This window comes from Arthrobacter sp. E70 (assembly GCF_058266945.1).
In genome coordinates this window covers 55,472-165,643 of the sequence record NZ_JBYQFR010000011.1, presented here as the reverse complement: position 1 = coordinate 165,643, position 110,172 = coordinate 55,472, and the positions used below count along the sequence as shown (strand labels likewise).

General features: G+C 66.9%; 111 protein-coding genes and 1 pseudogene (1 of these 112 running past the window's edge). 67 read left to right on the top strand and 45 right to left on the bottom strand.

The window, feature by feature from the left end; all coding sequences use genetic code 11:
* Nucleotides 1-258: 258 nt before the first annotated feature.
* The 6 genes from rpsF to AC3IMC_RS15315 all read left to right on the top strand — a co-directional run bounded on the left by rpsF (nt 259) and on the right by AC3IMC_RS15315 (nt 3,696).
* Nucleotides 259-564: a 30S ribosomal protein S6 gene (gene rpsF / locus AC3IMC_RS15340; RefSeq protein WP_015939036.1), complete on the top strand. Its 306-nt coding sequence runs from the start codon at nt 259-261 to the stop codon at nt 562-564.
* Nucleotides 565-637: 73 nt separating this feature from the next.
* A complete protein-coding gene (locus AC3IMC_RS15335; protein WP_221384391.1) occupies nt 638-1,207 on the top strand; it encodes a single-stranded DNA-binding protein in 570 nt (189 codons plus the stop codon).
* 125 nt (nt 1,208-1,332) lie between these two features.
* Complete coding sequence (gene rpsR, locus AC3IMC_RS15330; RefSeq protein ID WP_003800144.1) at nt 1,333-1,572, top strand: 30S ribosomal protein S18; 240 nt, start codon at nt 1,333-1,335, stop codon at nt 1,570-1,572.
* A 17-nt stretch (nt 1,573-1,589) separates the two neighbouring features.
* A complete protein-coding gene (gene rplI / locus AC3IMC_RS15325) occupies nt 1,590-2,042 on the top strand; it encodes a 50S ribosomal protein L9 (protein ID WP_018769834.1) in 453 nt (150 codons plus the stop codon).
* An 81-nt stretch (nt 2,043-2,123) separates the two neighbouring features.
* On the top strand, nt 2,124-2,975 hold the full coding sequence (locus AC3IMC_RS15320; protein WP_490919418.1) for a PhzF family phenazine biosynthesis protein: 852 nt from the start codon (nt 2,124-2,126) through the stop codon (nt 2,973-2,975).
* Between the two features lie 94 nt (nt 2,976-3,069).
* A complete protein-coding gene (locus tag AC3IMC_RS15315) occupies nt 3,070-3,696 on the top strand; it encodes an FMN reductase (protein ID WP_490919416.1) in 627 nt (208 codons plus the stop codon).
* A 13-nt stretch (nt 3,697-3,709) separates the two neighbouring features.
* Here the strand turns inward: AC3IMC_RS15315 and AC3IMC_RS15310 are convergent, their stop codons facing one another.
* Nucleotides 3,710-4,276, bottom strand: a complete 567-nt coding sequence (locus tag AC3IMC_RS15310) for a hypothetical protein (protein ID WP_490919415.1) — start codon at nt 4,274-4,276, stop codon at nt 3,710-3,712.
* Nucleotides 4,277-4,279: 3 nt separating this feature from the next.
* Nucleotides 4,280-4,597 (bottom strand): hypothetical protein, encoded by a 318-nt coding sequence (locus AC3IMC_RS15305; RefSeq protein WP_490919414.1) that lies wholly within the window; start codon nt 4,595-4,597, stop codon nt 4,280-4,282.
* A gap of 652 nt (nt 4,598-5,249) precedes the next feature.
* On the opposite strand from AC3IMC_RS15305, the gene dnaB reads away from it, so the two are divergent.
* Nucleotides 5,250-6,635, top strand: coding sequence for a replicative DNA helicase (dnaB, locus tag AC3IMC_RS15300; RefSeq protein WP_221384386.1), 1,386 nt, complete (start codon nt 5,250-5,252; stop codon nt 6,633-6,635).
* Here the strand turns inward: dnaB and AC3IMC_RS15295 are convergent.
* Both AC3IMC_RS15295 and AC3IMC_RS15290 read right to left on the bottom strand, forming a co-directional pair.
* The gene (locus tag AC3IMC_RS15295) at nt 6,632-7,633 is read right to left on the bottom strand and encodes an acyl-CoA thioesterase (protein WP_490919413.1); all 1,002 of its coding nucleotides are present in this window, start codon (nt 7,631-7,633) and stop codon (nt 6,632-6,634) included. The two genes, dnaB and AC3IMC_RS15295, sit on opposite strands and share 4 nt — an antisense overlap.
* Before the next feature lie 163 nt (nt 7,634-7,796).
* On the bottom strand, nt 7,797-8,231 hold the full coding sequence (locus AC3IMC_RS15290; RefSeq protein WP_490919412.1) for a DoxX family protein: 435 nt from the start codon (nt 8,229-8,231) through the stop codon (nt 7,797-7,799).
* 130 nt (nt 8,232-8,361) lie between these two features.
* Here AC3IMC_RS15290 and AC3IMC_RS15285 point away from each other — a divergent pair, with 130 nt between their 5' ends.
* From AC3IMC_RS15285 to AC3IMC_RS15275, 3 genes are all read left to right on the top strand, one after another.
* Nucleotides 8,362-9,705 carry an MATE family efflux transporter gene (locus AC3IMC_RS15285; protein WP_490919429.1) on the top strand — a complete coding sequence of 448 codons (1,344 nt, stop codon included), beginning with the start codon at nt 8,362-8,364 and terminating at the stop codon, nt 9,703-9,705.
* A 57-nt stretch (nt 9,706-9,762) separates the two neighbouring features.
* Nucleotides 9,763-10,353: a hypothetical protein gene (locus AC3IMC_RS15280; protein ID WP_490919411.1), complete on the top strand. Its 591-nt coding sequence runs from the start codon at nt 9,763-9,765 to the stop codon at nt 10,351-10,353.
* Between the two features lie 103 nt (nt 10,354-10,456).
* Complete coding sequence (locus tag AC3IMC_RS15275; protein ID WP_490919410.1) at nt 10,457-10,816, top strand: hypothetical protein; 360 nt, start codon at nt 10,457-10,459, stop codon at nt 10,814-10,816.
* A gap of 27 nt (nt 10,817-10,843) precedes the next feature.
* Here the strand turns inward: AC3IMC_RS15275 and AC3IMC_RS15270 are convergent, their stop codons facing one another.
* A complete protein-coding gene (locus AC3IMC_RS15270; RefSeq protein WP_490919409.1) occupies nt 10,844-11,389 on the bottom strand; it encodes a CGNR zinc finger domain-containing protein in 546 nt (181 codons plus the stop codon).
* A gap of 71 nt (nt 11,390-11,460) precedes the next feature.
* Between AC3IMC_RS15270 and AC3IMC_RS15265 the strand changes: the two genes are divergently transcribed.
* Nucleotides 11,461-12,504 carry an EamA family transporter gene (locus AC3IMC_RS15265; RefSeq protein ID WP_490919408.1) on the top strand — a complete coding sequence of 348 codons (1,044 nt, stop codon included), beginning with the start codon at nt 11,461-11,463 and terminating at the stop codon, nt 12,502-12,504.
* A gap of 113 nt (nt 12,505-12,617) precedes the next feature.
* On the opposite strand, the gene AC3IMC_RS15260 is transcribed toward AC3IMC_RS15265, so the two are convergent.
* Nucleotides 12,618-12,884, bottom strand: a complete 267-nt coding sequence (locus AC3IMC_RS15260; protein ID WP_221384379.1) for a WXG100 family type VII secretion target — start codon at nt 12,882-12,884, stop codon at nt 12,618-12,620.
* Nucleotides 12,885-13,096: 212 nt separating this feature from the next.
* Between AC3IMC_RS15260 and AC3IMC_RS15255 the strand changes: the two genes are divergently transcribed.
* Entirely contained in the window at nt 13,097-13,369 is a 273-nt protein-coding gene (locus tag AC3IMC_RS15255; protein ID WP_454484028.1) for a DUF2277 domain-containing protein, read from the top strand.
* Between the two features lie 3 nt (nt 13,370-13,372).
* Here the strand turns inward: AC3IMC_RS15255 and AC3IMC_RS15250 are convergent, their stop codons facing one another.
* The 6 genes from AC3IMC_RS15250 to AC3IMC_RS15225 form a co-directional block, all read right to left on the bottom strand.
* Nucleotides 13,373-15,649 (bottom strand): heavy metal translocating P-type ATPase, encoded by a 2,277-nt coding sequence (locus AC3IMC_RS15250; protein ID WP_490919407.1) that lies wholly within the window; start codon nt 15,647-15,649, stop codon nt 13,373-13,375.
* Between the two features lie 41 nt (nt 15,650-15,690).
* Nucleotides 15,691-15,930: a heavy-metal-associated domain-containing protein gene (locus tag AC3IMC_RS15245; protein WP_486416216.1), complete on the bottom strand. Its 240-nt coding sequence runs from the start codon at nt 15,928-15,930 to the stop codon at nt 15,691-15,693.
* 52 nt (nt 15,931-15,982) lie between these two features.
* Nucleotides 15,983-16,342, bottom strand: coding sequence for a metal-sensitive transcriptional regulator (locus AC3IMC_RS15240; RefSeq protein ID WP_490919405.1), 360 nt, complete (start codon nt 16,340-16,342; stop codon nt 15,983-15,985).
* A 298-nt stretch (nt 16,343-16,640) separates the two neighbouring features.
* Nucleotides 16,641-17,156 carry a universal stress protein gene (locus AC3IMC_RS15235; protein ID WP_490919403.1) on the bottom strand — a complete coding sequence of 172 codons (516 nt, stop codon included), beginning with the start codon at nt 17,154-17,156 and terminating at the stop codon, nt 16,641-16,643.
* A 55-nt stretch (nt 17,157-17,211) separates the two neighbouring features.
* Complete coding sequence (locus tag AC3IMC_RS15230; RefSeq protein WP_490919402.1) at nt 17,212-17,958, bottom strand: class F sortase; 747 nt, start codon at nt 17,956-17,958, stop codon at nt 17,212-17,214.
* Between the two features lie 105 nt (nt 17,959-18,063).
* Nucleotides 18,064-18,750, bottom strand: coding sequence for a hypothetical protein (locus tag AC3IMC_RS15225; protein WP_490919400.1), 687 nt, complete (start codon nt 18,748-18,750; stop codon nt 18,064-18,066).
* A gap of 281 nt (nt 18,751-19,031) precedes the next feature.
* Here AC3IMC_RS15225 and AC3IMC_RS15220 point away from each other — a divergent pair, with 281 nt between their 5' ends.
* Both AC3IMC_RS15220 and AC3IMC_RS15215 read left to right on the top strand, forming a co-directional pair.
* Nucleotides 19,032-19,232 (top strand): hypothetical protein, encoded by a 201-nt coding sequence (locus tag AC3IMC_RS15220; protein WP_221384371.1) that lies wholly within the window; start codon nt 19,032-19,034, stop codon nt 19,230-19,232.
* Nucleotides 19,233-19,289: 57 nt separating this feature from the next.
* Complete coding sequence (locus tag AC3IMC_RS15215) at nt 19,290-20,366, top strand: WD40/YVTN/BNR-like repeat-containing protein (protein WP_490919399.1); 1,077 nt, start codon at nt 19,290-19,292, stop codon at nt 20,364-20,366.
* Here the strand turns inward: AC3IMC_RS15215 and AC3IMC_RS15210 are convergent.
* A pseudogene (locus tag AC3IMC_RS15210) lies at nt 20,351-21,088 on the bottom strand (aminotransferase class I/II-fold pyridoxal phosphate-dependent enzyme); the annotation flags it as partial. The gene AC3IMC_RS15215 and the pseudogene AC3IMC_RS15210 sit on opposite strands and share 16 nt — an antisense overlap.
* A 482-nt stretch (nt 21,089-21,570) precedes the next feature.
* On the opposite strand from AC3IMC_RS15210, the gene AC3IMC_RS15205 reads away from it, so the two are divergent.
* From AC3IMC_RS15205 to AC3IMC_RS15185, 5 genes are read left to right on the top strand one after another with little or no spacing between them, the layout of a single operon-like run.
* Nucleotides 21,571-22,653 carry an ABC transporter substrate-binding protein gene (locus AC3IMC_RS15205; protein ID WP_490919398.1) on the top strand — a complete coding sequence of 361 codons (1,083 nt, stop codon included), beginning with the start codon at nt 21,571-21,573 and terminating at the stop codon, nt 22,651-22,653.
* 3 nt (nt 22,654-22,656) lie between these two features.
* Nucleotides 22,657-23,538 carry an ABC transporter ATP-binding protein gene (locus tag AC3IMC_RS15200; protein WP_490919397.1) on the top strand — a complete coding sequence of 294 codons (882 nt, stop codon included), beginning with the start codon at nt 22,657-22,659 and terminating at the stop codon, nt 23,536-23,538.
* On the top strand, nt 23,538-24,419 hold the full coding sequence (locus tag AC3IMC_RS15195) for an ABC transporter permease (RefSeq protein ID WP_490919396.1): 882 nt from the start codon (nt 23,538-23,540) through the stop codon (nt 24,417-24,419). Before AC3IMC_RS15200 ends, AC3IMC_RS15195 begins: the two co-directional genes overlap by 1 nt.
* Before the next feature lie 46 nt (nt 24,420-24,465).
* Nucleotides 24,466-25,434 (top strand): TauD/TfdA dioxygenase family protein, encoded by a 969-nt coding sequence (locus AC3IMC_RS15190; protein WP_490919395.1) that lies wholly within the window; start codon nt 24,466-24,468, stop codon nt 25,432-25,434.
* Entirely contained in the window at nt 25,431-26,783 is a 1,353-nt protein-coding gene (locus AC3IMC_RS15185; protein ID WP_490919394.1) for an LLM class flavin-dependent oxidoreductase, read from the top strand. The genes AC3IMC_RS15190 and AC3IMC_RS15185 overlap by 4 nt, the downstream gene beginning before the upstream one ends.
* A gap of 131 nt (nt 26,784-26,914) precedes the next feature.
* Here AC3IMC_RS15185 and AC3IMC_RS15180 read toward each other — a convergent pair whose 3' ends face one another.
* Nucleotides 26,915-27,415: an SRPBCC family protein gene (locus tag AC3IMC_RS15180; protein ID WP_490919392.1), complete on the bottom strand. Its 501-nt coding sequence runs from the start codon at nt 27,413-27,415 to the stop codon at nt 26,915-26,917.
* A gap of 252 nt (nt 27,416-27,667) precedes the next feature.
* Here AC3IMC_RS15180 and AC3IMC_RS15175 point away from each other — a divergent pair, with 252 nt between their 5' ends.
* Entirely contained in the window at nt 27,668-28,183 is a 516-nt protein-coding gene (locus tag AC3IMC_RS15175; protein WP_490919391.1) for a flavin reductase family protein, read from the top strand.
* A gap of 34 nt (nt 28,184-28,217) precedes the next feature.
* Here the strand turns inward: AC3IMC_RS15175 and AC3IMC_RS15170 are convergent, their stop codons facing one another.
* Nucleotides 28,218-29,912 carry an alpha-amylase family protein gene (locus AC3IMC_RS15170; protein ID WP_490919390.1) on the bottom strand — a complete coding sequence of 565 codons (1,695 nt, stop codon included), beginning with the start codon at nt 29,910-29,912 and terminating at the stop codon, nt 28,218-28,220.
* Nucleotides 29,909-30,937, bottom strand: coding sequence for a TIGR03885 family FMN-dependent LLM class oxidoreductase (locus AC3IMC_RS15165; RefSeq protein ID WP_490919389.1), 1,029 nt, complete (start codon nt 30,935-30,937; stop codon nt 29,909-29,911). Before AC3IMC_RS15165 ends, AC3IMC_RS15170 begins: the two co-directional genes overlap by 4 nt.
* Before the next feature lie 168 nt (nt 30,938-31,105).
* Here AC3IMC_RS15165 and AC3IMC_RS15160 point away from each other — a divergent pair, with 168 nt between their 5' ends.
* Together AC3IMC_RS15160 and AC3IMC_RS15155 are read left to right on the top strand one after the other, a co-directional pair.
* Nucleotides 31,106-32,029, top strand: a complete 924-nt coding sequence (locus AC3IMC_RS15160) for an AEC family transporter (RefSeq protein WP_490919388.1) — start codon at nt 31,106-31,108, stop codon at nt 32,027-32,029.
* Nucleotides 32,030-32,088: 59 nt separating this feature from the next.
* Nucleotides 32,089-33,177: an ATP-dependent DNA ligase gene (locus tag AC3IMC_RS15155; RefSeq protein ID WP_490919387.1), complete on the top strand. Its 1,089-nt coding sequence runs from the start codon at nt 32,089-32,091 to the stop codon at nt 33,175-33,177.
* A 139-nt stretch (nt 33,178-33,316) separates the two neighbouring features.
* Here AC3IMC_RS15155 and AC3IMC_RS15150 read toward each other — a convergent pair whose 3' ends face one another.
* A complete protein-coding gene (locus AC3IMC_RS15150; RefSeq protein ID WP_490919386.1) occupies nt 33,317-34,636 on the bottom strand; it encodes an MFS transporter in 1,320 nt (439 codons plus the stop codon).
* 232 nt (nt 34,637-34,868) lie between these two features.
* On the opposite strand from AC3IMC_RS15150, the gene AC3IMC_RS15145 reads away from it, so the two are divergent.
* The 12 genes from AC3IMC_RS15145 to AC3IMC_RS15090 all read left to right on the top strand — a co-directional run bounded on the left by AC3IMC_RS15145 (nt 34,869) and on the right by AC3IMC_RS15090 (nt 46,298).
* Nucleotides 34,869-35,738, top strand: a complete 870-nt coding sequence (locus AC3IMC_RS15145; protein ID WP_490919385.1) for an IclR family transcriptional regulator — start codon at nt 34,869-34,871, stop codon at nt 35,736-35,738.
* Nucleotides 35,739-35,877: 139 nt separating this feature from the next.
* A complete protein-coding gene (locus AC3IMC_RS15140; protein ID WP_490919384.1) occupies nt 35,878-36,759 on the top strand; it encodes a shikimate dehydrogenase in 882 nt (293 codons plus the stop codon).
* Nucleotides 36,759-38,654 carry a bifunctional sugar phosphate isomerase/epimerase/4-hydroxyphenylpyruvate dioxygenase family protein gene (locus AC3IMC_RS15135; protein WP_490919383.1) on the top strand — a complete coding sequence of 632 codons (1,896 nt, stop codon included), beginning with the start codon at nt 36,759-36,761 and terminating at the stop codon, nt 38,652-38,654. The genes AC3IMC_RS15140 and AC3IMC_RS15135 overlap by 1 nt, the downstream gene beginning before the upstream one ends.
* 43 nt (nt 38,655-38,697) lie before the next feature.
* On the top strand, nt 38,698-39,570 hold the full coding sequence (pcaH, locus tag AC3IMC_RS15130) for a protocatechuate 3,4-dioxygenase subunit beta (protein ID WP_490919382.1): 873 nt from the start codon (nt 38,698-38,700) through the stop codon (nt 39,568-39,570).
* A 2-nt stretch (nt 39,571-39,572) separates the two neighbouring features.
* Complete coding sequence (gene pcaG / locus AC3IMC_RS15125) at nt 39,573-40,145, top strand: protocatechuate 3,4-dioxygenase subunit alpha (RefSeq protein ID WP_490919381.1); 573 nt, start codon at nt 39,573-39,575, stop codon at nt 40,143-40,145.
* Nucleotides 40,142-41,617 (top strand): lyase family protein, encoded by a 1,476-nt coding sequence (locus AC3IMC_RS15120; protein ID WP_490919380.1) that lies wholly within the window; start codon nt 40,142-40,144, stop codon nt 41,615-41,617. Before pcaG ends, AC3IMC_RS15120 begins: the two co-directional genes overlap by 4 nt.
* Nucleotides 41,610-42,428 (top strand): alpha/beta fold hydrolase, encoded by an 819-nt coding sequence (locus AC3IMC_RS15115; protein WP_490919379.1) that lies wholly within the window; start codon nt 41,610-41,612, stop codon nt 42,426-42,428. Before AC3IMC_RS15120 ends, AC3IMC_RS15115 begins: the two co-directional genes overlap by 8 nt.
* Nucleotides 42,425-42,880, top strand: a complete 456-nt coding sequence (pcaC, locus tag AC3IMC_RS15110) for a 4-carboxymuconolactone decarboxylase (RefSeq protein WP_490919378.1) — start codon at nt 42,425-42,427, stop codon at nt 42,878-42,880. Before AC3IMC_RS15115 ends, pcaC begins: the two co-directional genes overlap by 4 nt.
* Nucleotides 42,877-44,076 (top strand): thiolase family protein, encoded by a 1,200-nt coding sequence (locus tag AC3IMC_RS15105; protein ID WP_490919377.1) that lies wholly within the window; start codon nt 42,877-42,879, stop codon nt 44,074-44,076. The genes pcaC and AC3IMC_RS15105 overlap by 4 nt, the downstream gene beginning before the upstream one ends.
* A 4-nt stretch (nt 44,077-44,080) precedes the next feature.
* The gene (locus AC3IMC_RS15100) at nt 44,081-44,782 is read left to right on the top strand and encodes a 3-oxoacid CoA-transferase subunit A (protein ID WP_490919376.1); all 702 of its coding nucleotides are present in this window, start codon (nt 44,081-44,083) and stop codon (nt 44,780-44,782) included.
* Between the two features lies 1 nt (nt 44,783).
* Nucleotides 44,784-45,461, top strand: a complete 678-nt coding sequence (locus AC3IMC_RS15095; RefSeq protein WP_490919375.1) for a 3-oxoacid CoA-transferase subunit B — start codon at nt 44,784-44,786, stop codon at nt 45,459-45,461.
* A 24-nt stretch (nt 45,462-45,485) separates the two neighbouring features.
* Nucleotides 45,486-46,298, top strand: a complete 813-nt coding sequence (locus AC3IMC_RS15090; protein WP_490919374.1) for an IclR family transcriptional regulator domain-containing protein — start codon at nt 45,486-45,488, stop codon at nt 46,296-46,298.
* A 79-nt stretch (nt 46,299-46,377) separates the two neighbouring features.
* Here the strand turns inward: AC3IMC_RS15090 and AC3IMC_RS15085 are convergent, their stop codons facing one another.
* On the bottom strand, nt 46,378-47,715 hold the full coding sequence (locus AC3IMC_RS15085) for an MFS transporter (protein ID WP_490919373.1): 1,338 nt from the start codon (nt 47,713-47,715) through the stop codon (nt 46,378-46,380).
* A gap of 139 nt (nt 47,716-47,854) precedes the next feature.
* Between AC3IMC_RS15085 and AC3IMC_RS15080 the strand changes: the two genes are divergently transcribed.
* The 6 genes from AC3IMC_RS15080 to AC3IMC_RS15055 all read left to right on the top strand — a co-directional run bounded on the left by AC3IMC_RS15080 (nt 47,855) and on the right by AC3IMC_RS15055 (nt 53,558).
* The gene (locus AC3IMC_RS15080) at nt 47,855-48,691 is read left to right on the top strand and encodes a shikimate dehydrogenase family protein (RefSeq protein WP_490919371.1); all 837 of its coding nucleotides are present in this window, start codon (nt 47,855-47,857) and stop codon (nt 48,689-48,691) included.
* 118 nt (nt 48,692-48,809) lie between these two features.
* The gene (locus tag AC3IMC_RS15075; protein ID WP_490919370.1) at nt 48,810-49,589 is read left to right on the top strand and encodes an IclR family transcriptional regulator domain-containing protein; all 780 of its coding nucleotides are present in this window, start codon (nt 48,810-48,812) and stop codon (nt 49,587-49,589) included.
* A 114-nt stretch (nt 49,590-49,703) separates the two neighbouring features.
* On the top strand, nt 49,704-50,876 hold the full coding sequence (locus AC3IMC_RS15070) for a Re/Si-specific NAD(P)(+) transhydrogenase subunit alpha (protein ID WP_490919368.1): 1,173 nt from the start codon (nt 49,704-49,706) through the stop codon (nt 50,874-50,876).
* Nucleotides 50,876-51,196, top strand: coding sequence for an NAD(P) transhydrogenase subunit alpha part 2 (locus AC3IMC_RS15065; RefSeq protein ID WP_490919367.1), 321 nt, complete (start codon nt 50,876-50,878; stop codon nt 51,194-51,196). Before AC3IMC_RS15070 ends, AC3IMC_RS15065 begins: the two co-directional genes overlap by 1 nt.
* Nucleotides 51,193-52,566, top strand: a complete 1,374-nt coding sequence (locus AC3IMC_RS15060; protein ID WP_490919366.1) for an NAD(P)(+) transhydrogenase (Re/Si-specific) subunit beta — start codon at nt 51,193-51,195, stop codon at nt 52,564-52,566. Before AC3IMC_RS15065 ends, AC3IMC_RS15060 begins: the two co-directional genes overlap by 4 nt.
* Before the next feature lie 71 nt (nt 52,567-52,637).
* Nucleotides 52,638-53,558: a diacylglycerol/lipid kinase family protein gene (locus AC3IMC_RS15055; RefSeq protein WP_490919365.1), complete on the top strand. Its 921-nt coding sequence runs from the start codon at nt 52,638-52,640 to the stop codon at nt 53,556-53,558.
* An 18-nt stretch (nt 53,559-53,576) separates the two neighbouring features.
* On the opposite strand, the gene AC3IMC_RS15050 is transcribed toward AC3IMC_RS15055, so the two are convergent.
* From AC3IMC_RS15050 to AC3IMC_RS15030, 5 genes are all read right to left on the bottom strand, one after another.
* Nucleotides 53,577-54,302: a maleate cis-trans isomerase family protein gene (locus AC3IMC_RS15050; RefSeq protein ID WP_490919364.1), complete on the bottom strand. Its 726-nt coding sequence runs from the start codon at nt 54,300-54,302 to the stop codon at nt 53,577-53,579.
* 8 nt (nt 54,303-54,310) lie between these two features.
* On the bottom strand, nt 54,311-55,741 hold the full coding sequence (locus AC3IMC_RS15045) for an amidohydrolase family protein (RefSeq protein WP_490919363.1): 1,431 nt from the start codon (nt 55,739-55,741) through the stop codon (nt 54,311-54,313).
* A 31-nt stretch (nt 55,742-55,772) separates the two neighbouring features.
* A complete protein-coding gene (locus tag AC3IMC_RS15040) occupies nt 55,773-56,558 on the bottom strand; it encodes an aspartate/glutamate racemase family protein (RefSeq protein WP_490919361.1) in 786 nt (261 codons plus the stop codon).
* Nucleotides 56,555-57,238 (bottom strand): GntR family transcriptional regulator, encoded by a 684-nt coding sequence (locus tag AC3IMC_RS15035; protein WP_490919360.1) that lies wholly within the window; start codon nt 57,236-57,238, stop codon nt 56,555-56,557. The genes AC3IMC_RS15040 and AC3IMC_RS15035 overlap by 4 nt, the downstream gene beginning before the upstream one ends.
* An 80-nt stretch (nt 57,239-57,318) precedes the next feature.
* The gene (locus AC3IMC_RS15030; RefSeq protein WP_490919358.1) at nt 57,319-58,677 is read right to left on the bottom strand and encodes an MFS transporter; all 1,359 of its coding nucleotides are present in this window, start codon (nt 58,675-58,677) and stop codon (nt 57,319-57,321) included.
* A gap of 321 nt (nt 58,678-58,998) precedes the next feature.
* Here AC3IMC_RS15030 and AC3IMC_RS15025 point away from each other — a divergent pair, with 321 nt between their 5' ends.
* On the top strand, nt 58,999-59,583 hold the full coding sequence (locus tag AC3IMC_RS15025; protein ID WP_490919357.1) for an HPP family protein: 585 nt from the start codon (nt 58,999-59,001) through the stop codon (nt 59,581-59,583).
* Here AC3IMC_RS15025 and AC3IMC_RS15020 read toward each other — a convergent pair.
* Complete coding sequence (locus AC3IMC_RS15020; RefSeq protein WP_490919356.1) at nt 59,492-60,334, bottom strand: amino acid-binding protein; 843 nt, start codon at nt 60,332-60,334, stop codon at nt 59,492-59,494. The two genes, AC3IMC_RS15025 and AC3IMC_RS15020, sit on opposite strands and share 92 nt — an antisense overlap.
* A gap of 157 nt (nt 60,335-60,491) precedes the next feature.
* Between AC3IMC_RS15020 and AC3IMC_RS15015 the strand changes: the two genes are divergently transcribed.
* The 3 genes from AC3IMC_RS15015 to AC3IMC_RS15005 all read left to right on the top strand — a co-directional run bounded on the left by AC3IMC_RS15015 (nt 60,492) and on the right by AC3IMC_RS15005 (nt 63,684).
* Nucleotides 60,492-61,556: an FUSC family protein gene (locus AC3IMC_RS15015; protein ID WP_490919355.1), complete on the top strand. Its 1,065-nt coding sequence runs from the start codon at nt 60,492-60,494 to the stop codon at nt 61,554-61,556.
* 92 nt (nt 61,557-61,648) lie between these two features.
* Nucleotides 61,649-62,392: an IclR family transcriptional regulator gene (locus AC3IMC_RS15010; protein WP_490919353.1), complete on the top strand. Its 744-nt coding sequence runs from the start codon at nt 61,649-61,651 to the stop codon at nt 62,390-62,392.
* Nucleotides 62,393-62,496: 104 nt separating this feature from the next.
* The gene (locus AC3IMC_RS15005) at nt 62,497-63,684 is read left to right on the top strand and encodes a 4-hydroxybenzoate 3-monooxygenase (protein WP_490919352.1); all 1,188 of its coding nucleotides are present in this window, start codon (nt 62,497-62,499) and stop codon (nt 63,682-63,684) included.
* 39 nt (nt 63,685-63,723) lie between these two features.
* On the opposite strand, the gene AC3IMC_RS15000 is transcribed toward AC3IMC_RS15005, so the two are convergent.
* Complete coding sequence (locus AC3IMC_RS15000) at nt 63,724-64,266, bottom strand: TetR/AcrR family transcriptional regulator (protein WP_490919351.1); 543 nt, start codon at nt 64,264-64,266, stop codon at nt 63,724-63,726.
* A gap of 56 nt (nt 64,267-64,322) precedes the next feature.
* On the opposite strand from AC3IMC_RS15000, the gene AC3IMC_RS14995 reads away from it, so the two are divergent.
* A complete protein-coding gene (locus AC3IMC_RS14995; protein WP_490919350.1) occupies nt 64,323-65,378 on the top strand; it encodes an FAD-dependent monooxygenase in 1,056 nt (351 codons plus the stop codon).
* Between the two features lie 30 nt (nt 65,379-65,408).
* Here the strand turns inward: AC3IMC_RS14995 and AC3IMC_RS14990 are convergent, their stop codons facing one another.
* The 5 genes from AC3IMC_RS14990 to AC3IMC_RS14970 form a co-directional block, all read right to left on the bottom strand.
* Nucleotides 65,409-67,229, bottom strand: a complete 1,821-nt coding sequence (locus AC3IMC_RS14990; RefSeq protein ID WP_490919349.1) for an ABC transporter permease — start codon at nt 67,227-67,229, stop codon at nt 65,409-65,411.
* Nucleotides 67,226-68,293, bottom strand: a complete 1,068-nt coding sequence (locus AC3IMC_RS14985) for an ABC transporter ATP-binding protein (protein ID WP_490919348.1) — start codon at nt 68,291-68,293, stop codon at nt 67,226-67,228. Before AC3IMC_RS14985 ends, AC3IMC_RS14990 begins: the two co-directional genes overlap by 4 nt.
* A 44-nt stretch (nt 68,294-68,337) precedes the next feature.
* Nucleotides 68,338-69,411 (bottom strand): extracellular solute-binding protein, encoded by a 1,074-nt coding sequence (locus AC3IMC_RS14980; RefSeq protein WP_490919346.1) that lies wholly within the window; start codon nt 69,409-69,411, stop codon nt 68,338-68,340.
* Nucleotides 69,412-69,719: 308 nt separating this feature from the next.
* Entirely contained in the window at nt 69,720-70,154 is a 435-nt protein-coding gene (locus tag AC3IMC_RS14975; protein WP_486416181.1) for an acyl-CoA thioesterase, read from the bottom strand.
* A gap of 68 nt (nt 70,155-70,222) precedes the next feature.
* Nucleotides 70,223-70,726: a GNAT family N-acetyltransferase gene (locus AC3IMC_RS14970; RefSeq protein WP_490919345.1), complete on the bottom strand. Its 504-nt coding sequence runs from the start codon at nt 70,724-70,726 to the stop codon at nt 70,223-70,225.
* Nucleotides 70,727-70,881: 155 nt separating this feature from the next.
* Here AC3IMC_RS14970 and AC3IMC_RS14965 point away from each other — a divergent pair, with 155 nt between their 5' ends.
* Nucleotides 70,882-71,412 (top strand): MarR family winged helix-turn-helix transcriptional regulator, encoded by a 531-nt coding sequence (locus AC3IMC_RS14965; RefSeq protein ID WP_490919344.1) that lies wholly within the window; start codon nt 70,882-70,884, stop codon nt 71,410-71,412.
* Between the two features lie 209 nt (nt 71,413-71,621).
* On the top strand, nt 71,622-72,554 hold the full coding sequence (locus AC3IMC_RS14960) for a serine/threonine-protein kinase (protein WP_490919343.1): 933 nt from the start codon (nt 71,622-71,624) through the stop codon (nt 72,552-72,554).
* Here AC3IMC_RS14960 and AC3IMC_RS14955 read toward each other — a convergent pair.
* Together AC3IMC_RS14955 and purB are read right to left on the bottom strand one after the other, a co-directional pair.
* Complete coding sequence (locus AC3IMC_RS14955; RefSeq protein WP_490919342.1) at nt 72,551-73,228, bottom strand: histidine phosphatase family protein; 678 nt, start codon at nt 73,226-73,228, stop codon at nt 72,551-72,553. The genes AC3IMC_RS14960 and AC3IMC_RS14955 overlap by 4 nt on opposite strands.
* Nucleotides 73,229-73,359: 131 nt before the next feature.
* Nucleotides 73,360-74,802 (bottom strand): adenylosuccinate lyase, encoded by a 1,443-nt coding sequence (gene purB, locus AC3IMC_RS14950; protein ID WP_490919340.1) that lies wholly within the window; start codon nt 74,800-74,802, stop codon nt 73,360-73,362.
* A gap of 167 nt (nt 74,803-74,969) precedes the next feature.
* Between purB and AC3IMC_RS14945 the strand changes: the two genes are divergently transcribed.
* Both AC3IMC_RS14945 and AC3IMC_RS14940 read left to right on the top strand, forming a co-directional pair.
* Nucleotides 74,970-75,272 carry a hypothetical protein gene (locus tag AC3IMC_RS14945; RefSeq protein WP_490919339.1) on the top strand — a complete coding sequence of 101 codons (303 nt, stop codon included), beginning with the start codon at nt 74,970-74,972 and terminating at the stop codon, nt 75,270-75,272.
* Nucleotides 75,272-76,621 (top strand): hypothetical protein, encoded by a 1,350-nt coding sequence (locus tag AC3IMC_RS14940; protein ID WP_490919338.1) that lies wholly within the window; start codon nt 75,272-75,274, stop codon nt 76,619-76,621. The genes AC3IMC_RS14945 and AC3IMC_RS14940 overlap by 1 nt, the downstream gene beginning before the upstream one ends.
* 31 nt (nt 76,622-76,652) lie before the next feature.
* On the opposite strand, the gene AC3IMC_RS14935 is transcribed toward AC3IMC_RS14940, so the two are convergent.
* Nucleotides 76,653-77,546: a hypothetical protein gene (locus AC3IMC_RS14935; RefSeq protein ID WP_490919337.1), complete on the bottom strand. Its 894-nt coding sequence runs from the start codon at nt 77,544-77,546 to the stop codon at nt 76,653-76,655.
* A gap of 196 nt (nt 77,547-77,742) precedes the next feature.
* Entirely contained in the window at nt 77,743-78,168 is a 426-nt protein-coding gene (locus AC3IMC_RS14930; RefSeq protein ID WP_490919335.1) for a phage holin family protein, read from the bottom strand.
* An 18-nt stretch (nt 78,169-78,186) separates the two neighbouring features.
* Between AC3IMC_RS14930 and hisC the strand changes: the two genes are divergently transcribed.
* The 5 genes from hisC to AC3IMC_RS14905 all read left to right on the top strand — a co-directional run bounded on the left by hisC (nt 78,187) and on the right by AC3IMC_RS14905 (nt 83,822).
* The gene (gene hisC / locus AC3IMC_RS14925) at nt 78,187-79,305 is read left to right on the top strand and encodes a histidinol-phosphate transaminase (RefSeq protein ID WP_490919334.1); all 1,119 of its coding nucleotides are present in this window, start codon (nt 78,187-78,189) and stop codon (nt 79,303-79,305) included.
* A 149-nt stretch (nt 79,306-79,454) separates the two neighbouring features.
* Nucleotides 79,455-80,687: a pyruvate dehydrogenase (acetyl-transferring) E1 component subunit alpha gene (gene pdhA / locus AC3IMC_RS14920; RefSeq protein WP_490919333.1), complete on the top strand. Its 1,233-nt coding sequence runs from the start codon at nt 79,455-79,457 to the stop codon at nt 80,685-80,687.
* The gene (locus tag AC3IMC_RS14915; protein WP_490919332.1) at nt 80,687-81,667 is read left to right on the top strand and encodes an alpha-ketoacid dehydrogenase subunit beta; all 981 of its coding nucleotides are present in this window, start codon (nt 80,687-80,689) and stop codon (nt 81,665-81,667) included. Before pdhA ends, AC3IMC_RS14915 begins: the two co-directional genes overlap by 1 nt.
* A gap of 7 nt (nt 81,668-81,674) precedes the next feature.
* Nucleotides 81,675-83,204 carry a dihydrolipoamide acetyltransferase family protein gene (locus AC3IMC_RS14910; protein WP_490919330.1) on the top strand — a complete coding sequence of 510 codons (1,530 nt, stop codon included), beginning with the start codon at nt 81,675-81,677 and terminating at the stop codon, nt 83,202-83,204.
* A gap of 3 nt (nt 83,205-83,207) precedes the next feature.
* A complete protein-coding gene (locus AC3IMC_RS14905) occupies nt 83,208-83,822 on the top strand; it encodes a phosphatase PAP2 family protein (protein ID WP_490919329.1) in 615 nt (204 codons plus the stop codon).
* Nucleotides 83,823-83,855: 33 nt separating this feature from the next.
* Here the strand turns inward: AC3IMC_RS14905 and AC3IMC_RS14900 are convergent, their stop codons facing one another.
* From AC3IMC_RS14900 to AC3IMC_RS14880, 5 genes are all read right to left on the bottom strand, one after another.
* A complete protein-coding gene (locus AC3IMC_RS14900; RefSeq protein WP_221384309.1) occupies nt 83,856-84,191 on the bottom strand; it encodes a hypothetical protein in 336 nt (111 codons plus the stop codon).
* A 159-nt stretch (nt 84,192-84,350) separates the two neighbouring features.
* Nucleotides 84,351-84,779: a universal stress protein gene (locus tag AC3IMC_RS14895; protein ID WP_221384308.1), complete on the bottom strand. Its 429-nt coding sequence runs from the start codon at nt 84,777-84,779 to the stop codon at nt 84,351-84,353.
* Nucleotides 84,780-84,823: 44 nt separating this feature from the next.
* On the bottom strand, nt 84,824-86,116 hold the full coding sequence (locus AC3IMC_RS14890) for an aminotransferase-like domain-containing protein (protein WP_490919327.1): 1,293 nt from the start codon (nt 86,114-86,116) through the stop codon (nt 84,824-84,826).
* A 70-nt stretch (nt 86,117-86,186) separates the two neighbouring features.
* Nucleotides 86,187-86,843 (bottom strand): GerMN domain-containing protein, encoded by a 657-nt coding sequence (locus tag AC3IMC_RS14885; RefSeq protein ID WP_490919326.1) that lies wholly within the window; start codon nt 86,841-86,843, stop codon nt 86,187-86,189.
* Between the two features lie 168 nt (nt 86,844-87,011).
* Complete coding sequence (locus AC3IMC_RS14880; RefSeq protein WP_490919325.1) at nt 87,012-87,569, bottom strand: NAD(P)H-dependent oxidoreductase; 558 nt, start codon at nt 87,567-87,569, stop codon at nt 87,012-87,014.
* Nucleotides 87,570-87,693: 124 nt separating this feature from the next.
* Between AC3IMC_RS14880 and AC3IMC_RS14875 the strand changes: the two genes are divergently transcribed.
* The 6 genes from AC3IMC_RS14875 to AC3IMC_RS14850 all read left to right on the top strand — a co-directional run bounded on the left by AC3IMC_RS14875 (nt 87,694) and on the right by AC3IMC_RS14850 (nt 95,803).
* Entirely contained in the window at nt 87,694-88,305 is a 612-nt protein-coding gene (locus tag AC3IMC_RS14875; RefSeq protein WP_490919324.1) for a TetR/AcrR family transcriptional regulator, read from the top strand.
* A 356-nt stretch (nt 88,306-88,661) separates the two neighbouring features.
* Nucleotides 88,662-89,645 (top strand): ABC transporter permease, encoded by a 984-nt coding sequence (locus AC3IMC_RS14870; RefSeq protein ID WP_490919323.1) that lies wholly within the window; start codon nt 88,662-88,664, stop codon nt 89,643-89,645.
* A gap of 2 nt (nt 89,646-89,647) precedes the next feature.
* The gene (locus AC3IMC_RS14865) at nt 89,648-90,634 is read left to right on the top strand and encodes an ABC transporter permease (RefSeq protein WP_490919321.1); all 987 of its coding nucleotides are present in this window, start codon (nt 89,648-89,650) and stop codon (nt 90,632-90,634) included.
* A complete protein-coding gene (locus tag AC3IMC_RS14860) occupies nt 90,631-92,868 on the top strand; it encodes an ABC transporter ATP-binding protein (protein ID WP_490919320.1) in 2,238 nt (745 codons plus the stop codon). The genes AC3IMC_RS14865 and AC3IMC_RS14860 overlap by 4 nt, the downstream gene beginning before the upstream one ends.
* 52 nt (nt 92,869-92,920) lie before the next feature.
* Nucleotides 92,921-94,636, top strand: coding sequence for an ABC transporter family substrate-binding protein (locus AC3IMC_RS14855; RefSeq protein ID WP_490919319.1), 1,716 nt, complete (start codon nt 92,921-92,923; stop codon nt 94,634-94,636).
* 105 nt (nt 94,637-94,741) lie between these two features.
* Nucleotides 94,742-95,803 (top strand): Gfo/Idh/MocA family protein, encoded by a 1,062-nt coding sequence (locus AC3IMC_RS14850; protein WP_490919318.1) that lies wholly within the window; start codon nt 94,742-94,744, stop codon nt 95,801-95,803.
* On the opposite strand, the gene ald is transcribed toward AC3IMC_RS14850, so the two are convergent.
* On the bottom strand, nt 95,800-96,918 hold the full coding sequence (gene ald, locus AC3IMC_RS14845; protein WP_490919317.1) for an alanine dehydrogenase: 1,119 nt from the start codon (nt 96,916-96,918) through the stop codon (nt 95,800-95,802). The genes AC3IMC_RS14850 and ald overlap by 4 nt on opposite strands.
* 231 nt (nt 96,919-97,149) lie before the next feature.
* Between ald and AC3IMC_RS14840 the strand changes: the two genes are divergently transcribed.
* Nucleotides 97,150-98,370 (top strand): PucR family transcriptional regulator, encoded by a 1,221-nt coding sequence (locus tag AC3IMC_RS14840; protein ID WP_490919316.1) that lies wholly within the window; start codon nt 97,150-97,152, stop codon nt 98,368-98,370.
* Nucleotides 98,371-98,372: 2 nt separating this feature from the next.
* Here AC3IMC_RS14840 and AC3IMC_RS14835 read toward each other — a convergent pair whose 3' ends face one another.
* Genes AC3IMC_RS14835 through ptsP form a run of 3 tightly spaced genes read right to left on the bottom strand, consistent with a single transcriptional unit; the run spans nt 98,373 to nt 101,350 of the window.
* The gene (locus AC3IMC_RS14835; RefSeq protein WP_490919315.1) at nt 98,373-99,194 is read right to left on the bottom strand and encodes an alpha/beta fold hydrolase; all 822 of its coding nucleotides are present in this window, start codon (nt 99,192-99,194) and stop codon (nt 98,373-98,375) included.
* Nucleotides 99,194-99,616 (bottom strand): helix-turn-helix domain-containing protein, encoded by a 423-nt coding sequence (locus AC3IMC_RS14830; protein ID WP_490919314.1) that lies wholly within the window; start codon nt 99,614-99,616, stop codon nt 99,194-99,196. The genes AC3IMC_RS14835 and AC3IMC_RS14830 overlap by 1 nt, the downstream gene beginning before the upstream one ends.
* 48 nt (nt 99,617-99,664) lie before the next feature.
* Nucleotides 99,665-101,350, bottom strand: coding sequence for a phosphoenolpyruvate--protein phosphotransferase (gene ptsP / locus AC3IMC_RS14825; protein WP_490919313.1), 1,686 nt, complete (start codon nt 101,348-101,350; stop codon nt 99,665-99,667).
* A gap of 161 nt (nt 101,351-101,511) precedes the next feature.
* Here ptsP and AC3IMC_RS14820 point away from each other — a divergent pair, with 161 nt between their 5' ends.
* From AC3IMC_RS14820 to AC3IMC_RS14795, 6 genes are all read left to right on the top strand, one after another.
* Entirely contained in the window at nt 101,512-102,240 is a 729-nt protein-coding gene (locus AC3IMC_RS14820; RefSeq protein ID WP_454483891.1) for a TetR/AcrR family transcriptional regulator, read from the top strand.
* Between the two features lie 99 nt (nt 102,241-102,339).
* The gene (locus AC3IMC_RS14815) at nt 102,340-104,442 is read left to right on the top strand and encodes a PTS mannitol transporter subunit IICBA (protein WP_490919311.1); all 2,103 of its coding nucleotides are present in this window, start codon (nt 102,340-102,342) and stop codon (nt 104,440-104,442) included.
* Nucleotides 104,442-105,605: a mannitol-1-phosphate 5-dehydrogenase gene (locus AC3IMC_RS14810; protein ID WP_490919310.1), complete on the top strand. Its 1,164-nt coding sequence runs from the start codon at nt 104,442-104,444 to the stop codon at nt 105,603-105,605. Before AC3IMC_RS14815 ends, AC3IMC_RS14810 begins: the two co-directional genes overlap by 1 nt.
* Nucleotides 105,606-105,696: 91 nt before the next feature.
* Nucleotides 105,697-106,218: a GNAT family N-acetyltransferase gene (locus AC3IMC_RS14805; RefSeq protein ID WP_490919308.1), complete on the top strand. Its 522-nt coding sequence runs from the start codon at nt 105,697-105,699 to the stop codon at nt 106,216-106,218.
* A gap of 41 nt (nt 106,219-106,259) precedes the next feature.
* Nucleotides 106,260-106,694, top strand: a complete 435-nt coding sequence (locus AC3IMC_RS14800; RefSeq protein WP_490919307.1) for a MarR family winged helix-turn-helix transcriptional regulator — start codon at nt 106,260-106,262, stop codon at nt 106,692-106,694.
* A 27-nt stretch (nt 106,695-106,721) separates the two neighbouring features.
* Nucleotides 106,722-107,948 carry an MFS transporter gene (locus tag AC3IMC_RS14795; RefSeq protein ID WP_490919306.1) on the top strand — a complete coding sequence of 409 codons (1,227 nt, stop codon included), beginning with the start codon at nt 106,722-106,724 and terminating at the stop codon, nt 107,946-107,948.
* 75 nt (nt 107,949-108,023) lie between these two features.
* Here AC3IMC_RS14795 and AC3IMC_RS14790 read toward each other — a convergent pair whose 3' ends face one another.
* Together AC3IMC_RS14790 and AC3IMC_RS14785 are read right to left on the bottom strand one after the other, a co-directional pair.
* On the bottom strand, nt 108,024-109,463 hold the full coding sequence (locus AC3IMC_RS14790) for a sugar porter family MFS transporter (RefSeq protein WP_490919305.1): 1,440 nt from the start codon (nt 109,461-109,463) through the stop codon (nt 108,024-108,026).
* Between the two features lie 248 nt (nt 109,464-109,711).
* Nucleotides 109,712-110,172: the 3' portion of an MDR family MFS transporter gene (locus AC3IMC_RS14785; protein WP_490919303.1), read on the bottom strand. Its footprint extends 1,198 nt past the window's final position; only the last 461 of its 1,659 coding nucleotides appear in the window; its start codon lies off the right edge, out of view; its stop codon occupies nt 109,712-109,714.

The window sequence follows — 110,172 nt, the reverse complement described above, 5'->3', positions numbered from 1 at the left end:
GGGGGTAGAGCCACTAGGGGGTTGCGGGGTCGCCGGCAGAGGGTTTTCCACATAGGCCCCGACCTGGAGACGGGGCACGTACCTCCGCCGCTAGCCTTGAGCCAAGCGCGAATCGCCTAACCGGGCGGGATGCACTAAGATGGTGAAGTCTGTGCTGCGTCCAGCTCCCGTTCCGGGACGGGGCGCCGCCGGCACGCAAATGAACCTCCTGTTACGGAAATGCCGTAACCGCTTAGCCCAAAGGAGGTGGGTTCACATATGCGTCCTTACGAATTGATGGTAATCATCGACCCCGAGGTCGAAGAGCGTACCGTTGAGCCGTCGCTTCAGAAGTTCCTGAACGTCATCACCAACGATGGTGGAACCATCGAGAAGGTTGACATCTGGGGCCGTCGCCGTCTGGCTTACGACATCAAGAAGAAGTCCGAAGGTATCTACGCCGTGGTGAACTTCACCGCCAAGCCGGAAACCGCCAAGGAACTTGACCGCCAGCTGTCTCTTAACGAGACCATCATGCGCACCAAGATCACCCGCCCCGAAGAGCAGAAGGTTGTTGCTGAGTAATTCAGCACCCGCTTTCATTCTTTACCCCGCAGGACACGCACTCTTCACCCAGGATCGAACAAGGAGGCAGTAGATGGCAGGCGAGACCACCATTACGGTCATCGGTAACCTCACCAATGACCCGGAATTGCGGTTCACACCGTCAGGTTCCGCAGTAGCGAACTTCACCATCGCTTCCACTCCACGCACCTTTGATCGCCAGTCCAACGAGTGGAAGGACGGGGAAACCCTGTTCCTCCGCGCCGCGGTGTGGCGTGAAGCAGCCGAGAACGTTGCCGAATCCCTCACCAAGGGAATGCGCGTCATCGTGACCGGCCGCCTGAAGAGCCGTTCCTACGAAACAAAAGAAGGCGAAAAGCGCACCGTCATCGAGCTTGAGGTCGACGAGATCGGCCCGAGCCTGCGCTACGCCAACGCCAAGGTCAACCGTACCCAGCGCTCCGGCGGGGGTCAGGGTGGCTTCGGCGGCGGCAACAGCGGCGGTGGCTTCGGAGGCGGCAACTCTGGCAACCAGGGTGGCAACTCCGGTGGAGGCTGGGGCGGCGGCAACCAGCAGGCTGCACAGGACGATCCCTGGGCCACGCCCGGTGTGTCCAACGCAGGCGGCTGGGGCAACGGCCCCGATTCCGAACCTCCCTTCTAAACAACCAACAACGGCCTGACGCCGGAGTGCTAAAGGTGCCGTGAGGCACCGGGGTGCTGCCGCCGTCGGACCACCACCATCCCGTGGATCAATATCCACGGGCTCCCTAGAATAGGAGCTCCACGATGGCTAAGGCTGAACTCCGTAAGCCCAAACCAAAGTCCAACCCCTTGAAGGCCGCTGACATCACTGTCATCGACTACAAGGACGTAGCATTGCTGCGCAAGTTCATCTCCGACCGCGGCAAGATCCGCGCCCGTCGCGTCACTGGCGTTACGGTGCAGGAACAGCGCAAGATCGCCCAGGCAATCAAGAACGCCCGCGAAGTTGCTCTGCTGCCTTACTCCGGCGCTGGCCGCGGCTAAGGAAGGGATTAACTAACATGGCAAAGCTCATTCTGACCCACGAAGTTACCGGTCTCGGTGCTGCTGGCGATGTTGTCGAGGTCAAGGACGGTTACGCACGTAACTACCTGCTGCCCCGCAACTTCGCCCTGACCTGGTCCAAGGGTGGCGAGAAGCAGGTTGAGTCCATCAAGGCTGCCCGCGCCGCCCGCGAGCACGCTTCCCTCGAAGATGCTCAGAAGCAGGCCGCTGCACTGTCCGCCAAGCCGGTCAAGCTGGTCGTCAAGGCCGGTGAGTCCGGCCGCCTGTTCGGCACCGTCAAGCAGGGCGACGTCGCCGACGCTGTTGAGGCCGCTGGCCTTGGCAAGATCGACAAGCGCAAGGTTGAACTGCCCGCCCACATCAAGTCGGTTGGTTCGTACCAGGCCAACGTCCGCCTTCACGCTGACGTTGCTGCTGTGATTGAACTGGACGTGGTGGCAGGGAAGTAATTTCCCCACTCCACGTCACGACCCCCGTTGCCGGATTCCGGCGGCGGGGGTCTTTCGTTTTCGCGGTGGTAGCCTGCACCGGTGAACCAAAGGATCCCCCGCAGCCGTCCCTTCCACCAGGTCGACGTCTTCTCCCCGCAGGCCTACCGCGGCAATCCGCTGGCCGTCGTGCTCGATGGCCAGGGCCTGGATACGGCCACCATGCAGCACTTCGCCAACTGGACCAACCTCTCCGAAACGACCTTCCTCCTGCCTCCCGAAGATCCCCGCGCTGATTACAAGGTCCGGATCTTCACGGGCTCCGAGGAGTTCCCCTTTGCAGGCCATCCCACCCTGGGCTCAGCGCACACCTGGCTTGAGGCCGGGGGAGTGCCCCAAACCGACGGTTATGTGGTGCAGGAGTGCGGCGCCGGCCTGGTCCGGATCAGGCACGACGGCGGCCGCCTTGCCTTCGCTGCCCCGCCGCTCACCCGCTTTGGCGCACTGGGGGAGCAGGAGCGCCAGCAGGTGGCGGAGGGGCTCGGCCTGGCTGGCGGCGACATCGTCGATTCGTCCTGGCTGGTCAACGGTCCGGAGTGGATTGGCGTCCTGCTGGAGTCTGCGGAGCAGGTCCTGGCCATCGATCCGGATGCGGCTGCCCTGGGAAACCTCAAGGTCGGGGTGCTGGCCCCGCACGGACCCGGCGCGGATGCCGACTTCGAGGTCCGCACTTTCCTGCCCGGTGATGCGTTGGCGGAGGATCCTGTGACCGGCAGTTTCAACGCGGGCGCGGCGCAGTGGCTGATCGGCAGCGGCAGGGCCCCTGAGCGCTACGTGGCCTCGCAGGGAACCGTCCTGGGGCGGTCGGGGCGTATTCATATCGAAACCGGGGACGGGGACATCTGGGTGGGCGGCCACTCAACAACGTGCATCCAGGGAAGTGTGCTGCTCTGATTCGTCCCTTCGGGAATATCCGGGCGACAGAGGAGGTTCAGGGATATAGATGCAAACGCATATAGCTGAATTGAACGAGCACCAGGAGAATGCCATGGAAACCCGCCGCATCACCGTCCTCTCCGCCGGACTTGGCGTACCGTCATCCAGCCGCCTGCTGGCGGACCAGCTTGTCGCCTCGACGGAGCGCCAGCTCAGGGCGGCCGGCTACGAGGCAGCAGTGGAGGTAGTGGAACTGCGGGACCTGGCCGTAGACATCGCCAACAACTTCGTCACCGGCTACGCTGGGCCGCGCCTTGCGGAGGTTATCGCCGCCGTTGAGGCATCGGACGGAATCATCGCCGTGACCCCGGTATTCAGTGCTTCGTACAGCGGACTCTTCAAGTCCTTCATTGACGTCCTGGATCCCAAGTCCCTGGATGGCAAGGCAGTCCTGCTGGGCGCCACCGGCGGCACGGACCGCCACCAGATGGTCCTGGACTACGCCCTCCGGCCGCTGTTCAGCTACCTGCGCACCCGGATGGCACCTACCGGCGTCTTCGCCGGACCCCAGGATTGGGGCACCGCCGACGAGGGCGGGGCGTCACTGGCGGACCGCATCGAGCGAGCCGCAGGCGAGTTCAGCAGGCTTCTTGAAGGGGCGCAGCCCGGCCGCAAGCCGGCACCCTTGGAATCCCTGCCGTTTGAGCAGCTGCTGGCGGGGATCGCCGGCTCCCGCTAGCGGCCCGATCGCTTTAGTCGTCCAGCAGGGCAATGAACTCCCGCGCCTGCTTCAGCGAGATGTCCGAGTGCCGGGTCAGTGCGTTGGCGGCGGCCTCGGTATCCCCGCTGCGGGCAAGGGTGCGAATCCGGCCGTAGATTTCATCGTTCAGCATGTTGCTGCTGACCTCGCGGGTCACGTCGCCCTTGCTGGCGATGGCCCGGTAGCGGTACGGAAAGCGCTGCGGTTCGTCGTCATCGTCGTCCGGCGCCGGCGAGGCTTCGGGGGTCCGGTAGGGCTGGGGGTGGGCGGCCAGGGCACCCACGGCGTCGCGGGAAGCGCGCAGCCCCTCTCCAGTGGCTTCGTAGTACAGCTTGATGGCTGCCATCGCCTGGCCCTGCGCGATCAGGGCATACAGCCGCCGGTGTTCATCCTCCGACAGCCTTGCCGCCGCTGCCCTCGCTGCCTCCTGCGGCGTGGACGCCGGCTCGACAGGCGCCGCGCTGCGGGAAGCCCTGCGGTTGACGACGCCACGGTACGCCAACAGGACCGCGGCCATCACGGCGAGAAGGATCAGGACCGGGACCACGAGGGATTCCATTGTTCAGTGCCGTTCTGTGTGCTTCCTGGCCGTAGCCAGGTCCGGGTAAATTGCCGGGCTCTCCGCCCGCGGGTGGTCCTGCAGGCCGCTGCTCAGCCGCGGCGTGCCGCCGGGGCGGCTGCCTGGCTCCAGTCGCGCCCGCGCGGCCATGGCGGCCTGGACTTGGGCGGCATAATGGTTGGCCGCCCGCTCGGCGAGTTCGCGCTGGTATTTGTCGGCCTCGGACATGCCGGTGCCCCGCGGCCGGAGGGCCGTGGCCAGTCCCCACAGGATCGCCGCCAGTACCACCGCAGGCAACAGCACCAGCAGTAGATCGCCCATACCTAGAGCTTATTCCAGTTCGAGGTTATCCACAGCAATATTCACTGCTTCGTACATAGGACGGGGACGGCGCGGCCATAGTCCGGCTGCTGAATATGACCAACGCCACGGGCCCCCGCCACAAGCGCTGGTCAAGGCTCAGCCCTTGGCCCGGGCCGCCCCAGCCATCCGCCGGCTGTGGATGAAATTCCCCGAAAGAAATATTTACTCCACATGCTGGTGATGATGTTTTCGCAGGTCAGACGCATTCTGGGGATAAAAGAATTTTACTTTCCACAGGCTTCCCCACAGGCTGTGCACAAGCTATGCCACATACTGCACAGGTTATCCACAGTGCCGTGGATATGCTGGCTTTGCCGTTCGGCGCAGGGCGGCTAGCGTAGCGGGGTACCCGTTCTCCGGGGCCGGCGGCACGCGTCGGGCGGCACTGTGCGGGCTCTCGCGCACGGCCGCGCGCTCCCCTGTGGAAAAGCTGTGGACACTGGGGATAACCCTGTTCGGCCTGGACGCGGACCGCCTGCCGGCACCGATGTCGGAGCCTTCGGGTAGACCTGGAAGGGTGGCGAAGTCCGGTAACCGGGCGGAGCTTTGGGAACGGGATGGATCATCACCGGGGCCGCCAGGACCCGGTTACGAATTGAGGACGGCAGCTTTGTCAATCGCGCATCTGGACCCTGTCGAGGCAACCCGCGGATCGGACGCGAGCCGGAAGCCACCGCAGGACATCGCTGCCGAACAGTCGGTGCTCGGTGGCATGATGCTCTCCAAAGATGCCATTGCCGACGTCGTGGAGATTCTCCGGGGACAGGACTTCTACCGCCCGGCCCACGAGACCATCTACGAGGCCATCATCGACCTCTACGGACGTGGTGAGCCCGCCGATGCCGTTACCGTCTCGGATGAACTGACCAAGCGCGCCGAGATCAACAGGATCGGCGGCCCGGCCTACCTGCACGAACTTATCCAGACGGTCCCCACCGCTGCGAATGCCGGGTATTACGCCGAGATCGTCGCAGAGCGGGCCGTCCTGCGGCGCCTCGTGAACGCCGGAACCAAGATCGTCCAGCTCGGCTACGGCTCCGACGGCGAGGTGGAGGACCTCGTCAACCAGGCGCAGGCGGAAGTGTACGCCGTGGCCGAGCGCCGCACCGCGGAAGACTATGTGGTGCTGAAGGACGTCATGGAGTCCACCGTGGACGAGATCGAGGCGTCCGGCCATCGCGGCGAGGGAATGACCGGCGTCCCCACGGGATTTTATGAACTGGACGAACTCACCCATGGGTTGCACCCCGGCCAGATGATTGTCATTGCCGCCCGTCCGGCCGTGGGCAAGTCCACCTTTGCCCTGGATTTTGCCCGGTCCGCCGCCATCAAGAACAACCTGTCCACTGTGATGTTCTCGCTGGAAATGGGCCGGAACGAGATCGCCATGCGACTGCTTTCCGCGGAAGCCACCATTGGCCTTCAGGACCTCCGCAAGGGAACCATCAAGGACGAGCAGTGGTCCAAGATCGCCACCACCATGGGCCGGATGAACGACGCACCACTGTTCATTGACGACAGCCCGAATATGTCGCTGATGGAAATCCGGGCCAAGTGCCGCCGGCTAAAGCAGCAGCATGACCTCAAGCTGGTGATCCTCGACTACCTGCAGCTGATGAGCTCGGGCAAGAAGGTGGAGTCCCGCCAGCAGGAAGTTTCGGAATTCTCCCGTGCGCTCAAGCTCCTGGCCAAGGAACTCCAGGTACCGGTGATCGCGCTCTCCCAGCTGAACCGCGGTTCGGAACAGCGCTCCGACAAGAGGCCGATGGTTTCCGACCTCCGCGAATCCGGCTCCATCGAGCAGGACGCGGACATGGTGATCCTGCTCCACCGCGAGGACGTCTACGACAAAGAATCCCCCCGTGCTGGAGAAGCGGACATCCTGGTGGCCAAGCACCGTAACGGCCCCACCAAGGACATCGTGGTGGCGTTCCAGGGCCACTATTCCCGCTTTGCCAACATGGCGGGCGACGCCGGCGGAGGCGGAGGCTTCTAGGCTGCGTCGGTCGGGTTACCGGCAGCGGCCGCCTGCGCCAGCAGGTGGTTCGGCAGCCGGTTGCCGGGCGCCGTCCCCCGGATCTCGAGGAGTTCGCGGGCGTGGGCGTGGAGCCGCTTGTCCTCCTCGCTGACCGGCACCCATGCGGGGACCGGCACGGAGGTTCCTTCCTCGTCGCGGGCCACCATGACCGTGAGGCAGTAGGTGGTCAGGTTGAGTTCGCGTCCCTTCGGGTCCCCCGAGCGGACATGTACGGCGATATGCATGCCTTTGGTCCCGGTGTAGACGAGGCGCGCCTCCACCTCCACCACATGGCCGATCAGCAGCGGCCGGTAGAAGCGGACGCCCCCGGAAAATACGGCGACGGTGTCCCTGCCGCAGTAGCGGGACGCGCAGACGTACGCGGCCTCGTCAATCCACTTCATCACGATGCCGCCGTGGACCTTGCCGCCCCAGTTGACGTCGGTGGGTGCGGCCATGAACCTCAGCGTCACGCGCTCTGCGGTTCCGGCATCGGTATATTCCTGGCGGTTCATGGCTTCCACGATCTGCTCCCGGACCTTGATGCGCGCCAGTGCGTGGTCGCGCTGCTCAACCTCCGCCGGGGTGGCAGGTTCGAACTGTGGCACGGGGATGGGTTTGCCGTCCTCGCCCACCGCCACGAAGATCACCATGCACTGGCTGCGCATGGTGGCCGGGCCGCCCTTGGGGTCGCCTGAGGACACCACCGTGTGGATGTGCATGGAGGACCGGCCGGTGTACACGATGGTGGCTTCCACCTCCACCATGTCGCCGCTGTTGACGGGGTCGGCGAAGTGGATGTTCCCCACGTATGCGGTGACGCAGTAGGACTTGGCCCACCCGACGGCTGCCGCGTAGGCGGCCTTGTCCACCCATTCCAGGACGGTGCCCGCATCTACTGACCCGCTGTGCCCCACATCGGTGGGGGCGGCCAGGAAGCGGAGGGTCACGGAGTTGGGGCGCCCGGTCTCAGTCATGCTGCGATCATACTGAGGGCTTCTGTTACCTGCCGGTTGGGCCCGCAACAGAACGGCCGGATCGGAAGGTTGCCGCTTAAATACCGACGGCGGCCGGGCACGTAGGGTGCCTGGCCGCCGTCCGGCGAAGCAAGGTTAGGGTGCAGGGTACCGGTGGGGAGGGTCAGGCGAGGACAGCCAGCCGGGAGTTGTTGCGGCCGAAGAGGGCGCGGTCCACGGAGAGGCGGCCCGGGCCTGTGAGTGCCAGTACGAAGGAGGCTGCCGCCAGGAGCAGGACGAGTTCGTAACCCCCGCCCGCGGCGAAGACGCCCGCGGATGCGTGCACCAGGACCAGGGCGCCGAGCATATCCAGGACCAGGAGTGCGGCAACCACCCGGGTGAGGACGCCCAGAATCAGTGCAACGCCGCCCGCCAGTTCCAGGACGGCGACTGCGGGGGCCATGGCTTCGGCGGCGGGTACGCCCATCTTGGCGAAGGAGGCCTGGGTTCCGGCAATGGTCCATTCGTTGAACTTCTGCCAGCCGTGGGCTGCGAAGAGGAAGCCCAGGACGAGGCGGAGGGCAGTGAGCGCGGTGGTGGTGAGTCGTGACTGGTTCATGGGACTACTCTTCCGCGGAAATGGTTGAAGAGTCAACTATTTCGGGTGTGGGATTTGTCATGCCGGACCCAGCACGCCTGCCCGGGGGGCGGCGGCAAGCAGGCGCCGATAAGCTGGCAGCGTGTCCCAACTGCCGCCTCCTGCCACCGTGCCTGCCACCCGGACGCCTGCCCGCGAGATACTCCGCCTCGCCGTCCCCGCCTTCGGCGCCCTGGTGGCCGAGCCGCTCTTCCTCCTGGCCGATTCCGCCATTGTTGGCCATCTTGGCGTGGCCCAGCTGGCGGGTGTGGGACTCGCGTCAGCGGTGCTGCAGACCGTCGTCGGACTGATGGTCTTCCTGGCCTACTCCACCACTCCCGCGGTAGCGCGGGCCATCGGTGAGGGGCGGGTGGGGAAGGCGCTCGCCGCCGGCCGTGATGGTGTCTGGCTGGCCCTGCTGCTGGGTGTGTTCCTTGCGTTGGCGGGCTTCCTGGCGGCGGAACCGCTGATTGGCCTCCTCGGCGCCCAGGGCAGCGTGCGGGCTTTCGCCGTGGATTACTTCCGGTGGTCCATGCCGGGACTGGTGGCCATGCTGTTGATCTTTGCCGGCACCGGTGTGTTGCGGGGCCTGCAGGACACCCGGACTCCCTTGGTGGTGGCTACGGCAGGATTTGGCGCCAACATCCTTGTGAACCTCTGGTTTGTGTACGGCCTGGGCTGGTCGGTCGCCGGTTCGGCTGCGGGCACCAGTCTTGCGCAGTGGGCCATGGCGGCCGTCTATGTGGCCATGGTGCGCAGGAATGCGGCACGCCACGGCGTCAGCCTGCTGCCCAGCTGGCACGGCATCCGCGGCATGACGCGCGTGGGGTCCTGGCTGATGCTGCGCACCCTCAGCCTGCGCGCAGCCATCCTTGCCACGGTGCTGGTCGCCACGGCCCAAGGCGAGGTGAACCTCGCCGCCCACCAGTTGGCCATGACAATTTTCTCCTTCCTTGCCTTCGCCCTCGATGCCCTGGCCATCGCGGCGCAGGCCCTGATCGGGAAGGAGCTGGGCGCCTCCAATGCAGCCAGGGCGCGGCTGCTGACCAGGACCATGGTCCGCTGGGGTGCGGGCTTCGGTGTCGTGACCGGGCTGCTGCTCGCGGTGGTGGCTCCCTCGGCCGGTGCGCTTTTTACCTCCGACCCGCAGGTGCAGTGGGTCCTCGCTGTGGCACTGTGGGTGCTGGCGGCCGGGCAGCCCGTCGCCGGGTACGTCTTTGTCCTGGACGGCGTGCTGATCGGAGCCGGAGACGCGCGGTACCTGGCGCTGGCAGGGCTGGTAAACCTTGCGTTCTATGCCCCGTTGCTCGCTGCGGTGGCTGTCTCCGGCGCGGCCGGAGCTGCCGGGCTTGGGTGGCTGTGGATGGCGTTCGGGATCGGCTACATGGCGGCCCGTGCCTGCACCCTGGGCCTGCGCGCGCGGTCCGACCGGTGGATGGTGCTTGGGTCCGCCTGAGGTTGCGGACGGCGGGCCCCGGTTCGGCGTCCCAGGCACCGCCACTAAACTGGAGCGGTGACGCAACCATTGACACCGGCGGGCGCTGCTCCCGGAACCGCCCACCGCGCCGACCTCTGGAAGCCGGTGCTGCTCCGCGCAGCCGCGGCCCTGGTATTCGGAGCCCTTACGGTTTTCTGGACCGCACCCTCCGTTGAGGTCATGGGCTGGGCCGGCGGCCTCTACCTGCTGGCCACCGGCGTGCTGACCATCCGGAGCATCCCTGCCGCGGGCCTGGGGCAGAAGTCTCCGGCCGGAAAGATGCTGTCCGCCGCAGGAGCGGCCCTTGCCGGTGCCGGCGTCGTGGTGGCCCTGCTGCACACCGACCTGCTGTTCGGGGTGATAGCTGCCCTGGGCCTGGGTGTGGCCGGAGTCCTCGAACTGGCCTGCGGGTTGCGGTGCAGGGGAGGCCATGTGCTGGGCCGGGACTGGATTGCGTCCGGGGTGGTCGGGGTTGGAACGGCCGTGCTGCTGCCGTTCTTCATTGGACTGGGCGCCCATGCGCTCCTTGGCGTCGCGGGAGGCGGAGCCATCATTTCCGGCGTCCTGTGGGTGATTTCCGGGCTGACCCTGCGGCACGATGCCCGGGCCGCGGCCGGAAAGCCGTAAACTAGGAGGGGTGCCGTTCTACTTTCTGTAGAAATTTCGGCAGGCGCCCCCGCTATCCGCAACACCAGGCCGGCTGCAACGCCGCCTGCAGGAAGGAACCATCGTGGCTGACCAGCATCCAGGAAAACCGCGCAAGCTGCGGACCTCGGTGAAGGGGCCGCTGATGTTTTCCGCATTCTGGGCCGTCGCCGCCTTTGTGGCAGTGCTGGTTTTCGCTTCGGGAGGAAGCGCGCGCGCCCCCCGCTTTGACCTGGCGTTCACTGCCGCCGGCATCGCCTTTATCGTCACGCTGGTCATCGCAGCCATGCTGTCGATGAGCTACAAGGAAAACGCCGAACACCTCGGCAAGGGATCGGGAGTCAACCTGAGTTCCGGCCCGAAGTCGACGCACGGTTTTGGTGCGCCGGGCAGCCAGAACCCGCCTGCGCCCGGTGGCGGCGCGGACGGCAACCCCGAACGCTAGGACGCCCAGGGGCCGCCCCTCCCGCAACTATCCGGCTGTCGCCTGCCTGGCGCGGTAGGCGGCCACGTGCGCCCGGTTGGCGCAGTTGCCGGTATCGCAGTACCGCCGGGAGCGGTTGCGGCTCAAGTCCAGCACCGCGGCGTTGCAGTCCTCGGATTCGCACGTACGCAGCCGGTCCATCTCCTTGCTCCGGATCACGTCAGCCAGCGCCATGGCCGCCTCGGTGCCCATCCGGTCTGCCAGTGGCGCCTCCGGGGCGGTGGCGTGCAGGTGCCAGTCCCAGCCGTCGTGCTTCATCAGCTGCGGCAGCGCGTGGGCGTCCCGCAGCACCTTGTTGACGGTTTCCACCGCGGCGTCCTCCTCGGCCGTCCATACCGCCGCGAGCACTCCCCGCAACTGCCGGACGCTTTCCAGTTCGGCGGCATCCCGGGTCCGGCCGCCACTGAAGCCCTCGGCGGCCAGGAACGCGTCAAGATCGGCCACCGAACCCAGGCCCTCCCTGCCGTTCGCCGCCGAATTGACCAGGTTGACCACCGTACGAAGTGCCACCTCGGTGTCAGGGGCAAAGACCACGTTGACTCCTTACACTGCGGGGGCGTACTGTCATGACCATTACCCCACTTTACTCCTGACAGGAGGCGACGGTGCCTGCCGCCAACAATAACCACACCCATCACGCTGGCGTCTCCAGTGCCCAGCGCAGCCCCCTGGCATCCGGCCTTGGCATAGCGCTTTTCTCATCCGCAGTCTTTGGCCTCTCCGGCTCCTTCGCCAAGGCCCTCCTGGAAACCGGCTGGTCACCGGGGGCGGCAGTCACGGCCCGGCTCACCGGGGCAGCCCTGATCCTTGCCGTTCCGGCCGCATACGCCCTCCGCGGCCGCTGGCACCAGCTGCGGAACAACTGGCTCACCATCCTGCTGTTCGGGGTCATCGGGGTGGCGGCGTGCCAGCTGTTCTACTTCAACGCGGTGGCCAGGCTGTCCGTGGGCGTCGCGCTGCTCCTGGAGTACCTTGCCCCGGTGATCATCGTCTTGTGGCTTTGGGTGGCCAGCCGCAGGCGGCCCAGGGTGCTGACCTTCGGCGGAACGCTGCTGTCCCTGGCTGGCCTGGTGCTGGTGCTGGACCTGACGGGCGCGGTCAAGGTGGACCTGGTGGGTGTCCTGTGGGGCGCCGCAGCGGCCGTATGCCTTGCCATCTACTTCTTCATCACCGCCAAGGAGAACGACACCCTGCCACCTATCGTGCTGGCCTCCGGCGGGCTGATGGTCGGCGCCGTGGTCATGTGGCTTACCGGTGCCACCGGCCTGCTCCCCATGGCGTTCAGCACGGCGGACACCAGGCTGGGGCCATGGACCACACCGTGGTGGGTGTCCCTCGCGGGACTGGTGGTCCTCGCCACCGTCCTGGCCTATGTTTCGGGCATTATGGCCGCCCGGGCCCTTGGCTCCAAGGTGGCATCTTTCGTATCGCTGACGGAAGTCCTCTTCGCCGTCCTGTGGGCGTGGCTGCTGCTTGGCGAGCTGCCGGGCGCCATCCAGCTGCTCGGCGGCGTGCTCATCGTCGGCGGGGTCATCCTGGTCCGGCTCGACGAGCTGCGGAACGCAGCGGCGGCAGCGGGCGGTGCTGCTGCGGCACCCAGGGCGGCTTCCCCGCTGGAACACGCGAACGACGTCGAACCCGTCCCTTAGCCCTGGCGTTGCCCTCTGCCGTCAGCCAGGCGGTTCATCCGCTTAAAGGCCAAGGGCCCGGGCACCCCTGCGGTGCCCGGACCCTTGGCGGCGGCAATCCTGCCGCGAAGGCGTTAGCCCTGGGAGGCCTGGCTCTGCTGCTCGGCGTTGCGCTTGGCCTGGGCGCCGGCGTCCTTCAGGGCTTCGGCAACCTTGGTCAGCATGGTGGTGTGGGTGCCGGACCATTCCTGGCGGAACTTGTCCGCGTCCGGGCCCTTCCAGTCGGTGCCGCTCAGAACCTTGGTGAGAGTGGACTTCTGCGTCTCGATTTCGGACGCGCCTGCCTGAAGCTTGCTGCCGAGCTGGCGAAGCTGCTCAACGTCTGCACCCCAAATAGCCATCAGTTTCTCCTTGTTGGTAGTGGATCCGAACCAGGTCGGCATCCCCAGCGGCCTCCCGGCCTATCCGGAAGATCCATTGCCTAAAACCTACCCCGGCGTCCGAAAGGGTGTCGATGGGCACCCCTGCCCATGCCGGACTCCCCATGCCCTGGGCCCGGCGACGGGCGGAAAGAGGGGTCGATTCAGGCGTCGGAAGGGCCTAGCATGGCGGTATGTGCCGGAATATCCGAACCCTCCACAACTTTGAACCGCACGCCACCTCCGAGGAAGTGCATGCCGCAGCGCTGCAGTATGTCCGAAAGATCAGCGGCAGCACCAAGCCGTCCAAGGCCAACCAGGAGGCTTTCGACGAAGCGGTCCACGAGATTGCACACATCACCCAGCACCTGCTGGAATCCCTCGTGACGCAGGCTCCCCCGAAGGACCGGGAGGCCGAGGCGGCCAAGGCCCGGGCGCGCGCCGCCGTGCGGTACGGCGCGGCCTGACGCCTAGCCCTGCGGCTTCCCGAAGCTGCGCAGCCGCAGGGAGTTGGCAACCACCAGTACCGAACTGGCAGCCATCGCACCGCCCGCGATCATGGGGTTGAGCAGGCCCAGGGCGGCCACCGGGATGCCCACGGCATTGTAGAAGAAGGCCCAGAACAGGTTGGCCTTGATCGTGGCCAGGGTGCGCCGGGACAACTCGATGGCCTGTGCCACCTGCGCCAGGCCGTTGCCCATCACAGTGAGGTCCGCCGCTTCGATGGCGACGTCCGTTCCGGACCCCATGGCGATGCCAAGGTCAGCCTGCGCCAGGGCAGCCGCATCGTTGACGCCGTCCCCGGCCATAGCCACGGTGGCGCCCGTGGCCTGCAGCTTCCGCACCGCCTCAACCTTCCCCTCCGGCAGGACGCCGGCGTAGACATCCTCCGGAGCGATTCCGACGGCGGCAGCCACCTGCGCGGCGACGGCAGCGTTGTCTCCGGTCAGCAGGATCGGCCGCAGGCCCAGCGCCTTCAGGCGGGCAACAGCGGCAGCGGAACCGTCCTTCACGGTGTCGCGCAGGCTGATGATGCCGGCAGGTTTCCCGTCCACCGCCACGCAGATAGCCGTGGCTCCGGAGTCTTCTGCCGCCGCGAGGGCTGTCCGTTGGCCAGGCTCCGGGGTGATGCCGTTCTGCTCCAGCCAGCCGAGGCGGCCTGCGAGGACGGTCCTGCCCTCCACGGTTCCCGACACGCCGCCGCCCGGCGCGGACCCGAAGCCCTGCACGTAAGGCAAGGCGCCGCCGTCGTCCGCTGATTCCCCGGCGGCGGCCGCTGCGATGGCGCGGGCCACCGGATGCTCCGAGGCGGCCTCAACGCTGCCGGCAAGCCGGAGGACGTCCCGCTCCTGGAAGCCGTCGAATGCCACCGTGCTGTCCACGGCGAGGACCCCGGTGGTCACAGTCCCGGTCTTGTCGAGCAGGATGGTGTCCACGGTCCGGGTATCTTCAAGGACCTGGGGGCCCTTGATCAGGATCCCCAGCTGGGCCCCGCGCCCGGTGCCGGTCAGGAGGCCCACCGGGGTGGCCAGGCCGAGGGCGCAGGGGCAGGCGATGACCAGGACGGCGACGGCGGCCGTGAAGGCCTGCTGCAGGTGTCCGCTTCCGGTGGCTGCACCGGGGAAAAGGAGCCAGAGGACGAACGTCACCGCAGCGATGGCCAGGACCACCGGAACGAAGACCGCGCTGATCCGGTCGGCGAGCCGGGCGATGGGTGCCTTGCCGGTCTGGGCTTCGGACACCAGCCGCGCCATCTGGGCCAGGGTGGTTTCGGCGCCCACCCGGGTGGCCCTGACCAGCAGGCGGCCGGAAGTGTTGATGGTGGCGCCGGTGACCCTGCTGCCCGGCCCCACCTCGACCGGCACGGATTCGCCGGTGACCAGGGAGGCGTCCACGGCGGAGTTGCCATCGATGACGACGCCATCGGTGGCAATCTTCGCGCCCGGGCGCACCACCAGCACATCGTCCACCTGCAGCCGGTCCGCGGGAATGGTCACCTCACCGCCCGGACGCAGCACGGTGGCATCCTTCGCTCCCAGGTGCAGCAGGGCCTGGAGGGCATCGCCGGCTTTCTGCTTGGCGTTGGCCTCCAGGTACCTGCCAAGGAGCAGGAAGGTGGTGACCACTGCTGCCACTTCGAAGTAGAGGCCGCCGGTTTCCATGCCTTCCATGCCGGGGTGCTCGGTCATCCGGGGATCGGCTGCCAGTTGCCAGGCGGAGAACAGGTAGGCGGCCGTCACGCCGATGGACACCAGGGTGTCCATCGTGGAAGCCAGGTGCCGGGCGTTAATGGCCGCCGCCCGGTGGAATGGCCAGGCGGCCCAGGTGACCACCGGAAGTGCAAGGACGGCTGCGGCCCATCCCCAGTTGGGAAACTGGAAGGCGGGGAGCATGGAGACCAGGAACACCGGGACCGTCAGCACTGCGGCGACGATCAGGCGCGGGCGGAGTTTCGTGGCGGGGACCGCTGCCGCTGCAGGTGCCCTCTCTTCGACGGGTGGGTGCGGCGTGCGGACGCTCGCCTTGTAGCCCGCCGCGTTGACCGTATCCACCAGCTGCTCGTCGGTGATGCCTGCCGGGGCGGTGACGTAGGCGGACTCCAGCGGCAGGTTGACGGTGGCGGCCACGCCGTCAAGCTTGCCGAGTTTCTTCTCCACGCGGTTCACGCAGGAGGCGCACGTCATGCCCTCGATATCGAGTTCCACCACCCTGGTGCCGGGCGGATGCAGTAGTTCCTGGTGGGTCATGTCAGCCTCCGTGTCGATTGGTTCCTCCGGGTCGAGCGCGGCTAGGCCTCGCTGGCGACCACGAGGTAGCCCGCCTCCGCGACTGCCTCGCCGATCTCCGAAGGTGCGAGATCCTTGCTGGACGTGATGGTGACGGTGGAGATGGCTCCGGCGTTCAGCTCGACGTCCACCGCTTCAACGCCTTCCAGGGCTTCGAGTTCTTCGGTGACCGCCGAGACGCAGTGGCCGCAGGTCATGCCGGAAACGCTGACGGTTGTGGTGGTGGGGGAGGTGGTGCTCACGGATTTCTCCTTCATTCAAAAGCCGGCGGTTGCCGGCTGCGGGTGGTGGGTTTCAGCGGAGCAGCCGGCCAATGGCGTCGGCTGCTTCCTTGACTTTGGCGTCGATGGCTTCGGCACGGGCCTCCGGGTCCGGTTCGGAGGCCGCACCCACCACGCAGTGGCCGATGTGTTCCTCGACGAGGCCAAGGCTGACCGCGTGCAGCGCCTTGGTGACGGCGGAGACCTGGGTGAGGATGTCGATGCAGTACTTATCCTCATCGACCATGCGGGCAATGCCGCGCACCTGCCCCTCGATCCGCTTCAACCGGCGCAGGTAGGCGTCCTTGTTGCCCGTGTATCCGTGCTCCGCCGCTTGGTGCTCCTGCACCGGCACGGCTCCGGCCGGCACGGCTGCTTCTTCGGTAGTGCTCATGCAGTCAACTTATACCCCACGGGGGTATGGGCGCAAGTACCCCCTAGGGGTATGGCGCCGGTCCACTTTCACTGCAGGCATCGGGGCACAAAAAAGCTCCGGAGTGCGTTATTGGGGGATACGCACTCCGGAGCAGCTCTTGGGCATTTCCGGCTTCCACTGCGGGTGGTCCGGGCCTGCTGGATTTAGCTTACGGGTTGGCAGCGCGGTCCGCCAGCACCGCGAATAACTACTTTCGCTTTACTTTCGGAAGCCTGGGAGAAGGTCGTTCCCAGGGCCGGACGGGGGTGCAGGCTGGTCAGCGCCGGTCCTGAGGGGCGGCCTTGTGGTAGGGAACCACCAGCACCGGCCTGCTTTGGTGGTGGCTCAGCCAGGCGCCGACCGACCCGTTCAGCGCCTCTGACAGGCGGTGGGAAAAACCGCGTTCGGAGGTTCCCACGATGATCATTGGTGCTTCCACTTCCGCCGCCAGCCGGCCCAGTGACCGGGCGGGATCACCGGTGAGGGTGCGGAGCGTCCACTCGACCGCCGGGCCTCCGGGCGCCGCCGCCTGCAGTGCATTCCGGATTTGTGCCTCCAGCCCCGTGGTCAGGGTTCGAAGCTCCTCGACTCCTGCGTCCCGACGCAGCGACAGCCGGTGCGCGGAGCGGGCCGGGTCCCAGTCCACCAGGTAGCTGGCTTCATCCACATAGGCGCACACCATCGGCGCCCCCAACCCGGCAGCAAGCCCGGCCGCGGTCTGCAGGACTTCCGGGTGCTGCCGGGGCATGATGCCCACCAGCAACGGCTTGCCCTTGAACTGATCGGATGTCATGACGCCCATTTTCCGCCCCGGGGGGCTACGTGAACAGGTGCTTCAGCGCTCGCGGCTAGGAAGCAGAAGGGTATGCGGTTACTACTACGTTCCTGCCCCACGGGTCCTCCGTGAAGCAGCTGATGAGGACCAGCCGGTTGGGCACCATGTCCCAGACGGGGCTGTCCTTGAGGCTGGATTTGTCGTAGGTACTGACGCTTTCCACGCGGTACCTGATGGTGCCGGAAGCCGTAGCGACGTCGAACTGGTCGCCGGCGGCAGCGGCCGAACTGAGGTGGTTAAAGGGTGCATCCGCGCCTTCCCAGCTGTGGCCTATGACGTAGGTGGTGTTGCCGGACCCGCTGCCAGGGACGCCGAAGGCGGTCAGCCAGTAGCCGTCCTTCGTGGCGGGTGGCTCGATGGTCCGGCTTGACTGGGCGGCGACATCGACGTCCAGCGGGTGGACAGCGACGTCAAACGCGGCGGACGGGTAGTAGATGCTGACGGGTGGTGCGGCCGGTGGGAGCACCGCTTCAGGCGCTGTCCCCTGGCCGGCGGCGGCGCTCCCTGCGGCGGCCAGGCCCGCGGACGCTGCGTCCTCCACGGGTGGAATGGTGGCGGCCGGAGCAGCCGCAGTGAAGCGGGGGCTCGCTGCCGCCCGGGTATCCGGCGGTGCAGGCTGCGGATGATGGAACAGGGGAGCACCGAAGGTGAACAACAGAAAGGCGAGCACGCCGCAGAAAAGGATTGCGAGGTCGCCGCGGTTCCAACGGCGCCAGCGCCGGGATTGGGCAGCCGCGTGCTTGCTGCGTTCCTTGGACATCGTGCTCCTGACGCCTGGGGCGGGAGGTGGAAGGAAAGCGCCCTGCCGGGCACTGGCAGGACGCCTTCCTTGTCTACGGGCCACGCGTGGTGGCAGTTTGGCGCCCTAACCGGCGGTGTGAAGCGGGCGGGACCTGCGGCGGACGGCCACCGCCGCGCCCGCGGCAGCCAGGGCACCCACGCCGGCGAGCCAGGCGGGTGCGGCCTCCTGGCCGCCTACCGCGGTCTGGGCGTTGTATCCCTCGTTCGTTCCCACGACGGCTTGTGCGGCCGGGGCCGCTGCTGCCTTCTGCGCGGCCGGAGCCTTCTGTGCGGCGGGCACCTGGGCGGCAGGAACCTGCGCGGCTGGCTGCTGGGCCGGTGCTGCCGCTGGTTCAACAACCGCCGCCGGAGACTCGGCCGGTGCGGCCTCGACCACCGGAGTTTCCGCAGGCGGGGACGCAGGGGAATCGACGACGGCGGGCGGCTCCTCGGCAGGCGGCGTCACCGGAGGGGTGGCCGGAGGCGTGACGACGACGGGTGGAACCACCACGGCCGGAGCCTGGCAGCCGTTGCCGAAGATGTCCTTGCCGGTGCCCCAGTTCAGGCCGTCCGGCATCCCGGGCCCCGGCGGAATGATGTCATCGGCATGCTTGTCGTGGCCGCTGAAGCCGGAGCCGTGGATGCTGACAGTTACGTAGCCGGTCCCCATCGCGTGGCAGAAGGTGGTGTTGTTGGCATCTGCGATGGCGGGCGCTGCGACGGCCAGTGCCGCCAGGCCCACTGCGCCCATTGTTGCCATGGTGCGTTTCATGGTTTTCTCCCCAGGTTTTTGTGAAACGGACCCTGCAGGCGGGGGCGGCGGCGGTTGTGCCGTGTGCCCCAGCAACACGGTCAGCTTGCTTGAGGTTTCAGGCTAGGGGCGCCGCCGGGAGCAGTCGCGAGTAGGGAATACTCGTCTTTTCCGGGGCCCGAAAGGGGCCGGTTACTTGCCGGTACCCTAAACCCCGCGGCGGCTACCTGTTCCTGCCGGCCGGACCTTGTCCACCACCTTGCCCGCGCCTAACGTTGAAGGTGACGGAAGGCGGGTGGCTCGTGGAAATTTTCATGTGGTGGCTGGACCTGGACCTCCCCACCAAGGAGTGGCTGCGGGAGAACCTCTATGCGGAGGAATTGCCCCTGGCAGTGCTGCAGGGCATTGCAGAGGCCGGCGGACCGCACCCGGACAATCCGGCCGCGGCGCTGACCACCGCGGACTGGGACTTCATCCAGACGCAGTCCGAGTTCGTGGATTGACTGCCTGCTGCGGATAGGCCCTGAAAACCGTTGCGGGCGGCCCGCAGCGGTGGTTGCATGGTGCGCATGGCAACGGCGGCGAACTTCCTCCTGGCAATTGGCACCAAAAAAGGACTGTGGCTGGCTACCAGCCAGGACCGGCGGGAGTGGTCCTTCACCGGGCCCCACTTCCTGATGTCGGAGATTCCCAGCATTGGCATCGACACGAGGCAGGGCCGCACCCGGATCATGGTGGGAGTCAGCAGCCCGCACTGGGGGCCGACGGTCGCGCATTCCGACGACCTGGGCGCCACCTGGACGGAGCCCGAGCAGGGTGCCATCACGTTCCCCGAGGACACCGGCGCAGCGCTGGAACGGGTATGGCAGATCTACCCGGACGCCGGTTCACGCCCGGGAGTGGTGTGGGCCGGAGCCGAACCCATTTCCGTGTGGAAGTCCACCGACGGCGGCGAACACTTCGAGCTGAACCGTGGCCTGTGGGACCATCCGCACCGCAGTGAATGGGGTGCCGGCTACGGCGGTGCGGCGGCCCACTCGATCGTGGTCCATCCGGACGGGCAAACCGTGCACGTCGCCATGAGCACCGGCGGCGTCTACCGTTCGCTCGATGCCGGCGCCTCCTGGGAGGCGCGCAACCACGGGATCTCCGCCTACTTCATGCCGGACCCGAACCCGGAATTCGGCCAGTGCGTCCACAAGATCGCCGCGGACGCGGCTGTGGACGGCCGGCTGTACGCCCAGAACCACCACGGCGTCTACCGCACCGACGACAACGCGGACACGTGGACGTCGATTGCGGAGGGCCTCCCCGCCGACTTCGGATTCGTGATGCTCGCCCATCCCCGCCGGGCCGGTACCGCCTGGGTGGTTCCGTTGAAGGCAGACGGCGAACGCATTCCGCCGGACGGGAAGCTCGCCGTCCACCGGACGGAGGACGCCGGCGAAACCTGGACACGGCTCAGCACCGGGCTGCCGGAGCGTGAATACAACAGCGTCCTGCGGGATGCGGCATCGGTGGATGCGGCGGAGCCCGTGGGGGTGTACTTCGGTACCCGGGGCGGAAGCGTCTATGCCAGTGCGGATGAGGGCGGATCGTTCGCGGAGGTGGCGTCCCACCTGCCGGGCATCCGGTAGGCCTTGGACAGGCCGCTGAAGGTCAGGCAGCAGACGTCCTCTGCCACAGCAGCGGTGTGGATATGCTTGGCGTCTTCGTACAGCACCTTCTCGTAGATCTCGTCGGAGAACAGGACCAGGTTGTGCTTCCGCGCCAGGGCCGCGAACTGTTCAAGGATGTGGCGCGGGTAGACGGCGCCGGTGGGATTGTTCGGGTTGATGATCACGATGCCCTTGGTGCGGCTGGTGATCTTTGCTTCCACATCGGCCATGTCCGGCCACCAGTTCTCCGCCTCATCGCAGAGGTAGTGCACGGGCTTGCCGCCGGTGAGGGTCACGGCGGCAGTCCACAGAGGGTAGTCCGGGGCGGGGACCAGGATCTGGTCGCCGTTTTCCATGAACGCCTGCAGGCACATGGAGATCAGTTCGCTGACGCCGTTGCCGATCACGATGTCCTCGACCCCGATGTTCATCAGGCCGCGCGTCTGGTAGTACTGCGAGATCGCTGTCCGCGCGGTGAAAATGCCCTTCGAGTCGCTGTATCCCTGGGCGCCGCGCAGGTGGTGGATCATGTCCACCACCACCGACTCCGGTGCCTCCAGCCCGAACGGCGCCGTGTCCCCCAGGTTCATCTTCAGGATCCTGTGCCCCTCGGCCTCCATGTTTTTGGCTGCCTGGAGGATGGGTCCGCGGAGTTCGTACCGGACGTTCTGGAGTTTGCTGGAGTGCTGCATGGCGTGCATGGTTGATTTTTTCACACCCGGACGACGACGGCGCCCCGGCTGCAGTTCCGCCGCAGGCCATAGCGGGCCGCGGGTAACAAACGAAGCGCTTCGGCAGAAATATTGGCGCCGCCAGCGGGCATTTCCGGGACCGTGTGCCCTCTGCTGCGATGCCCACGCTGGCATGGTGCAGGGCATCCACCGTTGAAAGTACGGCGCCCGTTGCACGGCAGTGGACTTCCGCGTCGCCGTATGAACCGTCTTGAAGCTCCGATACCCGGTTGCCTTACGTTCCGCTGCGCCATGTGTCGCCCGGCGGCACAACATGCAGCAAAGCGTCCGCGCACTACGCCGCAAGGACTTCTGTTAGCCCCGTTTTCCCGCCATTGCCTGCCGTTTCCCGCCATTAAGCCGCCGCTTCTGCCGGTGGTTCTTCTCTGTTCTAGTGGTTGCCACGAGCCGGACGGTCCGGATCCACCCGAACTGCAGAAAGACCCACAACCATGAAAAACCGACACCTGCCCGCACGAACTATCCGCACCACAGGCACGGCATTTGCCATGGCTGTGGCCGCGGCAGTCACGCTGGTGCTCTCCGGTTGCGGCGGTCCGGCAACGGCACAACAGGCCGGGAGCGACGGCGGTGCCGAAGTGAAAACGGTCCGGTACCAGGGTTCGCCCAACACGGTAGCCCTGGTGGAACTGGCCGAAGACCTCGGTTACCTGGGCGACGTCAAGCTCGAATGGGTCAGTAACACCACCAGCGGGCCGCAGAGCATCCAGTCCGTGGCCACCGACCAGACGGACATCGGCGGAGCATTCACCGGTGCCGTGATCAAGCTGATCGAGGCCGGTGCGCCCGTCAAAGCCGTCATCAACTACTACGGCGAGGACAAGGAGACCTTCACGGGATACTACGTGGAGGAAGGCAGCCCCATCCGGACCGCAAGGGACCTGATCGGCAAGAGGATCGCTGTAAACACCCTTGGCGCCCACCACGAAGCCGTGATTACCACGCACCTCAAGAACAGCGGCCTGACTCCCGAGGAAATCAAGCAGGTGCAACTGGTGGTGGTTCCGCCGAACGAAACCGAAGTGGCCCTGCGCAAGAAGCAGGTCGACGTCGGCACGCTGGGCGGAGTGCTGCAGGACCGTGCGCTCGCGGAGGGAGGCCTGCGTGCGCTCTTCACCGACGTCGGTGTCATCGGAGGACCGTTTGACGCCGGGCAGTACGTCCTTCGCAATGACTTCCTGGCCAGGAATCCGGAGACCAGCCGGACGCTGGTCACCGGGGTGGCCAAGGCCATCGAATGGCAGCGGAGCACCCCGCGGGAGCAGGTGATCGCCAAGTTCGAGGAAATCATCGCCAAGCGGGGCCGAAACGAGAGCACCGAGGCGCTGAAGTACTGGAAGAGCGTGGGCGTTGCCTCGCCGGGCGGGTGGATCCAGGACACCGATTTCACCCGCTGGGGCGGCTACCTGAAGTCCGCCGGGATCATCAGCGGTGACCTCGATACCTCCAGGCTCTACACGAACGGGTTCAACCTGCTGGACACTCCGGCGCCGGCCGCAACCCCGAAAGGATAGACGATGACCCCCAAGATCAGCCTTCGAAACGTCACCAAGGAATTCAGTATCAGGCCGGGCAAGGGAACTGGCCGCCGCCAGGGGGAGCCCTCAGTCCTCACCGCCATCGGCAGCCTCAGCCTGGATGTCGCGGCCGGGGAGTTCCTCACCCTCGTGGGCCCCAGCGGTTCCGGCAAGACCACGCTCCTGGACCTGCTGGCCGGGCTCTCCCGCCCCACATCGGGAGAGGTCCTGGTGGACGGAAAGGAAGTGACCGGACCGGGACAGGACCGGGCGGTCGTCTTCCAGCAGTACGCGCTGTTTCCCTGGCGGACGGCGTCGGCCAACGTTTCCATGGGCCTTGAGAACACCGGCCTGTCCAGGAAACAGCGGGCGGCGAAGGCCAGTGAGTTCCTGGACCTGGTGGGCCTTGCCGGGTTCGGGGACCGGTATCCGCACGAACTGTCCGGCGGTATGAAGCAGCGCGTGGCCATCGCAAGGAGCCTCGCCTATGAGCCGGACGTTCTGCTGATGGACGAGCCCTTCGCCGCCCTTGACGCCCAGACCCGTGAACAGCTCCAGGACGAGCTCCTGCGGATCTGGAAGGCGACAGGCAAGACCATCGTCTTCATTACCCACGGGATCGACGAAGCGGTGTACCTCGGCCAGCGGGTGGCGGTGCTGAGCGCCCGGCCGGGAAAACTCAAGGAAATCGTGGACATCAACATCCCCGACCGCGACGGCGACGCGGACATCCGCTCGCACCCCGCCTTCGTGGAACACCGCCACCAGGTGTGGTCCCTGCTGCACGACGAAGTCCGCCTCGCCCAGGACTCCGGCCACCGGAAGATCCTGCCGGACGGCACCGCACCCGATGAACAGCCCCTCGAAAGGAGCGCAGCCTGATGAGTACAGTGTTGACCCGCCCACAGGAGGCGCCTGCCGCCGTCGGGCCCTCAGCAGCCGTGCCCCCGGCGGAACGCCGGAAGGCGGGCAAAATCTCCTACGTGGCACACGCAGTGGCCCGCGCCGGCTGGAAATCCCTGGCCGTACTGCTGTTCCTGGCCCTTTGGGAAGTGGGGCCGCTGTACCTGGCCAGCCCCTCCACGCGGGTGTTCCTGCCGCCGCTGCACGAAGTCATCGCCGCCGGTGCCAGGCTCGTGGAAGCCGGGCAGCTGCAGAGCCATCTGCAGGCCAGCCTTACCCGCTCGGTGTCCGGCTTCGGGATTGCAGTGGTCACGGCTGTGGTGCTGGGGCTCCTGATCGCCTGGTACGGCTGGTTGAATTCATTCCTCAACCCGCTCCTGGAACTTTTCCGGAACACGGCCACCCTGGCCCTGCTGCCGGTATTCACCCTGCTGCTGGGCATCGGCGAGGAATCCAAGATCACCATCGTGGCCTACGCCGCGTTCTTCCCGGTGCTGCTGAACACGATCGCCGGCGTCCGGACCGTGGACCCGCTGCTCATCCGTGCCGCCAAGTCCTTGGGGCTGAACAGTTTCCGGCTCTTCCAGAAGGTGATCCTGCCGTCTGCGGTCCCCACGATTTTCACCGGGATCAGGATGGCCGGGACATCGTCCATCCTGGTCCTCATCGCCGCGGAAATGGTGGGCGCCAAGGCCGGGCTGGGTTACCTGATCGTCAATTCGCAAATGAGCTTCCTGATCCCGGACATGTACGCCGGCATCCTGACCGTCTCCGTGCTGGGCCTCGCCGTCAACGCCCTGCTCGTGGCGCTGGAGCGGCACTTCTCCCGCTGGCGCACCGCCGTCGGCTCCGCATCCTGAACCCAACCCACCTGAACTGCCCTACTGAACTGCAAAGGAAGATCCAATGACCGTCATCACCGAAACCAAACTCCAGTTCACCAAGCTGAGCGCCCGCATCGGTGCGGAAATCCGGGGCCTGGACCTTAGTGGCGACCTGTCGCCGGACACGGTGGCGCAGATCCGTGCTGCACTGAACACCCACAAAGCACTCGTGTTCAGGGAGGCCAACGTCCGCACGGATGAGGACCAGGTGCGGTTCGCCAGCCACTTCGGCCCGCTCACCAAGGCCCACCCCACGGTCGCGTCGGTGGACGGCAAGCCGGCGGTCCTGCCGGTGGACAGCGAAAACGGGAGTGCGAACAACTGGCACACTGATGTCACGTTCGTCGTGAACCCGCCGCAGGCCTCCACCCTGCGCAGCATCACCCTGCCGGCTTACGGCGGCGAAACCCTGATCGCATCCTCGGCCGGCGCCTACCAGGACCTGCCCGGGGAACTGCGGGACTTCGCCGACACCCTGTGGGCGATCCACACCAACGACTACGATTACTCCGTCCCGAAGAACCTGGAACATGCCAACGCCGACGAGCGGCGCAAGGAATTCACGCGCATCCACTTCGAATCGGCCCATCCCGTTGTCCGTATCCATCCGCTGACCGGTGAGCGCGGGCTCTTCATTGGCGGGTTCGCCCAGCGGCTCCGGATTGTTGGCTTGTCCAACACCGAATCCAAGGACATCCTGCGCCTCCTGCAGGCCTACGTGACCAGGCCGGAGAACGTGGTCCGCGTGAACTGGGAGCCGGACCAGCTGGTCCTGTTCGACAACCGCATCACCCAGCACTACGCGCCGGACAACTACGACGGCCAGCCCCGCCAGCTGAACCGCGTCACCATCGCCGGCGACGTCCCCCGCGGAGTGGACGGCCGCAGCAGCACCCCCATCAAGGGCGACTCGTCCGCCTACTCGGAGACCGTCGTCGTGCCTGGAATTTCCCAGGCGCCGGCCTTCGCGGCAGCCGGGGCAAACCAGTGAGCGCGCCGGAAAGCCGCCCACGGCAGCTGCACCTGAACGCCTTCCTGATGAGCACCGGCCACCACGAGGCATCGTGGCGGCTGCCGGAGAGCAACAGTTTCGCCGGCACGGACGTCAAGCATTTCCAACGGCTGGCCCAGACTGCGGAGCGCGGAAAGCTGGATTCAATCTTTTTCGCGGATTCACCGGTGCTGCACGGGAATGTGTCCCAGCGGCCCTACGCCAGCCTGGAGCCGACCGTCCTGCTCGCGGCCATAGCGGCCGTTACCGAGCGGATCGGGCTGATCGCCACCGCTTCCACCACCTACAACGAGCCGTATAACCTGGCTCGGCGCTTCGCCTCGGTGGACCACATCAGCGGAGGCAGGGCCGGCTGGAACGTGGTGACCACTGCTGGCGACGCTGCAGCCCGGAACTTCTCACTGGCCGGCCAGCCGGCACACTCGCAGCGGTATGAGCGGGCCGCGGAATTCCTGGACGTGGCGCAAAAGCTTTGGGACAGCTGGGAAGACGGCGCCGTTGTGGCGGACAAGGGCGCCGGAGTGTGGGCAGACAGTTCCCGGGTGCATGCGGCCAACCACGAGGGAAAGCATTTCCAGGTGGAAGGCGCCTTGGATGTTCCCAGGTCCGTCCAAGGCCGCCCGGTCATCGTCCAGGCCGGCTCCTCCGAGGACGGCAAAGAGTTCGCATCCCGGTACGCGGAGGCGGTATTCACCGCCCACCAGACCCTCTCCGATGCGCAGGACTTCTACGCTGACCTGAAGAGACGGACGACGGCGGCTGGCCGGGACCCGGAATCCCTGAAGATCCTGCCCGGCATTGTTCCCGTCATCGCCGACTCCAGGGCCGAAGCGATTGAGTTGGAGCGCGAGCTGGACGAACTGATCCTGCCCGAACACGCGCGCAGGCAGCTCGCCACCGTGCTGCGGGTGGCACCTGAATCCCTGAAGCTGGACGCCCAGCTTCCGGCAGACCTCCCGTCGGAGGACGAGATCGAGGGCGCCAAGAGCCGGTACACGCTGATCGTGAACCTCGCGCGCCGTGAACATCTCACGGTGCGCGAGCTCATCGGCCGGCTGGGCGGCGGCCGCGGGCACCGGACGTTCTCCGGCACCCCGGAGCAGGTGGCTGACGCCCTCCAGGAATGGTTCCAGTCGGGGGCGGCCGACGGGTTCAACATCATGCCACCGGTGTTGCCCTCCGGGTTGGAGATTTTCGTGGACCAGGTGGTCCCCATCCTGCAGGACCGTGGCCTGTTCCGGAGCGAATATACGGGACGCACACTGCGTGAACACTACGGACTGCCCATACCGGCCAACTCGCACAGCCGGCTGCTGCAGCCTGCCTAATCCTGGCCAAAAGGTGCCCCGCCCTTGCTGAATCAGCAAGGGCGGGGCACTTTCCTTTGGTACGTCAGCATGGCGCCGAAGGCCCCGTCAGGGGCGGACGCCTGCAGCGCGTGGCCGCCGCCTGCCGCGTGCTAGGCCTCCCTGGCGTGGGTACCTGCCGAGTGCTGCTCCACCAGCAGGCTCAGGCGCTCCGAACTGAGGCGCAGCGCTTCCAGTTCGCGACGGCTGTATTCATCAATCGTGCGGTGCATCAGCTCCGGGAGGTCTCCGGCTGCCGCCCCATCCACCTCGAACTCGTGGGTGAGGGTCACCTCCGAGTTGCCATCCGCACGGAGGATCGCCCAGCTGCCGCCGAGTTTCAACAGTGGGTGCTCCAAACCGACCTGCCGGAATTCGGCGCGGTGCCCGGCAGCATCGAAGAGGCGGTGGCAGCGGCTGGAGTTCAGGGCACCGTTGGCCACGAAGGACGTGCGGATTTCATGCTCGGCGTCATCGCCGCTGACCCGTTCGGAGTAGACGGTCACGCCGTCCAGGAACGGCCAGTGGGAGGAATCACGCAGCACGGTGAAGATCAGGTCGGCCGGGGCCTTGATGGTAAGCCGGTGAGTAGTCCGCTGCGTAGTCAACGACACGTGGTACACCTCCTGTAATGTGCTGGGCTTTTTAGCAATCTAGGCCAGCCGGGCACAGCACGGGGGATTTCCGTCCTCCTGCGTCACGGCACGAAATCCGCGGTAACACTTGGCCCCGTCAGGGGGCATTCCTGGTCGCTGGATGAAGCCCGGCGGCCCCGCGTTGCGCAAGGGGTCGGCAGGTGTCAGCCGGAGTTGAGGCGTGGATGCCGGGGTGGTTGATTGGGGTCACCCGCCTTTGAAAGGACACCCATGACGGACCAATTCGACCTCAGTCCCCGCCGCCTGCGTCACATTATGGGGCACTTCGCCACGGGCCTGACGGTGATCACAGCATCGACCAAGGCCGGGCCGGCCGGCATGACCTGCCAGTCGTTTTCGTCCCTTTCGCTGGAACCGGCGCTGGTGTCCTTCAGCCCGGCGCGCACGTCCACCACCTGGCCCCTGCTGCGGGCAGCGGGCCGGTTCGCGGTCAATATTCTCCCTGCTGAACACCAGCATCTGGCGGCCCAGTTTGCGCGCTCCGCTTCGGACAAATTCGCTGGAGTCGACCACTCGCCGTCGCCGCTTGGAAGCCCGGTCCTGGACCAGGCCCTGGCGTGGGTGGATTGCGAGCTCGAGCAGGAGTACGACGGCGGCGACCACACCATCGTTGTGGGCGCAGTCCGTGCCCTGAGTGCCCGGGCCGGCGCAGACCCCCTGGTCTTCTTTAAGGGTGCCTACGTAGGCCTCGGCTCCCGGCCGGGCACTCTGGAGAGCGTGGCATGACCTGAGCCGGGCGTCCCCGCTCGGGGCGCGCCGCCTACGGTGCCAGCCTGTCGCCTTTGCGGTGCACCCGGAACCAGCGGTAGCCGTAACGCCCCAGTTCCACCTGGAAGCTGCCGTCGGACTCCAAGGGTGCGTTGCCGCCGTCGAACAGGTCCAGCAGCATGGCGTCCCGGTATGCCTGGCGCGGACCGTCCTCCGGCCCCACCTTGCCGCTGACCTTCACCGTGTCCTCGCCGAAGTTGTGCAGCAGAACCAGCGTCCCGCCGTCGGAACTGCACGTGTGGGCGAACACGGCAGGTTCAGGCTGGTCAATGATGTCGAACGCACCCCACCCCAGCTCCGGCGCCTCGCGGTACCGCGCTATCAGGGTTGCCATGAAGTTGAACAGCGACTCCGGGTCCCGCTTGCCCGCCGCAGCGTTGACGTTTTCCGGACCGTACTCGCCCCGCACCAGGGGTGCCACCAGGTCCGATGCCTTGGCGCTGGAGAAGCCGCCGTTCTTTTCGTTGTTCCATTGCATTGGCGTGCGGACAGCTGCCCGGCTTTTCTGCCGGAGGTCCTCGCCCATGCCGAGTTCCTCACCGTAGAAGAGCACAGGTGTGCCGGGGAGGGAGAACATCAGGGAGTACACCATCCGCAGGCGGTCCTGGTCCCCGCCCAGCATCGGCGGCAGCCTCCGCCGCAGGCCCCGGCCGTAGATCTGCATGTTCTTCTCCGGCCCGAACGCGGCAAAGACTTCCTGGCGCTCACCGTCGCTGAGCTTGTCCAGGGTGAGTTCGTCATGGTTCCGTACGAACATGGCCCACTGGTTGTCCGGGTGGATGGGTGGGCGGCTCTTGAGGGTCTCCGCCAGTGGCCGCGCGTCCTGCCGGGCCAGGGACAGGTAGATGTGCTGCATGGACATGAAGTCGAACTGCATGTTCAGCTCATTGCCCTCCGGGCCGCCGAAGTACTCCAGCTGCTCCTTGTAGGGCAGGTTCACCTCGCCCAGCAGCACGGCGCTGCCGTTTCGCCGGCTGACGAAACTGCGCAGCGCGGTGAGATAGCCGTGCGGGTCGATGTTCGCGGCCCGGTCCTTGGGCTCGCCCCGGGTCTCCAGGAAGAACGGCACGGCATCGAGCCGGAAACCGTCCAGCCCCAGTTCCAGCCAGAGTCCCATCGCCTTGGCGATCTGGTCCCTCACCTGCGGGTTGGTCACGTTCAGGTCCGGCTGGTACTTGGCGAACATGTGCAAATACCACTCGCCGGTGGCCTCGTCCTGCGTCCAGAGCGAGTTCTCCTCCCCGGGGAACACCACTTCGGAGGAGGTGTCCGGGGGAGTGTCCTGCCGCCAGACGTAGAAGTCGCGGTAGGGGTTGTCGGTCGATTTCCGGGCTTCAACGAACCAGGGGTGGTGGTCGGAGGTGTGGTTCACCACGAAGTCCGCGATGACCCGCAGTCCGCGGTCCTTGGCGGCGCGGATGAACTCCACCAGGTCACCCAGGGTGCCGAGCCGTGGATCCACGGTGAAGAAATCGGTGACGTCGTAGCCGTCGTCCCGGTCCGGCGACGGGTAGAACGGCATCAGCCAGATGCAGGTCACGCCCAGGGCGGCGAGGTAGTCCACGCGCTGGGTGAGGCCGGCGAAATCGCCGGCTCCGTCGCCGTCGTCGTCAAAGAACGTCTCCACGTCCAGGCAGTAGATAACGGCGTTCTTCCACCACAGGTCGGAGGTCTCGGCGATCCTCATGCGGACGCGTCCGACGCCGGGTTGGCGGCCGCCGCTGCCAGTTGCGGTTCCGCGGGGCTGCTTTCGGGGGTGTGCAGTTGCGGGAGCACCTCCGCGGCGAATGCGTCGATGAAGGGCGCCTGCTCCTGCCCCACGAAGTGCAGGTACAGCTCCTCGAAGCCCAACTCCACGTACTCAGACAACCACTCAACGTGCCGGGCAAGACTGGCCGAGACGTTGACCGAGGCCCGGACCTGTTCCTCGCGCACATGCTCGGCGACGCCGTCGAAATGCCCGGCGGTGGGCAGGTCCCAGGGGATGGGCGGGGCGAACGTGTTGGTGCGCCACTGGTCCAGGCCGATGGCGGCCGCCTCCTCCTCGCGCTTGGCCCAGGACAGGTGGACCTGCAGCACCGCCTTCCCCCTGCCACCGGCCTCCCGGTACGCGGCCAGCATGTCCCGAAGCTTGGGTGCGGGCTGGTTGATGGTCACCAGCCCATCCGCCCAGGCCGCCGCCCTCCTGGCAGTGTCCACGCTGATGGCGGGCGCAATGAGCGGCGGCGGGGAATCGGGCACGTCCCAGATCCGGGCCTGCTCCACGGTCACCAGGCCCCGGTGGGTGACCTCCTCGCCGCGGTGCAGGCGGCGGATCACGTCCACGCACTCCTCCAGCCGGCGCTGCCGGACGTCCTTCGGCGGCCAGGCGTCACCTGTGACGTGCTCGTTCATGTTCTCGCCGCTGCCGGGGGCAAACCAGAACCTGCCCGGGAACATCGAAGCGAGCGTCGCTGAGGCGTGGGCGATGATGGCCGGGTGGTAGCGCTGGCCGGGCGCGGTCACCACCCCGAACCGAAGGCCGGTGGTGGCCAGTGCCGCGCCCAGCCAGGACCACGCGAAGCCGGAGTGTCCCTGCCGTGCGGACCACGGCTCAATGTGGTCCGAGCACATGGCCGCGTCGAAGCCCGCGCGCCCGGCGTGCTGGACGTCCTTGAGCAGCTGGCCGGGGCTGATTTGTTCGTGTGAGGCGTGGAAGCCGACAGTAACCATCGTTAACCTCTACCGTCCGGGCAGGCGCCGTGTCGAGGGTCCCGGGTTTTTCCGAGTCCGGACGCGCCGTGACGCGCCTGCCCGCACTTGTCGGATAAGTTTGTGACTTGTACTACTGCGCTTAGCCGAAGGCGTGCGCGGCAGCGGAAGTGGAAGGAAGTACCTCTCGTGGGCGGTGTGCTGATCGGGCTGGCCGTGATCGGCGTCGTCATTGCGGTGGGCTATGTTGCCGCGCGCTGCGGGCTGGGCGGCGAGTCCACCATTTCTGCGCTGACCAGGACAGCCTTCTTCATTACCAACCCGGTGCTGCTCTTCACGGTGGTGCTCAAATCCGACCTGTCCGTGGTCTTTTCCGCCTACGTTCCGCTTGCCATGATCACGGCTGCGGTCACCGCGCTGCTGTACGTCGCGGCCAGCCGGATCTGGTTCCCCCGGCCCCTGGCCGAAACGGCGGTAGGGGCCATGGCGGGTTCCTACGTCAACGCCAACAACATCGGCATCCCCATCACGCTGTACGCCCTGGGGGACGCCACCCCCGTGGCCCCGGTGCTGCTGGTCCAGCTCCTGCTGTTCGCTCCGCTGGTTTTGACCCTGCTGGACTTTTCCGCGGCCGGCCGGTTCGCGCCCCGCCTGATGTTGACCCAGCCTTTCCGAAACCCGATGATCATCGCCTCGCTGCTCGGCGTGGTCCTTGCCGCCTTCCACGTGCAGCTCCCCGCCCCCGTGATGGCGCCCTTGACGCTCCTGGGCGGTGCCGCCGTCCCCGTCGTGCTGCTGGCCTTCGGCATGTCGCTGCACGGAACCAGGATGCTCCGAAGCGGCGGCCACACAGCCGAAATCCTTACTGCCACGGCACTCAAGTCCGCTGTGATGCCGGCGGCGGCGTTCGTCGTCGGACGCTTCCTGTTCAACCTGGACCACCGCATGCTCCTGGGCGTGGTGCTCATGGCTGCGCTGCCGTCGGCCCAGAACGTGTTCCTCTTTGCCAGCCAGTACGGACGGGGTGTCGCAGTGGCGCGCGAAACCATCCTGCTCTCCACCGCGGCGGCCGCCCCGGTGCTGGTGCTGATTGTCTGGCTGCTGGCCGCCTGAACCGGCTGCCCGGGCGCGCCGCCCTACCGCCCTCACACCTGCCGGGCAAGAATGGGCTCATGGAACTTCCCGTCATGCCGCCCGTCCCGCCCATGCTCGCCAAGGCCGTCAGCGGCATTGACGGCATTCCCGGGGGCGGGAGCCTCAGCTATGAGCCCAAATGGGACGGCTTCCGGTCCATCATCTTCCGCGACGGCGAGGACCTGGAGATCGGCAGCCGCAACGAAAAACCCATGACCCGCTACTTCCCGGAACTCGTCGCCGCACTCAAGGAAAACCTGCCGCCGCGCTGCGTGGTGGACGGCGAGATCATCCTGGTGGGCGCTTCGGGCGACCGCCTCGACTTCGACGCCCTGCAGCAGCGCATCCACCCCGCCGCCAGCCGCGTGAAGCTGCTGGCCCAGCAGACACCGGCCAGTTTCGTTGCCTTCGATCTCCTGGCCCTGGGCGATGAGGACTACACCGCGAAGCCCTTCAGTGAGCGGCGGGCGGCGCTCGAAAAGGCGCTCGCAGCGAGCAAGGCACCCGTCCACCTGACGGCCGCCACCACCGACAAGGACACCGCGGCCCAGTGGTTCGAGCAGTTCGAGGGGGCCGGGCTGGACGGCATCGTGGCCAAGCGCCTGGACGGCAGGTACGAGCCGGACAAGCGCGTCATGTTCAAGGTCAAGCACGAGCGCACGGCCGATTGCGTGGTGGCCGGCTACCGCCTGCACAAGAGCGGGCCGGACGCCGTCGGTTCCCTGCTGCTGGGCCTGTACAAGGACGACGGCGGCCTGGCCAGCGTGGGTGTCATTGGCGCCTTCCCGATGAAGAAGCGCCAGGAGCTGTTCGAGCAGCTGCAGCCGCTGGTAACGGACTTCGACAACCACCCCTGGGCCTGGGCCAAGCAGGAGGAAGGCGAGCGGACCCCGCGGAACGCCGAGGGCAGCAGGTGGAGCGCCGGGAAGGACCTGTCCTTCGTGCCGCTGCGCCCGGAACTGGTGGTGGAGGTCCGGTACGACCACATGGAGGGGGAGCGGTTCCGCCACACGGCCCAGTTCAACAGGTGGCGCCCGGACCGGGACCCAGAGTCCTGCACTTACGAGCAGCTGGAGGAGCCGGTGAACTTCGACCTGGCTTCGGTGCTGGAGACCGGCCGGGGTTAGGGGCGCCGTGCATTCCTGCCCGATTGCTGCTGCCCCGCCCGGTGCCGTGGCATGGAAAAAGCCCGCCACCCCTGGATCTTCCAGGAGGTGGCGGGCTTTCCCTGTTAAGTAACCGGGCAGGAACGTACGCGCTGGAGGCCTACTTCAGGCCGAGCTCCTTGGTGGGGGTCCGGAAGGACTCCTTGGCGGTCAGGGCCGAGACTGCTGCAACGGCGCAGATGATGGCCGTGAAGATGCTGATCTGCACCCAGCCGCCGGGCTTGATGCCGCCCATGGCCGCCACGATCGCCGGGGCGAACCCTGCCATCAGGAAGCCCAGCTGCGTGCCGATGGCCAGGCCGGAGAAGCGGACCTTGGTGCTGAACATCTCGGCGTAGAAGGACGGCCAGACGGCATTGGCGGCCGCGTAACCGCCGGAGAACATGCCGATGGCGGCCAGGAACATCAGCGGGACGCTGCCGGACTCCAGGCTGAGCAGGAACACGGGGGTCAGCACCGCGCTGGCCAGGGCACCGTAGATGAAGACGGGCTTGCGGCCGATCCTGTCTGCGAGCATTCCGAAAAGCGGCTGCGTGCCCAGGGCCACCAGGTTGGCGCCCACCACCAGCCACAGCGTAGTGGTCCCGTCCACGCCGGCTACGGTCTTGGCGTAGCTGATGGCGAGGGTGCCGAAAACCGTGGAGACGGCGGCGATGAAGGCGCAGCAGATGACGCGCAGCACGTCGCGCCAGTGGCCCTTGAGCAGGTCGGCAACCGGGAGCTTGGCGATGTCCGCGTTCTTCCGGGCTTCCTCGAAGGCGGGCGGTTCGTGCAGGGTGCGCCGGATCAGGAATGCCACCACAACGACGGCGGCACTGAGCCAGAACGGGATGCGCCAGCCGATGCCGAACTTGATCTCGTCCGGCAGGGCCAGGACGGGGATGAACACCAGGGCGGCGAGGATTTGCCCGCCCTGGGTGCCGGTGAGGGTCCAGGAGGTGAAGAAGGAGCGGCGGTTGTCCGGAGCGTGCTCCAGCGTCATGGAGGAGGCGCCGGCCTGCTCACCGGCGGCGGAGAGGCCCTGGCAGAGGCGGGCCAGCACCAGCAGCGCCGGAGCCCACCAGCCAACCGTGTGGAAGTCCGGGAGGCAGCCGATGACGAAGGTTGAGGCACCCATCAGCAGCAGGGTGAACATCAGGACCTTCCGGCGGCCCACCCGGTCACCGAAGTGGCCCAGGATGATGGCGCCGATGGGCCGGGCCACGTAGGCGAACCCGAAGGTTGCGAAGGACATGATGGCGGCGTTGGCATCGGCGTTGGGGAAGAAGACCGTGGGGAAGATCAGCGCCGCGGCGGAACCGAAGATGAAGAAGTCGTAGTATTCGACGGCGCTGCCCAGGAAGCTGGCGAGGGCCGCCTTCTTGGGCGTCCCGGCAGAGGTGAGGGCACCCGCCCCGGTAGACGGAAGTGTCTGGCTCATGGTGTTCCTTTGGTGTGACGACATTGTCGCGGATGGATCTGGGGGTCGCAGCCGCCGCTGCCTTGGTGCGGGCGGGGCGCGATGCGGCTGGAGTCCGGAAGAGACCCGGCGTTAGTAGCCACATGGTGGGAGCTACTTGCGCGATACAGAAACTATGACTGTGAGGGCAGTCACCTGTCAAGAAAATAATCACCATCTAGAAATAGCTCTCACATTGTGGCAACATCGAACCATGAGTGTGAACCGAACCACAGTGGCCAATGAAGAATCCGCTGTTGCTGTCACTGCCGCCGCAGAGCCTGTGAATGCCATGCCCCCGGAAGCCAGGGTGGGCGCACGTCCCGCCGAGCGCACGGACATGGTGGGCAAGGCCCTGGGTCTTCTGGTCCTCCTGGGTGAGGAGCCGCGCGGCGCCAGTGCCGCGGAGATCTCCCGCCGCGCAGAACTGCCGTTCAGCACCACATACCGGCTGCTCGGGTCGCTGACCCGCGACGGCTTTGTCGACTACGAGCCCGACGGGCGCCGGTACCACCTCGGCCTGCGGATCTTCCAGCTGGGCCAGCGGGTGTCAAACCACCATGGTTTCGCCGGGACCGCCATGCCGATCCTGCGCAGGGTCACCGAGCAGACCGGCGAGGCCACCATCCTCAGTGTCCGCGACGGCCTGCACCACCTGACCGTCAGCAAGGTGGACGGGCCCCAGACCTTCCGCGTCACCAGCGATCCCGGCCACCTCGGCTCCCTGTCCACCACCGCCGTGGGCAAGGCCCTGGTGGCATTCGCCGAGGATGGTGAGCGGGAGCGCCTGCTGGATGAACTTCCGCTGGAGCGCCTGGCCGAGAAGTCGATTACGAACCGCGACGCCTTCCGGGCGGAGATCGAGGAAGTGCACCGGCGCGGGTATGCCGTCATGGATGAGGAGAACGAAGCCGGCATGCGTGCGGTGGCGGTGCCCGTGCTCAACAGCCAGGGCCATGCTTTTGCCTCCCTTGCCACCGCGGTACCCGTCTTCCGCATGGGCCTGGAGGAGCTCGAGGCCCACGTCCCGGTCTTGCAGGAGGCCGCCGCCGAACTGGCCGCACGCCTCCCGCAGCGCGGCTGAGGACCGGCAGTCTTCCGTACTGCGTTCGTATCACGAACAGTAGTGCGACAAGTGAACAATTGCTGTACTGTAATCCCTATCACCGGGCAGGTCTTCCGTTTCGCGGATGCCCGGTGCCGTTACCAAAGGAGCTGCACGGATGAGTATTCGAACTGAGTCCTACCTCGTGGGACTGGTCGGAGACGGCGTCACGCCATCACTCACCCCGCCCATGCACGAGCGGGAAGGGGACGTGCAGGGCCTGCGCTACCTTTACCGCCCCATCGACCTGCTGGAACTGGGGCTCGGCGGCGACGCCGTGGGCAGCATCCTGCAGAGCGCGCGCACCCTCGGCTTCAACGGCCTGAACATCACCCACCCCTGCAAGCAGCTGGTCCTGGAGCACCTCGACGAGATTTCCCCCGATGCCCGCCGTTTGGGCGCCGTGAACACGGTGGTCATCCGCGACGGCCGCCTCATCGGGCACAACACCGACTTCTCCGGCTTCGCCGCCGCCCTGGCGTCCGGCCTGCCCGGGGCGGACCTGGACCGCGTGGTCCAGCTGGGCGCAGGGGGTGCCGGGTCCGCCGTCGCCTACGCCCTGCTCACCGCCGGCGTCCGCGCGCTCCACCTGGTGGATGTGGACCCGGCCCGGGCCGCGGCACGGGCATCCGAGCTGGCAGGCTTCTTCCCCGACCGCACCGTCACGGCAGGCACGACGGCGGAGCTGCCGCAGCTGATGCCGCTGGCCGACGGTTTGGTGCACTGCACCCCGGTCGGCATGGCCGCGCACCCCGGCACGCCCCTCGACCTGGACCTGCTCGAGTCCCGGCACTGGGTGGCCGACATCGTCTACCGCCCCATCGAGACCGAACTGGTCCGCGGAGCGCGCGCCAAGGGCTGCGACGTCCTGGACGGCGGCCGGATGGCCGTGGGCCAGGCCGCGGATGCCTTCCGCATTTTCACCGGCCTGGACGCCGACCCGGACCGCATGCGCAGCCACTTCCTGGAACTCGTGGCCGCCGAGGAGGTGGCCGCCTGATGCGCACCGGAATCGCCACCGTTTGCCTGTCCGGCACCCTGAAGGAAAAGATGCAGGCCTGCGCCATCGCGGGCTTCGACGGCATCGAGATCTTTGAACAGGACCTGGTCACCTCGCCGCTCAGCCCGGAGCAGGTGCGGAGCATGGCCGCGGACCTGGGCCTGGGACTGGACCTCTACCAGCCGTTCCGTGATTTCGACGGCGTCACCCCGGACCTGCTCAAGGCCAACCTCCGCCGGGCGGAGGCCAAGTTCAAGCTCATGTCCCGCCTGGGCATGGACACCATCCTGGTCTGCTCCAACGTCGCCACGGCCACCATCGACGACGACGGCCTCCGCGCAGAACAGCTGGCACAGCTCGCCAACCTGGCCGGCGACCACGGCGTCAAGGTGGCCTACGAAGCCCTGGCCTGGGGCAGATACGTCAACGACTACGAGCACGCCTACCGCCTCGTGGAGATGGTGGACCACCCCAACCTGGGCACCTGCCTGGATTCCTTCCACATCCTGAGCCGGGACTGGGAAACCTCCCACATCGAAGCGTTCAACCCCGACAAGATTTTCTTCGTCCAGGTTGCCGACGCCCCGAAACTGTCCATGGACGTACTGTCATGGAGCCGGCACTACCGCGTCTTCCCCGGCGAGGGACAGTTCGAACTCGCCAAGTTCATGGGCCACGTGGTCCGCGCCGGGTACAGCGGGCCGGTTTCGCTGGAAGTCTTCAACGACGTCTTCCGCCAGTCCGACGTCGAACGGACGGCCATCGACGCCATGCGCTCCCTGATCTGGCTGGAGGAACAGAGCGCCAAGTGGCTCGCCGGGAACGCGGCCGACGGTGCCGCTCCCGCCGGCGGCGCGCTCCGCCGTCGTTATCCCATGGAACTTGCCACGCTGCCCAAGGTCAACGAGCCCGCGGGCTTCAACTTCGCCGAGGTTAAGGCGGACGACACCGCGCAGCTGGAGAAGCTCCTGGGCCAGCTCGGCTTCGCCTTCGAAGGCCGGCACCGCACCAAGGATGTCCAGCTGTGGACCATGGGCCAGGCACGCGTCATCATCAACGAACAGGCCGCGCAGCACGCTGAGCCGGCCATCGCCGCGCTGGGGTTCGACGTCGATTCCCCCGTGATTGCCTCCGCCCGCGCCCAGCAGCTCAAGGCACCCGTGGTGGCCCGCAAGGTCCAGGCGGACGAGGAAGTCTTCCAGGGCATCTGCGCCCCGGACTCCACCGAAATCTTCCTGTGCCAGGGCAGTCCGGACGGCACCGCCGCATGGACCCGGGAGTTTGGGGAAGGGCTGGAACACCCCTCCGCCGGGGCCAACGCGGTCATCGACCACGTCAACCTCGCCCAGCCGTGGCAGCACTTCGACGAGGCCGTCCTCTTCTATACCAGCGCCCTGGCCCTGGAACCGCAGCCGTTCGCCGAAGTTCCCAGCCCCAGCGGGCTGGTGCGCTCACAGGTCATGCAGACCTCCGACGGCGCAGTGCGTCTCGTCCTGAACCTGGCCCCGGTGCAGCAGACGGCGGTCCAGCAGGCACCGGCCCGCCAGCCGTACCAGGAGCACATCGCGTTCGCCGTCACGGACCTGGTGGCCACGGCACGCTCCGCCCGCGGCCGCGGCCTGGAGTTCCTGCAGATCCCGGCCAACTACTACGAGGACCTGGACGCCCGCTTCGACCTTGAACCAGGTTTCCTGGCCACCCTCCAGGAGCTCAACCTCCTGTACGACCGGGACGCCGACGGCGAATTCCTCCATTTCTACACCGCCACCGTGGGCAGTGTGTTCTTCGAAATGGTGGAGCGGCGCGGCAGCTACGACGGCTACGGCGCCCCCAATGCCCCGGTCCGGCACGCCGTCCAGTACGACTCCCTGCACCGCAGCCGGCCTTCGTCCTAACGCCTCCAAAACCACCCAAGCCCACCAAGAAAAGGAGCCCGCAGTGCCAAAAGACGCCACCGCAGAGCTTGAATCGGAGGAGCTCGTGCCGCCCGCCGAGCCCAAGGCAGCGCACGCGCCCCTGGACGCCGCTGCCGAATCCCAGGCGGATCTGAGCGCGGAAATCACGGCGCTCGGCGAGGCCTACCGGCGCGCGCTCAAGGACGGTGCCCAGCCGGAGACCCAGCCGCGGCTGGACTACCCGCCGTACCGCAGCAGCATCCTGCGCCACCCCACCAAGAGCCTGCAGCACGCCGACCCGGAAACCATCGAGCTGTACTCGCCGGCGTTCGGGCACCAGGACGTGCATGCCCTGGAATCGGACCTCACCATCCAGCACAACGGCGAGCCCCAGGGCGAGCGGATCATCGTGGCCGGCAGGGTCCTGGACGGTGACGGCCGCCCCGTGGCCGGCCAGCTTGTGGAAATCTGGCAAGCTAACTCCTCCGGCCGCTACATCCACAAGCGCGACCAGCACCCGGCCCCGATCGATCCCAACTTCACGGGCATCGGCCGCTGCATCACCGGTCCGGACGGCTCCTACCGGTTCACCACCATCAAGCCCGGCGCCTACCCGTGGAAGAACCACCTGAACGCCTGGCGCCCGGCGCACATCCACTTCTCGCTGTTCGGCAGCGAGTTCACCCAGCGCATCATCACCCAGATGTATTTCCCGGGCGACCAGCTCTTCCCGCTGGACCCGATCTACCAGACCATCGTGGACCAGGACGCCCGCGACCGGCTCGTGGCCACCTACGACCACAGCCTCACCGAGCCTGAGTGGGCCCTGGGCTACAACTGGGACATCGTCCTGACCGGTCCCAAGCGGACCTGGACCGAAAACGAAGCATACGGCGACGCCGGGGATGAGGAGTAGAGATGAGCACCAAACTGGTACCCACCCCCGGCCAGACCGTGGGCCCGTTCTACGGCTATGCGCTCCCGTTCGAAAAGGACAATGAGCTCCTCGCGCCCGGATCGCCCGGTTCCATCCGCCTGCAGGGCACCGTCTATGACGGTGCCGGGCACACCATCCCGGACGCCATCCTGGAAATCTGGCAGCCGGACGCGGACGGCAACGTCGTGCAGCGCACCGGGTCCCTGGTCCGCGACGGCTACACCTTCACCGGCTGGGGCCGCAGCGCCGTGGGCAACTCCGGCGTCTTCACCTTCACTACGGTCAACCCCGGCCCCACCAAGCCTGTCCCCGGAAAAGCAGCGGCCGCGCCCTTTATTTCGGTGGCGCTCTTTGCCCGCGGCCTCACCAACCGGCTGTTCACGCGCATCTACTTGCCGGAGGACACCGAAGCCCTCGCCAACGACCCCCTGCTGAGCTCGCTGGAGCCGGAGCGCCGCAAGACGCTCATCGCCCGTCGCGACCCCGACGGTGGCCTCACCTGGGACATCCGTCTCCAGGGTGAGGACGAGACGGTTTTCCTGGACTTCCAGTGACCCACGCCGCCGCCCTGGGAGACCTGCGCGCCTTCGCTGAAGAGGCCGACGCCGGCCTGCTCAGTCCCGTCTCAGCGTCACCCCTGGTGGCGGCGCTGACGGGGGACCGGGCAGTGCTCGCCGCCATCCTCGCCGTCGAATCCGGCTGGGCCGCCGTGCTGGAACGGGCCCGCCTGGCACCTGCCGGTTCCGCCGCCGTCGTCGCCTCCGCTGCCGAAGCGGGCCGCTACGACCTGGCCGGTATCGCGCTGCGCGCCCAGGGCGGCGGCAACCCGGTGATCCCGCTGCTCGCGGACCTCCGGAAGAACGTGGCCGCGCTGGACACCGCCGGGGCGGGCGCCGGAAAGGCCGTCCACACCTCCCTGACCAGCCAGGACGTGCTGGACACCGCCCTCATGCTGCTGGCCCGCAACACGGTCCATGCCGTGCTGGCGGACCTCAAAGGCACCACGACGGCGCTCGCCGCCCTGGCTGGGCAGCATGCGGACACGCTGTGCGTGGGCAGGAGCCTGACCCAGCATTCCCTTCCCTTCACCTTCGGCCTGCGGGCGGCGCAGTGGTTCCAGGGCGTGGCCGCCGCGGGCCGCCAGCTGGAGGCGCTGCAGTTCCCGGTCCAGTTCGGCGGTGCCGCCGGAACTCTCGCCGCCGGAACGGTGCTGACGGAGGGCTCGCACGCAACACCGTTTTCACTGGCGGAAGCCCTGGCGTCCCAGCTGGGACTGGCCCCGGCTGCGGCGCCGTGGCACACCAACCGCCTGGCCGTCACCTCCCTCGGGCATGCTCTCGCTTCCGTGCTGGACGCCTTCGGCAAGATCGCCGCGGACGTTCTGTTCCTCAGCCGTCCCGAGGTGGGGGAAGTGGCCGAGCCAAAGGCGGCCGGACGCGGCGTCTCCTCCGCCATGCCGCAGAAGCAGAACCCGGTGCTGTCGGTCCTGGTCCGCAGCGCCGCGCTGCAGGCACCCCACCTGGCGGCCCAACTTCACCTTGCAGCCGCCAACTTCAACGACGAGCGCCCGGACGGCGCCTGGCACACCGAGTGGCCCGCCCTGCGCCAGCTGCTGGCGCTCTCCCTCGGGGCCGCCGGCCACATCCGCGAACTTGCCGCAGGGCTGCAGGTGTTCCCGGACGCCATGCGCCGCAACCTGGACCTCGCCGGCCCGCTGCTGCTGGCCGAGGGCGTGGGCGCCGCCGTCGCCCCGCTCCTGTCGGAGCAGGACGGCCGCACCGGAAAGCAGCAGCTGCAGGACGTGGTGGACCGGACCCTCCAGGCGCCCCCCGCCGAGCAGGCCGCGACCTACCGCAAGCTGCTGCGCGAAACGGTCCCCGCCGCCGTCGTCCCTGACACCCGGCTGGAGGAACTCCTGGACCCTGCCAGCTATCTCGGCCAGGCTGCCGAAATTTCCCGCCGCATCCTGGCGGCTTTCCCCGACTTTGCTACACCTACCGACGCGAACGGAGCTACCCGTGGCTAAACCGGCCCTTAAGGCAGCACTGCTGTCACCCCAGCGACCCCTGGGCGACCATCCCCTGCTGGTGGTGGGACCCTCCCTGGGTACCTCGTCAATCCTGTGGAACCGCGTGGCGTCACTGCTCGGCAATGACTACGACGTGGTGGCCTGGGATCTGCCCGGCCACGGCGTCTCGCCCGCCGCTACGGAAACCTTCGACGTCGCAGCCCTTGCTGACGCTGTGGTGGACCTGGTTGATTCGATCGCCCCCGGCGAGAACTTCCATTACGCCGGTGTTTCCCTGGGCGGCGCCGTGGGCCTGCAGCTGGGCATCAAGCACGGCGAACGGCTCAAGAGCCTGTCCGTGCAGAACAGCGGCGCCAAGATTGGCACCCCCGAGGCCTGGCTGGAGCGCGCCGAAACCGTCCGCGCCCAGGGAACCCCCGTCATGATCCAGGGATCCGCCAAACGGTGGTTCGCCCCCGGCTTCATGGAGCGCGAACCCGAATTCAGCAGCCGGCTCCTGCACTCCCTGCGCGACGCCGACCGCTTCAGCTACGCCTTCTGCTGCGAAGCCCTGGCCGCCTTCGACGTCCGCCAGGAACTGGGCAGCATCCAGGTCCCCACGCAGGTCATCGCGGGGGCACTGGACGAAGTGTCAACGCCGGCGATGGCGGAGGAAGTGGCCGCCGGAATCACCGCGGGTGGCGGCACGGCCACGGCGCTGACCGTGGAGGGTATTTCGCACCTGGCGCCGGCGGAGGCCCCCGGGCACGTGGCGGACCTGATGCGCAGCCTGGTGGCCTGGGCCGAGTCACGGGCGGCAGCCAAATGAGCACGGATACCTCACGCAACGGTGTGGTCCAGCCCGGCGCCACCAGCCAGGAGATTTACGACGGCGGCATGGTGGTCCGGCGCGAAGTGCTCGGCGACGCGCACGTGGACCGGGCCAATGCCAACAAGGATGAGTTCACCGACGACTTCCAGGACATGATCACCCGCATCGCGTGGGGCGGCATCTGGACCCGGCCCGGACTGTCCCGGCAGATGCGTTCCGCCGTCACCATCACTGCCATGGTGGCCCACGGCCACTGGGAGGAGCTGGCCATGCACATCCGCGCAGCCCTCCGCAACGGCCTCAGCAGGGACGAGATCAAGGAGATCCTGCTGCAGACCGCCATCTACTGCGGAGTCCCGTCCGCCAACACCGCCTTCAAGACCGCCCAGCAGGTCTTCCGTGAAATCGACAGCACCCACCGGAACCCCGGAGAACCAGAGGAATCATGAACCAGGCTTTTGTGTACGACGCCGTGCGCACCCCGTTCGGCAAGTTCGGCTCCGGCCTTGCCGCCGTCCGCCCCGACGACCTTGCTGCGCATGTGATTAGGGAGTCCGTGAAGCGCGCACCGGCTCTTGATCCTGAGCGGATCGACGAGGTGGTGTTCGGCAACGCCAACGGTGCCGGTGAGGAGAACCGCAACGTGGCCCGGATGGGCACCCTGCTGGCCGGCCTGCCGGTATCCATCCCCGGCACCACGGTCAACCGGCTCTGCGGGTCCTCGCTGGACGCGGCGATCATCGCGTCCCGCCAGATCAACGCCGGTGATGCCGACCTGGTGCTGGTGGGCGGTGCGGAGTCGATGTCGCGGGCCCCGTGGGTGCTGCCCAAGACCGAGAAGCCCTACCCGGCCGGGGACATGACGCTGGCCTCCACCACCCTGGGCTGGCGGCTGGTGAACAAAGCGATGCCGAAGGAGTGGACCATCTCCCTGGGCGAGGCCACCGAGCGGCTGCGCGAGAAGTACGGGGTGACCCGGGAAGCGCAGGACGAGTTCGCCGCGAACTCGCACAACGCGTCCGCCGCGGCCTGGGACGAGGGCTTCTACGACAACCTCGTGGCCCCGGTACCCGGCACCGACCTGGTCCGGGACGAGGGTATCCGCCCCGGCTCCTCGGCAGAGAAGCTGGCGGGATTGAAGACGGTGTTCCGGACGGAGAACGGGACGGTCACCGCCGGGAATGCTTCGCCGTTGTCCGACGGCGCCTCCGCAGCCTGGGTGGGCAGTGAGGCTGGCGCGGGGCTGCTCGGGATGGACCCGCTGGCCCGGATCGCCGGGCGCGGGGCGCATGCGAACGACCCCCAGTACTTCGGCTACGCCCCGGTCGAGGCGGCGAACAAGGCCCTCGCGAAGGCGGGCATCGGCTGGGACCAGGTGGGCGCCGTCGAACTTAACGAAGCGTTCGCCGCCCAGTCGCTGGCCTGCGTCAACGCCTGGGGCATCGACCACTCGATCGTGAACCGGCACGGCGGGGCCATTGCCATGGGCCACCCGCTCGGCGCCTCCGGCACCCGGATCCTCGGCACCCTGGCCAGGTCGCTGCAGGCCTCCGGGGAGCGCTGGGGCGTGGCCGCGATCTGCATCGGCGTGGGCCAGGGCCTGGCCGTCGTGCTTGAAAACGTAACTGCTGGCGTGAAGGGCTAGGAAAATGCTGAACTTTGTTGACTCGGTCCAGGCTGCCGTGGCCGAAATCAAGGACGGATCCACCGTGATGATCGGCGGGTTCGGCAATGCCGGCCAGCCGTTCGAACTGATCGACGCGCTGCTCGAATGCGGCGCCACGGACCTGACAGTGGTGAACAACAACGCCGGCCAGGGCGACCAGGGCCTGGCCCTGCTGATCAAGGAAGGCCGGGTGAAGAAGATGATCTGCTCCTTCCCGCGGCAGTCCGATTCCTGGCACTTCGATGCCAAGTACAAGGCCGGCGAGATCGAACTCGAACTGGTGCCGCAGGGCAACCTTGCCGAACGGATCCGCGCCGCCGGTGCCGGGATCGGCGGGTTCTTCACCCCCACCGGGTACGGCACCATGCTCGCCGAGGGCAAGGAAACCCGGATCATCGACGGCCGCGGCCAGGTCTTCGAGACGCCCATCCACGCCGACGTCGCCCTCATCAAGGCACTGAAAGCGGACGGCAAGGGCAACCTGGTGTACCGCAAGACCGCCCGGAACTTCGGCCCCATCATGGCCGCGGCCGCGAAGCACACCATCGCCCAGGTCTCCGAGATCGTCCCCACCGGCGGACTGGACCCGGAGAACGTGGTCACCCCCGGCATCTACGTCAATACCATCGTCAAGGTTGCCGGCAGCGGCCCAGGCACCTCCAACCCCGCAGAGAAGGTGGCCTGAGATGAGCCTGACCCAAACGTCCATTAAGACGTCCGAAACTCCCCTGGGCCGCGATGACCTGGCCCGCCTGGTGGCCAAGGACATTGCACCCGGATCCTTCGTGAACCTCGGCATCGGGCAGCCCACCCTGGTGTCCAACTACCTCACCGAGGAACAGAACATCACCCTCCACACGGAGAACGGCATGCTCGGCATGGGTCCGGAAGCCAAGGGCGACCAGATCGACGAGGATCTCATCAATGCCGGCAAGATCCCCGTCACGGAGCTCCCGGGCGCGTCGTACTTCCACCACGCGGACTCATTCGCGATCATGCGTGGCGGGCACCTGGACATCTGCGTCCTCGGCGCCTTCCAGGTCTCCGCCACCGGTGACCTCGCGAACTGGCACACCGGGGCACCCGGGGCGATTCCCGCCGTCGGCGGTGCCATGGACCTGGCCACCGGCGCCAAGGACGTCTTCGTCATGATGACCCTGCTGACCCGCGACGGCGCGTCCAAGATCGTGGACGCCTGCACCTACCCGGTCACCGGCGTCGGCTGCGTCACCCGCGTCTACACCGACAAAGGCGTCTTCCTCACCGGGCCCGAGGGCGTCACCGTCCGCGAAACCTTCGGCTGCACCCTGGAGGAACTCCAGGAACTGGTGCCCGTCCCACTCAAGGCCGCCGCGGCGGCCTGACGCCGGGCCCTAGGATTGGTAACCATGACCGACGCCGCAGGTACCGATACCCAGACCGCCCCGCAGGCCAGCGACCAGTACGTCCAGTCGCTCGCCCGGGGCCTGGCGGTGATCCGGGCCTTCGACGCCGAGCGTCCGGTCATGACGTTGTCCGAAGTGGCCGCCCGCACAGGACTCACGCGCGCCACGGCCCGCCGGTTCCTGCACACGCTGGTGGAGCTGGGCTATGTCCGGACGGACGGCAAGACCTTTGCCCTGACGGCCAAGGTGCTCCAGTTGGGGTACGCGTACCTTTCCGGGCTGTCGCTGCCGCAGCTGGCGCAGCCGCACCTGGAGGAACTGTCCCTCAAGCTGGGGGAGTCCACGTCCGCGGCTGTGCTGGACGGCACCGACATCGCCTACATCGCCCGTGTCACCACGCGCCGGATCATGACCATCGGCATCACCGTGGGCACCCGCTTCCCGGCCTACGCGACGTCGATGGGCCGGGTCCTGCTCGCGGCACTCCCGCCCGCGGACCTCAAGGCGTACCTGGCGGCCGCCGAGATCAAGCCTCTCACCCCACGCGCCCTGGGAAGCGTGCCGGAACTGCTCGCCGTCCTGGAGACTGTCCGGGCGCAGGGGTGGTGCCTGCTGAACCAGGAACTGGAACTGGGCCTGATGTCCGTCGCAGCGCCCGTGTACGACGGGCCCAAGGTGGTGGCGGCGGTGAACGTGTCCCTCCAGGCCCAGTCCGTGGAAGCGAAGCCCGATCCGGAGGCCTACCTGGCCTCCGTGGTGGAGGAGATCAAAGCGACGGCGAAGCTTATCTCGGCGGACCTCACTGCCCGCGGATAGGCCCGGCGCGAAAGGCAAAGGAACGACGGCGGGTGCTTCCCGCCGTCGTTCCTTTCTGTCTGTCCCCGTCCCGGCGCTGTTACCGCACGTGGTTGCCCAGCTCGCGCAGCGGCGTCCTGGCGGTTTCGCGGGCCCACAGCGCACCGGCCACGGCCAGGATGGATGATCCGGCAACGATCCAGGCGGCGGGACCCCAGTTGGCCTTCTCGGCGCCCACCAGCGCGGTGCCGAGCAGCGGGGTGAAGCCGGCGCAGAGGATGCCGATCTGGAGCCCGATGGCCATGCCGGAGTAGCGCACCTTGACGTTGAAGAGCTCCGAGAACCACGCAGGGTAGATCGCGTTGGACATGGCGTAGGTTCCTGCGGTGATCAGGGTGCTGGTCAGGAAGATCATCGGGATGTTTCCCGTGGAGATCACCGAGAAGTACACGAAGATCATGGCGCCGGAGCCCAGGACGCCGCCAATGAAGATGGGCCGGCGGCCGAAGGTGTCGGAGAGCCGGGCCATGAGCGGCTGGCTGGCGATGGCCAGGACGTTGCCCAGGATGCTGACCCAGAGCATGGTGGAGGCGGGAACGCCCACCGAGACAGCGTAGGCGAGGCCGAAGGACTGCATGAAGGTATTGGTGACTGTTTCGAAGGACATCAGGGCCACCTGGAAGAACTGTGCCGGGTGGGTCTGGAACATCTTGGCGAAGGGCAGCTTCACCAGTTCGCCGTGGTCGTGCTTCTCCTCGAAGACTTCCGGCTCCTCCAGCGAACGGCGCACCAGGTACGCGACAATGAGCACGACGAGGGAGAGCCAGAACGGGATCCGCCACCCCCAGGCGAGCCGGTCCGCCTCGCTCATCGCAGCCACGGGCAGGAACGCCAGCGAAGCCAAAACGATGCCTGCCGAGATGCCGCTCATGGCGAAGCTGGCAAAGAAGCCACGGCGCCCTTCCGGCGCTTCCTCGGTGGAGAGGGCCGAGGCGCCAGCAGTTTCTGCTCCGGCGGAGAGGCCCTGCATCAGGCGGAGCACCACCAGCAGTGCGGGGGCCCAGTAGCCGGCGGTGTTGAAGTCCGGCAGGGCGCCGATGAGGAACGTGGCACTGCCCATCAGGACGAGGGTGAGCACCAGGGTGTTCTTGCGGCCGATCTTGTCACCGAGGTGGCCGAACACCACCGCGCCGAAAGGGCGTGCCACGTAGGCGACGCCGAACGTGGCGAAGGACGCGATCAGTGCCACGGTTGCGTCGCCGGCCGGGAAGAAGATCTTCGAGAAGACCAGGGAGGCGGCGGTGGCGTAGATGAAGAAGTCGTAATACTCCAGGGCTCCGCCAAGGAAGGCGGCCAGCGCTGCCTTCTTGGCGCGCTTGAGCTGGCGCTGCGCCTGGGGCGTGGCCTGGGCCTGGGCTCCTGCTGTGATGTCGGTCATGGTGGGGGTTCCTTCCACGCTGAAGGCGGGGATCTTTTTCCTAATGTGTACGCATAGCGAACAGGTGTGCGAAATGCGTCTGAAAAGAGGATACTAGCCCGTGACACCAATCACAATGCCGTCCGCGAAAGGTGCACCAATGGAACCCCGCACAGAAGCTTCCCGCCTGGTCCTGATTGGCTCCGCCGCCTCCCGGGCGATGTCTCCGGGCCTGTGGAACCCCGTGCTGCAGAAACTCGGCAGCGGCTGGACCTACGAAGCCTGGGACGTTGCCGCCGGCGGTGACCTGGCAGGAGTCCGTCGCAGACTGCTGGATCCCGGAATCGTGGCCGCCAACGTGACCATGCCGCACAAGCACTGGGCGGCGGAAACAGCGGATGAGGCAACCGAGGCCGTCCGGCGAAGCGGCGCATGCAACCTGCTGGTCCGGCAGGGGAGTGGGCTGGTGGGCCATAACACCGACATCACGGCGGTGGGTGTCCTGCTGGACGGGCAGTTCCAGCGCCATGCCCTGCTGCTCGGGGCCGGTGGAGCTGCCAGGGCAGTCCTGGTGGCGCTGCAGGGAAAGGTTGGCACAGTGTCCATTACGGACCGCGATCCCCGCGCCGCGGAGCAGCTGCTCGATCTTGCCGCCAGCCTCGGCATCGACGCGCGCAAGGTTACGTGGCAACAAGCGACGGATCTGGCCCGCGATGTGTCATTGGTGGTCAATGCCACCCCCATCGGCAAGGAGGCCTCTGACCGGCCAGCCTGGGGTGGGAAGCCGCTCGCTCCTGATGCCGTCCTGTATGACTTCGTGTACGCCGGCCACACCACGGCGAGCGTTGCCCGGGCACGCGAGCTGGGCGTCCGGTCGGTGGACGGATGGGACCACCTCCGCGAGCAGGCCCTGGCCATGGTGCCCCTCCTGGGGCTCGACGGGCAGGCCACGCTGCTGCTGCAGCAGACGCTGGAGCGGCTGCGGGCAGCCTCCTGAGCGGGCAGGCGTAATCCTCGCACTGCGCGCACGCTGCCCCGATATGATCGGACAGGCGCTGGAGCCCGGCGGACCTGCACGGGTGCGCCAACCCGCCGGGAGAGGAACCGCAGTGTCCATGGAGGAGCAGGCAGCCTACTTTGTGAAGTCGGTCGAGAAGGCCTTCGATGTGCTGCTCGCCTTCACCCCCGACCAGCCGCGGCTCACCGTCTCCCAGGTCGCCGCCCGGACCGACATGACACGCGCCTCCGCGCGCCGGTTCCTGCTGACCCTGGCGGACCTGGGCTACCTCCGCGCGGAAGGCCAGGCCTTTGAACTGACCGCCAGGTCCCTGGATATCGGCCGCTCCTACCTGGCCGGCCTGACGCTGCCCGGGGTGGCGGAACCGCATCTCAAGGAGCTGGCCGCGGAGCTGAATGAAACCACGGCCCTGTGCGTCCTCGATGGCGGCGACGTGGTCTACGTTGCCTGCGTGCCGTCGCCGCGGCTGTTGAGCGTTTCGATTACTGTGGGCACCCGGTTCCCGGCCTGGGCCACGTCCATGGGCCGGGTGCTCCTTGCCGGGCTGCCCCCGGCGCGGCTCGAGGAGTACCTGCAGACCGTGCAGCTGCACCGCTTCACCGACCGCTCCATCGGCAGTGTTGAGGACCTGCGGACCGAAGTCGAAGCTGCCCGCACCAGGGGCTGGTCCATGGTTTCCCAGGAACTCGAGGAAGGCCTGCGCGGCGTGGCCGTCCCGGTGCGGCGGGGAAACGAGGTGGTGGCCGCGGCCAATGTCTCCCTGCAGACCCACCGCGCCGCCGCCCAGGACATCGAAGCGTCGGTTCTTCCCCGGCTGCTGGAGGCCGCGCGGCGGATCGCCCTCGATTACGGCGGCCCGGAACACGGCAGCAGATAACTGTTTGCCACCAAGCCCGCCGTCCCACTCCCGCAGCCGTCCCCGGCGATCTAGACTCAAGCCAGCGCGTGCAGCAGAGCCGCCGCCGCGCTCGTCAGGAAGGGGAGTCGGCGGGTGAAACTGGGCATTCCGCGGGAACGGCGGGAGGGCGAACGGCGCGTTGCCGCCACCCCGGATACGGTGAAGCAGCTGGCGGGCATGGGCCTGGAGGTGCTGGTGGAGGCCGGCGCCGGGGAGGCCGCCGGGCACCCCGACCAGGACTACCGGCAGGCCGGCGCGGCCATCGTCCCCCAACTGGACCCCAGTGCCCTCAACATCCTGGCCCATGTCCGCCCCCTGGAGCCGAACATGGCCGCGGCACTCCCGCGGGGAGCCGTGACGGTGGGCCTCGCGTCGCCGTCGTCCGAACTGCCCACCGTGCAGGCGCTCGCGGACGCCGGCGTCACGTCCTTCGCCCTGGAACTCGTGCCCCGCATCTCGCGCGCCCAGTCCATGGACGCCCTCAGCTCCCAGGCGCTGGTGGCCGGTTACCGCTGTGTCCTTGAAGCGGCCATCCGGCTGCCCCGGTTCTTTCCGCTCTACATGACGGCGGCCGGCACGGTTCCGCCGGCACGGGTACTGGTCCTCGGGGCCGGCGTGGCGGGGCTGCAGGCCATCGGCACCGCCAAGCGGCTGGGCGCGCGCGTCTTCGCCAACGACATCCGGCCCGCCTCGGCGGACGAGGTGGCCTCGATGGGCGGCACCTTCATCCGGCTGGACCTTGAGACGGCGGAGGCCGCCGGCGGCTACGCCCGGCAGCTGAGTTCCGACGCCGGGACCCGGCAGCGGCAGCTGCTGGCACCGCACGTGGCCCAGGCGGACGTTTTGATTACGACGGCGGCAGTCCCCGGGCGCCCCGCACCCCTTTTGGTGACCCGCGAGATGGTGCAGGGCATGCGTACGGGATCGGTCGTCGTCGACCTTGCCGCGGAATCCGGCGGCAACGTGGAGGGATCGGTGCCCGGCCAGGACATCCCGATCCCCACCGCCGACGGCACCGGGACAGTCACCCTGGTGGGCCTGAAGGACCCGGCCTCGGCCATGGCGTCGGACGCCTCCCGGCTCTATGCCAAGAACGTGGCCAACCTCCTGTCGCTGCTGGTCCGCGACGGCGCGCTCGCCCTGAATTTCGACGACGAAGTGGTGGCCGGTGCCTGCCTGACCCATGACGGTTCAGTGCGGCACCAGCCCACGGCCGCGCTGCTTGCCGAACGGGCGGCAGCCACGGCACGGGAAGGAGCGCTCTGATGGACGGCATGGCCCTGCTGACGGTAACGGTGCTGGCGGTGTTCGTCGGCTTCGAGGTGGTGTCCAAGGTGTCCAGCACCCTGCACACGCCGCTGATGTCCGGCGCCAACGCCATCCACGGCATCATCCTGGTGGGCGCCATCATCGTGGCCGGCCAGGCAGCGGAGCAGCTGGTCCTGGCCGTGGCGCTGCTCGCCGTCGTCCTCGCCACCGCCAACCTGGTGGGCGGGTTCGTGGTGACGGACCGGATGCTGCACATGTTCCACGCCAAAAAGGACGCCGCGCGGGCCGCTGCGGAACCCAAGGCAGGCAGCAAATGAGCCTTCTTGACCCCGTCTGGACCTCCCTGCTGTACCTCGCGGCTGCGGTCTGCTTCATCCTGGCGCTGCGCGGGCTCAGCTCCCCGCGGACTGCCCGGCGCGGGAACCTGGTGGGTGCGCTCGGTGCCCTGATCGCCGTCGTCACCGTCTTCCTGTCCGTCCGGATGGACAACATTCCGTGGATCCTGGGCGCCATCGCGGTGGGCAGCGCGGTTGCCGCGCCCGTGGCCCGGCGTGTGAAAATGACCCAGATGCCGCAGCTGGTGGCACTGTTCAACGGGGTGGGCGGCGGTGCGGCAGCCCTGGTGGCACTGCTGGAACTGGGACACACGGAGAATCCGTGGGTCAGGCTGGCCATCGTGTTCACGCTGCTCGTGGGGGCGGTGTCCTTTGCCGGCTCAGCGGTGACGTTCGCCAAACTGCAGGAGCTGATGACCACCCGTCCGGTGGTGTTCACAGGGCTCCCGGTGGTGATGGCAGTGGTGCTGCTCGCCGCGGTGGCCTGCGGTGTGGCCGTGGTCCTGGCCGGTTCGCCGGTGCTCGCGGGCCTGCTGCTGCTCCTGGGGCTGGCCGCCGGTGTCCTGCTGGTGCTGCCGGTGGGCGGCGCGGACGTACCCATTGTCATCTCGCTGCTGAACGCCTTCACGGGCCTTGCCGTCGCGGCGTCAGGCGTGGTGCTGGGCAACGTGCTGCTGGTAGTGGCCGGCACCCTGGTGGGCGCCTCCGGTACCATCCTCACCCGGGCCATGGCTGCCGCGATGGGCCGGAGCGTTGCGGGCATCATGTTCGGCGCCTTCCGGGGAGGTTCGACGGCGGGCTCCACCGCCGTGAGCGAGCGTCCGGTCCGTTCGTCCTCCCCGGAGGATGTGGCGGTCCTGCTGGGGTATGCCCAGCGGGTCATCATCGTGCCTGGCTACGGGCTGGCCGTGGCGCAGGGGCAGCACACGGCGGCGGAGCTGGCGCAGGCCCTGCAGGCGCGGGGGATCGCCGTCGACTTCGCCATCCATCCCGTGGCCGGACGCATGCCGGGGCACATGAACGTGCTCCTGGCGGAGGCCAACGTGCCCTACGAGTCGCTCAAGGAGATGGGCGACATCAACCCGGAGTTCAAGACGACCGACGTGGCCTTGGTGGTGGGGGCGAACGACGTGGTGAACCCGGCAGCCAAGACCTCCTCCGGCTCGCCGATTTACGGGATGCCCATCCTGGAGGTGGCGCAGGCACGGCAGGTGGTGTTCCTCAAACGCTCCATGCGACCGGGTTTTGCCGGGATCGAAAACGACCTGCTGTATGAGCCGCAGACCTCGTTGCTGTTCGGGGACGCGAAGGACTCCCTGGCCCAGGTGCTGGGCGCGGTCAAGGCCCTGTAGTCCGAAAGCACACCCACGGCGGGTTACCCTTCTTTCAGAAGCTTGCTTTCCATCTGCCATTTGAGGACGCCATGACTGCCAACAGTTCCCCTTCACCCAAACGAGCCGCCGTCGTCATTAACCCCGCGAAGACGGTGGACATCGATGTGCGGGAGCTGATGGCCAAGCACTGCGAGGAAAACGGCTGGGGCGAAACCCTCTGGTTCGAGACCACCGAGGAGGACCCCGGCGTCGGGCAGGCCAAGGAGGCCCTGGCCCAGGGGGCGGACCTCATCATCGCGGCAGGCGGCGACGGAACAGTCCGCTGCGTCGCCGAGGTCCTGGCCGGCGGTGACACCCCGATGGGCCTGCTGCCGCTGGGCACGGGGAACCTGCTGGCCCGCAACCTCGGCATCGACGTCACCGACTACGACGGTGCCCTGTCCGGCGCCCTGGTGGGCACGGAACGGAAGATCGACGTGGTCCGTGCACGCCGCAGCAACCCAGACAAGGACCAGGTCTTCCTGGTGATGGCGGGAATGGGCTACGACGCCACCATCATGGCGGACACCAACCAGGACCTGAAGCACAAGGTGGGCTGGCTGGCCTACGTGGACGCCGGGATCCGGAACCTCCCCGGCAAACCGGTCAAGGCCACCGTGCTGATCGACGGCAAGAGGGTTGTCCACCGGGGAGTCCGCAGCGTGATGGTGGGCAACTGCGGCAAGGTCCAGGGCGGCCTGGAAATCTTCCCTGAGGCCAAGATCGACGACGGCCTGCTGGACATCGCCGTCCTGGCACCGCACCATGGCAAGCTGGGCTGGCTGTCCGTGCTGGCCGGCATCATCGGCAAGGGGAAGACCAAGGACACCGCCGTGGAGTACTTCCAGGGCAAGACGGTCGAGATCACCCTGGAGCACAACGACAACTACCAACTGGACGGCGACCACGAAGGCGAGAACAGGCATGTCCGGATGACCATGGAGCCCGGTGCCCTCACCCTGCGGATGTAGTCCTTCAGGCCGGGATGTTCAGCAGAGCAGCCTGCCCCAGCGCGGTTCCAGCAGCGGCGCGCCCGCCAGCTTCAGGGCATGCCAGAGGGTGACCGCCACCGAATCCAGAACGGGCACTCCGGTGCTTTCTTCGATCTCCGCCGTGATGTTGGCCCCGTAGAGGTTGGTGCAGAGGTACACCAGGGCATCGGGTGAGGCGGCTGCGAGTTCCAGGGAGCCTGGGCGCATCTCGTCATCAGTGACCCTGGCGAAGGACTCGTTGTCGCTCAGGCCCAGTGCCCGGTGGTCAACGGTCTTGATGCCTTCGCGCTCATAGGAAGTGATGACCTGGCGGTTCACGTCCTCCGTGTACGGGGTGAACAACCCGATCCGCTCGGTCCCGAACGTCCGGAAGGCCTCGAGGTAGGCGAGGGTGGAGGTGGTGGCGGGGATGCCGGTGGCCCCGGTGATTTCGGCGGCCAGTTCGTGGTCGTGCGCGGCGCCCAGCCAGGACCCCGAGGTGCCGTTCCAGGCAATCACGTCCACGTCCGCCGTCGCCAGCAGCTTTGCCGCTTCACGCATGACGGCGGGATCGAACTGCCGGTCGGAGGAGTCATCCAGGGCGATCCGGGTGACCGGGATCCGGGTGAAGTGCACTGTGACATCGGTGCGGGTGCCCAGGATGCGGTAGGTCTGCGGTTCCAGGCACGTGTTGGAGGACGGCACGATCATGCCGATCCGGAAAGGGCGGGTGGTGGCAGGCATGGGTGCTCCTACGAGATGGTGGCGGCCAGGTGGGCGGCGTCGGAGATCGCCGACTGGTGCTGTTGGAAACCCTCGCGGGCCACGAACCGCCCTGCGGGTCCGGGGTCGTGGAAGCCGTCTGCGTCCAGGACCACGCGGCCATTCGAAACAACGACGGCGGGCCAGCCCGTGAGTGCCTTTCCGTCGAACGGTGAGAAGTCCGTTCCCATGTGCAGCGCGCTGCCGTCCACGGTGCGTTCCTCGGCCGGGTCGAAGACCACCAGGTCGGCATCGAAACCTTCGGCGATCACGCCCTTGCCGGGCAGGGCGTTGATCCGGGCCGGTTCGGCAGCGAAGGCACTGACGAACTGTTCCACCGTGGCGCCGGCGGAGGTCATGGCCGTGAAGGTGACGGGCATCCGGGTTTCGACGCCGGGCAGGCCGTGGGGCATGAAGCGCACGTCATCGGTGCGTTCGCGCTTCTGCGAGAGGTCGTAGCAGGAATGGTCGGAGGAGATGGTGTGGATGGCGCCGGCGGCCAGGCGTTCCTTGAGTGCGGCCACTGTTTCGGGGTTGCGCATGGGCGGGCAGCAGGCGAACCATTCCGGGAACGCCGAGGAGTAGACGGAGTCGTCCAGGGTGACGTAGTGGGGGCAGGTTTCGGAGAAGGCCTCGAGGCCGCGTGTCCGGGCCTCGGACACGAGGTCGACAGCGCCGGGTGTTGACTGGTGGACGAAGTAGACGGGCGCGCCGGTGTATTCGGCCAATGCCAGGGTCTCCTTGACCGAGATTTCTTCGGCCAGCTCGGGCCGGGTCCGGTGCAGGTGTTCGATGCCGATCCGGCCGTCCTGGGCGTGCTGTTCGGTGCAGTCCGCGATGATGGGGTCGTGTTCGGCGTGGATATAGGTGAGCCCGTCCAGCCTGGCCATTTCCCGCATGACCTTCAGGATGGTGTCCCCGTCGGCCATCGTGGTGCCGCGGTTCGTGGTGTACATCTTCACCGAGCGCACGCCTTCCGCGGCGAGCTGCTCCAGCTGCCACGGCACGGTTTCATCCCAGCTGATGACGGCACCATGGAGGGCCACATCGCACCTGGACTCGGTGGCCAGCTCCTTCTTGTGGAGGACGGCGGCGAGCGGGGTTTCCTGGGCGTCGCGGGGGATGCCGAAGTCGATGATGGTGGTGGTGCCGCCCCACAGGGCAGCAGTGGAGGTGGTGCGGTAGTCGTCAAGGGTGCGGAAGCGCCCGGTCACCTGGGCCACGTGGCAGTGCCCGTCCACGCCGCCGGGAATGACGAGCTTGCCGGTGGCGTCGATGGTTCGGTCCGCGGCGGGTGCCGGCTGCGATGCGTCGAGGAGGGCGGCGATGCGCCCGTCCTGCACCACGATGTGTGCTGCCTGGCGGCCGGAGCTGTTGACCACCATGGCGTTGGAAATGACAAGTTCTGGCTGGTTGGACATCGGTGTCCTCCTTGGATGGTTGAAGTCTGGATCAGGCGGAGGGCTGCAGGCCGGCGTCCTCCTGGCGGGCGGCCAATGCTGCCTCCAGGTTGCCGGACAGGCCCTTGCGGTCCTTGGCGGGGGGTGCGGCGAAGGCGCCGGCGTGGTGCGGGCCGGACTGCAGGGCCGCCACTGCCTCGGCCATACGGACGCCCGCGGAGATTCCGTCCACCACGGGGACCGGGATCCGGCCGCGCAGGTCCCGGGCCAGTCCGGCGAGCGGCGCACCTGCCAGGATGACGACGTCGGCTCCGTCCTCGGTGACGGCCTGCAGGCTCAGTGCCAGGAGGGTTTCCTTGAAGTCCTGCTGGACGGCGGCGATGCCGTTGAGGGACTCGTTGATGGAGCGGATGGAGGCGAGCCGGCCGGACAGGCCGAACCGCTCCACGCAGTCGCGGTACCAGGGCTTGATCCGGTCCGAGATGGCAATGATGGAGAAACGGTGGCCCTGCAGGGCTGCTGCGCACAGGGCGGCCTCGGTGATGCCGATGACGGGCACGTCCGCCAGTTCCTTGAGGGCCGGCATGCCGGGATCGCCGAAGGCGGCGACCACCACGGCATCCACGGGGTCCGCTCCGGGGCGGGTGTGTTCGGCGATGATCTCCGCCACGGCGCCGGCAGCGATGAGGGATTCGAAGCGGGTCTCGATGTATTCGACGCCGTGGCCGGCAGTCCGGAGTACCAGCTCCGTGCCGGGGGCGGCGGACCGGAGCGCTTCGGCTTCGATCAGGGCCGTGACATCGTCGCTGATGTTGGGGTTGATGACCAGGAGTTTCATTTTCTCTTCCGGTGGAATTCTGGTTCGGTCTTCTGGAAGTCCTCGGGGAACTGCTCCCGGTACTTGCCGATGTGGGAGGCGGACTGGGCGGCGGCCCTCTCCGGGTCGCCGCTGGCGATGGCGGCGTAGAGCTCGCGGTGTTCACGGATGAGTTCGGGCAGGTCGCTGACGTGGCGGAACAGCCAGTGCATCCGGCCCTGCAGCGGCTCCAAGGCGGATTTGAGGAAGTTGTTGTCCGCGATGCCGGTGATGGCGTCATGGAATTCGCTGTTGGAGCGGTGGGCTTCCATCACCGCCCCCTTGGCGAGGAAGCCCTCCGCGTCGTCGAGCAGCCCCTTGAGGTAGGCGAGGTCCTCCGCGGTGGCCCGTTTGGCCGCCAGCCGGCAGGCCAGCACCTCCAGGGACTGCCGGACGTCGAAGAGGTCTTCCACGTCCTTGGGGCTGAGGCTGCTGACTTCGGCCCCGCGTGCACCTCGGTCGCTGATCAGGCCCTCCTGGCGGAGCATGCGCAGGGCTTCGCGGACCGGCAGCCGGGAAACGGAGAACTCGGCGGCGAGGTCCCGTTCCACCAGCCGCGTGCCGGGAGCATAGTGTCCTTCGAAAATCCGGGTGCGGAGGGTGTCCCGGACGGTCTCGCGGAGGGGGCGGTCCTTGTCCTGGGTCTCTTCTGCGGTCAGCATGATGCTCCATTTCGGATTCGTGTAGTGCACTGCTCCCGGCTGCGGGGGCGTTGTCTGCAAGTTTCCCTGCGAGGGTCAGCTTAGACAGGAAGCCGCTTGTTGTAGTTCAGGGTCAGCACTGAGACGCCCATGATCACCGCGGAACCCACGAAGTAGAGCAGCGCCCAGGTGTAGGAGCCCGTGGCCCCCACGATCAGGCCGACGACGATGGGGGTGACAAAGCCGGAGATGTTGCCGCTGAGGTTCATGGCCCCGCCCAGGACGCCGGCATTGGTGCGGCCGCCCAGGATGGAGGGGATGCTCCAGAACAGGCCTACCCAGCGCAGGAAGAACAGGACCACGGAGAGCAGGACCACGGCGGTGGTGGCGTCAGGGACCACGGTCACGCCCACCAGGCCGGCTACTACGATGGCGCTGGAGATGCCTAGGAGGGTGCGCATCACCAGGTTGGCGGAGGCACCGGACGCGCGCCACTTGTCGGCGATGGTGCCGCCAAGGATTTCGCCAACGAACCCGGCACCGAAGATCACCAGGGTGGACCAGCCAATCGTCTTCAGGTCGAAGCCCTTGGCCTGGGACAGGTACAGCGGCCCCCAGGTCAGCAGGCCGTAGAAGACGCCGTTGAACCCGAGCCAGCCCAGGCACATGGCCCAGAAGGAGCGGAACTTGAGGTAGGGGAGCAGGCCGCGCTTACCCTGGCTGCCGTCCATGGCCGCCTCGGCGTCCTCGGCGGCGTGCGATGCCTCGATGTAGGCGGCCTCGGCGTCGTTCACGCCCCGGTGCTCGCGGGGGTTGTCCCTGACGTACCACCAGACGGCGATGCCCATGAGGACGGTGGCGGCACCGGCGATGACGAAGGACCAGCGCCAGCTGCCGGTGGCCGCGATGAGCCCGGCGATGATGATGCCGCCCAGGCCGGCGCCCAGGGGAGCTCCGGCATCCAGGATGGTGGCGCCGCGTCCGCGTTCGGACTTGTGCATCCAGATGGCGTTGAGCTTGCCGCCGGCCGGCATGACGCCGGCCTCGGTCACTCCGATGCCGAGCCGGGCGATGAACATGCTCAGGAAGCCGCCGGCCATGCCGGACGCCGCCGTGGCAGCCCCCCAGCCGACGCAGGAGGCCGTCATGACCTTGCGCGGACCGAACCTGTCGATCAGCCAGCCCACGGGAACCTGCATGAGCGCGTAGGTCCAGAAGAAGGCCGACAGCAGCAGGCCCACGAGTTCGGGGGCGAGGTTGAATTCCTTTTGGATGATGGGCAGTGCGACGGAGATGGATCCCCGGTCGATGTAGTTGACGGACACGAGGACCAGCAGCAGCAGGAACAGGCGCCAGCGGACGGCGGTGCGCCGTTGCGTGCCGTCCTTTCCGGTCGTTCCGGTGGTGCTTGGTGCGGCTTCGTCGGGCGTGGCCGTTGTTTCAGTGTTTGGGATGGACACAGCTTCTCCTTCACGGGGAAGTTACGGGGAATGGTAGTGAATGGCAATGTGGAAGGCAGTGCGAGGGGCGGGTGCGCCCGTGGCTGGGAAGTTGCCATCGGGGATGTTCCGGAGCATCCGGCGGGGCTTCTATTTTGGGATCCCAATTTGGGATCCCAAAAACAAAGGTAGAAGTGAGCCAAGCCACTGTCAAGGGGTTGGCCCCAAGTTGCCGCAGGGGTTGCGAACAAACGGATTGTGACTGGAACGCGGCGGGTACGTAGCCGCTGACAGGTCCCAATAATTCAGGGACCGGGCCGCCGGCTGCGAGGAGGAACCGCCATGGAGACACCACTTCTGCAACGCGCTAAGGACCGCTGGGGCAACCTGGGGAGCGGGCTCTACGCAGCTGTCCTCAGCGTGGTGGTGCTTGCCGCGAGTGGGCTGGTGGGGCTCTTCCTCCACCTCCCCTGGCTCTTTCCCAGCCTCGGCCCGACGGTGATGCTGTTCTTTGAATCCCCCGAGCAGAAGGCGTCCCGGCCGCTCAATACCGTGGTGGGCCACGGCGTCGGGCTGGCCGCGGGGGCGCTTTGCCTCTACGCCTTTGGCCTGCAGGACCAGCCCTCCGCTCCCGTGGGTGGGCTGACCCCGCTGCATGTACTCAGCGGCGTCCTGTCGGTGGGCCTGACCACCCTCGTCCTGACCTGGCTTGCTGTGCCCCACCCGCCCGCCGGTGCCACCACGCTGATCGTAAGCCTCGGGATCCTGTCCACCCCGGTCCAGCTCGCGTCCATGGCCGGCGCAATCATCCTGACCACCGTGCTGGGGTGGGGGCTCAATGTGCTGCTGGGGACCCGGCCTGCCGGTAAGCCAGAATCTCGGCAAGCTCGGCCAGCCGGTGGGCCCGGGCCGACTCCGCCGGAGTGAAAGGTTCCCCCGGCCGGGAAAAGGTGATGGGGCCGTGCCAGGCGGTGGGAACCTTAAGCCGGGTGCCGTCGTCGTGCCATTCGGCGGACGCCGTGGCCGGGGTGAGGATCCGGGCATGCAGCAGCTCCGCCACAGCCAGCGGCAGCTCATCCGGCGCCTGGGCGATCCGGGCAGCGAGGGTCAGCGCTTTCGTCTGGCCGTCGGCCATGGCCAGGGCAGTGGTGGGCCAAACGTGTGCGCCGGCCCCTCCGCCATCGTGCAGGGCTGCGAGCAACTCCCGCTCACCCACCCCGGCCGGGGCGGACAGGACAAGTTCGTCCAGCACTCCGCCGGGCACCGGATGGACGTGGATGCCCAGGATGTTGGTCTCCAGCCGGGCGAGTGCCCGGGCGAGCCGCTGCAGCGCGCCGGGCTGGTCCCTGAGCACGGTCCGCGCCCGCCACAATGCCGGTGCCGCGGCCAGCCTCCTCCGGTGCCGGAGTGCCGGAGCATGGAGCCAGCCGCGCAGGAGGCGCGCGGCCGACGGTTCCGCCACCCATATCGCCAGGACTGTCGCGGTGAGTGTCAACACCAGGACCTTGGCCACGTACGGAAGGTGGGCATCCACTACCAAGGCGTGGACCAGCAGCTCGATCGGAAGCATCGCCGCGATGGTGGCCATCGTCTGCCGGGTCCTGGGCGGTTCGGGCATCAGGCCACAGACTTCGCAGCGCAGTTCCGCCGTGGGCGCGTTCGGTGTTCGGAGCTTCATGGCTCAAGCATCGTGGCGCGCTGTTTCGTCCGCGTTGCGCCCTGATTCCATTCATGGGAACGCCGCTCCCGGCTGCCGGCGCCCGCACCGTAGGATTTAGCAGGAACGTCAGCGCGGCCGCCCACCGGAATCCCCCCGCAGGAAGGCGCTGTACCCCTTGAAGATGATGGCCGAGATGTTCAGCATTGCCCCGGGCAACAAGGACCACCATCCGGCGCTGAGATGCGCGGTGGGCGTCTTCGTCCCGCTGATCACCCTGCTGCTCCTTGGCCGCCTTGACCTGGCGATCTTCGCGTCGTTCGGTGCGTTCACGGGGATCTACGGCCGCGGGGAACCGCACGGCGTGCGCTTCGTGCTGCAGCTGCGGGCCGGCCTGCTGATGCTGCTGGTCATCCTCCTGGCGGCGCTCGCGGCCAGGACGGGCCCGGCCTGGGGCCTCGACACGGGCACGAACACCTGGCTTCTGGTCGTGGCCACCACCCTGGTGGCCGGCGGCTGCTCCGTGGCCATCTCGTGGCTGCGCCTGCGTCCTGCCGGCTCACTGTTCCATATCTTCGCCTTTGCGGCCATCGCGTCCATTCCCAACCAGCCGCCCTTGTGGCAGGGCATGCTGGTCGCCGTCCTCACCACCGTGTTCTGCCTGCTGGTGGGGTTTTCGTCCCGTGTGCTGCCCAGCCACCGGACCCCGTGGACCGGGCCCCCGCGCATCCGCCGCACGCCAGCCGAGAAGCGGGCGGCGTGGCTCGAAGGCTTCGGTTACCTGGTGGCTGCAGGGCTCGCCGGTTCCCTGGCCACCTGGGCGGGGGAGGCCCTTGGCTTCGGCCACAACTACTGGGCGATGGTGGCGGCCGTGGTTCCGCTCGTCGGCCACAGCACCCGGCACCGGGTGCGCCGCGGCATCCAAAGGATCATCGGAACGGTCCTGGGCCTGCTGGTCCTGGCAGCGGTGCTGCTGGTGGGATTGCAGCCCTGGCAGACCGTGCTGGTCATGGCGTTGTGCCAGTTCGGCGCGGAAATGTTCATCATCCGCCAGTACCTGCTGGCCCAGGTCTTCGTCACCCCCCTCGCCCTGGTCTCCACGCTCCTGGTGGTTCCGGCCTCCCCTGCCGTCCTCCTCCGCGACCGGATCATCGAGACGGTCATCGGTGCCGCCGTCGGCATCGCCGTGGTGCTGGCGCCCGGAGCGTGGCGCCGGATGAAGCAACGGACGACGACGGCCTGACCGCCGTGGGTGCCTCCGCTGCGCGGGCGCGGGCACGGTACGCTGGACTCCCGTTGAATGGAAGGTTGTGCTGACCTGAAGGGAGTGCGGCGGTGGCAAATTCCCGTTCCGGCGACTCCGTGGTGGACCGGATCGTCCGGCTGATTTCTGCCTTTCCCCAGGACATCAATGCCCTGCAGCTTAGCGAGCTTGCGCAGCGGGCAGGCCTGCCGCTCAGCACCACCCACCGGCTGGTGGGCCAGCTCGCCGCACACGGCCTGCTCGAGGCGTCCCCGGGCGGCATGGTGCGGCCAGGGCTGAGGCTCTGGGAACTCGTGAACCGCACGTCCCCCACGCTCGCCCTGCGCCAGGCGGCCATGCCGTTCATGGAGGATATCCAGCAGGTCCTGAACCAGAACGTGAACCTGGCCGTGCTGGACGGGTGGGAGGCGCTTTTCGTTGAGCGGCTGTCGCGGCGCGGCTCCGTGACCAACCGCGCGCAGGTTGCGGGCCGGATGCCGATCCATGTCTCGTCGGCGGGCCTGGCACTGATGGCCCATCAGGAGAAGGCCGTCCAGACTGACTACCTTGAGCAGTTCGCGGACCCCGCCGGCAAAATCACCACGGACGCCGTCAGGGTGCTGCTGGGCGAAGCCGCCCACCAGGGATTTGCGCAGTTGAAGGGCGTGGTGGATCCGGACACTTGGGGCATTGCCGTCCCCGTCCTCAACCGCAGGAAGCACGCCGTTGCCTCGCTCGGCGTCGTGGTTCCCCTGCGCGAGATGCGGCTCCAGGCGCTGGTGCCCGCGCTCCAGACTGCGGCCCGTGGCATCGCCCGGCAGCTTGCGGACTCCTGATCCATTCAACGGAATTGATGTAACGGCAGTCACGGCGCCTCGCGCACACTGGATGCCAGACCGATCCCGCCCCTCCCGGGCCCGCAACGAAGCGAGAAGAATCCATGGCACGCAAAACCGTTTCCACCCAGGTGGCCATCATGGGCGGCGGCCCCGCCGGACTCATGCTCTCCCACCTGCTGGCCAAGGCAGGCATCGAGTCCACAGTGATCGAGATCCGCAGCCACGAGGACATCGCCCACACCGTGCGTGCCGGCATCCTGGAGCACGGGACCGTCAACCTGCTGGTGGACAGCGGCGTCTCGGACCGCGTGCTGCGCGACGGGGACCGCCATGACGGCATCGAACTGCGCTTCAATGGCGAGAGCCACCGCATCGACTTCAAGGACCTGGTGGGGGAGTCGGTGTGGCTGTATCCGCAGACGGACGTGTTCCTCGACCTCGCCGCGCGCAGGAAGGCCGACGGCGGGGACGTCCGCTACAGCGTCACGGACACCACCGTGCATGACCTGGAGGGCAAGCCGAAAGTCTGGTTCACGGACGCGGACGGTGCCGAGTGCGAGATCCAGGCCGACTTCCTGGTGGGAGCCGACGGTTCCCGCAGCCACTGCCGGTTCCAGATCCCCGAGGCCCACCGCAAGTGGTACTTCCACGAATACCCCTTCGCCTGGTTCGGCATCCTGGCGGAGGCACCGCGCAGCTCCGACGAGCTGATCTACGCCAACTCCGCCAACGGCTTCGCCTTGATCAGCCAGCGCACCGAAACCGTGCAGCGGATGTACTTCCAGTGCGACCCTAAGGAAAACGTGGCCGAATGGGACGACGACCGGATCTGGGCCGAATTCCGCAGCCGCGTCAACGGCAACGGCTTCGAACTGAAGGAAGGCCCGGTCCTGGAGAAGATGGTGCTGCCGTTCCGCAGCTTCGTCCATGCCCCCATGCGGTACGGCAACCTGTTCCTCGCCGGCGACGCCGCACACACGGTCCCGCCCACCGGCGCCAAGGGCCTGAACCTGGCCATCAACGACGTCAGGGTCCTCTTCGAGGGGCTGGACAACCACTACAACTCCGGCACGGACACGCTCCTGGACACCTACAGCGACCGGGCCCTGGCCAGGGTCTGGAAGGCCCAGCAGTTCTCCTACTGGATGACCACCATGCTGCACACGCCGGCCGACGCGGACGACTTTTCCCGCGCCCGCCAGCTCGGTGAACTCAACTCCGTGGTCTCGTCCCGGCACGGCATGGCCTACCTCGCCGAGGCCTACACCGGCTGGCCCGCCTCCTCCTAGGTAGCCTTAAAAAGGCCGACGGCGGGGCTGGCGCCGGCTTCAGGGTGCCAACAGCAGCCGCCGGATCGCCGCCGTAATGGCGGCAGGGTCCGGGCTTTCATTCCGCCGGACGGTGAGCAGGTGCAGCAAGAGCCCGTCACCGTAGTCCGCAACATCGCGGGCGCGCGCTGCTGCATCCGGCACCCCCAGGGCAGTGAGGGCCTGCTCCAGGTTCCGCACCAGCAGCACATGGCCGGCAGTGACGGACTCGGGGTGGTCCAGTGAAAAGGCCAGGCGCGCACGGGTGAGGCTCGCGTGCGGTCCGGCCAGCGCCAGCACCAGGCCTGCCAGTTGTTCGGCGAGTTCCCCAACGTCGCGGGGTGGACCGGCGGGCCCGGAATCCTGGAGAAGCGCGCCGTCCAGCTGCAGCAGGCGCTCCAGCACTGCCTCCACGAGGGCGCTGCGGCTGCGGTAGTAGTTGGATGTGGTCCCCTCGGCCAGTCCTGCCGCCGCATCCACCGCCCTATGGGTGAGCCCCTTCAGTCCACTATCCGCCACTACCGCCAGTGCGGCGTCAAGGAGCTGGGTTCGGCGGTCAGGCATGCCTCCAGTCTAATAACGCCCTTCCATTGCACTACAAAAGTAGTAAAATTGTCGCCATGGAAACGGTCACGATCGTTGGCGGAGGAATTGCAGGACTGGCATTGGCTGCCTGCCTGGACCCGGACCGGTTCGAGGTAACCGTCCACGAGAAGCGGCCGGAATTGCCCACGGTCGGCACCGCGTTGGGGATGTGGCCAACGGCTCAACGCGCGCTGGCCCGGCTGGGGGTGCTGGAGGAGGCCAGGGCAGCCAGCCCAGTGATCGGCAGCGGCTCGATCCGAAACGGCGCCGGTGAACCCTGGGCAACGGTCGACGCCGGCGCGATGTTCGCCATCTCCCGGATCGACTTGCTGCAGCTCCTGGACTCCGCCGTTCCGGCGACGGTGCGGCGCGTTACGGAGAACGTCCAGCAGGTTCCGGCCGGTGAAGGCCTGGTAGTCGGTGCAGACGGCGTCCACAGCGTGGTCCGACGCGGGGCCTGGGGTCCCGGCAGCGCTGCGCGGCTCACGCCGTACCTTGCCGTGCGGGGGATCCTTCCTTTGCCGGTCAACCAGGGTGCGGTGGGTGAATACTGGGGCCGCGGGGACCTCTTCGGCATTGCCGCCGCCCGGACCGGCACCCTTTGGTACGCGGGTTACCGGTCCGGCCTTGGACCGTACGGGATCGATGTGGCGTCCGTGCTGGACCAGGCCCGGGAGCGCTTCGCCGGGCACGCGCCCGCAATACGGGAGGTGCTGGCAGCCGCAACACCCCAAGGCTCCCTGGTGCAGCGGCTCTGGACAGTTCCTTACCTTCGTTCCTACGTCCGCGGCCGGACGGTGCTGATCGGCGATGCCGCCCACGCCATGACCCCGAACCTGGGCCGGGGCGCCTGTGAGTCGCTGGTGGACGCGGTGACGCTGGCGGAGCTCCTCAACACGCTGCCGCAAGACCAGGCACTGCCTGCCTACGACCGCAGCCGCCGCCTCCGGAGCCAGGCAGTGAGCGGGGCCTCGGCCGCCCTCAACCGGATCGCCATGGCTGAACGCGCCCAGCCCTTCCGAGACCGCCTGCTCAACCTTGCCCGCAGACGGCGGCCGCGTGCCGCCGTCGTCAGCAGCACCAGCGGCTGACGTCCGGACGCGGCATCAGCGGACCATACATCAGCGCACGGCGGCAGCGGGCCGGGTGGCGTCGTCCTCTCCGGGGGCAGGGGCAGCCGGAAGTGCCTGGCCGGCGGCCCCGGGAACGGCAGGTGCCCCGGGCAGGCGTTTCCTGCCGGGGCGCCGGCCGGACCGGCCGTACACGAAATACATGGTGAGGCCGGTGATCACCATGAGCAGGACGGTGTACACGAAGGTGTTGGCGATTCCCTCAGTGCCCTCGGCGCCGTCGGTGTTCGCCTTGATCACCAGGCCCAGCGGCTGGACCAGCGGGTGGGCCAGGAAGATGGCGGTGTCGTAGTCGTCCAGCAGGCTGTTGAAATTCAGCGCCGTAATGGCAGCCGCCGCCGGCAGCACCAGTGGCAGGAGGATCCGCCGGAACACGTAGAGCGTCTTGGCGCCCATGATGGCGGCCGCTTCTTCCAGCGAGGAATTCACGGAGGCGAAGGACGCCTTCAGCATCCGCAGCGTGAAAGGGATCTTGACGGTGACGAAGGCGACCAGCAGGAGCACCGTGGTGCCGGTCAGTACGGCGCCGCCCACCAGCGGGTTTGGATGGTCGTAACTGATGATCAGGCCCAGTGCCAGGAGCGCCGAAGGCAGGATCCAGGGGATATGCAGCAGGTACTCGAAGGCGGAGGCCAGCCAGTTCCGGTACTTCTGCAGCAGCCGTGCCACGAAGAGCAGGCCACCCACGGCGATGAGGGCCGCCAGTGCGCTGTACACCACGCTGACAATGAACGGCCGCAAACCCGACTGCTGGGTCAGGACGCGGACATAATTGTCCAGCGTCAGGTTGCCCAGCGAGAGCTGCCCGGTCTGGATGGCTGCCCCGTCAGCGAATGAGTACAGGACGATGAGCACCACCGGCAGCGTGTACACGGCAAACAGCAGGTACGCCACGGCGTGGACCGCCGCGTTGGCCAGCGGATTGGTGATGTCCTGCTTCTGCAGTTCAGAGGACACCTTGGACACCGAGAAGTAGGTGCCACCCTTCTCGAGCCTGGACATCACCGCCAGCATCACCATGGTGGCCAGGCCCAGGATCACGGCCAGCAGCGCGGCGAGGTCCCTCGAGGTGGGGCTGTTGGTGAAGGTCAGGATCATGGGGGTGATCGTCTGGAAATCCCGGCCACCCAGCACCTGCGGCGCACTCAGGGCCCCGAGGCCGGTCAGAAAGGACAGGATGGTGACCGCGAACAGGGTCGGTTTGAGCATGGGCAGCACGATCCGCCGCAGGATGGTCCAGGTGGAAGCGCCGAGGTTCTTCGCAGCCTCGATGGTCTGGTAATCGATGCCCTTCAGCGCATTGGCCACGAACAGCATGTGGTTGGTGGTGGTGGCGAAGGTCATGACCGCCAGGACCGCGAAAAACCCGGAGAACCAGTTGGCGTCCATCCCGGGAAAAACCTTCACCAGCAGCGACGTGACAATGCCTTTGTCCCCGTAGATGAACTTGTATCCGGCGGCCAGCACGATGCCGCCGTAGATGAAGGTGGACGCGTAGCCCAGGAACAGGATCCTTGAACCACGGACCCGGAAGTAGTGCGTCACCAGGACGATGAAGATGCCCACCAGGTTGACCGTGATGGACAGCGCTACGGCCAGCAGGAAGCTGTTCCCCAGGGCCTTCATGGCGCGTTGGGAGGAGAACAGCTTTTCCGCCGCCCGTCCCGAAAAGCTGCCGTCCGGGAAGAACGTGGCAATCAGGACGTTGATGTTGGGCCAGACCAGGAATGCGGCAATGAACCAGGTGAGGGCGGCGCCGACCACCAGGACGAAGGGTGAGCGGGCCATCCCGCGGACCGGGGTCCCGGTCATGGCAGGGCCACCGCCTCGTCCTGGTTCCGCAGCGCGGAGCCGGAAGCCGGGTGGTACTGCAGCACATGCCCGGGCTGCAGGTACACAGTGGCCTCCGTGCCGGGTGCCGGGTGGGCGCCGCCGTCCTCCCTGACCAGCAGGCGGACGTCCGCGCCGTGGCTCCGCACCACGTAGCGGCTGTGCAGGCCATGGTAGGTGCGGGACACCACTGTTCCGGGGAGTCCGACGGCGGTGCCGCCTTCCGGAGGCACTGCGAGTGACGCTTTTTCCACCCGCAGGTAGGAGTTGGCGTCCGTGCTCAGCTGCGCCCCGGAAAGGCGGTTCACTTCAGCGATGAACTCCGGGGTGAGGGCGGAGCTGTCGCCAATGAAATTGCAGACGAACTCCGTGGCGGAGTGGTCGTAGATTTCCTGCGGCGTCCCCACCTGCTCGACGACGCCCTTGTTGAAGACGGCCACGCGGTCACTCATGGCAAGTGCCTCGTCCTGGTCGTGGGTGACATACACGGTGGTGATGCCGAACTCGCTTTGCAGGTCCTTGAGCTGCTGCCGGAGCTGGTGCCGCAGCTTGGCGTCGAGGTTGGACAGCGGCTCGTCCAGCAGCAGGATCTTGGGCCGCAGCACGAGGGCCCGGGCCACGGCCACGCGCTGCTGCTGGCCGCCGGACAGCTCCGCCACGTTCTTGGACAGCTGTTCGTCGCTGAGGTCAACGCGCCGGGCTATGTCCCGGACCAGGCGGTCACTGTCCGCCGGTTTCTCTTTCCGGACCCGCAAGCCGAAAGCGATGTTCTCCCAGACGCTCATGCTGGGAAAGAGGGCATAGTTCTGGAACACCATGCCCACCTGCCTCTTGTCGCTCGGAAGCCGCGTGACGTCCTTGCCGTCCACCCGGACGGTGCCCTTGGCGGGCTGGATGAAGCCCGCCAAGGTGCGTAACGCCGTCGTCTTGCCACAGCCGGAAGGCCCCAGCAGCGTGAAGAACTCCCCGGGCCGGACGTGCAGGTCCAGCTGAGGAATGGCCGTGAATTCGCCAAAGGTAACTTCGATGTTGTCCAAGCGGATCATGTCAAACCTGTCTGGTGGAACGGCGGACGGAAGGGGCGGCCGGGCTACGTCATGTATTCGAGCTCGATCTTCTCTACCCAGGCGCCCATGTTCTCCTGCACGAAATCCCAGTCGATGTCCTGCTGTTTCAGGTCCGCGAAGAAGTGCACCACTTCCGGGTTGGCCTGCGCCTGGGCGCCCTTGTTCACCGGCATGGAGTTGAACTGCTTGGCGAACTGGCCCTGGGTCTCGGCGCTGCCGAACCAGTCGATGAACTTCTGGGCCTGTTCCTTCTTCTTGCTGCCCTTAACCAGGGCGATCTGCTCCACAGCCATGGGAACGCCCACGGAGGGGATCACCGTTTCAACGTCCACCTTGAAAGACTTTTCCCGGTCGGCGATGATCGAGGACGGCATTTGGCCCATGTCCACCTCGCCTGCGGCGATGCGCGCGAAGAGGTCCGTCTTGGCTACGGCCGGGCTGCCGTTCTTGAAGTACTGCTCCACCTGCTTCCACCCGTCGTCGGATATCCCGAGGTCGCCGGAGTCATCGCGGTAGCGGCTGAGGATGCCGGCGAAAACCAGCTGCGCCGTAGCGGTGCCAAGGCCGGTGACGCGTTCGTAGCGGCTCTTGAATTCGTCCTTCGTCCACAGGTCAGTCCAGTCCTTGGGGGCGGCGTCCTTGGAAAACTTGTCCGAGTTGTAGCCGAGCAGGATGGCCTGCTTGACCAGCGGCCAGTAGGTCTCCCCGTCGCCGAGCTCCTTGTCCACGTCGCCGGCCCAGGACGGCTGGTACGCCTCCAGGGCGCCCTCGTTCTTGATCTGCGAGAAGTACATGTTATTCAAGCCGAACGCGACGTCGGCGATGGGGTTGTTCTTCTCGGCGATGAGCTTGTTGGTGGCGTCGGCTCCGCCGGCGCCCACGATCTCGACTTTGAAGCCCGCCTCGGCCGCCTTGGCGGTGAGCCAGTCCCCGCGGCCTTCGCCGTTGGAGTTGGTGTACACCACCAGGGTGTCGCCGGAACCCGCGGCGGCCTGGGAGCCGCTTCCGGACGGGGCGGGGGATGCCGCGCCGCTCCCGCAGCCGGCAAGGAGGACGACGGCGGCAGCGGCGGCGACCACATTCTGGAATCTACGCACGATCAGGACTCATTTCTGGACTGGAACCGGAGCATGTCCGCACAGCCTATAGCTGGGCATGGCAAAAAGCGGGCCGTTATAGCTATCGATTCGATAAACAGCCCGGCTGCCTACTCTGGACCAGCGGTGGAAATGGGGCGCACCCTACGGGTGAACGCCCGGTGAATCCTGCTCTCCGGCAATTGGGGAGGGCAACGGCGGAAGCCGGGTTCCGCCGTCGTCATTCCTTCGCGTCAGTCCCGGACTGATCCTTCCTGTACTGAGCCTTCCTGCACCGTTCCCTGCTGTACCGATTTTTGCTGGAGTGTTCAGTCCTTGACGGCGGTTTCCGTGAGGTGGTGCGTGGGGATGCGGTCCCGGTCGTAGGTGATCTCCGTGTAGCCGTGCGGTTCCGGCTTTCCCTCGGAGTTGAGGTTGACGAACACGATCTCCTCGATGGTGAGGATGCTCTGCCGCGTGATCATGTTGCGGACCTCCGCCCGCATGGTCAGTGATGTCCGGCCAAACCGCGTGGCCGTGAGGCCCATTTCGACGAGGTCGCCCTGGACGGCCGAGCTGACGAAGTTGATTTCCGAGATGTACTTGGTGACGGCGCGTCCGTTGCCCAGTTGCAGGATGGCGTAGATGGCGGCTTCTTCGTCAATCCACTTCAGCAGGCTGCCGCCGAAAAGCGTTCCGTTGGCGTTGAGGTCCTCGGGGCGGACCCATTTGCGCGTCCGGAAGGTGATGTCTGCTGTTTCCATAGGCCGAGATTAGCCGAACGCACCGCAGGGCCACCGAGTGTGACGGCCTGCACGCGGGCGGCGCGGCACTAGGCCATTGCGGTGTGGGCGGCGCTGCGGGCATTGATGCTCTTCGCGTAGCAGTAGGAGTGCTGCACGCCGACGTACGGGCCGAAGTTGGGTATGGCTTCGAAGCCTGAATTTTCGTAGAAGTTCCGGCCGTCCGGCTGGGCGGAGCCGGCTTCCGCCTTGATCCGGGTGATGCCCTGCCTGAAGGCTTCCGCTTCGAGCGCTGCAAGGATGGAACTCGCTACACCTGAGCCGCGGGTGTACGGCAGGACATACAGGCGCTTGATTTCGGCCGTCGACGCATCGAGCAGGCGAAGGCCGCCGCAGCCTACCGGCTGCCCCGACCCCTTGTCGTAGGCCACCAGGAAGACGGCGCAGTCGGCGCCCGACGGCGGCGGGCCGGGTTCGTGGTCCGGGTTGCCGAAGCGCGCATCGAGTTCAGCCTGCTGCGCGCGGCGGAGGTCGGCCCCGACGGGGTTGGACCAGGGGACGTGCCTGATGTTGAGACGCGGATTGGTTTGCATGCCTGCCTCGATTCGCCGGAGGGATATGCCTACCAAGGCTAGAAGGAGGCGGTTACAGGGGTGTTTCTCCGGGGTAAGGACTTAGCTACAGCGGAAAACCTCTGCAAATCCAACTTACTTGGCAGCCTAGTTATCAGGTGGACTAGACTGATTACATGGCTTTCACAGGCAATGAGGGATCCGGTTACTGGTATGGACCCGACGGACAGTTGGACTACAGTGCCGCCGTCCTGAAGGCGCTCCGCGACTATCGGTCGGCTGAGACGGCCATTCGGCGCACCACCCGGGACTCCATGGGCATGGGTGAGACCGACATCCTGGCCCTGCGCTACCTTTTGCGCGCCCAGGCCTCCGGAAGGCAGGTGGTACCGAAGGATCTGAGCCACTTCCTCAACATCACCAGCGCCTCCACCACGTCGCTCATCGACAGGCTCGTTGCCAGCGGCCACGTCCGCCGCGAGGCCCACCCCTCGGACCGCCGCTCCGTGGTGGTCATTCCTACTGTTGAGTCGGATAACGAGGTTCGCGAGACGCTGGGTGCCATGCACCGGCGCATGATGTCGGTTGCCGAGTCGCTCAGTGCCGAGGAAGCCAGGACGGTGGTGGAGTTCCTGCAGCGGATGACGCAGGCCTTGGCCGCAGCGGAGCAGCACGAAGGAAAAAAAGTATCTAGCCCGACTAGCTAGTTGGTCTAGTTATATGTAAGCTTACGATTATCCCGAAAGTTGCTTCCCAACGGAGTCGTGAGTGTCTTGGTCACTTGTACCGAAGTTCCACCGATTGATCCCCACAACGCTCACGTCATCCTGCGCTACCGGACCTGCCTGTTGATTCCTTCTACCCTGGACGGCACCACTGCGCCGCAGGATGAAGCTCCGGCAGCGGTTCCTGCCCCATGACAGCCGCCGGGCTGGTGACGCCGGAACTTGTCTTGGAGCGGGGCGACCCTGCCGCAGGGGAAGTCGTTGCGGGACGCTACCGGTTGAAGGAACGGCTGGGCCGGGGGTCAGCGGCCGAAGTCTTCCGCGCCGTGGACCTGGCAGGTGGCCCCGATACGGCCATCAAGGTGGCAGCCGGGGAGTGGCGAAGACGGCACGAAAGAATCCGGAATGAGGCCGCCATCCTGGCAGGCTTTGACCACCCGTCCATCGTGCGGTTCATCGCCGCGGGGACCATGCCTGCCGGCGGGGCTTTTTCCGGCCGGCCCTTCCTGGTGCAGGAGCTTGCCCTGGGGACAAGCCTCGCCGAGACCGGGCGCACCAGGAGGCCGGGTCCAGGCGAGGTTGCCGGATGGGCCCGGGGCCTGTTCAGCGGACTCGCACACCTGCATTCCGCCGGGGTGGTGCACCGGGACATCAAGCCGGCCAACCTGATGCTCAGCGGCCTGCGCAGGAGCCCGGTGCGGATCATCGACTTTGGAATCGCCGCGGCGGTGGGAGCGGCGCCCGAGCCCGGGATCTCCTCCGGAACCGTGCACTACATGAGTCCCGAACAGGCCTCGGGCGGCGCGGCAGACCCTTCATGGGATGTGTACGCCACGGGCTTGGTCCTGCTGGAGCTCCTCACCGGATCCAAGGCGTTCCCTGGCACCGCCATCGAATCCTTGGTCGCCCGGACCCTGCGGTCCCCGGACGTGCCGGACCATCTGGGCGGCTGGAGCGGATTCCTGCGGGCCCTCACGGCAATGGAGGGCAGTGGCCGGCCGACGGCAGCAGAGGCGGCCGTCATGGCGGCGCGGCTCATGCCTCCAGTTCCTGACGGCCGGGAGGCGCGGCCTTGCCGGACGATGCCGGTGTTTCCCGCGCGCCGGCACCGGCAGCGGGTTTAGGGTCCGGTGACGGCCTTGCCTGTGGGATCTTCCGCGGTGGGGTCAGCCAGGGCGAGACCGCCCACGGGGCTTCCATCCCAGTGGATCAACGTCCAGCCTGCATCGGGGCTGCCTTCCAGTGCCACAATTCCCGTGTTGGCCAGCACATGGCGGGCGGCAAAGTCGTGGTCTGCCCCTTCGGCCCGCAACCCCGCCCACGTGCGGATGGCCGCGCCGTGGCTGACGACGGCGGCAGTATGGTGGCGGCGGCGCGTAGCCTGTTCGGCGACGTGCGCAATGGCCGCGTCAAAGCGCTCGAAGAAGGTGTGGCCGTCCGGCCCGGCAGGCATGCGCCGGTCCAGCTCGCCGGCGGCCCAGGCGATGACCGTGCCCATGTAGCGCTTGTGTGCTTCGTGGTCCGTCAGCTTCTCCAGGGAGCCTGCTTCGATTTCGTGGAGGCCGTCCAGCACCGTGACGTCGAGGGTGTGCAGGCGGGCCAGCGGTTCCGCGGTGATCTGCGTCCTGATCAGCGTGGAGGCATACAGGGCTTCGATGGGCTCGTTGGCAAGGGACCGGGCCATGGCTTCGGCCTGGCGGCCGCCCAGCTCGGTCAGGCCGGGTCCGGGGTGGGCGGTGTCCAGCTGCCCCAGAACGTTGCCAGGGGTTTCGCCGTGGCGGATAAGCAGCAACTTCATGCTCCCAGTTTCCCACCGTTTGCTGGGGCCGAAGGACGCGCCGCGGAACGGCCAACGCCGGCCCCGACGCAAGGCGCCGGGCCCCGAAGAGCCCGGCTCCGACGTCGTACTCCCTGCTGTGCTGCAGGCCTTTACTTCAGGTGGTCCACCAGCTGGTCCGCAATGCCCGTGTACTTGCCCGGCGTCAGAGCCAGCAGGCGGGCTTCCGCCTCCGGGGACAGGCCGAGGCTCTGCACGAATTCCTGCATGCGGGCGGCGTCCACGCGATGCCCGCGGGTAAGGTCCTTGAGCCGCTCGTAGGGGTTTTCCATGCCCTCGACGCCGGCGATAGCCTCGGCGCGCATGACCATCTGGATTGCTTCGCCGAGGACCTCCCAGTTGGTGTCCAGGTCCCCGGCGAGCACGTCCTCGGCAACATCCAGGCGCTCCAGGCCCTTGGCCACGTTGGAGATGGCCAGGAGGGAGTGGCCGAAAGCGACGCCGATGTTGCGCTGGCTGGAGGAATCGGTGAGGTCGCGCTGCCAGCGGGAGGTCACCAGGGTGGAGCCCAGGACATCCAGCAGGCCGGAGGAGATCTCCAGGTTGGCTTCGGCGTTCTCAAACCGGATCGGGTTGACCTTGTGCGGCATCGTGGATGAGCCCGTGGCGCCCGCCACCGGGATCTGCGCGAAGTAGCCGATGGAGATGTAGCTCCAAATGTCCGTGCAGACGTTGTGCAGGATGCGGTTGAATCGGGCGACGTCGGCGTAGAGCTCAGCCTGCCAGTCGTGGCTTTCAATCTGCGTTGTCAGCGGGTTCCAGGTCAGGCCGAGTCCCTCGACAAAAGATTTGGACACGTGCTGCCAGTCGGCGCCGGGAACGGAGGCCACGTGCGCGGCGTACGTGCCGGTGGCGCCGTTGATCTTGCCCAGGTACTCGGTCTTGGCGATCCGGTCCAGCTGGCGGGTCAGGCGGTGCGCGATGACCGCCAGTTCCTTGCCGAGGGTGGTGGGGGTCGCGGGCTGGCCGTGGGTGCGTGACAGCATGGGCACGGCGCGGTTGTCCTCTGCCATCTTGCTGATTTGGGCCACTAGGCTGCGGGCTGCCGGGAGCCACACGTCCTCCACGGCACCCTTGATACCCAGTGCGTAGGACAGGTTGTTGATGTCTTCGGACGTGCAGCCGAAGTGGACCATGGCGGTCAGGTTTTCGATCCCGATGGCCGGCAGGCGCCGGCCGATGTAGTACTCCACGGCTTTGACGTCGTGCACCGTGACCGCCTCGATCTCGGCCAGCTCGGCCACGGAGGCGGCGTCGAACTCGGTGACGATGGCACGAAGCTGGTCCTGCTGCTCCCCGGTCAGGGGACCGGCGCCGGGAAGGACACTGTTGCTGGTCAGATGGATGAGCCACTCGACTTCGACGGCGACGCGGTCGCGGTTCAGCGCCGCTTCGGACAAGTAGTCCACGAGCGGGGCGACGGCGGCCTGGTACCGGCCGTCCAGCGGCCCCAGCGCGATTTTTTCGGGCGACGCGGCGAGGGCCAGGCGTCCTGAGGGCGTACGGGTGTCAGCTGTGGCGGCAGTTTCAGGCATGTGCTGATTCTTTCACGAAGTCCGTCGGGGCCTTAAGTGCCGGATTCCAGGTTACTTGTCCACATAGCCGACGGCGGTGCTTACCTGCCGCCGGCGGTCTCCCTAGCGTGGAAACACAAGGACTGAGGCGCGACGAGCAGCAGCCCGGGCAGCGGCAGGGGGCCGGCATGGCAGACGATCTGGCGGAGGGGATCCGGGGCGGAGGGCTGGGCACCAGCGTTGCGGTCCAGGAGCTGGCAGCGAGGTTGGACCGTTGCGCCGGCCGCACCGAGGAAGTCCTCGCCGGGTTCCGGGAGATCCAGATGCTGGAGTGGCAGTCTCCTGCCGGACAGGCCTACCGGGATGCAGTCAGTCTGCAGGCAGTAGCGGTGCGCCGGGCGCTGGACCGGATGCACGAGGCATCGGTGGCAGTCGCCGCTCATGCCCGGGCGGCGTTGACGTCCGACTGCTCCTACGGAGGCCGGCCCTGATGGCCGACATCATCCCGTCAGGTTCCGGCGGCCCCATCCGTCTCTCGCCGCCGGCCCCCGACGGCAACCTGATGGTCAGGGGCGGGGTGGGTGGAATCACCGTCCAACTGGAGGAGCTGGACCTCGGTGCCGGGAAGCTCGACGGCCTGGCAGAGCGGCTCAGCGACGTGGAAACCGAGGTCTTCAACATCTGGCGGGACCTCGGCGCCCATCAGAATGAGCCGCGCAGCACGGGAACGGCGGCCCTGATCGCGGTGGGGGAGGCGCGGGATGCGGTCCAACGCGCCAGGCTGGAACTGCAGCGGATCAGCAGCCAGGTCCGGGGCTGCCGGTTTGAATATGAGGTGGCCGAGGAAGGGGTCCGCCACCTGCAGCGTACCCCCGGCATGTCGCCGCCGCTGGTGGAACTCCAGAAACACACCGACTTCTGGCGGACAGGATTCCTGAACGGGGCTGCCACCGAAATGCTGCTGGGAAACGCCGTCACCGGACTTCCTGCCATAAAACCCCTTCTTGAATGGGCTGATCCGGGACTCCGTACGGGAACGGTCGCAGTCAAGCAGGAAGAAAGCATCACTTTGGATCTCGACGCTTCAACGGCAGGGCTGCTGGAGCGCGTCAGACTGCTTGAGGAGCGCGGAAGTGGCTTCATTGAGGTGGTCGAGGTGGATAACGACGGAAGAAAGGCCTATGTCGTCCTTGTTCCCGGAACACAGGTCAACAAGGCGGATGAGGGCACGAACCCCTTCGACCTGGGCGGGATAGTGGATGGGCTGGGCAGCAATTCGAAGGAGGTCAATGGTGCCGTCCTCCGGGCGCTCCGTGATTCCGGCGCGGAGCGCGGGGCAGACGTGATCGCCGTGGGCTACAGCCAGGGAGGAATCCACGCCATGAACCTTGCGGCTGATGAGCGGTTCCAGGACGAGTACGACATGAAGTTCGTGCTGACCGCCGGATCACCCATTTCACGCATTTCGCTTCCTCCAGGCGTCAACACGCTGCACCTGGAGCACCGCACGGACTGGGTGCCGGGCAGCGACGGTATGCCGAACCGGGATGCCAGGAACCAGGTCACGGTCACCATGACCAACGACCTCTATGTCAGGGGAGGGGAGGACGCCGGGCTGGGGCCCGGGCACAGGCTCGGCGGATACGAGGAGGCCGGCCGCCTTGTGGCAGCCAGCAAAGACCCCTCACTGGTGCAGTCCACCGCGGTGCTGGGCGCCGTGCTGGGTGCAGGCGGCGCCGCCACGGCCACGCGCTTCTCCCTGTCAAAGACGCCACCGCCGCCTCCTCCCATGGACCGCAGGGACCCCTTCTCGGGGCGGCCGCAACAAGGTGCCAAGTGAACAGCTTGTATTCGCCGGGACGGGGAAGGGTTCACGAGATCTGGGCGGCGTGCATTTCGGCGTAGGCGTCGAAGCGGCTTTGCTCCGGCTGCGGGGCGGGCTGCGGAGTTGGTGGCTGCGCGGCCGCCGGGCACCGGTAGTTGTAGTCGAGGTTCCCTGCGGTGAACTGGGTGGTCGTGACGGTCGCGCCGCTCGTGAGGGCTGCCGCCGAGCAGTACTCCTGCGCCGATGACGTGTCGTCCGCGCCCGCCAGCCAGTTCTTGAGCCTGTAGAGGCTGCTGGCGGGGCTGATTTCGCCCGCAATCTCACCGAATTGGTACCCGGTGGAATAGATGCCTACCTCTGCGCCGGTTCCCACCAGGTAATCGGTCATGCCTTCCAGTTCCGCGGCGTTCGCCGTCTTGTTGGATAACCAGCTGTTTCCGGTTTCGACGTCCAGCCACCACATGCGGCGTACTGTGCTGCCACCCGCGCCCTTCACAATGACCACGTCGTTGAAGGCTGTGGCGTACCCGTGGACGTAGGCACACGCCGGGGACGCGCTCCCATCGCACAGTCCGTAGGGGTTGCTGATGTCGTTATCCAGATAAGTGTTGTCGGCCGGCCACCACAACGACTCGACCGGCCCCGTTGCCGCGGTGTTCACATACAGGGCAGCCGGAGTGCCACCCGTTGCATCCAGGGTGCGGTCCGCCCAGGCCAGCTGCTCAGCCAGGCACGGGTTTAGCGTATCCGGACGTCCCCCGTTCACTCCGACAATCGCGAACGCCGGCGGTGCAGGCAGATCTTCGCCGCACTGGGGCCAGGAGATGTCGTTGCCGAGCACGCCATCGGCGGGCGCCTCTGATGTGGCGTCCGCCTGCGCCGGGCCCGCCTGGACGGCGAACAGCAGGCAGGCAGCAGCCAGGATTATTACCGGTTTCATTCTTCGACCCCGAGCTTCCGTAACTGACAGCAGCGGGCCCTTCGGTGGCCCACGGGAAGCAGCCTAGGAAGCCTGGCCTTGAGGGGTCATGCGTGGCCGGTACTGGAATTTTGGAGGGTTATCGGGGGAACCGGGCGCGGGTGTACCCGATTCTGCGCTTATTCCTACTTGGGCGGGTAAGCCCCGGTTATGCGGGTCAGCGCCGGCCGCCTGGCAGCAGTCCTGCCACCAGGGAGACCAGGGAGATGATGATCGCGGCCAGCACAGCCGTCCAGAAAAAGGAATCGATGCTGAGGTGGACGGGCGTGTAGCTGCTGAGCCACGCAGTCAGGTACAGCATCGCGGCGTTGATGACGATGGCGAACAGTCCCAGTGTCAGGATGGTGATCGGCAGCGCAAGGAGCCTGACCAGCGGCCTGACGAAGGCATTGACCACACCGAAGATGAGGCCGATGAAGAGATAAGCGAGGATGATGCCGATCGTATCCGCGTCCTGTGAGATGCCGGACCTGGCCACGGCGTCGGATGTCGCCGTGCTGGAGATGTCCATCCCGGGCAGGATCCAGCTGGCCACCCAGAGGGCTGCGGCGTTGACGATGATCCGGAGGATAAGCGAACCCATGCCACTAGGCTAGTGGCCATGACCCCATCTGAGACCAGGACAGGCGGAATTGCACCGCGCCCGGTGCTGGACCGGCTTCCGCGGTATGCCGCGGGCAAGCCCCCCGCGGCCGTTGAGGGAATGGCCAGCTACAAGCTGTCCTCGAACGAGAACCCGCTGCCCCCGCTTCCCGCCGTCCTGGAGGCCATCGCCAGCCAGACGGACTTCAACCGCTATCCGGACCCGTTGAGCAGCAAGCTGCGCGCCGCGCTCGCCGACTTCCTCAACGTTCCTGCGGAGGACATCGTGACCGGAGCGGGCAGCCTGGGCGCGCTCAACCAGATCCTCGCTGCGTTCGCCGGCCAGAACGAGGACGGCAAGGCGGACGAGGTCATCTACGCGTGGCGGTCATTCGAGGCGTACCCCATCAGCGTGGGACTGGCAGGTGCGGAGAGCGTCCGGGTTCCGGTCACGGCAGACGGCAGGCACGATCTCGACGCCATGGCGGCCGCCGTCAGTGCCCGGACGAAGGTGATCCTCCTCTGCACACCCAACAATCCCACCGGTCCGGCCCTGAAGGCGGCCGAGACCGAAGCATTCATCCGGTCCGTCCCGGCTGACGTGGTGGTGGTGATCGACGAGGCCTACCAGGAATTCGTCCGTGCCGGCGACGCCGTGGACGGGATCTCGCTCTACCGCAAGTACCCCAATGTGGTGGTGCTGAGGACCTTTTCCAAGGCACACGGCCTGGCAGGATTGCGGGTGGGCTACAGCGTCTCCCACCCGGAACTGACCCAGTACCTTCGGGTGGCCGCAACGCCGTTCGCGGTGTCCCAAATTGCAGAAAAGGCAGCGGTCGTGTCGTTGCAGAATTACGCCCAGGTTGTGGAAAGGGTACAAAAGCTCGTCGACGAGCGGGAGCGGGTCACCGCCGGACTGCGGGAGATGGGATGGAACGTACCCGAGGCCCAGGGCAACTTTGTGTGGCTGGCGCTCGGTGCTGAAAGTGCCACCTTCGCAGAGCTGGCGGGCGCGCAGGCATTGTCGGTGAGGGCGTTTCCGGGAGAGGGCGTCAGGGTGAGCATCGGGGAAGTGGAAGCCAACAGCCGCTTCCTCCAATTGTGTGCCGACTATACAAAGGCCTCCGCCACTTCCTAGCGCTTAACAAGTAGCCCTTCCGCTACCTACCGAAGATAAAGTTAGGATCAGTAAGCCATTGTATATGCCTTGACGGGAATGTATTCCCCTTGAGGCATATATCCCAGCGACATTTGCATTGCATCGGATGCGGCAAGCAAGGAGACGGTATGGGCACTCATCTGCCTTCCACCGAGTTCGACGGAACAGCGGTAGACGACCAGCGGGAGGCTGACGCCGAAGCCGTTATGGGCGATCCCTCGGCCCAGATGGTGCAGCTGCTCGGCCCGGACGGAAAGCTGGGCACCGATCCGATGTTCAGCCGCTACGCGGACAAGCTCACTCCGGACGCCCTGCGGGGGCTCTACGCGGACATGGCCGCCATCCGCCGGTTCGACATCGAGGCCACCGCCCTCCAGCGCCAGGGCCAGCTTGCCCTGTGGGTGCCGCTGACGGGCCAGGAAGCCGCCCAGATCGGTTCCGGCAGGGCCAGCCAGCCGCAGGACTACATCTTCCCCACCTACCGTGAACACGGCGTCGCCCTGACCCGCAACGTTGACCTGGCCGAGCTGCTGCGCCAGTTCCGCGGCGTGTCCAACGGCGGCTGGAACCCCAGGGAGACCAACTTCCACCTCTACACCCTGGTCCTGGCCGCTCAGACGCTGCACGCGGTGGGCTACGCGATGGGAATCCAGCGCGACCAGAAGCTGGCCGGTGCGGCCGGCAACGAGCCGGACGCTGCCGTCATCGCCTACTTCGGCGACGGTGCCAGCTCAGAAGGCGACGTCCACGAATCAATGGTCTTCGCCTCCTCCTACAACGCGCCCGTGGTCTTCTTCTGCCAGAACAACCACTGGGCCATTTCCGTGCCCACCAACGTCCAGACCCGCGTTCCGCTGTCCAACCGGGCCAAGGGCTACGGCTTCCCCGGCATCCGCGTGGACGGCAACGACGTTATCGCGGTGCACGCCGTCACTGAATGGGCACTGGAGCACGCCCGGCAGGGCAAGGGCCCGGTCCTGATCGAGGCCTTCACCTACCGCGTAGGTGCCCACACCACTGCCGACGATCCCACCAAATACCGCCACTCCGACGAAGAAGAGGCGTGGCGGGCCAAGGATCCGCTCTCCCGGCTTGAGAAATACCTGCGCGCGGAGGGCCTTGCTGACGATACCTTCTTCGCCAAGGTCAAGGCCGACGGCGATGAACTCGCCGCCTACGTCCGGCGGACAGCCCATGACCTCGAAAACCCCGACATCCGGCAGGCCTTCGCCAATGTCTACGCCGAGGCGCACCCGCTCGTCGCCGAGGAACTGGCGTGGTTCGAGGAATACACGGCAGGATTCGCGGGCGATGAAGAGCCGTCCGCGCAGCACGGTGCAGCAGCAAAGGCAGGCCACTGATGACAACGATGACCATAGCGAAGGCCATCAACGAGGGCCTGCGCGCCACCTTGGCTGCCAACCCGAAAGCGCTCCTCATGGGCGAGGATATCGGCCCCCTGGGCGGTGTCTACCGCGTCACTGACGGGCTGATCGGCGAGTTCGGCCCGGACCGCGTGGTGGATACCCCGCTGGCCGAATCCGGCATCATCGGAACGGCCATCGGCCTGGCCCTGCGCGGCTACAGCCCCGTGTGCGAGATCCAGTTCGACGGTTTTGTCTTCCCCGGGTTCAACCAGATCACCACCCAGCTCGCCAAGATGCACGCACGCAGCAACGGCAACCTGACCGTTCCGGTCGTCATCCGCATCCCTTACGGCGGAGGCATCGGCTCCGTGGAGCACCATTCCGAATCACCCGAGGCGCTGTTCGCCCACACCGCCGGCCTGCGCATCATCACCCCGTCCAACCCGCACGACGCCTACTGGATGATCCAGCAGGCCGTGGAGTGCCAGGACCCGGTCATTGTCTTTGAACCGAAACGCCGCTACTGGCTCAAGGGCGAGGTCGATCGCGACGTCCCGGGCCCTTCAGCCGATCCCTTCACCGCGCACGTCCTGCGCGAGGGGACCGACGCCACCATCGTGGCCTATGGCCCGCTGGTCCCCGTGGCCCTTGCCGCAGCCAACGCCGCGGACGAGGACGGCAGGAGCGTTGAAGTCATCGACCTCCGCTCCATTTCGCCCATCGACTTCGATACCGTGACGGCCTCGGTGCAGAAGACCGGCAGGCTGATCGTGGCCCACGAAGCCCCCACATTCGGCGGCATCGGCGGGGAGATCGCGGCCCGCATCAGCGAGCGTGCCTTCCACTCCCTGGAGGCACCCGTGATCCGCGTTGGCGGCTTCCACATGCCGTACCCCGTTGCCAAGGTGGAGGAAGACTACCTTCCCGACATCGACCGCATCCTGGAGGCGCTGGACCGCGCCCTCTCCTACTGAGGACACCATGACCCTTAACAAGTTCAACCTGCCCGACGTCGGCGAGGGCCTCACCGAGGCTGAAATCGTCTCCTGGAAGGTCAAGCCCGGGGACACTGTCGCCATCAACGACGTCCTCTGCGAGATCGAAACCGCCAAGTCGATCGTGGAACTGCCGTCCCCGTTTGCCGGGACCGTCAGCGAACTCCTGGTGCAGGAAGGGGTGACCATCGACGTCGGCACAGCCATCATCAGCGTCAGCGACGATGTCTCCGGCGACCCGACCCCGGCTGACGTCCGTGCGCCGGAAGCACCTGCACCGCCAGTACAGAAGGCCCAGCCGGCACAGGAAGCGCAGCCGCTTTACGGCAAGCTGCCCGACGGCGGCGCGCAGGACAGTGCGGGGGACATCGCCAAAGACAGTGCCCCGGAGGGCGGTCCGCTGGTGGGCTCGGGCCCCAAGGCCGACGCCGTCAAGCGACGCCCGCGGAAGGCAACGCCCGCCGCATCCGTGTCCGTGAACGCCCCGGAGGTGGAGCCGGTGCAGCCCCATTCCCCGGCCGAAGTCACCCAGGCCCCCGCGCAAGCCGCAGCGCCCCCACAGGCCGCATCCGTCGTCGATAACCGGCCAACCCTTGGCGCTTCCATCACGGGACTGGTCAACCGCGTCCTGGCCAAACCGCCCGTCCGCAAGATCGCCCGCGACCTGGGCATCGACCTTGCCGATGTGGTGGCCACGGGTTCACGCGGCGAGGTGACGCGGGAGGACCTGGTCAGCTACCAGGCCCAGCGCGACGCGGAACTGGACAAGGCCGACGGTTTCTGGGGCAGGGCCGGAAAGCCGCAGGACCAGCGCGTGGAGCGGATCCCGGTCAAGGGTGTCCGCAAAGCGACAGCGAAGGCGATGGTGGAATCGGCTTTCTCAGCGCCGCACGTGAGCATCTTCGTTGATGTGGATGCCAGCCGCACCATGGAGTTCGTCAAGCGGCTCAAGGCCTCGCGCGACTTTGAAGGCATCAAGGTCTCGCCGCTGCTGATCCTTGCCAAGGCCGTCATCTGGGCCGCCGCACGGAACCCCAGCGTCAACGCCGCCTGGGTGGACGACGCCGGGTCCGGGACCGCGGAGATCCACGTCAAGCACTTCATGAACCTGGGCATTGCCGCGGCAACCCCGCGCGGCCTGATGGTTCCGAACATCAAGAACGCCCAGGACCTGTCACTGAAGGAGCTGGCCCAGGCGCTGAACAACCTGGCCACCACGGCCCGGGCCGGTAAGACCCAGCCCGCCGAGATGCAGGGCGGCACCCTCACCATCACGAACATCGGGGCCCTGGGCATCGATACCGGCACGCCCATCATCAACCCGGGCGAGGTGGCCATCGTGGCGTTCGGAACCATCAAGCAGAAGCCTTGGGTCCTTGACGGTGAGGTCATTCCGCGCTGGATCACCACGCTTGGCGGATCGTTCGACCACCGCGTTGTGGATGGTGATCTGTCTGCCCGCTTCATGGCCGATGTCGCGGCCATCCTGGAAGAGCCGGCGCTCCTGCTGGACTAGGACGTGGCCATCGGCGGACCGGTCCGCACGAAGAACCTCACCGCGAAGTGGCTGACGGAAGCGTTCCAGCCGCCAGTGGTGGTCAGCATCCAGCTGCTGATCAGCCCGCTCGTGGAGCCCGGTTTTCCGGGCACTGTGGGCTACGGCGCGCTGGCGGCCCTGTTCGTGTGCGTGCTTCCCCTTTTCCTGCTCCTGGTCCTGGTCAGGCAGGGCAAGGTCACGGACCACCATGTCAGCGACAGGAAACAGCGCGCGCCGGTGCTTTTGATGGCTCTGGGCTGCATCGCTCTGGGTTTGCTGGTGCTGCCTGCAGTGGGGGCGCCGCGGAGCGTGATCGCCATGGTGCTGGCAGTGGTCGGGGGAGTGGCGGTGCTGGCCGCCGTCAGCCCGTTCTGGAAAATGAGCGGCCATGCCGCCGCGATCTCCTGCTCGGCGGTGGTCGCCGTGGTGATGCTCGGGGCTGCCTGGGCGCCGTTACTGCTGCTGGTCCCGGCCGTCGGCTGGTCCAGGGTGGTCCTGCGCGCGCATTCCGTGGCGCAGGTGGTGGCCGGATCGCTCTTCGGGGGCCTGGTGATGGCCGGAATCTGGTGGCTGTTGAAGGGCTGGCTGGTCGGCTGACGGGGACCGGAAGCCCTCTGGGGGGCAGGAGCCCTAGAACGTGGAGTAGGCGGCGAAAGCTTCCAGGATGGCCGGATCTGCCGTAGTCCCCAGGAGCACGGCGGCGGCGGTCATCAGGACGCCCATGCCGCCGGCCATGCCCGCCCACGCGGTCAGGAGCTTCCAGTCCTCGCGCAGGACACTGCGGACGGTGTGCGGAAGCTGGAGGTTCGGGGCGATGAGGTTCGGTGCGCTGTCCAGGCTGCCGTCATCGAGCAGGGCCACCACCCGGTCATTGCTGCGGTCCACGCGCATGGAGCTGATGTGGTTGCCGTGGCGCGCGAGGAGGATATCGTGGCCTACGAGCTGGCGGCGCTGGAGGGTGATCAAGTCAAAAGCCCCTTTGGTGGCGGTGGATTTCGGATGTCCACGCCTTTGGGGCCTGTTCAATTTTATCGTTGCGCCTGCAGCTGAAAGGGTGATATAGGCGTGAGAACGGACACCCCCCACAGCGATTCGCACCACCAGGGGGAGTGTCCGGCGCAACTCTCAGTCGGCGTCGTACGTGTTGGCGATGTAGACGTCGCAGGGGGCGTTGTGGGCAACACTGTTGGCGACGCTGCCCAGGACACGGCCGATGCCGTGCATCCGGCGGTTTCCCACCACGATGATCCTGGCGTCCATGCGGACAGCCTCCTTGATGAGGGCGTCCGCCGGCCGGCCCCGCGCGGCGGTGTAGGTCACCGTGATGTCCCGGCCGAGTGATTCCGCCACCGTCCTCGCAACCTGTTCGGCGGCGTCCGCATCCGAAACGATCCACTGGTCGGATCCGCTGCCGAACACTTCTGTCCGGTCGCTGTCGAAGGCCGACACCACGTGCAGCGAGGCGCCAAGAGCCGCGGCAAGGTCCCAGGCGGACTCGGCCGCCTTCTTTGCGGTTTGGCTGCCGTCAACGCCCACAACGATAATTCCGGCCATATGCATGCTCCTTTGCTCGGTTTACGGCAATCGTGAGGCTTACGCTACAGTGCGGCCATGGCTTCCTGAAGCACCGGCGCCAGCCGCCGCACCCCTTCGATGATGGCTTCGGGAGCCACCGCGCTGAAGGCCAGCCGGAGCTTGTTGGACGGCTCGTCCGACGGCGTGAAGGCGGCGCCGGGGATAAACACCACTCCGGCGTCGATCGCCTTGTGCAGCAGCGGGTAGGTGTCAATGCCCTCCGGCAGCGTCACCCAGACGAAGAACCCGCCCTGCGGGCTGGTCCACGTGGTTCCGGCGGGCATATGTTCCGCAAGGGCCGTGAGCATGGCGCGGCAGCGTTCGGCGTAGAGCCCGCGGTAGGTCTGGATTTGCCCCTTCCAGTCGTAATCGCGGAGGTAGGCGGAGACCAGCATCTGGTTCAGGGCCGGCGGGCAGAGCGTCACCGATTCCGCGGCAAGGTAATAGCGGCGCTGGAGGTGCTCAGGAACCAGCGCCCAGCCGATCCGCAGCCCGGGGGCGAAGATTTTTGAAAAGGAGCCCAGGTAAATGACGTCGTCGGGGTTGTCCGCCCGGAGAGGGGCAAGCGCCTCGCCTTCGAAGCGCAGAAGCCCGTAGGGATTGTCCTCAAGGACCAGAATATTCGCGCGGCGGCATATGTCCACGACCTGCTGGCGCCGCTCCCTCGCGAGCGTGATGCCGGAGGGATTGTTGAAGTTGGGGATGGTGTAGAGGAACTTGATGTTCTTACCGGAAAGCTGGAGCGCGGCAATCCGGGCTTCGAGCAGTTCGGGGACCAGGCCGTACCCGTCCATTTCAACTGTTTCCACCTGGACCTGGTAGGACTCGAAGGTGTTCAGCGCGCCAACGTAGGTGGGGTCCTCGACCAGCACCACGTCGCCGGGGTTGCAGAAGAGCTTCGTGGCGACATCCTGCGCGGACTGGGAGCCGGCGGTAATGACCACGTTGCGCGGCGAGGCGTCCTTGATGCCCTCCGCGGCCATCACCTCGCAGATCTGGGTGCGCAGTTCTTCGGTCCCCTGCCCGGGGCCGTACTGCAGCGCAGTCAGCCCGTCTTCAGCAATGATTTTGGCGGCGGTCGCGGCCAGGCGCTCCATCGGCAGGGACTGCAGGTAAGGGCTGCCGCCAGCCAGGGAGACCAGTCCCGGGCGGAGCGAGATGTCGAAGACGTCCCGCACTGCGGACTGCCGGATGTTGGCCGCCCTTTCGGAGAACAGTTCCTCATGGCGGTGGGCCGATGTGGCGGCACGTTCGATAGCGTCAATGGCTTCGGCCGGCAGCGTCCCTGCCGCGGCATCAAGTGTCTCGTGGCTCACATCCACAGGATACAGCTGGTAGTTGCCTCAAAAGCAACGGCTGTTGTTGTCTGCTCACCTGTTCTTGCGGCTACTTCAACCCGAGGGCATCCGCAAGGCTTTGCCCGTTGACGTGGATATCGGCGCGGATGGCGCCTACTGCCGCCACCGCCGTCTGCGTCAGCTGCGCCTCGATGCGGGGCGCGTCGCAGGGGCTGTCCGGCCGCAGTGATCCCGCCAGGTACAGAGTGACCGTGGTGCCGTCGAAGCTGCCGGAGAGGAAGGTCAGCCGGGAGCCGGCCAGTGCGTTGTACACCCGGGGCAATGCTGTGCCGGTAGCATGCGGCGTTTGCGGGCTGAGCAGAAGCGCGGCTACCGATGAGGCCAGTGCATCACCGGATGCGGGGCCGGTCGCAGGAAGCGCTACCAGGCTGTCATTGCAGCCGAAGCGCACGCCATGGTTGCCGCCGTCGGCCGGAAGCACATAGTACGCAAGCACAGGGCGGGTGGGCGCCGTGCCGGGGCCTCCGCTGCCGACAAGCCTGCCTTCAGGGGAGGCCTGTGGAGCGGCGGGAACTGCGGTGACGGACGGAGTGCCGCCGGGGAGGCCCGCTGCGGCCGCGCCGGAAGACGGCCCCGGCTCCGGTGCGGGCTGGTCCGTGCAGCCGGTGAGCGCAACGGACAGGGCCAGGCAGGCGGAGGCAGCCAGCGCCGCCGAGTATGCCTGCCGGTTCCATCCGCCTGCCATCCTGCACCGCAATCCGTCCCGGGAAGTTGAGGGAATTAACGCTACGTTCCCCTTCTCCCGCATGGATGTCTGCCAGGTACCGGTTGGGACAAGACTTGGTCACGAACTGTCCCTGGACGCGGCAGTGCCCGGCACGCGGTGGCGTGCCGGGCACAGGGAAGTGGTTGGTCAGGCTGCGGGGCTGGAAGCTGCGAGGGCGTCGAAGATGCCCTTGATCTGCTCCACGATCTCGGCGTCGTCCTTCGGGTGGATCTCCGCGAAGCGGACCATGGAGCCGGGGACGGCAAGCTTGACGTCCTCGAGCACCTCGGCGCCGGCGATACCCACGGCCTTGCGGGCCTCGTCCTGGGCCCAAACGCCGCCGTACTGTCCAAAGGCCGTGCCGACGACGGCGGTGGGCTTGCCTGCCAGTGCACCTGCACCGAAGGGACGGGACAGCCAGTCGATGGCGTTCTTCAGCGCGGCCGGAACAGTCCCGTTGTGTTCAGGGGTGACGAGCAGGACGGTGTCCGCCTCATTGGCTGCTGCCCGCAGGGCGGCTGCGGCGGCAGGTACCTGGCCCTCGACGTCGATGTCTTCGTTGTAGAACGGGATGTTGCCGAGGCTTTCGTGGATCACCACGTCCACCTGCTCGGGGGCGTTGAGCTGGATCGCTTCGGCAAGCTTCTGGTTGGTGGACTCGGCGCGAAGGCTGCCGACGAGGGTGAGTACGGTGCTCTTGGTCATTGAGACTCCTGGATAGGGCCGCGGCGGGGGGCCGCGGGAGGGTCAAAATTTCAGGCTTTTCGAGCCTTCACCAGACTAAACGGACCACAGTCCGGTTCTATTTCCCCGCAGCTACACTGTTTTTGTGAGCCTGATCCCAATGCGGCCGGGAGCCGGCCTGGCCGCCGCCGCCGAACGCAGCGATGCCGCCCGCAACCGGGAGCGCCTGTTGGCGGCTGCCCGGCAGTTGATTGATGCGTGCGGGGCTGAAGGGATCACCATGGACCGGCTGGCCGAGCGGGCGGGAGTGGGCAAGGGTACGGTTTTCCGCCGCTTCGGAAGCCGGGCAGGGCTGATGCTGACGCTGCTCAATGACTCAGAGGCCGCCTTCCAGTCCCGCTTCCTTTTTGGGCCTCCACCCCTGGGCCCTGGTGCCCCGCCGCTTGACCGCCTCGTTGCCTTCGGGACTGAACGGATCGCGTACGTCGTCGAGTACGGGGATCTTGTGCTGGCCGCCGAAGTTGCGTCGCGGGGCCGTTTTGAGGTGCCTGCCGCGGCGCTCTGGAACAGGCATGTCGAAATGCTGCTCCGCGATGCCCGTTTCGAATCCTCCGATCCATGGCTCATGGCCGGTTCCCTGACCGCGACCCTGGACCCCGAGCGGCTCCTGCACCTCATCCGGGAGCACGGCGTGACAAGCGCACAGCTGGCCGCCTCGTGGCGGGATCTTGTCACACGCGTGGTGGGCGGCGGGTAGATTACGCGCCTGGAGCTCCCCGCGTCTAGTCAAACGAACTTCACAGAACTATTCATAACGATCTGATACGGCGCGCCGGATTTCAGGGGATTCCCGCACTTTTCGGGCTGGGGCTTGTGATAGTTTCCTCTGGAATGTGACCCGCGACATAGTCCACCAGGACCGGCCCTTGGGCTGCGGGAGGCCAGCTACCCGCTGGTGCAGGACCCGGTGAGGCGGCACAATCCGTGCTTGTCCGGGGGAGACGGAAGGATCCAGCAGTGGTGGTTGAGTTGGGCAGCAGCATGGCATACCAGCGGACACCGGGGTGTTCCTCCGTTCGTCACCCGGCGGCGCCGCCGAAGAAATAGCCCGCCATGCTCAAGTACCTCGCCAAGCGCGGCATCACGTACGTGGTCATGATTTTCCTGACCACGTCAGCCGGATATTTCCTGGCCGTCAGTTCGCTCAAGCCGGCACTGCTGGAACAGGAACGCATTCCCCGGCCCACCCCGGAGCAGGTAGCCAATTCCATGCGCCTCAAGGGCCTGGATCCTGACCTCAGTCCCTGGGAGCGCTACGTCGACTGGCTCACCGCCATCGTGACCCGTTGGGACTGGGGCCGGAGCCCCAATGGCGCCTATATCAACGCCGAATTCGGTGACCGGGTCTGGATCTCCACGCGGCTCTTCCTGGCATCGATCATCCTGACCCTGGTCATCGGCGTCGCACTTGGCGTCTACTCGGCGGCCCGGCAGTACAAATTCCAGGACCGGGCCATCACCTCCTACAGCTACCTGGCGTACATCTTCCCGGCCCCCATCGCCTACTTCCTGGTACAGCTGGGCGCCATCAACATCAACGAGACCGTGGGAAGCCGCATTTTTTTCGTCACCGGCATCTCCACCCCGGGCATAGCGCCCGGGTGGCCGCAGTTCGTTGACCTGCTGGCGCACTACGTCGTTCCTACCCTGGCCATCACGCTGGTGGGCTGGGGTGCGTACCAGATCGCGCAGCGCCAGTACCTCCTGGACAACGTCAACGCCGACTTTGTCCGCACCGCGCGGGCCAAGGGCCTGAGCCGGAACCAGGCAATCGCCCGGCACGCGCTCCGGGTCTCGTTCATCCCCGTGGCCCAAAGCATCGCCTTCACTATCCCGGCAATCTTTGCCGGCGGCTTCTTTGCCGAAAAAATCTTCGCGTGGCCCGGCGTCGGCTCCTGGAGCATCGACGCCATCTCGCTGCAGGACGTCAACGCCGCCACGGCCACGCTCGCTTACGGCTCCGTCATCTTTGCCATCGGTGCCATCCTGGCGGACTTCGCCACTACGCTCGTCGACCCGAGAGTGCGGGTGCAGTAGCAATGACCAACCTGAACGCCGTCGACCCGGCAGCCGTGGCGCAGGACGCGCACCTGGAAAGCGCCGACGTCGTCATCGGAAAATCCACCATCATTTTCCGCCGCTTCCTCCGGAACAAAACTGCGGTGGCCGGCCTGGCCATCTTCCTGGTCCTGACTCTTTTCTCGTTCATCGGCGGGTTCTTCACTCCCTGGGACAAGGAAACCATCGACCCCTTCAACATCGGAATGCCGCCGTCCGCCGAGCACTTCCTCGGTACCTCCCAGGCCGGCATCGACCTCTACGCCATGACAGTCGAAGGAACCCGGATCTCCATCCTGATCGGCCTGGTGGTCGGACTCGTCTCGGTCCTGATCGCCGCCGTCTACGGCTGCACCATGGCCTACTTCGGCGGCAAGGTGGACAAGGCCATGCTGTTCGTCCTGGAGGCCCTGATCATGATGCCGGCGCTCCTGGTGGTGGCCGTTGCCACCAGCGGCGGCGCTGGCCTGAAACGCGACCTTCCGTCCTGGCTGCTGCTCATCATCGTCCTGCTGGTATTCAGCTGGATGGGCACCGCCCGGTTGATCCGTTCCATGTCCATGTCCCTGATGCAGCGGGACTTCGTCAAGGCGGCACAGTACATGGGCGTCCCCCCGCGCCGCATCGTCTGGCGGCACCTGGTGCCGAACATTGGATCGCTCCTGATCCTGGACATCACGCGGGGCGTCACCGCAGCCATCCTCGCCGAAGTCGCCTTCTCCTTCATCGGGATCGGCATCAAAGTCCCGGACGTAAGCCTCGGTGTGTTGATCGGCGGCGCCACCTCGCAGGTCCAAACGTTTCCCTGGATGTTTTGGGTGCCGCTCACCGTCATGTTCCTCCTGACAGGTTCATTGGCCATGATGAACGACGGCCTGCGCGACGCCTTCGACCCAACGTCCAGTTCCACCGGCAAGGCAAAGCAGGCCAAAGCCCGGAAAACCCGCGCGGAAAAGAAGACGGCATGAGCAGCGAAACCACCACCGGAGCCACGGAACCCGTACGGTCGGATGTGGAGCGCCTGCATGTCGCGGGGCTGCATGCCCCTACCGACCCCGTACTCTCGGTCCGTGACCTGAACGTCCGGTTCAATTCGGAAAACGGGGTGGTCCACGCCGTACGTGGCGTCGACTTCGACCTGATGCCCGGCAAGACGCTGGGAATCGTAGGCGAATCCGGGTCCGGCAAGTCGGTCACCTCGCTGGCCATCATGGGCCTCCTCCCGCCAACGGCCGAGGTTTCCGGTTCCGTCCGCCTCAAGGGCCGCGAACTGCTGGGACTGGGCGACAAGGCCATGTGTGAATACCGCGGCAATGAACTCGCCATGGTCTTCCAGGACCCGCTGTCCTCCCTCACCCCCGTCTTCACCGTCGGCACCCAAATCATGGAAGCGCTGACCATCCACCATCCGGCCATGAGCCGGAAAGCCAAGGAGGCGCGCGCCGTCGAACTTTTGGCCATGGTGGGCATCCCCAGCCCCAAGGACAGGCTGCGTGCCTTCCCGCACGAGTTTTCCGGTGGCATGCGGCAGCGCGTGATGATCGCGATCGCCATCGCCAACAACCCGCGGGTCCTCATTGCCGATGAGCCGACGACGGCACTGGACGTCACCATCCAGGCCCAGGTGCTTGAGGTGCTGCATAAGGCGCAGGAAGAGACCGGGGCCGCCGTCGTCATGATCACTCACGATCTCGGCGTGGTCGCGGGGATGGCCGACGACATCATGGTCATGTACGCGGGCAAGCCAGTGGAGACAGGTGCCGTCGACGACATCTATGACAACCCGCGCATGCCGTACACCATGGGGCTGCTCGGAGCCGTGCCGCGCGTGGACGTGGCGGAGAAGTCTTCGCTCGTTCCCATCGAAGGGATGCCCCCGAACCTGCTCCACACCCCCACCGGATGCTCGTTCGCGCCCCGGTGCCCGCTGGCCTCGGAGCCCTGCCTCGAGGGCGAACCCGCCCTGGCTCCCGTCGATGGCCAGGGATTGCACCGGGCCGCGTGCATCAAGTCCGGTGCCCTGGGCGGAAGTGTCGACGTGCACGATGTGTTCGCGGCCCCGCCCGTGCCCGTTTCGCGCTTCGACGCAATTCCCCGGGCAGAGCGGGCCACGGTGCTGCAGCTCAAGGACGTCCGCAAGCACTTCCCCCTGACGCGGGGCGCCCTGATCAAACGCAGGATCGGCACGGTCAAGGCGGTGGACGGCCTCAGCTTCGACATCCGTGAAGGCGAGTGCTTCTCCATCGTGGGGGAATCGGGCTCCGGCAAGACCACCACCCTGCTGGAGATCATGGAGTTCCACCAGGACCAGGACGGCGAGGTGGTGATCGGCGGCCTCAGCAACAAGCAGGCGGCCGACGCGAAGACGAAGGCAAAGATGCGCCGGGAACTCCAGATGGTGTTCCAGGACCCCACCGGCGCCCTGGACCCCCGGTTCACGGTGTACGAAGTCCTTGCCGAGCCCCTCCAGAACGCGGGGATGGACCGGGCAGCCATCAGGACGCGGATCATGGAGCTGATGAAGCTCGTGGGCCTGCAGCCGGACCACGTCAACCGGTTCCCCAACCAGTTTTCCGGCGGGCAGCGGCAGCGCATCGGGATAGCCCGGGCACTGGCCGTGAACCCCAAGCTGGTGGTCCTGGACGAACCCGTCTCGGCCCTGGATGTTTCGGTCCAGGCCGGCGTGATCAACCTCCTGGACCACCTCCGCGCGGAACTCGGCCTGAGCTACCTGCTGGTGGCGCACGACCTCTCGGTGGTCCGCCACATCTCGAACCGGGTGGCGGTGATGTACCTCGGGAAGATCGTGGAAATCGGCGAGGTGGACAGGGTCTTTGACAACCCCCGCCACCCCTACACCCGGGCACTCCTCTCGGCAATTCCGGTGCCCGACCCGCGGCTGGAACGGACCCGGGAGCGCATCATCCTCCAGGGCGACCTCCCGTCGCCGCTGCAGGCGCCCAAGGGTTGCAACTTCGCCACCCGCTGCCCTGTCTTCGCCGCGCTGCCGCCGGCGAAGCAGGAAAAATGCCTCACCCTGGAACCGCCGTTGGAGCCCGCCAGGCCTTCAGCGGCCGCGCAGGCCCTGCAGAATGCCCCGATACCCGCGTACGACCAGCGGTTCGCGTGCTTCTTTCCGGACGGCGAACTGGATGAGGACATGCTGGTGGTCCACGAACCGGCGGAGAACCATGCACCCTAGATTTTTCAGCCCCACAAGCACCACCACCACTCGCATCAATGAAGGGAAAACCATGAGGAAACTGAACAGGATCGGCGGAGCTGCAGCAGTTGCTGCGGCCCTGACGCTGACGGCCTGCGGCGGTGGCGGTGCCAGCGGCCCCGAAACGGCCAAGGGGCAGGAGGCAGGCAGCGACCTGTCCAAGCTCATCAGCATCAACGAAAAGCCCGCCGCGGATCTTCAGCAGGGCGGCAAGGTCACTCTTCCCTTGGGCAACATCGGGCCGGACTTCAACGGGTTCTCCAACAACGGCAACAGTGCGGACAACTCTGCCCTGCAGGTTCCCATGAACCCGGTTGCCATGAACAGTGGCGGCCTCGGTGGCTGCTGGAAGGTGGACTTCAAGGGCAAGGTCACCCCCAACAAGGACTTCTGCGAGTCGGTGGACAGCGAAGTCAAGGACGGCAAGCAGACCATCACCATCAAGGTGAACCCCAAGGCCACGTACAACGACGGCACCCCCATCGACGTCAAGGCCTTCAAGAACACCTGGAACATCCTCAAGAGCCCCGACGCCGGCTACGACATCGTCAGCTCCGGTGCCTACGAGTTCGTGGATTCTGTCGAGGCAGGAAGCAGCGACAAGGAAGTCATCGTCAAGACCAGCCGTCCGGTCTTCCCGGTGGATTCGCTCTTCTTCGGGCTCATCCACCCCGCCGTCAACACCCCCGAGGTCTTCAACGAAGGCTTCAACGGCAACCTGCACCCCGAGTGGATGGCCGGCCCGTTCAAACTTGACCAGTACGACACGGCGGCGAAGACCGTGACCCTGGTACCGAATGACAAGTGGTGGGGCGCCAAGCCGGTCCTGGCAAACGTGACCTTCCGCCAGCTGGAAACCAGCGCGCAGATCGCCGCGTTCAAGAACGGCGAGATCGACGCCATGTCCGCCAACACCATCTCCCTCTACAAGCAGCTGGACGGCACCAAGGATTCCGAGATCCGCCGCGGCCAGCGCCTCTTCGCCGGCGGCATGAACCTGAACGCCCAGCGCATTACCGACGTTGCAGTCCGCAAGGCCATCTTCGCCGCAGTGGACCGCGAGGCGCTGCGCAAGGTGCGCTTCAACGGCCTTAACTGGGAGGAACCGAGCTCCGGTTCCATGATGCTGCTGCCGTTCTCCGACTATTACCAGGACAACTACCCGGTCAAGGAAACGGGGCCGGACGCCGCCAAGAAGGTCCTCACCGACGCCGGCTACACGGCCAACGCCAACGGCATCATGGAGAAGGACGGCAAGCCCGCAGCCTTCAAGATCAGCAACTTCGGTGACGATCCCACCACCCTCGCGTTCACCCAGACCCTGCAGAAGCAGCTCCAGGCAGGTGGAATGGACGTTGGAATCGACCAGCGCGCCTCCGCCGACTTCGGCAAGGTGCTCGGTTCCCGCGAGTTCGATATGAGTGTCTCCGGCTACACGGTGGGCGCGGACGCCACTGACGCCGTCAAGCAGTACTACGACTCCAAGACTAACGAGAACAAGCTGGGCGACGCAGAGCTGGACAAGAAGATCGCGGACCTTGCCTCCATCGAGGACAATGCAGCACGCAACAAGGCTGCGATGGACGTGGAGAAGGAGCACATGGCGAAGTACTTCTCCATGGGCGTGGTCATGAACGGGCCGCAGATCTCCTTCGTCCGCACCGGCCTTGCCAACTACGGCCCCTCCCTGTTCCAGAGCAACTCGCAGGTGCCGGACTGGACCACCATCGGCTGGGAAAAGAAGTAGCCACCAGCCGACGTCCCTAGCCGCGTAACGGAAGCCGGCATCCCTGGTCACCAGGGGGTGCCGGCTCCCTGTTTAAGACTGCCGGACCGGGGTAGCGTAGCTTCCATGACCGGGACTGAAGCTGCACCCCGCACCATCCGCACCGCCATCGTCGGTTACGGGCTGTCCGGCAGTGTGTTCCACGCGCCGCTCATCGCGGCGAATGACAGCTACGCGCTGAAGGTCGTTGCCACGTCCGATCCTGAACGGCAGAAGACCGCCTTGGCGCGGCTTCCGGACGTTGACGTTGTGCGCGACGCCGACGCCGTCCTCCGGCGGGCAGGCAGCCTCGACCTCGTGGTGTTGGGCACGCCGCCCGCAACGCACTATCCGTACGCCAAGGCGGCGTTGGAGGCCGGGCTGGATGTGGTGGTGGACAAGCCGTTCGCCGTCACCAGCAAGGAGGGCCTGGAGCTCATCGGGCTCGCCGGGCGGCTTGGCCAAGTGCTGACGGTGTTCCACAACCGGCGGTGGGACGGAGACTTCCTGACCCTGCGCAAGCTCCTGGCCGCCCAGGCGCTGGGCAATGTCACCAGGTTCGAGTCGCGGTTTGAGCGCTGGTCGCCCACCATCACCAAGGCCTGGAAGGCCAGGGCCACGGCCGCTGACGGCGGCGGTGCGCTTTTCGACCTGGGCAGCCACTTGATCGACCAGGCCCTGCAGCTCTTTGGCCCTGCGCAGGTGGTGCACGCCGAGTTGCGGGCCCGCAGGTCCGACGAGCGCGCGGACGATGATGTGTTCCTGGTCCTGCGGCACGAATCCGGGGTGACCAGCCACCTGACCATGAACATGCTCTGCGCGCAGCAGGGCCCGCGGTTCCGGGTGCTGGGTTCGGTGGGCGGCTTTACCAAGAACGGGGTGGACCCGCAGGAGCCCTACGTCGCAGCAGGCGGCAGCCCCTTGGACGCTGACTACGGTGTTGAGGCGCGGGAATGGGCAGGGCTGCTGGGCCGCGACGGGCACCTTGCAGCCCTGCCCACTGAACGCGGAAACTACCCCGAGTTCTATCGCATCCTGGCGGAGAAGATCCTCGACGGCGGCGCCGCCTCCGCGTTGCCCCTCCCGGTGGATCCGGAAGACGCCGTCGAGGTCCTCAAACTGATAGAACAGGCACGCGAATTGGCCTAGGCCGAAACGAGCTCGTGCCAGTCAGCGACGAGGGGCAGGTTGTGAGCCTCGGACACGGAGTGGTGTGCCACGTGGCCCGCGGCGATGTTGAGGCCGGCGGCCAGGGCGGGGTCGCGGTCGAAGGCGGCCTTGACGCCCAGGTTGGCCAGTGCAACGGCGTAGCGCAGGGTGACGTTGGTCAGCGCGTACGTTGAGGTGTTGGGTACGGCGCCGGGCATGTTGGCCACGCAGTAGAAGATGGTGTTGTGCACCTTGTAGGTGGGTTCCTGGTGCGTGGTGGGGTGGGTGTCCTCGAAGCAGCCGCCCTGGTCCACGGCGATGTCCACCAGGACCGAGCCGGGCTTCATCCGGGCGACGAGGTCGTTGGTGACCAGTTTGGGGGCCTTGGCGCCGGGGATCAGGACGGATCCGATGACCAGGTCGGCGTCCACCACGGACTTTTCGATCTCGTACTTGTTGGACGCGACGGTCTTCAGGCGGCCCTGGTACTGCGCGTCGAGGTCGCGGAGGCGGTTGATGTTGATGTCCAGGATGGTGACGTCGGCACCCAGGCCCAGGGCCATGGCTGCAGCGTTGGTACCGGCCACGCCGGCGCCCAGGACGACAACCTTGGCCGGGCGGACGCCGGGCACGCCGCCCAGCAGCACGCCCTTGCCGCCGGCAGGTGCCATGAGCGAAGTGGCGCCCACCTGGACGGAAAGCCGGCCGGCAACCTCGGACATGGGCGCGAGCAACGGCAGGCTGCGGCCCTCCTGCACCGTCTCATAGGCGATGGCGGTGACGCCGGAATTGATCAGTTCCCGGGTCAGTTCGGGCTCGGCCGCCAGGTGCAGGTAGGTGAAGAGGATCAGGCCCTTGCGGAAGCGGTGGTACTCGGACTTGATGGGCTCCTTGACCTTCATCACCATGTCCGCGCGGCCCCAGACGTCGTCCGCCTCGTTGACGATCTCGGCGCCCGCGATGGCGTATTCCTCATCCGTGATGCCGGATCCCAGGCCCGCGCCGCGCTCTACCAGGACGGTGTGGCCGTGGGTGCGGAACTCGTGGACGCCGGCGGCGGTGATGGCCACCCGGAATTCGTTGTTCTTGATTTCTTTGGGGACGCCAATGATCATCGTGTGCTCCAGGTTCTGGGCCGGTAGGCCGGAAAGATGGAAGGATTTCGTGTTTCAACGATAAATCCGGCTGTGAGCCAGCCAACACGGCAGTTCACGAGGTGAGGAGACGGAACCGCGCCATTCCGCGGTTTCTTGGCGGCTTGGCTCGACATCCGTCGAGTCCTGGGGCGGCAAGTGTCGCCTGCTGTCCGTTCGTCCAGCGTTCGCCGCAGGCAGTAATGTGGGCGCATGCAGCAGCAGGGTGTGGAAGAGCTCGTGGAACAGGTGGCGCAGAAGCTGGGCCGGGGCCTGTCGCTCGAGGACCTGGACGGGCTGCTGCTGGCCTACAGCTCCAACCAGTCCCACGCCGACCGGGTGCGCGTGAACTTCCTGCTGAGCAAGAAGGTCCCCGCTGACGTGAGTGCGTGGCAGCTGTCGCACGGCATTGCCACGGCTGTGCGCCCCGTGGTGGTTCCGGCAAACCCGGACCTGGGCATGCTGGGCAGGGTCTGCGTGCCCCTCATGGTGCGTGGCTTCCGCGTTGGCTACCTGTGGGTGCAGCAGGATTCGGCGGAGGAGAGCCCGACGGCGATCCTCACCCAGTTGCCTGCCGTCAACCACGAGCTTGAGCTGCTTTCGGGGCTCCTGCTGGACTCCAACACTGCAGAATCCGAATTCCGGCGGGGCCGGGAGCGGGAATTCCTCTCAGCGTGCGCCGGCGAGCCCAACGCCGTCGCCGCCGTTGCGGGCTGGAAGGAAGTCCAGGGCCGCGGGCCGTGGCAGATGGTCACGGTGCTCGATGCCGACGGCTGGGCCAGCGGTCCGGACCCTATCGCGTCCACCCTGATCCACAGGTCAACGGCGCTCCAGGCTACCGTGGGCATGGACGCGGCCCTGTTCAGTGCGGGCACCGAAACCCACTCGGTGGTGCTGTTCCGCGAATCAACCGGCCGGGCCAACCACGCCCAGCTTCTGGTCCACTACCAGCTGGAACTGGCAAAGCGGTCCGGCCGTCCCGTGCACCGGATCATCTTGGGGATCAGTGAGGGATTCGCGAAGAGCCGCCAGCTGTCCGATGCCTACCGCCAGTCAAGGGTGGCAGCCCAGGCGGCCGCCGTCGATCCCCAGCTCGGCGAGCTGGTGGACTGCCGGTCCATTGGCGTTTACCAGCTGCTGGCCTCGGCCGGGGGAGGGGTGGGGGCCTGGGCGGATTCCGGCTCCGTCTACTTCCGGATGCTTGAGGACCATGACCGCAACAACGAGCTCATCCCCGTCCTGGAACTGCTGTACGACAACGACGGCGCAGTCCAGGACGTGGCCACCAAGCTCCACCTGCACCGCAGCAGCATCTATAACAGGCTGGGCCGGATCCGCCAGCTGCTGGGGGTGGATCCGCTGAAGGGAATGGTGCGCCTGGAACTGCACGCGGCGCTCAAGATGCGGCGCTGGGCCAGCCGGCCCAGGATTTGAGGTCAGCCCTGCACTGCAGGAATGGCCGCAAAAGCCCCGATAGCCTCCGCAACCTCCCGCGGCCGCAGGTGCTGCACCACGTGTCCGGCGCCCGGGATCTCCACGAACCGCCCCTGCGGCACAACGCTGGAAAGCCGGAGCGACCATTCCGGGCCCGCCACCTGGTCCCGGCCACCCCGCAGGACCAGCACGGGCACGTCGATTCCGGCCAGCCGCTTTTCCGTGGGGTAGGCCATCATGACGGGAAGCTCAGTGAAGTACCATCGCAGCCCGCACCGGAAGTAGTCCGAGAACACTATCCAGTTGGACCCCGCGCTCTCCCGCAGGAGGGCGTCCAGGGACAGCGCCAGCGCCTGGCGCCCGACGCTTCGGTGCCGCTCGTCCACCACCGGGCCCATGAGCACCAGTTTCTGCGCCTGCACCGGCGCATAGAGTGCGGCCTCGATGGCAAACTGCACGCCCATTGAATGGCCCACCAGGATGTAGGAACGGATGCCGCTGGCCTTCAGCGCCTGGGCGATGAAGGCGCCGTAGTCCGCCACGGAAAGCTGGCGGCCGGGTCGGGGCGTTCCGGCGAAACCAGGCAGGTCGACAGAGTACGTCGGGGCGGTGCGCGACAGCTCACGGTGGAGCCGGTGAAGGTAGCGGTGGGAAACGCCAATGCCGTGGACCAGGATGTAGGCCGGAACTGCCGCCGCTGCGTCCGTTCCCGGGGCCGGGGTACCGTCGGTCCAAAGGATCCGGCCTGTGAAACCGTTGGCCTCCACGCCGGCGGAGTGCAGCGCGGCGTCCTTCCGGCGCGCCCAGGCCGATAGGGTACGCACTAATCTCCCATGCCGGCGTCGACCCCGGCGTTCTTGCCCTGCTTGCGCTTCTGTTCCGCAATCTTCTGCGTCTCGAGCCACGCCATGATGTCAGCCGTCCGGATGCGGCGGTGCGAGCCGCGGTACTCCACCGGGATCTCACCGCGGTCCGTCATGTTGCGCAGGTAGGTGTGCGAGATCCCTGCCAGCTCGGCTGCCCGCGAGGTGGTGAGCATTTCCTCGACGCTGCTGACCGTCACCGTGTCGCCACGGCCGAGCCGGGAAAGGAGGTCCACGACGGCGTCCCTCGCCTGGGCAGGCAGGCGGTGGACCGTGCCGTCCACGAAGACGGTGATGTCATTGCTGTCCGCGAGGGCGCGTGCGAGGCCGCTCGCCTCACCGGCAGGGAGGCCGGCCGTGACCCGGGGGGCTATCAGTGCCATGGACGTAGCCTATCCCGCGGCGCGGCCGGCCTTGGCCTGCGGGTGGGGTCAGAGCCCCAGCTCGTCCAAAACCGGCAGCTTTTCCCGGACCCATGCCCGCGCCTCGGTGGCGCTGGGTGCGGACAAGGCCAGCTTGGCCAGTTCCTGGGCTTCGGACAGGGTGACGGTCTTCAGGACCGCGGCCACGGCGGCCAGGGAGCGGGCCGTCATGGAGAGCGTGGTGACGCCCAGGCCGGTGAGGACGACGGCGAGGGCGGGGTCGGCGGCCGCCTCGCCGCAGACGCCCACGGGCTTGTTGTGGCCTTCGGCGCGTGATCCTTCAACCGTGAGCCCGACGAGGCGCAGCACCGCAGGCTGCCACGGGGTGTTGAGGTTGGCGAGCGGGCCCAGCTGGCGGTCGGCAGCCATGGCGTACTGCGTCAGGTCGTTGGTGCCCAGGCTCGCGAAACCCACCTCCCGGAGGATCGATTCCGCGGTGAGGGCTGCGGACGGCACCTCCACCATGACTCCGGGGGTCTTGATCCCGGCATCGGCACACATCGAGGCAAAGCGGGCAGCTTCCTCGGCGGTGGAAATCATCGGCGCCATGACCCAGACGTCCGCCTCCGACTGGTTTGCCGCCAGGGCGATGGCCTCCAACTGGCGGTCCAGCACGCCGGGCGTGGTGAAGTCGGTCCGGTAGCCGCGGACGCCCAGGGCCGGGTTCGGCTCGGTGGAGTCGGTCAGGAACGGCAGGGGCTTGTCCGCGCCGGCATCCAGCGTGCGCAGGACCACTTTCTTGCCGGGGAAGGCATCGAAAACGCTCTTGTACGCTGCGGCCTGTTCCTCCACGGAAGGTTCGGTGTCCCGCTCCAGGAAGCAGAATTCGGTGCGGAACAGGCCCACGCCCTGGGCGCCAAGCTTGGCTGCGGCCTCGGCGTCCTTGCCGCCGCCCACGTTGGCCAGCAGCGGCACTTCGTGGCCGTCCGCCGTCGTGCCCGTGCCGGTGAATTCGGACAGCAGCGAGGCCGTGGCCGCCCACGCCTCCGCCGCGGCGCGCAGGGAGTCGTCGGGTTCAGCCGTGACGATGCCTGCCGCGCCATCAACGAACACCTCGGTGCCGTCGGCGATGTCGTCCACCCCTACAGCGGCGACGACGGCCGGCAGGCCCAGGGAACGGGCAATGATGGCGGTGTGCGACTGGGGGCCGCCGCCGGCGGTGACAAGGGCCAGGACCTTGTTGGGGTCCAGGGTTGCGGTGTCGGCCGGGGCCAGGTCATCGGCCACCAGGATGAAAGGGGTGGCCGACGCCGGGATGCCCGGTGCCGGAACGCCGCGCAGTTCGGCCACGATCCGGGCGCGCACGTCCAGGACGTCCGTGGCGCGTTCGGCCATGTAGCCACCCAGGTTGAGCAGCATTTCCGAGACGGACGAGCCGGACTCCCAGATGGCACGCTCGGCGGAAACGCCGCGGGCAACAAGCTTGGCGGCGCCCTTGATGAGCATCGTGTCCTTGGCCATCAGGGCTGTTGCCTCCAGGACGGCCTTGCCGTCCCCGGTGGCGTGCGCTGCACGCGCCTTCAGCTCGTCGTGGACAGCCTGGGAAGCTGCCTTCAATGCTGCGGTGGCTTCCTCGGCGGTGGTACCCGCGGCCAGCTGCTCACCGGCGGCAGGTTCGCTGATCGGTTTGGGCATCTGCCGAACGGTGCCGATGACGCGGCCTGGGCTGACGCCTACTCCTGGGAAGTTCTGCACTGAAGGTCCTCATTCTCTGCCGGTTTGCCAGGCCCGCCGGATTGCCGGCGCCATGCCGGAACCGCCGGGGGACTGCTACGTCCAGGGGCGGGAAACGTGCCTGAAAAAATTGTATGTGATTCAGTTCATATAGCAATGCTATAGGTGCTAGGGTAGCGGTTATGAGTTTGGATGGCCAGCTTCCCGCCAAAATGCGGCTGCTCCGTGCGGCCGCGGAATTGTTGGCCAAGTCCGCCGGGGCGCCCGTCTCCACCCGCCAGATCACGCAGCTGGCAGGGGTTTCGGCGCCCACGCTCTACCACCACTTCGGTGACAAGGAAGGTCTGTTCGACGCCGTCGTCGCCGCGGGGTTTGAGGAATATGTCGCGGGCGAAAGGGATTTCGCCCCCTCCGGGCAGCCACTTGAGGACATCCGGAGAATGTGGGACAACCACGTCCAGTTCGGGCTGAACCAGCCGGAACTGTACCTGGTGATGTTCGGCAACATCCGCCCGGAAAGCCGGCCCGCCATCGTGGCAGATGCCGAGGCGCTGATGGAGGAGATGCTGAACAAGGCGGCGGCGGCGGGCCAGCTGAACGTCCAGCCCAGGGAAGCGGCCAGGTCCATCCTGGCGGCCAACGTGGGCGTGACGCTGATGCTGATTGCGGAGCCCGCCTCCGAACGCAACCTTGAACTGTCCACCATGACCCGGGATGCCATGATCTTCGCGGTGTCCGCCGAGCCGGCCAGCGGCCCGGCGCCGGGGTCCACCGGGAAATCCTCGGTGGTGGTGGCAGCGATTGCCCTGAACGCCGCACTTCAGGCCTCGCACTCTGACCAGCTCTCGAGCTCGGAACTCAAACTCTTCCTCGAATGGCTGCACCGGATCTCCACCAGCCCGGCCGGCTGACCCGGCACACCACCAAGCACCACCCGCTCCACCAGCAGTACGTCGTCGTATCTATCGGACCATCCTGCGGAGCAGCAGGAATGACGGTTAGGAAATCACATGGCAACAGAGACAGTTGCAAAGCCCCGCACCAGCGCCAGGGTCCACGTCCAAAAGTTCGGGACCTTCCTGTCCGGCATGATCATGCCCAACATCGGGGCCTTCATCGCCTGGGGCATCATCACCGCCCTCTTCATTGAGAAGGGCTGGCTGCCCGTTCCGCAGCTGGGTGGTTTCGGCGAGACCGGCGGAAAGCCCAACATCGGGCTGGTAGGCCCCATGATCACCTACCTGCTGCCCCTGCTGATCGGCTACACCGGCGGCAAGATGGTCTACGACGTCCGCGGCGGCGTGGTGGGAGCCATCGGCACCATGGGCGTGATCGTCGGCGCCGGCATCCCCATGTTCATCGGCGCCATGATCATGGGTCCGCTGGGCGGTTGGACCATGAAGAAGATCGACTCGATCTGGGACGGCAAGATCCGCCCCGGCTTCGAGATGCTGGTCAACAACTTCTCCGCCGGCATCTGGGGCGCGCTGCTGGCGTTGCTGGGGTTCTACGGCATTTCACCCGTGGTCACGGCCTTCAGTGAGGCGGCAGGCAACTTTGTGAAGTTCCTGGTGAGCAACGGCCTCCTGCCGCTGACCAGCATCTTCATCGAACCCGCCAAGGTCCTGTTCCTGAACAACGCCATCAACCACGGCGTGCTCACCCCGCTGGGCGTCCAGCAGTCGCTCGAGCAGGGCAAGTCCATCCTCTTCCTGCTGGAAGCCAACCCCGGCCCCGGCCTGGGCATCCTGCTCGCGTACATGTTCTTCGGACGCGGTGCGGCCAAGGCCTCCGCTCCCGGTGCAGCCATCATCCAGTTCCTCGGCGGCATCCACGAGATCTACTTCCCGTACGTCCTGATGCGCCCGCTGCTGATCCTGGGCGCGATCGCCGGCGGCATGACCGGCATCGCCACGCTGGCCATCACCAACTCCGGCCTGGTGGCCCCGGCAGCCCCGGGATCCATCTTCGCCGTGCTGGCCCAGACCTCCCGTGACAGCTACTTCGGCGTGATCCTCTCGGTGGTGCTGGCGGCCACCGTGTCCTTCCTGGTCTCCTCTGTCATCCTGCGCACCACGAAGCACAGCGACGAGGTTGACCTCGGCGATGCCACGTCCCGCATGGAAGCGATGAAGGGCAAGAAGAGCTCGGTTGCCTCCACGCTCACCGGAGCGGGAGCCGGGGCAGGTGCCGCCGGCCAGGGCGGCGTGGGCGTCCTCGCCGGACCGGTGCGTAACATCGTCTTTGCGTGCGACGCCGGCATGGGCTCCAGCGCCATGGGCGCCTCGGTGCTGCGGAACAAGATCAAGGCGGCCGGCTTCCCGGACGTCAAGGTCACCAACGCCTCGATCGCCAACCTCACCGACACTTACGATGTGGTCATCACGCACCAGGACTTGACCGAACGTGCCAAGCCGGCCACTTCCAGCGCCGTGCACTACTCGGTGGACAACTTCATGAGCAGCCCGCGGTATGACGAGATTGTCGAGCTGGTCCGGGAAAGCAACACCGAAGGCGCCGTGGCAACTGAAGGACCGGACGCCGGAGCCGGCACCCCGGGTGGGGCCTCCGCCTCGGGGCCGGCCATGGCCGCAGGAGCCGCAGCCGCGGCAACGCACGGTGCACACGCGGCCAGCGCCCCAGTGGACGCGGCGCCCGCCGCAACCGCGCCGGCAGCCGGCGGTGAGGTCCTGGCACGGGAGAGCGTGGTCCTTAACGGGTCCGCCACCACCCGCGACGCCGCCATCGACGAAGCCGGCCGCCTCCTGCTGGCCCGCGGCGCGGTGGACGAAGGCTACATCGCAGCGATGCACGAGCGCGAAGCGTCGGTGTCAACCTACATGGGCAGCTTCCTCGCCATCCCGCACGGCACCAACGCCGCCAAGGACCACATCCGCAAGTCCGCGGTGTCCGTGATCCGCTACCCGGAGGGCATTGACTGGAACGGCAAGGAGGTGAAGTTCGTGGTGGGCGTCGCGGGCATCAACAACGAGCACCTGCACATCCTGTCCTCCATCGCCAAGGTCTTCACCAGCAAGGAGCAGGTCGCACGGCTTGAGGCGGCCACCTCCGAGGATGAAGTCCTCGAACTCTTCGGAAAGGTCAACGCATAGTGAAGGCAGTACATTTCGGTGCCGGCAACATTGGCCGCGGCTTCGTGGGCCTGCTCCTGCATGATGCCGGGTACGAGGTGGTGTTTGCCGACGTCGCGGAGGCACTCATCGCCCAGCTGGCGGCAGCGGACAGCTACGCCGTGCACGAGGTGGGGGAGAACCCCGCCGTGCGGACGGTGGACAACTTCCGTGCGCTGAATTCCACTGCCCAGGAAGCGGAGCTGGTCTCGGAGATCGCGACGGCGGACATCGTCACCACCGCGGTGGGTCCCCACATCCTCAAGTTCGTTGCGCCCGTCATCGCCCGGGGCATCGTGGCGCGGGAGCCCGGGCTGGCGCCGTTGCAGGTGATGGCCTGCGAGAACGCCATCAACGCCACTGACATCCTGGCCAAGGAGGTGGCCGCCCAGCCGGGCGCCGCCGCGGGCGCCCTGGACGGCAAGGTGGTGTTCGCCAACACCGCGGTGGACCGGATCGTGCCCAACCAGGAACCCGGCCAGGGCCTGGATGTCACCGTGGAAACGTTCTACGAGTGGGTCATCGACCGCACGCCCTTCGGCGATGCCGCGCCGGTGATCCCGGGAGCCACGTTCGTGGACGACCTCTCGCCCTACATTGAGCGGAAGCTCTTCACGGTGAACACGGGCCACGCCTCGGCCGCCTACATCGGTTTCGAGGCGGGCCTGGAAAAGATTTCCGATGCCATGGCGGACCAGGATGTCGCCGAGGATGTCCGGGCGGTGCTGGAGGAGACCAAGCAGCTCCTCGTGGCAAAGCACGGCTTCAGCAACGATGAACAGGAGGCCTATGTCCAGAAGATCCTGGTCCGGTTCTCCAACCCGCACCTGCCGGATACGGTCAACCGGGTGGGCAGGGCGCCGCTGCGCAAACTGAGCCGGCACGAGCGGTTCATCGGTCCGGCCGCGGAACTGGCCGAACGTGGAGTGGTTCCGGAGGCGCTGCTGGGTGCCATTGCCGCAGCCCTGCGCTTCAACGACCCCGCCGACGCCGAGGCCACCGAACTCGCCGGGATCCTGGGCTCCAGCAGTCCGGCCGATGCCACGGCGAAGATCACGGGCCTGGAGCCGGAGCACCCGCTGTTCAGCGCAGTGTCCACCCTCGTGGAGGAGCGGCAGGCAGAACTGGCACGCGCCTCTGCCTGACCCGCCACCGCGAAGACGACGTACCGCATGGGACGGCGCCGGCACTTTCTGCAAGTGCCGGCGTCGTCCTTTTGTGTGGCAGGCTTGGCGCGTGAGCCCTGAACCAGACACCACCCGCTCCTTGGTGGCGGCCGCTGCCGACGGCGGGACCTTCCTCCTCCGGCACGCCACCCGGTCGGACCTGCCCGCGATCGTCCGGCTGCTCGCCGATGATGCAATGGGTGCCGGACGGGAGTACGGCACGGACATGGCCCCCTACGAGAGCGCCTTTGACGCGATCCACGCCGACCCGGCCCACCTGCTCCTCGTGGGGGAGCTGGTGCCGCAGGGGGAAGAAGCGGGTGCGGTGGTGGCCACGTTCCAGCTGAGTTTCCTTCCCGGCATCTCGCGCCACGGCGCATGGCGCTCGCAGCTCGAGGGCGTGCGGGTGGCCGGGGCGCTGCGCGGGCAGGGCATCGGAAAACTGATGGTGCAGTGGGCCATCGACGAGTCCCGGCGCCGCGGCTGCAGCCTGGTGCAGCTGACCACCCACGCCAGCCGTACCGCGGCACAGCGGTTCTACGGGCGCATGGGTTTCGAAGCGAGCCACGTAGGGATGAAGCTGGCCCTTTGACCGTTGACTGTTAGGTACCCTAAATGTTAGGGTACCTAACGATGAAAGATGCAGAACTGCAGGAGCTCGCCAGCGGGTTCCGCGAAGCCCTCCGCCACAGCGTCTACCTTGTCCGGCGTCTCGACGCCGATGGCGAGCTCAGCGCCGCCCAGCTCAGCACCCTCAAGATGCTGCTCGGTGATGGCCAGCGTGTGGGCGAGATCGCCCGGAACCTCGGCGTCCGCGTGCCCAGCGCCACGGAACAGATCATCAAGCTCGAGCGGGCGGGGCTGGCCCGCCGCGAGCCGGATCCTGCGGACTCGCGTGCCGTCCGGGTGGTCCTGACCGCTGAAGGGCGCGCCGCCGTCGAGTCCGCGAACCAGCGGCGCAACGAGGTGATGGCGGGCCTCCTCAGCACCCTCACGGACAAGGACCGGGCCGCGTTGGCGGCAGCGCTGCCCGTCATCGACAAAATCATCAACGCAGCCCAGAACTGACTCCCCCGACAACTAGGAGCACCCTCCATGGACGGCCAGCTGGCAGAAACCCTGCAAGCACCAGAAACCATCCTGAAGGCCGAAAAGGCCTCTATCCTGAAGCAGCCGAAGGCGGTGTGGGCCACAGCCCTCGCCGCCGTCTTTGCCTTCATGGGCATCGGGCTTGTGGACCCGATCCTGCCTGCCATTGCCACCAATCTGGACGCCAGCCCCAGCCAGGTGTCCCTGCTGTTCACCAGCTATTTCCTGGTCACCGCGGTTGCCATGCTGGTCACCGGCTTTGTCTCCTCCCGGATCGGGGGCAAGCGGACCCTGCTGATCGGCCTGGCCATCATCGTGGTTTTCGCCTCGTTCTCGGGCCTGTCCGGCAGTGTCGGTGAGCTCGTGGGCTTCCGCGCCGGCTGGGGACTCGGCAACGCCCTCTTCGTCGCCACCGCCCTGGCAGTGATCGTGGGCGTCGCCAGCGGCGGCGCCGGGACGGCCATCATCCTCTACGAGGCGGCCCTCGGCCTGGGCATTTCCCTTGGCCCGCTCCTGGGCGCCCTCCTGGGCGGCTGGCAGTGGCGCGCACCGTTTTTCGGCACCGCCGTCCTCATGGCTGCCGCCTTTATCGCCCTGATCGCCCTGCTGCCCAGGACGCCGCTGCCTGAACGCAAGGTGCGCCTCCGCGACCCCCTCCTCGCGCTGGGCCACAGGGGACTGCGCACGACGGCGGCGAGCAGCCTGTTCTACAACTACGGCTTCTTCACCATCCTGGCTTTCACACCGTTCATCCTCGGCATGGACGCGTACGGCATCGGCGGAGTCTTCTTCGGCTGGGGCGTTGCCGTGGCCGTCTTCTCCGTCTTCGTCGCACCGGTCCTGCAGAACCGTTTCGGTGCCGTGAAGGTGCTGACCGGCACGCTGTTCCTGCTCCTGCTGGACCTGGCCGGGCTGGGGCTGGCGGCCGGGCACTCGGTGCCTGCCGTCGTCGTGCTGGTGATCGTGGCGGGCGCCCTGCTCGGCGTCAACAACACCATCTACACGGAACTGGCCATGGGTGTCTCCGACTCCCCGCGCCCCGTGGCCTCGTCCGGCTACAACTTCGTCCGCTGGATGGGCGGTGCCCTGGCGCCGTTCGCGGCCGCCCAGCTGGGCGAGCACTTCGGCCCGCAGGTGCCGTTCTTTGCCGGGGCCCTGGCCATGCTGATCGCCATCGCGATTGCCTTCGGCGGCCGTTCGTACGTCTCGGCGCACGAACCGCACCTGGTGTAGCACCCGCCAAAACGGCAGACCCTCCATCAGCTGATGGAGGGTCTGCCGTTTAAGTGCGGAAGCTGACGGGCGTTGTTACGCCTTGGCGGAACCCTTGGGCACGAACAGCGTCTCGGCCTGCTCCAGGGACATGCCGTTGGTCTCCGGCACCTTGAACATGACAAAGAAGAAGGACGCCGCCGCGAACAGGGCGTACATGGCGTACGTCAGCGGCAGTGAACCGGAGGCCATCACCGGGAAGCTGAGGGTGATCGCAAAGTTGGCCACCCACTGCGCGGCGGCGGCCAGGCCAAGGGCGCGGGCGCGGATCCGGGACGGGAAGATCTCTCCCAGGAGCACCCAAACGAGCGGCCCCCAGGACGCGCCGAAGCTGACCACGAAGATGTTGGCGGCCACCAGCGCCACGGGACCCCACGCCCCCGGCAGGGTGATATTTTCACCCGAGCCGACGGCGGAGGAGAACGCCAGGGCCATGGCGCCCAGGGACACCGCCATGCCCACCGACCCCGCGAGCAGGATGGGACGGCGGCCAACACGGTCCACCAGGGCGATGGCCACCAGGGTCACCAGGATGTTGGTGACGGAGGTTGCCACGGAGATGGCCAGTGAGTCCTTCTCCTGGAACCCTACGGCCTTCCACAGGGTGGTGGAGTAGTAGAAGATCACGTTGATCCCCACGAACTGCTGCAGTACGGACAGGATGATGCCCACCCATACCACTGCCTGCAGGCCGAAGGTCTTGCCGCGGAGAGATCCCTTCTGGCCGGCCAGCTTGTCTTCCTCGATGGCTTCCTGGATGTCGCGGATGTGCCGGTCCGTGTCGTCGGAGGGTGCAATGGAGTCGAAGACCTTCCGTGCTTCTTCTTCCTTGCCCTTGAATACCAGGAACCGCGGGGACTCGGGCAGGGTGAAGGCCACCCAGCCGTACACGACCGCGGGTGCGGCTGCGGCCAGGAACATCCACCGCCACGCTTCGATGCCGAGCCAGAGCCTTTGGTCCGCGCCGCCTGCGGACGTCGCCAGGAGCGCATCGGACAGCAGGGCGGCGAAGATACCGGTGGTGATCGCCAGCTGCTGCAGCGACGCCAACCGGCCGCGGACCTTCCGGGGGGAGATTTCGGAGATGTAGGCCGGGGCGATCACGGATGCCAGGCCGATGCCGAGGCCGCCCACCAGGCGCCAGAACACCAGGTCCCACACGCCGAAGGCGAAACCGGCGCCCAGGGCGCTGACCAGGAACAGCAGTGCGCCGAGCTTCATGGCGGGAACGCGGCCGTGGCGGTCGGCCACCTTGCCGGCAAGGAACGCGCCGGCCGCGCAGCCCAGCAGCGCGATGGCCACGGCGAAGCCGGTCACCGCCTCGGAGAGCGCGAATTCCTCCTTCATGGCATCCACCGCGCCGTTGACCACGGACGAGTCGAAGCCGAAGAGGAACCCGCCCACCGCCCCCGCGAGCGCCAGCCAGATCACCCGCCGCGGTATCCCGGTGGTTGTCTGCTCCTGTGCAGTGGGCATGGTTCTCCCTGGGTCTTGGGTTTGATGGATGCGGTGCGGACGTCGTCGGCTGCGGTACCGGCCAGAGAGCCGGCGCACACGCGCCTAACAGTGTGGCACGTCACGGCGCCTCGATCCACTCGGGCTCCCGTCACACCCGGCATGCTTTCGGCCGGCTCTTCTGGTGGAAAGCGCGAATTTCCGGGGAAACAGAACGGGAGGCAGCCCGAAAGGCTGCCTCCCGTGACGCCGATGCGGGGGTTGGTCCGCTAGTGGGCGATGGCGGCGGCAGTGTCCTCAGGCGAGGCCTTTTGGTCCGTCAGCTTCTTCCGCGGGAGGGCGAAACTGATGAGGAACGCCAGGCCGGTCAGCGCAGCGGCGGTCAGCATGACGGTGTCGATGGCGCCGGCGAACCCCTCGGTGATGGGCCGCGTCAGCGTGCTGTTGGCGGTGTGCAGCCAGCTGGTGTCGTTCAGGGAGTCGTTGGACGCGCCGTTCCTGAAGAAGTCGTACAGCTTCGCGTTGGCGGGGTCCGACGCCACGGCAGGGTCCTTGAGGACGGCCAGGTAGGCCGGATCCGTGGCCGCGGTCTTCATGCCGTCGGCAATCCTGTCAGCGGCCAGGCTGAAGAGCATGGAGATGAAGACGGCGGTTCCCACCGCCCCGCCCATGGAGCGGAAGAAGGCCGCGGAGGACGTGCCCACGCCCATGTCGCGCGGCGGAACCGAAG

What these genes read in the sequence shown, in the direction of transcription:
- rpsF (WP_015939036.1), top strand. Translation starts at nt 259, where the DNA reads ATGCGTCCTTACGAATTGATGGTAATCATCGACCCCGAGGTCGAAGAG.
- AC3IMC_RS15335 (WP_221384391.1), top strand. Translation starts at nt 638, where the DNA reads ATGGCAGGCGAGACCACCATTACGGTCATCGGTAACCTCACCAATGAC.
- rpsR (WP_003800144.1), top strand. Translation starts at nt 1,333, where the DNA reads ATGGCTAAGGCTGAACTCCGTAAGCCCAAACCAAAGTCCAACCCCTTG.
- rplI (WP_018769834.1), top strand. Translation starts at nt 1,590, where the DNA reads ATGGCAAAGCTCATTCTGACCCACGAAGTTACCGGTCTCGGTGCTGCT.
- AC3IMC_RS15315 (WP_490919416.1), top strand. Translation starts at nt 3,070, where the DNA reads ATGGAAACCCGCCGCATCACCGTCCTCTCCGCCGGACTTGGCGTACCG.
- AC3IMC_RS15310 (WP_490919415.1), bottom strand. Translation starts at nt 4,276, where the DNA reads ATGGAATCCCTCGTGGTCCCGGTCCTGATCCTTCTCGCCGTGATGGCC.
- AC3IMC_RS15305 (WP_490919414.1), bottom strand. Translation starts at nt 4,597, where the DNA reads ATGGGCGATCTACTGCTGGTGCTGTTGCCTGCGGTGGTACTGGCGGCG.
- AC3IMC_RS15295 (WP_490919413.1), bottom strand. Translation starts at nt 7,633, where the DNA reads ATGACTGAGACCGGGCGCCCCAACTCCGTGACCCTCCGCTTCCTGGCC.
- AC3IMC_RS15290 (WP_490919412.1), bottom strand. Translation starts at nt 8,231, where the DNA reads ATGAACCAGTCACGACTCACCACCACCGCGCTCACTGCCCTCCGCCTC.
- AC3IMC_RS15260 (WP_221384379.1), bottom strand. Translation starts at nt 12,884, where the DNA reads ATGGCTATTTGGGGTGCAGACGTTGAGCAGCTTCGCCAGCTCGGCAGC.
- AC3IMC_RS15255 (WP_454484028.1), top strand. Translation starts at nt 13,097, where the DNA reads ATGTGCCGGAATATCCGAACCCTCCACAACTTTGAACCGCACGCCACC.
- AC3IMC_RS15250 (WP_490919407.1), bottom strand. Translation starts at nt 15,649, where the DNA reads ATGACCCACCAGGAACTACTGCATCCGCCCGGCACCAGGGTGGTGGAA.
- AC3IMC_RS15240 (WP_490919405.1), bottom strand. Translation starts at nt 16,342, where the DNA reads ATGAGCACTACCGAAGAAGCAGCCGTGCCGGCCGGAGCCGTGCCGGTG.
- AC3IMC_RS15235 (WP_490919403.1), bottom strand. Translation starts at nt 17,156, where the DNA reads ATGACATCCGATCAGTTCAAGGGCAAGCCGTTGCTGGTGGGCATCATG.
- AC3IMC_RS15230 (WP_490919402.1), bottom strand. Translation starts at nt 17,958, where the DNA reads ATGTCCAAGGAACGCAGCAAGCACGCGGCTGCCCAATCCCGGCGCTGG.
- AC3IMC_RS15225 (WP_490919400.1), bottom strand. Translation starts at nt 18,750, where the DNA reads ATGAAACGCACCATGGCAACAATGGGCGCAGTGGGCCTGGCGGCACTG.
- AC3IMC_RS15215 (WP_490919399.1), top strand. Translation starts at nt 19,290, where the DNA reads ATGGTGCGCATGGCAACGGCGGCGAACTTCCTCCTGGCAATTGGCACC.
- AC3IMC_RS15205 (WP_490919398.1), top strand. Translation starts at nt 21,571, where the DNA reads ATGAAAAACCGACACCTGCCCGCACGAACTATCCGCACCACAGGCACG.
- AC3IMC_RS15200 (WP_490919397.1), top strand. Translation starts at nt 22,657, where the DNA reads ATGACCCCCAAGATCAGCCTTCGAAACGTCACCAAGGAATTCAGTATC.
- AC3IMC_RS15195 (WP_490919396.1), top strand. Translation starts at nt 23,538, where the DNA reads ATGAGTACAGTGTTGACCCGCCCACAGGAGGCGCCTGCCGCCGTCGGG.
- AC3IMC_RS15190 (WP_490919395.1), top strand. Translation starts at nt 24,466, where the DNA reads ATGACCGTCATCACCGAAACCAAACTCCAGTTCACCAAGCTGAGCGCC.
- AC3IMC_RS15175 (WP_490919391.1), top strand. Translation starts at nt 27,668, where the DNA reads ATGACGGACCAATTCGACCTCAGTCCCCGCCGCCTGCGTCACATTATG.
- AC3IMC_RS15170 (WP_490919390.1), bottom strand. Translation starts at nt 29,912, where the DNA reads ATGAGGATCGCCGAGACCTCCGACCTGTGGTGGAAGAACGCCGTTATC.
- AC3IMC_RS15165 (WP_490919389.1), bottom strand. Translation starts at nt 30,937, where the DNA reads ATGGTTACTGTCGGCTTCCACGCCTCACACGAACAAATCAGCCCCGGC.
- AC3IMC_RS15155 (WP_490919387.1), top strand. Translation starts at nt 32,089, where the DNA reads ATGGAACTTCCCGTCATGCCGCCCGTCCCGCCCATGCTCGCCAAGGCC.
- AC3IMC_RS15150 (WP_490919386.1), bottom strand. Translation starts at nt 34,636, where the DNA reads ATGAGCCAGACACTTCCGTCTACCGGGGCGGGTGCCCTCACCTCTGCC.
- AC3IMC_RS15145 (WP_490919385.1), top strand. Translation starts at nt 34,869, where the DNA reads ATGAGTGTGAACCGAACCACAGTGGCCAATGAAGAATCCGCTGTTGCT.
- AC3IMC_RS15140 (WP_490919384.1), top strand. Translation starts at nt 35,878, where the DNA reads ATGAGTATTCGAACTGAGTCCTACCTCGTGGGACTGGTCGGAGACGGC.
- AC3IMC_RS15135 (WP_490919383.1), top strand. Translation starts at nt 36,759, where the DNA reads ATGCGCACCGGAATCGCCACCGTTTGCCTGTCCGGCACCCTGAAGGAA.
- pcaG (WP_490919381.1), top strand. Translation starts at nt 39,573, where the DNA reads ATGAGCACCAAACTGGTACCCACCCCCGGCCAGACCGTGGGCCCGTTC.
- pcaC (WP_490919378.1), top strand. Translation starts at nt 42,425, where the DNA reads ATGAGCACGGATACCTCACGCAACGGTGTGGTCCAGCCCGGCGCCACC.
- AC3IMC_RS15105 (WP_490919377.1), top strand. Translation starts at nt 42,877, where the DNA reads ATGAACCAGGCTTTTGTGTACGACGCCGTGCGCACCCCGTTCGGCAAG.
- AC3IMC_RS15100 (WP_490919376.1), top strand. Translation starts at nt 44,081, where the DNA reads ATGCTGAACTTTGTTGACTCGGTCCAGGCTGCCGTGGCCGAAATCAAG.
- AC3IMC_RS15095 (WP_490919375.1), top strand. Translation starts at nt 44,784, where the DNA reads ATGAGCCTGACCCAAACGTCCATTAAGACGTCCGAAACTCCCCTGGGC.
- AC3IMC_RS15090 (WP_490919374.1), top strand. Translation starts at nt 45,486, where the DNA reads ATGACCGACGCCGCAGGTACCGATACCCAGACCGCCCCGCAGGCCAGC.
- AC3IMC_RS15085 (WP_490919373.1), bottom strand. Translation starts at nt 47,715, where the DNA reads ATGACCGACATCACAGCAGGAGCCCAGGCCCAGGCCACGCCCCAGGCG.
- AC3IMC_RS15080 (WP_490919371.1), top strand. Translation starts at nt 47,855, where the DNA reads ATGGAACCCCGCACAGAAGCTTCCCGCCTGGTCCTGATTGGCTCCGCC.
- AC3IMC_RS15075 (WP_490919370.1), top strand. Translation starts at nt 48,810, where the DNA reads ATGGAGGAGCAGGCAGCCTACTTTGTGAAGTCGGTCGAGAAGGCCTTC.
- AC3IMC_RS15065 (WP_490919367.1), top strand. Translation starts at nt 50,876, where the DNA reads ATGGACGGCATGGCCCTGCTGACGGTAACGGTGCTGGCGGTGTTCGTC.
- AC3IMC_RS15060 (WP_490919366.1), top strand. Translation starts at nt 51,193, where the DNA reads ATGAGCCTTCTTGACCCCGTCTGGACCTCCCTGCTGTACCTCGCGGCT.
- AC3IMC_RS15055 (WP_490919365.1), top strand. Translation starts at nt 52,638, where the DNA reads ATGACTGCCAACAGTTCCCCTTCACCCAAACGAGCCGCCGTCGTCATT.
- AC3IMC_RS15050 (WP_490919364.1), bottom strand. Translation starts at nt 54,302, where the DNA reads ATGCCTGCCACCACCCGCCCTTTCCGGATCGGCATGATCGTGCCGTCC.
- AC3IMC_RS15045 (WP_490919363.1), bottom strand. Translation starts at nt 55,741, where the DNA reads ATGTCCAACCAGCCAGAACTTGTCATTTCCAACGCCATGGTGGTCAAC.
- AC3IMC_RS15040 (WP_490919361.1), bottom strand. Translation starts at nt 56,558, where the DNA reads ATGAAACTCCTGGTCATCAACCCCAACATCAGCGACGATGTCACGGCC.
- AC3IMC_RS15035 (WP_490919360.1), bottom strand. Translation starts at nt 57,238, where the DNA reads ATGCTGACCGCAGAAGAGACCCAGGACAAGGACCGCCCCCTCCGCGAG.
- AC3IMC_RS15025 (WP_490919357.1), top strand. Translation starts at nt 58,999, where the DNA reads ATGGAGACACCACTTCTGCAACGCGCTAAGGACCGCTGGGGCAACCTG.
- AC3IMC_RS15020 (WP_490919356.1), bottom strand. Translation starts at nt 60,334, where the DNA reads ATGAAGCTCCGAACACCGAACGCGCCCACGGCGGAACTGCGCTGCGAA.
- AC3IMC_RS15005 (WP_490919352.1), top strand. Translation starts at nt 62,497, where the DNA reads ATGGCACGCAAAACCGTTTCCACCCAGGTGGCCATCATGGGCGGCGGC.
- AC3IMC_RS15000 (WP_490919351.1), bottom strand. Translation starts at nt 64,266, where the DNA reads ATGCCTGACCGCCGAACCCAGCTCCTTGACGCCGCACTGGCGGTAGTG.
- AC3IMC_RS14995 (WP_490919350.1), top strand. Translation starts at nt 64,323, where the DNA reads ATGGAAACGGTCACGATCGTTGGCGGAGGAATTGCAGGACTGGCATTG.
- AC3IMC_RS14990 (WP_490919349.1), bottom strand. Translation starts at nt 67,229, where the DNA reads ATGACCGGGACCCCGGTCCGCGGGATGGCCCGCTCACCCTTCGTCCTG.
- AC3IMC_RS14985 (WP_490919348.1), bottom strand. Translation starts at nt 68,293, where the DNA reads ATGATCCGCTTGGACAACATCGAAGTTACCTTTGGCGAATTCACGGCC.
- AC3IMC_RS14975 (WP_486416181.1), bottom strand. Translation starts at nt 70,154, where the DNA reads ATGGAAACAGCAGACATCACCTTCCGGACGCGCAAATGGGTCCGCCCC.
- AC3IMC_RS14970 (WP_490919345.1), bottom strand. Translation starts at nt 70,726, where the DNA reads ATGCAAACCAATCCGCGTCTCAACATCAGGCACGTCCCCTGGTCCAAC.
- AC3IMC_RS14965 (WP_490919344.1), top strand. Translation starts at nt 70,882, where the DNA reads ATGGCTTTCACAGGCAATGAGGGATCCGGTTACTGGTATGGACCCGAC.
- AC3IMC_RS14960 (WP_490919343.1), top strand. Translation starts at nt 71,622, where the DNA reads ATGACAGCCGCCGGGCTGGTGACGCCGGAACTTGTCTTGGAGCGGGGC.
- AC3IMC_RS14955 (WP_490919342.1), bottom strand. Translation starts at nt 73,228, where the DNA reads ATGAAGTTGCTGCTTATCCGCCACGGCGAAACCCCTGGCAACGTTCTG.
- purB (WP_490919340.1), bottom strand. Translation starts at nt 74,802, where the DNA reads ATGCCTGAAACTGCCGCCACAGCTGACACCCGTACGCCCTCAGGACGC.
- AC3IMC_RS14945 (WP_490919339.1), top strand. Translation starts at nt 74,970, where the DNA reads ATGGCAGACGATCTGGCGGAGGGGATCCGGGGCGGAGGGCTGGGCACC.
- AC3IMC_RS14940 (WP_490919338.1), top strand. Translation starts at nt 75,272, where the DNA reads ATGGCCGACATCATCCCGTCAGGTTCCGGCGGCCCCATCCGTCTCTCG.
- AC3IMC_RS14935 (WP_490919337.1), bottom strand. Translation starts at nt 77,546, where the DNA reads ATGAAACCGGTAATAATCCTGGCTGCTGCCTGCCTGCTGTTCGCCGTC.
- AC3IMC_RS14930 (WP_490919335.1), bottom strand. Translation starts at nt 78,168, where the DNA reads ATGGGTTCGCTTATCCTCCGGATCATCGTCAACGCCGCAGCCCTCTGG.
- hisC (WP_490919334.1), top strand. Translation starts at nt 78,187, where the DNA reads ATGACCCCATCTGAGACCAGGACAGGCGGAATTGCACCGCGCCCGGTG.
- pdhA (WP_490919333.1), top strand. Translation starts at nt 79,455, where the DNA reads ATGGGCACTCATCTGCCTTCCACCGAGTTCGACGGAACAGCGGTAGAC.
- AC3IMC_RS14915 (WP_490919332.1), top strand. Translation starts at nt 80,687, where the DNA reads ATGACAACGATGACCATAGCGAAGGCCATCAACGAGGGCCTGCGCGCC.
- AC3IMC_RS14910 (WP_490919330.1), top strand. Translation starts at nt 81,675, where the DNA reads ATGACCCTTAACAAGTTCAACCTGCCCGACGTCGGCGAGGGCCTCACC.
- AC3IMC_RS14895 (WP_221384308.1), bottom strand. Translation starts at nt 84,779, where the DNA reads ATGGCCGGAATTATCGTTGTGGGCGTTGACGGCAGCCAAACCGCAAAG.
- AC3IMC_RS14885 (WP_490919326.1), bottom strand. Translation starts at nt 86,843, where the DNA reads ATGGCAGGCGGATGGAACCGGCAGGCATACTCGGCGGCGCTGGCTGCC.
- AC3IMC_RS14880 (WP_490919325.1), bottom strand. Translation starts at nt 87,569, where the DNA reads ATGACCAAGAGCACCGTACTCACCCTCGTCGGCAGCCTTCGCGCCGAG.
- AC3IMC_RS14870 (WP_490919323.1), top strand. Translation starts at nt 88,662, where the DNA reads ATGCTCAAGTACCTCGCCAAGCGCGGCATCACGTACGTGGTCATGATT.
- AC3IMC_RS14865 (WP_490919321.1), top strand. Translation starts at nt 89,648, where the DNA reads ATGACCAACCTGAACGCCGTCGACCCGGCAGCCGTGGCGCAGGACGCG.
- AC3IMC_RS14860 (WP_490919320.1), top strand. Translation starts at nt 90,631, where the DNA reads ATGAGCAGCGAAACCACCACCGGAGCCACGGAACCCGTACGGTCGGAT.
- AC3IMC_RS14855 (WP_490919319.1), top strand. Translation starts at nt 92,921, where the DNA reads ATGAGGAAACTGAACAGGATCGGCGGAGCTGCAGCAGTTGCTGCGGCC.
- AC3IMC_RS14850 (WP_490919318.1), top strand. Translation starts at nt 94,742, where the DNA reads ATGACCGGGACTGAAGCTGCACCCCGCACCATCCGCACCGCCATCGTC.
- ald (WP_490919317.1), bottom strand. Translation starts at nt 96,918, where the DNA reads ATGATCATTGGCGTCCCCAAAGAAATCAAGAACAACGAATTCCGGGTG.
- AC3IMC_RS14840 (WP_490919316.1), top strand. Translation starts at nt 97,150, where the DNA reads ATGCAGCAGCAGGGTGTGGAAGAGCTCGTGGAACAGGTGGCGCAGAAG.
- AC3IMC_RS14830 (WP_490919314.1), bottom strand. Translation starts at nt 99,616, where the DNA reads ATGGCACTGATAGCCCCCCGGGTCACGGCCGGCCTCCCTGCCGGTGAG.
- AC3IMC_RS14820 (WP_454483891.1), top strand. Translation starts at nt 101,512, where the DNA reads ATGAGTTTGGATGGCCAGCTTCCCGCCAAAATGCGGCTGCTCCGTGCG.
- AC3IMC_RS14815 (WP_490919311.1), top strand. Translation starts at nt 102,340, where the DNA reads ATGGCAACAGAGACAGTTGCAAAGCCCCGCACCAGCGCCAGGGTCCAC.
- AC3IMC_RS14800 (WP_490919307.1), top strand. Translation starts at nt 106,260, where the DNA reads ATGAAAGATGCAGAACTGCAGGAGCTCGCCAGCGGGTTCCGCGAAGCC.
- AC3IMC_RS14795 (WP_490919306.1), top strand. Translation starts at nt 106,722, where the DNA reads ATGGACGGCCAGCTGGCAGAAACCCTGCAAGCACCAGAAACCATCCTG.
- AC3IMC_RS14790 (WP_490919305.1), bottom strand. Translation starts at nt 109,463, where the DNA reads ATGCCCACTGCACAGGAGCAGACAACCACCGGGATACCGCGGCGGGTG.